Consider the following 87873-nt stretch of genomic DNA (forward strand, 5'->3'; position numbering starts at 1 on the left):
CGGAGGTGCCGGCGTGAGCGGTTCGGAGCGGAGCGGAGAGGCCGCGAACCAGGGGCACAGTTTTGGCTCGCGGTGGCGCCGGAGCGAAGCGGAGGTGCCGGCGTGAGCGGTTCGGAGCGGAGCGGAGAGGCCGCGAACCAGGGGCACAGTTTTGGCTCGCGGTGGCGCCGGAGCGAAGCGGAGGTGTCGGCGTGAGCGACGTCACACTGCTGACCACGGCCGCCGGATTGGTCGTGCTCGCAGGGCTGTTCGCGATGACCGACGCCGCGCTCAACGTGGTCTCCCCGGCCCGTGCGCACGAGCTCGCCCGCGAGGGCAAGCCCGGCGCCGGGGCGCTCGAGGTGATCGCGGCCGATCCCGCGCGGTACATCAACCTGCTCCTGCTGCTGCGCCTGCTCTGCGAGCTCACCGCGACCACCCTCGTCGCCCTGGAGACCGCGGCGGCCGTCGGCGGTCGCCGCGACTGGCTCGCCGCCCTGATCACCGCCGGCGTCATGACCGTCATCAGCTTCGTCGTCGTGGGCGTCGCGCCGCGGACGATGGGGCGCCAGCACGCGTACCACGTCGCCCGCTTCGCCGCCCCGCCGGTGCGCTGGCTCGGCACGGCCCTGGGCCCGCTCGCCCGGCTGCTGATCCTCATCGGCAACGCGGTGACGCCCGGCAAGGGGTACCGCGAGGGCCCGTTCGCCACCACCATCGAGCTGCGCGAGCTCGTCGACATCGCCGAGCAGCGCGGCGTCGTGGAGCACGGCGAGCGCGACATGATCCACTCCGTGTTCGCGCTCGGCACGACCATCGCCCGCGAGGTCATGGTGCCGCGCACCGAGATGGTCTGGATCGAGGCCCACAAGACCGTGCGCCAGGCCCTGATGCTCGCGATGCGCAGCGGCTTCTCACGCATCCCCGTGGTCGGCGAGAACGTCGACGACGTGCTCGGCATCGCGTACCTCAAGGACCTCGTCCGCCGTACCGCCGGCAACGACACCGGGGCCGCGGAGGTGCCGGTCGCCCAGGCCATGCGCGACGCGACATTCGTGCCCGAGTCCAAGCCGGTCGACGACCTGCTGCGCGAGATGCAGGCCGCGCGCACGCACATGGCGGTGATCATCGACGAGTACGGCGGCACGGCCGGGATCGTGACAATCGAGGACATCCTCGAGGAGATCGTCGGCGAGATCACCGACGAGTACGACGTGGCCGAGCGCCCGCCGGTCGAGGAGCTGCCCGACGGGGCCGTCCGGATCACCAGCCGCCTGCCCATCGAGGACCTCGGCGAGCTGTTCGACGTCGAGCTGCCCGCCGACGAGGTCGAGACCGTCGCGGGCCTGCTCGCCCAGGCCCTCGGCCGGGTCCCGATCCCGGGCGCGACCGCGGTCGTGGGCGGGCTGGTGCTCGTCGCCGAAGGTACCGCCGGCCGCCGCAACCGCATCGACACCCTGCTCGTCCGCCGGGCCGATCCGGACGACGACGACCAGGCCAGCCACGAGACCGAGAGGCAGCACGCCGATGCCTGACCTGTCCGCCGAGGACGCCAAGCTGGTGACCCTGGCCCGCGCGGCCCGAGCCCGCACCGGCGCGGTGGAGGGCGCCGCCGTCCGCGACGGCGACGGCCGCACGTACAACGCCGCGTCCGTCGCCCTGCCGTCGCTCTCGCTCACCGCCCTGCAGCTGGCCGTGGCGTCGGCGGTGTCGTCGGGCGCGACGAAGCTCGAGGCGGCCGCGGTGGTGACGGAGGCCTCGACCCTGGACGGCCTGGGCCACGCGGCGGTGCGCGACGTCTCGCCGGCGGCGCCGATCCACGTGGCCGCCCCGGACGCGAAGGTCTTCACCACCGTCACCGACTGACGCCCTCCCCGCGCTCGAGGCGGGGACCAGCGGACCCGGCTCAGTCCGTCAGGGTCGGGATCACCGGGTTGGGGATGGCGCCTCCGAAGCGGCGGTCGCGCTTGGCGTAGACCTCGCACGCGTACCAGAGGTGGCGGCGGTCGAAGTCGGGCCACAGCGTGTCGACCGAGACGAACTCGGCGTACGCGGCCTGCCAGATCATGAAGTTCGACGTGCGCATCTCGCCCGAGCTGCGGATCATGAGGTCGACGTCGGGCAGGTCGGGCTCGTCCAGGTAGCGGGCGAAGGTCTTCTCCGTGATGCGGTCGGCCTTGAGGCGGCCCGCCTTCACGTCGGCGGCTATGCGCGCCGCGGCGTCGGCCACCTCCGCGCGGCCGCCGTAGTTGACGCACATCGTGAACGTGAGCAGGTCGTTGTGGCGGGTGAGCTGCTCGGCGTGCTCGAGCTCGCCGATGACCGAGCGCCACAGGCGCGGGCGGCGGCCCGCCCAGCGGACGCGGATGCCCATCTCGTGGAACTGGTCGCGGCGGCGGTGGATCACCTCGCGGTTGAAGTTCATGAGGAAGCGGACCTCGTCGGGCGAGCGCTTCCAGTTCTCGGTGGAGAAGGCGTAGGCGCTGACGTACTTCACGCCGAGCTCCAGGGCGCCCTCGATCACGTCGAACAGGGCGGCCTCGCCGGCGGTGTGGCCCGCGGTGCGCGGCAGGCCGCGCTGCTTGGCCCAGCGGCCGTTGCCGTCCATGATGATCGCCACGTGCTGCGGCACGGCCTCCTTCGGCAGCGCCGGGGGGCGGGCACCGGTGGGGTGCACGGACGGCGGGCGGAAGTTGCTGCTCACGAACGTTCCTCTCGGATGGGGCCGGGCGGTTGCGCGGGAATGCGGCGCTCCTCGCGATCCACCAAGGGTAGTGAGCGCAGGGTGCGTTCCAGGTGCCACTGCAGGTGCGCGGCCACCAGGCCGCTCGCCTCGCGCTGATGGACCGGGGACGCGTTGTCGGCCACGGCCCAGTCGCCGTCGGTCAGCGCCGTCATCAGGCCGATCGTCGCCGGGGCGGGGTGGGCCGCGCCCGGGGGGCGGCAGTCGGGGCAGACCGCGCCGCCCGCCGCGATCGAGAAGCCGCGGTGCGGGCCGGGCGTGCCGCAGACGGCGCACTCGCGCAGCGCCGGGGCCCAGCCGGCCGAGCTCATGGCCCGCAGCAGGTACGCGTCGAGCACCAGGCTGCACGCGTGCTCGGCCACGGCCAGCGCGCGCAGGGCGCCCAGGGTCAGCTGGAACAGCCGCAGCGAGGGCTCCTGCTCGACGGGGGTGAGCCGCTCGGCGGTCTCGGCGATGGCGCTGGCCACCGTGTACCGCGAGTAGTCGTCCAGGAACCGCCGGCCGAACAGGTCGACGCCCTCCACCTGGCTGATCACGTCGAGGGTGCGCCCCTCCAGCAGCTGTACGTCGATGTGGCCGAACGGCTCCAGGCGCCCCCCGAACTTCGAGGTGGTGCGGCGCACGCCCTTGGCGACGGCGCGGACGCGGCCGTGGTGGCGCGTGAACAGCGTGATGATCCGGTCCGACTCGCCCAGCTTCTGCACCCTCAGCACGACCGCGTCGTCCCGATACAGCTTTCCCCGAAAGCCGGAGCCGCCGGACATCAGAAGCCCAGGCGGCGAAGCTGCTTCGGGTCGCGCTGCCAGTCCTTGGCCACGCGCACGTGCAGGTCGAGGTAGACCCGGCCGCCGATGAGGTCCTCGATCTCCCGGCGGGCCCGCGTGCCGACCTCCTTGAGCCGGCTCGCCTGGTGGCCGAGGACGATCGCCTTCTGGCTGGAGCGCTCGACGTAGATGTCGGCGTAGATGCGGGTCAGGCCGTCCTCGGGGAGTACCTCCTCGACGAGCACGGCGATCGAGTGCGGCAGCTCGTCGCGGACCCCGTCGAGGGCCGCCTCGCGGATCAGCTCGGCCATGAGCACCTGCTCGGGCTCGTCGGTGAGCATGTCGTCGGGGTACAGCTGGGGCGAGCGAGGCATATGGTTGATCATCACGTCGACGAGCGTCTGCACCTGCTCGCCGGAGACCGCGCTCACCGGCACGATGTCGGCGAACTCGCCGAGCTCCTGCACCGCCAGCAGGCGCTTGGCCAGGGTCGCGCGGTCGACCAGGTCGGTCTTGGTCACGACCGCGACCAGGGTCGCCTTGAGCTCGGCGATCTCGCCGCTGATGAACCGGTCGCCGCGGCCGATCTCCTCGTCGGCGGGCAGGCACAGGCCGATCACGTCGACCTCGCTCCAGGTGGCGCGCACGAGGTCGTTGAGGCGCTCGCCGAGCAGCGTGCGCGGGCGGTGCAGCCCGGGCGTGTCGACCAGCACGAGCTGGGAGTCGGGCCGGTGGACCACGCCGCGCACCGTGTGGCGGGTGGTCTGGGGCTTCGGCGACGTGATCGCGATCTTCTGGCCGACGATCGCGTTGGTCAGCGTCGACTTGCCGGCGTTCGGACGGCCGACGAAGCAGGCGAAGCCCGCACGGTACTCACCAGAATTGTGCTGCACGATGGTTCAGCGTACTCAAACCTCCAGCTGCAACTGGCGGGGGCGCTGTGCAGGAGTTGTGGGGACCGGGTGCGAGGCCGCCCGGGCGACCTGGAGCTCCACCGTGCTCTCCACCACGCCCCGCCCCGCCGAGCGCAGCACGATGCGGCCGGGCATGAGCCGGGACAGCGACGTCGGTACCGCACTGCGCTGCTCGGTCGCGAGGATCAGGTGCACCCCGACCGCCTTCCCGCCCGCCGCGACGGCGGTCAGCGCGTCGTTGAGCAGCGGGTCGTGCCCGTCGACGAGCACCAGCACCCGGGCCCCGTCGTGTTCGTCGAGCGCGGCCCGCTCGGCGACGAGCTCGCCGATGGTGCACAGCAGCTTGGCGGTCGCCGCGACGTCGGCGGCGTCGACGCGGTACACCCGCAGCGCCGCCCCGTCGTAGCGCCGGGCGAACGCGGCCGCCACCGTGTCCAGCAGCGTCGTCTTGCCCGCCCCGGACGGCCCGAAGACCAGCAGGTGCCCGAGCTCGTCGAGGTCCAGCGGCCAGACCTGCACCGCCTGGGAGTTGGGCAGGTCCACCATCCCGATCGGCGCGGCGAACGCGTCCCCGGTCGGCTCCGGCAGCCCGTCGAGCTCGTACGTGGCGTCCAGCGGCGCGTGCCAGGCCTTGGGCTGGTCGGGCACCCGCGCCTCCCGGTGCGCCGCGGAGATCGCCGCGACCAGGCGCTGCAGGTCGGTGACCTCGCCGTCGTCGGCGGGCGGGGCTCCAGGTGCGGCCGAGCCGGGGTCGTCCTCGAGCTCCGGCACCGGCGTGTGCAGGCCGGACTCGAAGCGCCACTCGGTGACCAGGGTCGGGCCGGCCGAGCGGTCGGCGGGGGAGCGGGCCCCGCCGTACGCGATCTGCACCGCGTCGGGGTCCGACGTCACCGTGCGCACGAACGCCCGGCCGGGCAGCAGCGGGGACAGGTGCGCGGCGTCGGGGCGCTCCAGCACCTCCAGGCTGTCCTGCTCCGTCTCGACCCGCAGCGCGATGCGCAGCGGCGCCTCCGCGCGCAGGTCGTCGTCGACGGCGCCGGCCGGGAAGGCGGTGGACAGCAGCAGGTGTACCCCGGCCGTCCGCCCCCGCCGCGCCAGCTCCCGCAGCCCGGTGACGAACTCCGGCGGCGCGGTGGTGAACTCGGCCACCACGATGAGCAGGTTGGCCGGGGCCGCGGCCGGGTGCCGGCGCTCCATCTCGACGATGTCCTTGACGCTGTGCCGGCGCAGGACCGCCTCCCGCCGGCGCACCTCGGCGCCGAGCGAGACCAGGATTCGCCGGGCCATGGACCCGTCGTCGCCGGTGAACAGCCCCACGGTGTGCGGCAGCGCGGTGCACTCGGCGAACGTGGTGCCGGCCGCGTCGACGAGCACGAACGTGAGCCGGTTGGCCGGGTACGTCGCCGCCAGCGCGGCCAGGTAGGAGCGCAGCAGCCAGGCCCGGCCGGAGCCCGGGGCGCCCGCGATGATGCCGTTGGGCCCGTCGCGGCGCAGGTCGACCACGAGCGGGCCGGTGCCGCCGAAGCCGATCGGGGCGGCCAGGCCGCGGTCGCGGGTCGAGGGCACCCAGCGCTTCACGATCGCGCTCGGGGCCGGCTCCCCGCCGAGGCCGAGGACCTCGCCCAGCGGCGCGATGCGGGGCGCGGCGCCGCCGGCCGCGTCGCGGTTGGCGGCCAGCACGTGCGCGACCCGGTCGGCGACCGCCGCGCCGATCCCGTCGCCCTCCAGCGCGACCACCCCGGCCGGCAGCGCCCGGGCGCTCCCGGCCGCGGTGAGCAGGCTGATGCCGCCCCGGGGCCCGTCCTCGACGAGGCGGGCGAGGGCGTCCGGCGGTACCGAGTCCGGGTCGGGCAGGACCACGACGACGTGCGGGACGAACTGCTCGGCGATCGCGTGCCGGCCGAGCCGCCGCTGCCGCAGCAGGGCCTCGACCAGGCCCAGCACCCGCCGGCGGTCCTCCTCCTGGGCGGCCACGGTGCGGGCGCCGGGCGCGAACGCCGCGGTCAGCGTGCGGGTGTGCGGCAGCCAGCCGGTCCAGCGCCAGTGCTCGGCCTCCTCCGGCGTGGCCAGCACGACCAGGGCCAGGTCGTTCGGGCCGGCCAGGGTGGCCAGCTGCACGACCCAGGAGCGCAGCACGGCCCGGCGGGTCTCCTCGTCGCCGTGCGCGCCGAGGGCGCCGAGGGCGCGCAGGTCGGCCTCGACGGGGACGTCGGGGTCGACGGAGTACCGCTGCCGCAGCTGCGCGATCCGGTCGGTGTGGGCGATGTCGAAGTCGCCGGTGGTCGCCGCCTGCTCGAAGCGCAGCCGGCTCGGCTGGTCGGCGGTGGCGATCCGCAGCGTGAGGAAGTCCCGGTCGTCGGGGCGGCGGGCCGGCTTCTCCTGCCGGTCGGCCGCCCGGGCCAGGTGCGCCACGCTGGGCGTCTCGGCCCGGCGCGCCTCCACGACGGCCCGGTGCTTGATGGCCGCGTCGGCCTCGGCCCGCTCCATGGCGGCCGCGAACTCGGCGGTGGGGTCGGCGGCCCGGCGGCGCAGGCCGAGACGGCGGCGTTTGAGTGGCTGCGGTACCGCCGGAAGCCACACCGCCGGCGGGGGCCCCTTGGGCGCGGGCGCCTCCGCGGGCACCTCCTCGACCGTGACGAGCGTCGCCCCGAGCCGCAGCAGCTGCCCGCCGGCCAGCGTCACCGTCCCGGTCAGCGGCTCGCCGTCGAGCCGGGTGCCGGCCGGGGAGCGCAGGTCGGTCGCGGCCACCTCGTGGCTGCCGATGCCCAGGTGCAGGTGGCGCCGCCCGGCCGAGGCGTCGGTGAGGACCAGGTCGCTCGCCGGGTCGGTGCCGATCACGAACTCGCCCGGGGCCAGCGGCACCCAGATCCCGGCGTCCGGGCCGGCCAGCACCAGCAGCTCGAAGCGGTGCCCATCGACCGGTGCCGGCCGCTCGGGGCGCTGCTCGGGCGGGGCCAGCAGGACCGTGTCGCCGCAGCGCAGCCCCTGGTCGCCCAGCGGGCGGTTCGGGTCCAGCCGGCGGCCGGTGCGGGCCAGCCAGGCCCACGTGGTCTGCTGCGGCCGTTCGGCCGGGTCCAGCAGGCCCAGCAGGGCGGCGATGAGGTCGGCGACCGCGCCGCCCGGGTCCGCTCGCAGCCGGACCGTGCGATCCAGCGTCGCCGACGAGTCGCGCCTCGTCACTCGCACGTCGATCAGCAGGTCCATCGACCGGCCCCTTTCTTCCCGCGCAGCAGATCCGTCGTCGGTCTCCAGAAAGCCTGGTGGCGGGGCGGACGCACTGCGAGGCTCCGTCCTCGACAGTAAGCGCCGCAACGCCGAGTGGATCGCATCGACGCGCGCCAGGATTTCGTGCTATACGCGAGTAAAACGGGTGGAACGGTGCGTGGGTTACCCTCCTGGACCATGACGGTGCGAGTCGCGATGTGGTCAGGGCCCCGCAACATCTCCACGGCGATGATGCGCAGCTTCGGCGCGCGGCCCGGCACGGTCGTCGCCGACGAGCCGCTCTACGCCCACTACCTGGCCGCGACCGGCCTGGCGCATCCGGGCCGGGAGGAGATCCTGGCCTCCCAGCCGCAGGGGTGGGCGGACGCGGTCGCCGGGCTGCTGGCGCCCGTGGACGCCGCGGTGTTCTACCAGAAGCACATGACCCACCACCTGCTGCCGGACGTCGGGCGGGACTGGCTGGCGCGGGTGAGCAACGCGTTCCTGATCCGCGACCCGGCCGCGGTCGTGGCCTCCTACGCCAAGGTGCGCGGCGAGCCGACGCTGGAGGACCTCGGGTACCCGCAGCAGGCCGAGATCTTCCGCGCGTACGGCGGGCCGGTCGTCGACGCCGCCGACGTGCTGCGCGACCCGGCCGGCACGCTGGGCGCCCTGTGCGCGGCGCTCGGGCTGGCCTGGGACCCGGCGATGCTGTCCTGGCCGGCCGGGCGGCGCGCCACGGACGGGGTGTGGGCGCCGCACTGGTACGCCGCGGTCGAGCGTTCCACCGGCTTCGGGCCCTACGACCCGGCCCCGGCCGAGGTCCCCGTGCACCTGCGGCCGCTCGTGGACCGGGCCCGGCCGCTGTACGAGGAGCTCGCCGCGGCGGCGCTGCGGGCCTGAGGCCTCAGACCGCGACGGCGTTCTCGCGGGCGTGGGCGCGGTACAGCTCCGCGATCTGCCGGGTCACCGGCCCCACCTTGCCCTCGCCGATCGGGCGGCCGTCGATCGTGACCACGCCGGCGATCTCGCCCATGGTGCCGGTGCAGAAGACCTCGTCGGCGGTGTACATCTCCACCTGGGCCAGGTCGCGCACCCGCACCGGCAGCGGCGCGATCCGCAGGACGGTGTCGCGCGTGATGCCCTCCGGGCAGGCGACCGCGTGCGGGGTCATCAGCTCGCCGCCGGCGACCGCGAACAGGTGGGTGGCGTTGGTCTCGGCGACGAAGCCGCGCGCGTCGAGCATCATCGCGTCGTCGGCGCCGGCCACGTTCGCCTCGATCTTGGCCAGGATCGAGTTGAGCAGGTTGTTGTGGTGGATGCGCGGGTCGAGCACGTCCGGGGACGGCCGGCGCACGCTGCTCGTCACCAGGGTGAGGCCGGTGGTGTCGTACACCGGCGCCTTGAACTCGGCGAGCACGATCAGCGTGCAGCCGGAGCGGTTGAGCCGCGGGTCCATGCCGCTGGTGACCTTCACGCCGCGGGTCAGGGTGAGCCGGACGTGCACCCCGTCGCGCATGTCGTTGGCGGTCAGGGTCTCGCGCAGGGCCGCGATGATCTCGGCGTCGGCCGGGATGCCCTCGAAGCCCAGCGACAGGGCCGAGCGCCGCAGCCGCGTCAGGTGCTCGTGCAGGCCGAAGACGCCGCCGTCGTACAGTCGCAGCCCCTCCCACACCGCGTCGCCGCCCTGCACGACGGAGTCGAACGGGGAGATGCCCGGCTCGTCGCGGTGCCGGAGCGTGCCGTTGACCCAGTACCGGAGGCCGGCGTTGCGTGCGTCGTACCGCTGCAGCATTTTCAGTCCTTGTCCTTTGCGGTGTCGCCGAGCGCGATGAGCAGCTCGCGGAGCCGGTCGGCCGCCGCGGCCACCAGTGTCGCGTCGGCGGCGGCGAAGAGGCGGGCCTGCGCGCCGGTGACGGCCCGCACGATCTTCTCGGCCGCGGCGACGCCGGGCTCGCTCAGCCGCACCCAGGCGACCCGGGCGTCGGCGGGGTCGGCCGCGCGCTCGATGAGCCCGTCCTGCTGCAGCCGGCGCAGCACGTTGCTGATCCCGCCGGAGGTCAGCAGCAGGCCCGCGGCGAGCTCGGAGGGCTTGAGCGCGTAGGGCGGCCCGGCCCGGCGCAGCGCCGAGAGCACGTCGAACTCGGCCGGGGTGAGCCCCATGGCCGCGGTCTCGTTGCGCACGGCCTCCTGCAGCCGGCCGGCCAGGCGGTGCACGCGCTTGCCCAGCTCCATGGACGGGCCGACGACGTCGGGCAGCTGCTGCCGCCACTCGTCGACGATCGACTCGACGTGGTCCCTGGGCATGGGTACGAGACTAATAGGGCCCTTCGGGGTTCCGAAGGGCCCTACCGTCTAGTGGTCGGCGCAGCAGGGCCGGTTGTTCGGTGGTTCGAAGGGCACCAGGACCCCGTTGCGGGCGAACTGGGTGACGAGCGTCAGCACGCCGTCACGCCAGACCGGCCGCACGAAGTCGCGGGTGTCCACGAGCATCTCCGGCACCGCCGACAGGCCGCCGAGGATCACGACCTTCTCGATCGCCGAGCCGGCCAGGATGGCCGAGACCGGGATCGTGCCCTTGAGCCCCTCGTGACCCGTGAACGCCACCTGGCGGGCGCCCTCCGGCGGGGCCTCGGTGCCGACCTCGACCTGACCGCCGGCGAAGTACGTGAACGCGGCCCGGCCTTCCGTCAGGATGTGGTGGTCGGCCGCCTGGACGTCGGGGAACGGCATTACCGGGGGAGAATCCAGATCGGGTTCGCGTAGAACCAGAGGTCCTTCCACGGGTCGGCGTCGCCGAGGACGTCGATCGCCGGGCCGGTCGGGTCGATCGCCGCGCCGAGGTAGCCCGGCGCCGTGCGGTTGCCGTCGGTGCCGCGCAGCCGCACGTAGAACGGCTGGTCGGCCACGCCCAGGTCATAGGTGAACGACACGGTCCCGGTCGATTTGTTGACCTCGAACGACTTGACCACCTTGGTGTCCGGCGCCTTGAACGTGTCCTTGTCGGACACGGCACCCTTGACGGCGCCGCGGATGACGTCGACACGGGCCAGGGTCGGCACGAAGTTCGCCCAGTTCGGCGTGTTGGCCAGGTTGATCCGGATGACCAGCTCGGCGCTCTGGCCGCGGCGCAGCATCAGCGAGTCGCCCAGGGTCACGCCGACCGGCGAGCCCTTGACGCGCACCTGCACGTCGAGGTCGCTGATCAGGCCGCCGTGGTCGACCCAGACCCGGCCGGCGCGCAGGCCCGCCATGACCGCGGCGTAGGCGAAGTTGCTCGCGCCGACGTGGGTGCGGCTGTAGTAGCCCGGCCAGAAGTCACCGGTGGTGAGGTTGGTCGGCTGGCCGTACACCGGGTCGAAGTGGTACCCGTTGGTGGCGAAGTCCGTGTTGTCGGGGCGCTTCGCCGTCTCCTCGTAGACGACGTGCGAGTCCGAGTTCGCGGTGATCCACCACGGCTTGCCCTCGGCCAGGAGGCTGTCCCAGAGGCCGCCGACGGTCGCGGTCATCCAGTCGAAGCCGCCCCAGGTGCGGTAGCTCTCCGGCGGGTAGGCCGCGAACGAGTTCGCGTTGGGGGCGTTCTCGTAGAAGCCGCGGCCGGCGCCGGCGCCGTTGGGCTTGGCGATGCCGGCGGCCTGGTGGCCCGGCGCGCCCTCGAAGCCGATCGCGATCTGCGGGTTGGCGTCGCGCCAGCCGCGGATCTCGTGCGGCGAGTCGACGCCGTTGCGGGCCGGGTGGTTGGCCAGGAACAGCGCGTCCTGGACCCGCCGCTTGGTGACCTGGTCGCCGAGGAACTTGATGCCGGCGATGGCCAGGGCCTCGGTGACGTTGGCCGGGTTGACCGCGCCCTGGACCGAGCCGTCGAACGTGCCCTCGAACTCCTTGAGCACGGCGAGCTCGTTGGCGCCCGGGTGCACGAAGACGGTGCCGTGCTCCGCAGCCGGGATGTTCCACTCCAGGCCCTGGAAGACCAGCATGTCCTTGAAGTCGTCGCGGGCCTCGCGGATCAGCGGGTTGACCTTGTCGACGCCGATCTTGGAGTGCTGGACGGTGCCGTGGTCGGTGATGACCATCCAGTCCAGGCCGTAGGCGGAGGCGTGCCGCACGTGGTCGGAGACCCGGTACATGCCGTCGCTGGAGAACTGGGTGTGGATGTGGTGGTCGCCCGCCAGCCACTTGTAGTTGCGCGCCGTCGGGCGGCTGTGCCCGTGGCGGTCCCAGCCGTCGAAGTCGTGGTGGTCGTTGTCGTCGTGCGCGTGCGCGACGCCGGCGTTGGCGAGCGCACCGCCCGCGGCGGCCGCCGCCCCGAGCAGGCCCGCCCGGCGCAGGAAACCGCGCCGGGAGACGTCGCCGGGGGAGAGCTCGCTGTCCGGGATCGAGGCGTCGAGCACCGCGGGGACGTCGCCGGCGGCCTGCGGCATGTCCTCGTGGTGGTGGTGATGGTGGCCGTGGCCGTGGCCCATGAAGGCTCCTCAGCAGAGTTAGGTGGTCCTCATGGGCGACCCTCGACCGCACGGGCGAACAACAGGTAGCGATATGCCTATGCCCGCGCGAACTTCAGCAAGATCACGGCCACCGCGAGGGTCAGGCCGAGGGCCACCACCAGCACATCCATCCAGCCGAATCGCGTGTCGCGGGCGATCGTGCGCGGTCCGGCACGGTCGAACCCGCGGGCCTCCATGGCCGTGGCCAGCCGGATACCGCGCCGGATGGCCGCCACCAGCAGGCCGAAGAGCGTGGAGAAGGGCCCGGCGGCGGTACCGCGGGCGCGCCGGGCCAGCCGGATCAGCCGGTACTCCCCGGCCAGCAGCGGCGCCAGGCGCAGCGCGGCCAGGGCGCCGATCGCGAACCGGGGCGGGACCCGCAGGTGGGCGACGAGCGAGTCGGCGAGGTCGGTCGGGTCGATTGTGGCGAAGACCACGAAGCCGGGCAGCCCGACGGCGAGCAGCCGCAGTGCGTAGCCGACCGCGTTCGCGCGCACGTCGAGCCCGGCGAGGTGGGCGACGACCGGCGAGTCGCGGGCCCCGAGGAGCACCGTGAACAGGAAGATCCCGGCCGCGGAGAGCAGGATCGGCCAGCCCCGCCGCCACAGGGTCGCCGCGCCGAGCCCGGTGAAGGGCAGCAGCACCAGCAGCGCGCCGATGACGGTCAGCGAGGCGACCGGGTCGAGGGTGGTGACGACGGCCGCGGTGACCAGCAGCGCGGCGGCGAGCTTGGCGGTCGCGTCGCGGCGGGCGAGCCAGGTCATCGTCCCAGCTCCAGCCGTCGGTCGCCGATCGCCGCCACGAGCTGCGGGTCGTGGGTCACCAGCACCAGCGCGCGGCCCTCGTCGCGCAGGTCGGCCAGCAGGGTCACCAGCTCGCGCCAGGTCCGCAGGTCCTGCCCGAACGTCGGCTCGTCCAGGACCAGCACCCGCGGGGCGGCGGCCAGGGCGGTCGCGACGCTGAGCCGGCGCTGCTCGCCCCCGGAGAGCGTGAAGGGGTTGGCCAGGGCCAGGCGGTCGAGGTACAGCCGCTGGAGCAGCTCGTCGACCGTCGCCTCCGGCGCGCCCCCCAGGGCCAGTTCGGCCCGGACGGTGCTGGTGACGAACTGGTGCTCCGGGTTCTGGAACACCGAGCCGATCCGGGCGGCCAGGCGGCGCGCCCGCCAGCGGTGCGGCGGGCGGCCCGCGTCCCGGCCGGCCAGCGCGGCCGCGGCCACCACCCGCCCGCCGGACGGCCGCGTCAGCCCGCCGAGCAGCAGCGCCAGGGTGGTCTTGCCGGCGCCGTTGGGGCCCTCGACGGCGAGCGCCTGGCCCGCGAGGACGGCCTCGTCCACCGTGTTGCCGGTGTGCGGCAGGGCCAGCCGCTCGGCGGTGAGCAGGGCCTCGCCGGGGGCGGTGGCGGCCCGGCGGGACGGCAGCGGGGCGCCGGGGGTCCAGACGGCGCCGGCGTCGTCGCCGATCACGATCGTGCGGTCGACCAGGGGCAGGGCCTCGTCGACGCGGTGCTCGACCAGCACCAGGGTCGCGTCGAGGTCCTGGATGACCTTGGCGATGGCGGTGCGGACGAGCTGCGCCCCGTCCGGGTCGAGGTTCGCGGTCGGCTCGTCGAGCAGCAGCAGCCCGGGCCGCAGCGCGATGACCCCGGCGATGGCCAGGCGCTGCTGCTCGCCGCCGGAGAGCTCGGCGGTACCACGGCCGCGGTCATAGGGGAACCCGACGGCCGTCAGCGCCGCGTCGACCCGCGGCCAGATCTCGGACCGGGGCACGCCCCGGTTCTCCAGGCCGAAGGCGACGTCGTCGCCGGCCCGGCTCATCACGAGCTGGGTCTGCGGGTCCTGGAAGACGATCCCGGTCTCGCCCCGCGCCTGCCGCGCGGGGCGCCCGTCGAGCAGGACCTCGCCCTCCTGCTCGCCGGAGTCCTCGGCGAGCAGGCCGGCGAGCGCGGCGAGCAGGGTGGACTTGCCGGCCCCGGAGGCGCCCAGCAGCAGTACCCGCTCGCCGTGCTCGATGCGCAGGTCGAGGTGGCGGACCGCCCAGGCCTTGCGCCCGGCGTGCCGCCACCCGAAGTTCCTGAGCTCGACCGTGCTCACTCAGATTGCTACGCGTTCCCGCCCGGACGGGAACCGGTCCAGCACGCCCGTCCGCGCCAGCGCGCGCTGCAACGCCCAGCTGCCGGCCCCGGCAACGACCGCGCCGCTGGCCACGACCAGCGCGGCGTAGGTCCACTTCTGCCCGGCGGTGAACGTGTCGCCGTAGTACACGCTCAGGTCGAACAGCGCCGCCCCGGCGCCAGACAGCGCGCCCGCGACGAGCGCATTGCCCAGCTTGTACCCGCGGTAGCCGGTCGCGGCGAAGCCGAACTCGCCGCCGATGCCCTGCACCAGGCCGGACACGACGACGGTGAGCCCCCAGGCCGAGCCGAAGAGCGCCGAGACGATCGCGGCCACGAGCTCGGTGTACAGCCCGGCGCCGGGCTTGCGGATCACGAGCGGGCCGAGGACCGCGGGGATGAGCCACACGCCGTAGATCACCGCGCGCCACGGCAGCGCGAAGCTGTCCAGCGCGTTCCACAGGTTGTTCCAGGCGTAGAACACCCCGGCGAAGGCGACGGCGATGATGGACGCGACGACGATGTCGACGGTCCGCCAACGAGTCTGCATTGTTGGATACCTCCCAGTTCAGGCGAACCAGAAGGAGACGCGACGCCGCACCGCCGGGGTACGGCGGCATGGCGTGCTGGCGTGAGGTGACCGAGCTCCCTGCGCTGGCATTACCCAGATCAGGTTCGAGGGTCTGCGGGGCCGATTTGACGCGGCCGCCGCACTCTCAGCGCTGTGCGCTCCCCTGTCGGATGTGCAGTTGTTTCCCGACGGTAACAGTGAACGTCGTCTGCTCGTAGTCTCGGGTCATGAAAATCACGGCGCGCTCGCTCACGTTCGATGTGTTCGACGGCGGCCCCGAGGACGGCGAGCCGGTGCTGCTGCTGCACGGCTTCCCGCAGCACAGCGGCGAGTGGGCGGACGTCGCCCCGCGGCTGCACGCGGCCGGGCTGCGCACCTACGCCCTCGACCAGCGGGGCACCTCGCCGGGCGCCCGGCCCGCGGAGGTCGAGGCCTACCGGATCACCGAGTGCGCCCTGGACGTGGTCGCCGTCCTCGATGCGCTGGACATCCCGGCGGTACACCTGGTGGGGCACGACTGGGGCGCCATCTGCGCCTGGCACGTGGCGCTGCGGCACGCCTCCCGGGTGCGCACGCTCACCGCGGTTTCGGTGCCGCACCCGCACGCCTCGGCCTACGCGTACGCCAACGATCCGGACCAGAAGGAGCGCTCGGCGTACATCAAGCTCTTCCGGCAGCCCGGGAAGGCCGAGGAGGTGCTGCTGGCCGACGGCGGGCGGCGGCTGCGGTCACTCTTCGCCCCGCTGGCCGACGCCGACGCCTACGTGCGGCCCCTGCTCGAGCCGGGCGCGCTGACCCCGGCGCTGAACTGGTACCGCGCGATGAGCCCCCTCGACCTGGTCGGCCTCGGCCCGGCGACGGTCCCGACCACGTACATGTGGAGCGACGGCGACGTGGCGATCGGCCCGACGGCGGCCCGCGCCTGCGCCTCGTACGTCGCGGGGGACTACCGGTTCGTCCCGCTCGCCGGGATCAGCCACTGGATCCCCGATGAGGCGCCCGCGGAAGTAGCCGCGGCGATTGTCGGCATAGTCAACGCTACTCGCGGGTAATAACCTGGAGGTTCAGGAGCGTCCACCTGGGGGTGTCCATGGTTTCGACGTCGGTGCGCGCGGAACGCGAGGCGCGCAAGGTCATCGAGGAGAACCGCGAGACCGAGTGGAGGAAGCCCAGCTTCGGCAAGGAGCTCTTCCTCGGCCGGCTCCGCCTCGATCTCATCGACCCGCTGCCGGAGCTCGACCCCGCCGCCGAGGCCCGCGGCGTCGAGTTCCGCGAAAAGCTCACCGCCTACGTCGAGACCGTCGACGGGCAGCAGATCGAGCGCGACGCGCGCATCCCCGACGAGGTGCTCCGCTCCCTCGGCGAGCTGGGCGCGTTCGGGATGAAGATCGACCAGAAGTACGGCGGGCTGGGCCTGACGAACCTCGACTACTGCCGCGCGCTCATGCTCGTGGGCTCGGTCAACCCGTCCATCGGCGCGCTGCTGTCGGCGCACCAGTCGATCGGGGTACCGCAGCCGCTCAAACTGGTCGGCAACGACGAGCAGAAGCAGCGGTTCCTGCCGCGGCTGGCCGCCGGCGAGGTCTCGGCCTTCCTGCTCACCGAGCCGGAGGTCGGGTCGTACCCGGCCAACCTGCGCACCGCCGCGGTGCCGACCGAGGACGGCGACTACCTGCTCAACGGCGTGAAGCTGTGGGCCACCAACGGCACCCTGGCCACGCTGTACGTGGTCATGGCGCTGGTCCCGAAGAGCGAGGGGCACAAGGGCGGCATCACCGCGTTCGTGGTCGAGTCCGACGCGCCCGGCGTGACGATCGAGCGCCGCAACGCGTTCATGGGCCTGCGCGGCCTGGAGAACAGCGTGACCCGCTTCCACGACGTACGGGTGCCGGCGGCCAACGTCATCGGCGGCGAGGGCAAGGGCCTGCGCATCGCGCTGAGCACGCTCAACACCGGCCGGCTGTCGCTGCCGGCGATGTGCGTCGGGGCCGGCAAGTGGTGCCTCGGCGTGGCCCGCGAGTGGGCCGCGGAGCGGGTCCAGATGGGCCGCCCGATCGGCACGTACGAGGCGATCGCCAAGAAGATCGCGTTCATCGCCGGCTCCACCTACGGCATGGAGGCCATGCTCGAGGTCTCCTGCCGCCTCGCCGACGACAACCGCAACGACATCCGCATCGAGGCCGCGCTGGTCAAGCTGTACGCCTCGGAGCTGGCCTGGAAGGTCGCCGACGAGCTCGTACAGATCCGCGGCGGCCGCGGCTACGAGACCGCCGACTCCCTGGCCGCCCGCGGCGAGCGGGCCGTGCCGGCCGAGCAGATCCTGCGCGACCTGCGCATCAACCGCATCTTCGAGGGCTCGACCGAGATCATGCACCTGGCCATCGCCCGCGAGGCCGTGGACGCCCACCTCTCCGTGGCCGGCGACATCATCGACCCCGAGGCAGGCTTGGGCCGCAAGGCGAAGGCGGCCGGGAAGGCCGGCGGCTTCTACGCCAAGTGGCTGCCGACCCTGGTCACGGGCAGGGGCCAGCTGCCGGGCGGCTTCGCGGAGTACGGCCCGCTGGCCGTCCACCTGCGCTACGTGGAGCGCGCGTCCCGCCGCCTGGCCCGCGAGACCTTCTACGCGATGGCGCGCTGGCAGGGCAAACTGGAGCACAAGCAGGGCTTCCTGGGCCGCGTGGTCGACATCGGGGCGGAGCTGTTCGCGATGTCGGCGGCGTGCGTGAAGGCGCAGACGGAGCTCGGGGCCCGGCCGGAGGGTCTGGAGCTCGCGGACCTGTTCTGCCGCCAGGCGGCGCTGCGCGCGGACGCGCTCTTCCACGACCTGTGGACCAACGCGGACTCGGTGGAGTTGTCGGCGGCCAAGCGGGTTCTGGCGGGGCGGTACCTGTCGCTGGAGGAGGGCGTCGTGGCGGCGCCGTCGGATGGGCCTACTACGTCTACCTGGTCGCCGGGTCCGTCTGCTGAGCAGGACGTGCGGCGGCGGTTCTGAGTTTTTTTGTGCGGCTCCCGGGCGTTTGTTTGTGCTCGGGGGCCGTTGTTTTCGATATGTCGGGCGCTTCGCGCCGCGACATATCGGATTTTTCGCCTGCCGGGGTGTATGTCGGCTTACCTGGACTTTGGGGCTGTCCAACGACGCTCGGCCGATGGTGGCGGGAGCTTGCGCTCCCGCAACGTGTAAGCGTGGTCGCGGTTCGTTGTTGCGTGCGGTTATTCCTCTAGGCCGCGTTTCACCGGCGGGTTCGTGCGGGTCGTCATTCGGTGGTCCCGGATTTGTGCGCTATATGAAGTGGGGCGGCGGGTTTCTGGAGTGGTTGGGATAATTGTTTTGTGGTGGGGCAGATATCGTTGTTCAGTCGGGCGGAAGTGGCTGCTATGCGGGATCGGACTCGGGCGCGGAATTGGTCGCCTTCTCAAGATGCGTTTCGGTGGGAGCATGCGGAGCGTCGCTACTGGGGGCTTCGGCGGCGGTATGCGGAGAAGCTTCGGCGGGAATATGGCAGCGAGGCGGCTGGGTATGCGAGCTTTGCGCGGCGGGCGGCGGAGGCGAAGGCGAACTGCGAGCGGCGGGCTGCCCTTGCGGCAGGCGGGTCGGCTCCTGTGGTTGAGCAGGCCGAATGCCCGATCCCGCCGGTCCCGCAGGCGGGGCGGGCCAGGTGCACGGTTCCGCCGGTCCTGCCAGTTGGAGAGGCCGAATGCACGGTTCCGCCGGTCCTGCCAGTTGGAGAGGCCGAATGCACGGTTCCGCCGTCCGGGCAAGTCTCAGATCCAGTTTCCGCCGGTTCCGCAGGAGCGGGTCAGCGCCGACAATCACAGCGACCCCGCGTCGGCCGCCTCACGCGACGGAACAATCAACCGTATTCCCCGCCGATCCGACTACGACAAAGCGCCACCCGAAGCCGAAGGGAGCATTCGGTCCGCCATTGCCAGTGAGCGTTCCACGGTGTCGAAGCCGCGCGGGAGCATGACCCGCTCGTACGCGGCGACCGCCTCCAGCAATGGTGCGCTCCGCAGTGAACCGGCAAGCGTTGCCGCGTCCTGCAAGGCGGTGTTCGCGCCCACTCCGCCCGTGGGGGGCATGGTGTGGATCGCGTCGCCCAGCAGGGTCACCGGGCCGGACGGCCATGGGTCCACTCGCTCGCCCGCGCGGAGTGTGATCGGGAAGAACGCGCCCGCGCGGGCGATCAAGGCGCGGATCTCCGGGTGCCAGCCCGCGGTGGCCGTCGCCACCAGGTCCTGCAGGCCCTCGGGCGACAGCGCGTACAGCCGCTCGTCCGGCAGGCCCAGGCGCTCCGGCGTGGCCACCAGCGTGACCATCACGTAGTCCTCCGCGACCGGGGTGCGGAAGTGGACGGTGGCGAAGCCGGCGCCGTACCCGGACCCGTCGGACACCCAGCAGAAGCCGCGGTCGAAGTCCTCCGGCACGACAAGCGATCCGTCGATGGGTGTGCGGCCGTAGATGCAGCGCAGCCCGATGTCGCGTACGCCCGCGTGTGGCAGGAGTTGGCGGCGCACGGCCGAGCCGACGCCGTCGGCGCCGATCAGGAGGTCGCCCTCGTCGCCCTCGATCCGTACGCGGCCCGACGGGGTGATCTCGTAGCCGGTCACCGGGTGGCCGAAGTGTACGACGTCGTCCAGGCCGGTCAGCAGGGCCCGGCGCAGCGTGGTGCGGTCCACGTGCGTGATGTCGTCGGCCGGGATGTCGGGGAACGTCTGCGCGTACACGCGCTCCAGGGCCGGGGTCAGGGTGGCCACCAGGTCGCCGTTGACGCTGCTCGTCGCGCGGACCCGGTCGAGCACGGGCGGTGGCAGGCAGGACCGCAGCGCCGCGTTGCCGTCCGCGTCGACGTGGATGCGGTACCCCTGGCCGCGCGTCTGCGCCGAAGGGTCCCGCTCGTACACGGCGACGTCGAACCCGTCGCGGCGCAGCGCCTGGGCGAGCGTGAGGCCGCCGATCCCGGCGCCGGCGATGAGGATGCGTGTCATGCCCACCAGAATCCATCGGACGTATGAATTTGTCAAACAGATGGATAATTAGCGCACGTATACTCACCCCGTGCCGACGAAGCCCCGCAGGTCACCCGCGCCGCCGGAGCGTCAGCGTGACGCCGAGCGCACCCGGCAGAAGATCCTCGACGCGGCCGCGGCCGAGTTCGGCGCACACGGCTACGCGGGGGCCCGGGTGCGGGCCATCGCCGAGCGCGCGGGCGTCAACCAGCAGCTGGTGTCGTACTACTTCGACGGCAAGGAGGGCCTGTACCAGGCCATGTCGGCGCAGTGGCAGGAGCGGCAGCGGGAGCTTTCGCCGCCGGGGGCGCCGCTGCCGGAGCAGCTGCGGCGGTACGCGCTGGAGGTGCTCCACAACCCCGACGGGGTGCGCATGTTCGCGTGGAGCGGGCTGCAGTACACCGCGCCCCAGGACGATCCCGACCGCGAGCCGCGGGCCCGGATGCTCGGCGGCGGCGTCGATCAGCTGCGGGCGCTGCAGGCGGCCGGGCGGCTGCCCGCGGAGCTGGACCCGGCCTGCCTGCTGGTGATGCTCACGGCCGCGGCGCTGGCGACCACCACGCTGCCGCACGTGATCGAGCCGGTGTGCGGTGCCGACCCCCGCTCACCGGAGTTCGTCGCGCACTACGCGGACCAGGTCGCCGTGCTCACGGAGCTCCTGACCTCAGCGCAGGCCGAGTGAGCGCAGCTCCAGGCGCGCCAGCGCCTCGACGGTGTCGGGGTCGCCGCGGCGCCACTGGGCGGCCACCTCGGGGTCGATGCCCACGAGGCGCTTGAGCGGCTGGGTGGCCAGGGCGCGCAGGGCCAGCAGGTCGCGGCCCGCCGTCGCGGTGCGCAGCCGCGCGGCCGAGGCGGCCCGGCGCACCCACCGGATGCGCAGCGGCAGCCACACGCCGACGACGAGCACGATCGGCAGCACGACGACGACCACGGAGAGGATCCACGCGAGGTTGTTGACGATCTCCTGCTGGTCCCGGCCGGCGTTGGCGAGCGAGTTGGCGGCCTCCGCGGCGTCCTTGAACGGGGCCGCGATCGAGTCGCCGACGCCGGGCACCTTGTTGATCTTGTCGCCGGCCGAGCTGAGGTTCGAGGCCAGCCCGTTGCCGGCGCCCTCGAGCTTCCGGCCGGGCACCGCCAGCTTCTGGATGAGGTCGAACAGGGCCATCCCGACCCGGATCCAGGCGTACACCCAGACGACGACGAGCGCGTCGGTGAGCAACTGCCGGATGGCGGCGGGGGCGCGGTCGGCATAGAGCTTCATGGCTTCAGCGTGGCGCACCGGCCCGCCCGGCGCAGCGCTCGTCAACCCGCGGGCTACTGCAGCGCGTCGTAGAACGAGTCGGGCGCCTGCTCGACCGTCGCCGAGTCGGGGCGGTTGATGGTGATCGTCTTGCTGCCGAAGTCCGCGAACGTCGCCGTCGTCGTCGAGGCGGGGGCGGTGCCCACGGGCGGGGTGTGGGTGACCAGCTCGGTGACGTACCCCTCGGCGTTGACCTTCGCCTCGAAGGGAACGCTCTTGAGCGCCTCGCTCGCGCCCGGGGAGGCGGTCAGCGGGTCCCTGGTCTTGTCGAGGGTGCCGCTGAACGCGCCCGGGCCGGTCCGCGTGACGGTCACGATCTCGTCGCCGATGGAGCCGAGGCCGGTCGGGCTGCCCGTCGCGTCCAGGCCGAGCTTGGACAGCGACTTGACCTTGCCGAGGTCCAGGTGCGCCCAGCGGTCGGTGGTCAGGCCGGTGACCTTGAGGTACAGGTCCGGGCCGACCAGCACCGCCGCGATGTCGATCTTCCGGTCGGTGGTGAGCAGCTCGGCCTGGTAGGCGGTGGCCTTCTGCTTCGGGTCGGCCGCGCCCTCGCCGTGCATGGTGCCGAGGGTGCCGAGGTCGGAGTCGATCGTGAACGACATCGTGGCCTGGTTGGTCTTCGCGACCGCCGCGCGGAACACCGACGCCGGGTCGGTCGCCGCGGGGGCGGCGCTGGCCGGCGCCGCGGAGCCGGGCGATGCCGGTTTGGCGGAGTCGGTACATCCGGTGAGCCCGAGCACCGCCACCAGCGCCACGGCGGCGAGGCGGTCAGCCCTCACGCGCGTGGCTGACGGCGTCGGCGACGATGTGCGCGATGTGCTCATCGATCAGAGCGTAGGCGATCTCGCGACCCCGTCGCGAACCGCGCACGACCCCGGCCCCGCGCAGCACGCGCAGGTGCTGGGACACGAGCGGCTGGGGCGCGCCGAGCGTCTCGACCAGCTCGTGGACGCAGCGCGGCCCGCCGGCGAGCTCGGTGACGATCCGGATGCGCAGCGGGGCGGAGAGCGCCTTGAGCAGCTCCCCGGCGGCCTCGTAGCCGTCGTGCGGGTGCTCAGGCGACGACACTGGCCTCGACCTCTTCGGTCTCGGCGGCGCTGCGGTGGCGGGCCCGGCGGGCGGCCCGCACGGCGGCGACGCCGACGGTCACGCCGAAGAAGCCGGCGATCGCCAGCAGCACGACGGTGGCGCCCGGCCCGGTGTCGATCGCGGTGGACAGCCATACGCCGAGGCCGGAGACGAGCACGCCGATCCCGACGGCGGTCAGCATGGTGGCGCGGAAGCCGCGGGTGACCTGCTGGGCCGTCGCCACCGGCACCACCATGAGCGCGCTGACGAGCAGCAGCCCGACGGCCCGCATGGCGACGGTGACGGTGACCGCGGTGGTGATCGCGAGGATGAGGTTGAGGGTGCGCACCGGCAGGCCGGAGACGCGGGCGTACTCCTCGTCGTGGCAGACCGCGAAGAGCCACGGCCGCAGCAGGATCGCCACCGCGAGCACGGCGACGCCGAGGATCAGCATGACGGTCAGGTCCTGCCGGCTGGTCGTGAGCGGGGAGCCGAAGAGGTACGTCACCAGGCTCCGGCTGCTCTGCTCGTCGGACAGGTTCACCAGGACCACGCCGCCGGAGATGCCGCCGTAGAAGAGCATGGACAGCGCGATGTCGCCGGAGGTGCGGCCGCGCTCCCGGACCAGCTCGATGACCACGGCCCCGGCCGCGGCGGCGAGCACCGCCATGATCACGGGGGACCGGTGCAGCAGCAGGCCGAGCCCGACGCCGGTGAGCGCGACGTGCCCGAGCCCGTCGCCGATCAGCGAGAGCCGGCGCTGCACCAGGTAGGTGCCGATCGCGGGCGCGGACGCGCCGGTGATGAGCGCCCCGAGCAGGGCGCGGACCATGAAGTCGTACGCGAAGATGCTCATCAGGCCGCCGCGACGTGCGGAGGCACCGGGCCGTGGCCGTCGGCGTGCGGGTGCACGTGGTCGTGGTCGGTCGGCGGGGCGCCGTCGTGCACGATCTCGCCGCGATTGACCACGACCGCGCGGGTGATGAGCGGGCGCAGCGGCCCGAGCTCGTGGGCGACGAAGACGACGGTGCCGCCCTGGGTAACGAACCGGCGCAGGCACCCGGCGAACAGCTCCTGGCTGACCGCGTCGACGCCGGCCGTCGGCTCGTCGAGCACCAGCAGCTCGGGGCCGCCGGCCAGCGCGCGGGCGATGAGCACCCGCTGCTGCTGCCCGCCGGAGAGCACCGAGACGGGCTCGCGGGCGCGGTCGGTCAGCCCGACCCCGGCGAGGGCGTCGGCCACGGCGCGGCGGTCGGCGGCGGAGGCGGGGCGCAGGAACCCGCGGCGGGCGAGCCGCCCCTCGGCCACGACCTCCCCGACGGTCGCGGGCACGCCGGAGCCGGCCCCGACGCGCTGCGGGACGTAGCCGATGCGGTGCCAGCCGCGGAAGCGCCGCAGCGGGGTGCCGAAGAGCCGCACCTCGCCGCCGGCCAGCGGGGCCAGCCCCATCGACGCCTTCACGAGGGTGGACTTGCCCGACCCGTTGGCGCCGAGGACGGCGACCACCTCGCCGGCGCGCACCGACAGCGACACCCCGTCGAGCACGGGCCGCCCATCGTAGGCGACGACCGCCCGTTCGACCTGGAGAACCACCCTCCGAGCGTGCCCGATAATGGGAATCGTTGTCAACTTGCCTTGTACGCCACCGCCGCGATCAGCAGCGCCAGGATGAGCACGCGCGGGACCCGCACCGGCGGCGGCGTTACCTTCCACGTCCTGCTCAGCAGCCAGATGAGGCCGGCGGCCAGCACCAGCAGCACCGCGGCCCCCACGATCCCCGGCAGCCACAGCCCGAGGAAGACCAGCGCCGCGGTGGCGAGGAAGGCGCCTGTCTTGTTCATCCGGGAGAGGCGGAAGAGCACACGCTCGGTCATGGGGCTGGGAGTCCTTCCGTATGCTCGGCGGCATGCTCGTGATGACCAGGTTCGTCGTCGAGGAGGACGACGGCTTCGCCGGACGTGCCCACGACGCGCTCGCCGCCCTGGCGGCCTGCCCAGGGTACCTTCGCGGCCGCCTCGGACGTGCGTTCGACGATCCGCGCCACTGGAGCATCGTCACCGAGTGGGCGTCCGTGGGGGCCTACCGGCGCGCGCTGTCCAACTTCGACGTCAAGGTGCACGCCACCCCGCTGTTGGCCCAGGCGCTCGACGAGCCCTCGGCGTTCGAGGTGCTGGCCGAGACCGCCCCGGGGGGCGAGCTCACGGTCACCGCCAGTGACCGGGCCTGAAGCGCGCACGGTTGGATAGGCTGAACGCCATGATGCCGCCGCAGGTCGGCCCGCCACCCCTCTGGGAGCAGCCCGACGAGGTCCCGCCGCCGCCGCGCGGGCCGGGCGTCGTCGCGCCCTTCGCCTCGCCGCCGCGCGACCGTGACCTGCGCGGGCTGTGGTGGGGGCTGGGCATCGGCGGGCTGATCCTCGTGCTGTGCTGCGTCGGCGGCGTGGTCGGCGTCACCATGCTGCTGCCCTACGCGGACTCGATCGGCAAGAGCCAGGTCGCCTCCGTCGTCGAGGACTACCTGACCGCGGTGCGCGACGAGGACTACGCCACCGCGCGGCGCCTGCTCTGCGACGACCAGCAGCGCACCCACTCGCTGGGCTGGTTCGAGGACCACTTCGGCTCGACCCCGGTCACCGACTTCACGGTCGACGCGGACAATGTGACGATCAGCAACACGATCACGGTCCCGGCCCGGGTGCGCGAGCAGACGACCTGGGTGGACCGGCGCTACACGATGGAGCAGGCCGGCACCCGGTACCTGATCTGCGGGGGAGTCGACTGAGCGCACCGCGGCGCGGAGCGCTCGGGCTCGCCCGTTAATCTGGTGCGGCTCGACGCGGCGTAACCGTACCGTCGATGGTGACGTTTGACGGTTTGCCCGGGTACGACCAGTCCGGACATCACACGACCAGCCTTGCCGACAGCCAGTCGCCGTGAGGCCGAGGAGGAACCATGGCCGCAGATCGCATCGATTCCGTCGTCAGCCTCGCGAAGCGCCGCGGCTTTGTCTTCCCGTCGAGCGAGATCTACGGAGGCACGCGCTCGGCCTGGGACTACGGCCCGCTGGGCGTGGAGCTCAAGGAGAACGTGCGCCGGCAGTGGTGGCGCAACATGGTGCAGCAGCGCGACGACATCGTCGGCCTCGACTCCGCCGTGATCCTCGCCCGCGACGTCTGGGTCGCCTCCGGCCACGTCGACGCGTTCGTCGACCCGCTGACCGAGTGCGCCTCGTGCCACAAGCGCTTCCGGGCCGACCACCTCGAGGAGGCCTGGGTCGAGAAGAACGGCCCCGGCAAGCCGTTCGTGCTCGGCGAGATCAACTGCCCGAACTGCGGCAACAAGGGCACCTTCAGCGAGCCGCGGATGTTCAACGGCCTCATGAAGACCTACCTGGGCGCCGTGGAGAACGACGAGGGCCTGCACTACCTGCGCCCCGAGACCGCCCAGGGCATCTTCGTCAACTTCAACAACGTGGCGGGCGCGGCGCGCAAGAAGCCGCCGTTCGGCATCGCGCAGATCGGCAAGAGCTTCCGCAACGAGATCACGCCCGGCAACTTCATCTTCCGCACGCGCGAGTTCGAGCAGATGGAGATGGAGTTCTTCGTCGAGCCGGGCAGCGACGAGCAGTGGCACGAGTACTGGCTGCAGGAGCGCTGGAACTGGTACATCGGCCTGGGCATCTCCGAGGCGAACCTGCGCTTCTTCGAGCACCCGAAGGAGAAGCTCTCGCACTACTCGAAGCGCACGGTCGACATCGAGTACCGCTTCCGCTTCGGCGGCCAGGAGTTCTCCGAGCTCGAGGGCATCGCCAACCGCACCGACTTCGACCTCACCACCCACTCGAAGCACTCCGGCGTCGACCTGTCCTACTTCGACCAGGAGAAGAAGGAGCGGTGGGTGCCGTACGTCATCGAGCCCGCCGCCGGCCTCACCCGCGCGGTGCTGGCGTTCCTGCTCGAGGCCTACGACGAGGACGAGGCGCCGAACACCAGCGGTTCCGTCGACAAGCGCACGGTCATGCGCTTCGACAAGCGGCTCGCCCCGGTGAAGGCGGCCGTGCTGCCGCTGTCGCGCAACGCCGACCTCTCGCCCAAGGCCCGCGACCTCGCCGCCCAGCTGCGCAAGCGCTGGACGGTCGACTTCGACGACGCGCAGGGCATCGGCCGGCGGTACCGCCGCCAGGACGAGATCGGCACGCCGTACTGCCTCACGGTGGACTTCGACACCCTCACCGACAACGCGGTCACCGTGCGCGACCGCGACACGATGAGCCAGGAGCGGGTGTCGATCGACCAGGTCGAGACCTACCTGATCGAGCGCCTCCCGGGCTGCTAGAAGCCGCTAGAAGACGAACCCGCCGGGCCGGTCGTTCCTGTCGGCGACCAGCCCGGCGAGGGTCGCCAGGGCGATCTCGGCCGGGGTCCGGGAGCCGATGTTGAGCCCGATCGGCCGGTGCACGCGCGCGATGTCCGCCGCGGTCACGCCCAGCGCCTGCAGCGCCGCGATGTGCGGGCCCGTGTGCCGCGGGCTGCCCATCACGCCGATCCAGCGGGCCGGCGTCCGCAGCGCGTCGCGCAGCGCCGGGCCGAGCTCGGGCCGGTCGTGGTCGCACACCACCACGTCGGTGTTCGCGTCGATCGCCACCCCCTCGAGGCCGGGGTCCGCGAGGGCCACGCGGTAGCCGAGCGTCGCCGCGAAGTGCAGCAGCTGGGTGGCGACCGGCGAGTCGAAGACCGCTACCACCGCCCGCCCGTCCGGGGCAAGGTCGACCGCCCCGTGGGCCAGTGCGCACGCCTGTGAGTCGAACATGGCCTCACGCTCCGAAGTGTTCGCCGCCGCTTCATGCTGACGGTACCAATCGAAGGGGTAGCCTCCTCGTCGTGACGGTGACCGAGGAGCGGCAGATCGAAGCGCCCCCGCGACGAGGCTGGCGCCCCGGGTCGGTCGAGGTGCTCGCGGTCGTGCTCGTGCTCGTGGTGCTGCTGCGGGCCCCGATCACCCGCTCGCTGGCCACGCCGGCGCTGCAGACCTGGCTGACCGTGTTCGTCTCGGTGCTCACCCAGGCGATCCCGTTCCTCGTCTTCGGCGTCGTGCTCTCCGCGGTCATCGCCGTGTTCGTCCCGCCGTCGTTCTTCGCCAGGGCGCTGCCGTCACATCCCGCGCTGGCGGTACCGACGGCATCGATCGCCGGCGTCGTGCTGCCCGGCTGCGAGTGCGCGTCCGTGCCCGTGGCCGGCGCGCTCGTGCGCCGCGGGGTCACCCCGGCCGCCGCCTTCGCGTTCCTGCTCGCCTCGCCCGCCGTGAACCCCGTCGTGCTGGTCTCCACCGCCGTCGCCTTCCCGGGCCAGCCGCAGATGGTGGTGGGCCGGGCCGTGGCCAGCCTCGTGGTCGCCTGCCTCATGGGCTGGCTGTGGCAGGCGTTCGGCAAGGGCAGCTGGCTGCGGATGCCGTCGCGCGCGCACCTGGACGGGATGGGGAAGTGGCCGGCGTTCTGGGCCTCGGTGCGCCACGACGTGCTGCACGCCGGCGGGTTCCTGGTCATCGGGGCCGCGTCGGCCGCCGTCATCGCCGTCGTGGTGCCCAAGTCCTGGCTGGAGCACGTCGCCGCCAACCCGGTCCTGGCGATCGTGACGCTGGGCCTGCTCGCCGTGCTGCTGTCGATCTGTTCCGAGGCCGACGCGTTCGTGGCCGCGTCGCTTACCCAGTTCTCGCTCACCGCCCGGCTGGCGTTCCTCGTCGTCGGGCCGATGATCGACCTGAAGCTCTTCGCGATGCAGGCCGGCATCTTCGGCCGCCGGTTCGCGGTGCGTTTCGCGCCCGCCACGTTCGTCATGGCGATCCTCGTCTCCGCGATCCTGGGACCGGTGCTGTTGTGAACAAGCAGGCGCAGGCCGTCATCCTGCTGCTCGTCGGCGGGGCCGTGCTGCGGGCCTCGCTGTCCGGGCAGTACCTCAACTACGTCAAGCCGGGCCTGCAGCCGTACCTCGTCACCGCCGGCGCCATCCTCGTGCTCGCGGGCGCGTTCACGCTCTGGTACGAGCTGCGCGGTCACAAGGCCGGCGCCGACGATGACGACGGGCACGGCCACGCCCACGGCGGCCCCAAGGTCGCCTGGCTGCTGCTCGCCCCGGTGCTCGGGCTGCTGCTGTTCGCCCCGCCGGCGCTGGGCTCCTACGCGGCCGGGCGCTCCGGCTCGGCGGTGACCGCCCGCTCGGAGTACGCGCCGCTGCCCGCCGGCGACCCGCTCACCCTGACGATGCTCGACTACGCCTCGCGGGCCGTGTTCGACAAGGGCGTGTCGCTCGGCGAACGCCGCATCCAGCTCACCGGCTTCGCGATGCGCGGGCCGCAGGACCAGTGGCTGCTGGCCCGGATGATGGTCAGCTGCTGCGCGGCCGACGCCCGCCCGGTCAAGGTCGCGCTCGACGGCGAGCTGCCCGAGGGCCTCGCCGACCAGCAGTGGGTGCGCGTGACCGGCAAGTACAGCGGGCGCGAGATCACCGATGACGTCAACGGCGAGGCGATCCCGTTCATCTCGGTGTCGGACGTCACCTTGATCCCGGTGCCGCAAGAGCAGTACGAGTCGTAGATGGACTCCTCCCGCCCAGCCCTGCTGGTCCTCGTCCGCCACGCCGAGTCGGCGCGCAACCAGGCCAAGAAGGGCAGCGTGTACTTCGCCGACGACGCCGCCCGCCAGGTGGTGCGCGGCGTGCCGGACCATCTCATCGAGCTGACCGCCGACGGGCGCAAGCAGGCCGAGCAGACCGGGCACGCCGTCCGGGAGCGCTTCGGCGCCTTCGACTACGTCTTCACGAGCGGGTACGCGCGCACCGAGCAGACCGCCGAGGGCGTGCTGGCCGCGTACAGCACGGCGGAGCGCGCCCGGATGCGGGTCAAGGCCGATCTGTTCATCCGCGAGCGCGACCCCGGCTTCGCCTACGACATGACGACCGCGGAGGCCGAGGCGGCGTTCCCGTGGCTCAACGAGTACTGGCAGACCTTCGGCGGTTTCATGGCGCGCCCGCCCGGCGGGGAGAGCCTCGCCGACGTCGTCGGCCGCGTGCACACGTTCCTCGACGGGCTGCTGCGCGACCATGCCGGCCAGAAGGTCATGATCGTGACCCACGGCGGGACGCTGCGCTGCTTCCGGTTCCTGCTGGAGGGCTGGACCTACGCGCAGGCCCAGAAGTGGCCGCCGGGGCAGTCCCCGGCCAACTGCGGGGTCACCACCTATCGGGACAACGGCGAGCACCTCGAGCTCGCCGACTACAACCGGGTCTACTGGACGGTGGGCTCGGCGGCCGACGGGATCTGAGACCGCAGGTCCGCCACCTCTTCCCGCAGCGCCCGGACCTCGGCGAGCACCTGCGTGATGTCGCTCTTCGTGGCGTCCTGGGTGTTGTCGTCCTTGACCGAGATCCGGTCCACGATCCAGGTGGCAAGCGAGCCCGTCACGAAACCGATGAGCCCGATCCCGCCCATCATGAGCCCGACCGCGACGAGCCGGCCGTCCGTCGTGACCGGGAAGTGGTCGCCGTACCCGACCGTCGTGATCGTCACGCACGCCCACCACACGGCCTCGCTGTAGCTGGTGATGTTCGCGTCCGCGTTGCCGCGCTCGGCGTCGAGCACGGCCAGCGCGGCGACGAAGATGAGCAGGATGCTCGTCGCGCCGACGTACAGCGCCAGGCGCCCGCGCGCCCAGGCCTCCGTGCGCCGGGTCAGCACCAGGACCGCGGTGAACAGCCGCAGGACGCGCAGCGGGCGCAGCACCGGCAGCAGGAGGACCGCCAGGTCGAACAGGTGCCCGCGCACGAACTGGACCCGGCGCACGTGCAGCAGGAACCGGACCGCGTAGTCCGCGACGAACAGTGTCCAGATCGCGATGTTCGCGGCCTCGCAGGCGTCGTGCCAGCCCCGGCCGAGGCCCGGGCGCAGGATCGGCACGGCGTACGCGACCAGGAACACCACCGCCAGCGCGGTGAGCGGCCCCGCGGTGCGCCGCTCCCAGGCGTCGGCGCGCTGGTCACTGCGGATGTCCATGGCCACAGCATGCACCCCGCGCGCCATGTTCCAAGGTCACGGTTCTGTGCCCGGGGGTGCTCCCGGCGGGCCACCCGAATGGCGTACCCTACGGCAGCAATCAATGAACGGGGACTGATGCTGATCACGCTGACGGTCCAGCCCGACCGCGGCCGGACGCGCCGGTCGGTGCGGGCGCGCATGCGGGGCAGTCTGCGCACGTGGAACCTCGCCGGCGGCGGCCTGGCGGTGGCCGGCCTCGGCGCGCTCGTCCTCGGCATCCCGATCGGCGCCGGCGTGCTGCTGCCCCCGGGGCTGATCATCCTCGTGGGCCCGTGGCTGCTGACCCAGGCCGCGGCCAAGGCCCGCACCGGGGTGTACGCCGAGACCGCGACCTACGAGCTCAGCGACGACGGCGTGCGGGTCTTCACGCCGAGCCTGCGCACGGGGTACCTCTGGCCGGCCGTCGAGCGCGTCGAGGACAACGGCGAGTTCTGGATCGTCGTGGTCGGCGGCACCGGGATGCTCGTGGTGCCGTTCACCCTGCTGCCGGAGCCGGAGGAGCGCAAGATGCGCGACTTCCTGTCGGAGCAGGGCCTGCTCGTACCCGTGTAGGCCGGCTTTCCTACGATTGCGGCATGCGTAAGGTGTTGATCATCGGAGTCGGTGCCGGTGACCCGGAGCACGTCACCGTCCAGGCGATCAACGCCATGAATGCCGTCGACGTGTTCTTCGTGCTCGACAAGGGCGAGGCGGCCGCGGAGCTGACCGAGGCGCGCAAGGCGCTCGTCGAGCGCTACGTTACCCGCCCCGGCTCCCGCACCGTCGTCATCGCCGACCCGCCCCGCGACCGGGCCGCGGCCGACTACACGGGCGCGGTCGAGGACTGGCGCGACGAGCGGGCGCGGCGGCTCGGCGCGGCGTTCGCGCACGAGCTCGGGCCGGACGGCGTCGGAGGCATCCTGGCCTGGGGCGACCCGGCGCTGTACGACGGCACCATCCGCGTGCTCGACGCCATCGGCGGGGTGGAGTACGAGGTCGTCCCGGGCATCAGCAGCGTGCAGATCCTGACCGCCCGGCACCGCGTCACGCTCAACCGCGTGGCCGGCCCCGTGCACATCACGACCGGGCGGCGGCTCGCGGCCGAGTGGCCGGCCGGGTGCGACGACGTCGTCGTGATGCTCGATGCCGGGCTTTCGTGCCGGCGGTACCGCGACGAGCCGATCGACATCTACTGGGGCGCGTACCTCGGCACGCCCGACGAGATCCTCCGCCACGGCCGGCTCGGCGAGGTGCTCGACGAGATCGAGGCCGTGCGGGCCGAGGCGCGGGCCCGTAAAGGCTGGATCATGGATACATACCTGCTGCGGCGCCTAAAGTCCTAGGTATGCATCAACCGATCATGCCCGACGGGATGGCCCGGCCGGCGGCGCGCTACGCCCACGCCACGCTCGTCACCAACCCGGCCCGCTGGCTGCACCTCGCGGGCCAGGTCGGCATCGCCGCCGACGGGACCGTGCCCGACGGGGTCGCCGCGCAGGCGAAGGTCATCTGGCACAACATCGCCCTGGTGCTCGCCGAGGCGGACATGTCCGCCGACGACATCGTGAGCATCACGACGTACGTGGTCGCGGGGGGCGCCGAGGACGGGCTCGCGCAGGCGATGGCCGAGCGCGACACCTTCATGTCGGGGCGGCTCGTGGCGAGCACGTTGCTGACCGTGCCCGCCCTGGTCCGCCCCGAGTGGCTTATCGAGATCGTGGTCGTGGCCGCGGCCTAGAGCGCGGCCCGGCCCAGCACCCACGGCTCGGTCTGGCTGATGAAGTCGGCCGGGAAGCCGGCCTTGAACCCGGTGGCGGCCTCGAGCCGGCCGGACGTCTCGGGCGTGAGCTCGACCTGGGTGCAACGCAGGTTGTCGAGGAGCTGGGCCTCCGTCCGGGCGCCGAGCATGGGCAGCACATCGGGCCGCTGCCGTACCCAGGCCAGGGCCACCTGGGCCGGGGATGCGCCGAGCTCGTCGGCGACCTCGCGGACCGTGCGGGCGACGTTCAGGTCGTGCTCGCTGATGTCGGCCCGGTTGAGACGGCCCTCTTCGGACACGTCGTACTTGCCGGTCAGGACGCCGCCGCCCAGCGGGCTCCACGCCGTCACCGACAGGCCGAACGCGTCCGCCATCGGCAGGAGCTCCCGCTCGGCGTCGCGGTTCACCAGGCTGTACGGCACCTGGAGGCCGGCGAACGGGGTCCAGCCGCGCCACTCGGCGAGCGTGTTCGCGCGGGCCACGAGCCAGGCGGGGGCGTCGGAGATCCCGAGGTACAGCACCTTGCCCGCCGCCACCGCGTCGTCGAGGGCGCGCATGGTCTCCTCGATCGGCGTGTGCCGGTCCCAGATGTGCACCCAGTAGACGTCGACGTGGTCGGTGCGCAGGCGCCGCAGGCTCGTCTCCAGCGACAGCCGCAGGTTGCGCCGGTGGTTGCCGCCGCCGTTGGGGTCGGTGGCGTCGCGCGTGACCGTGTACTTCGTGGAGAGCACGAACCGGTCGCGCCGGCCCTGCAGCAGCTCGCCGAGGATCTCCTCGCTGGCGCCGCCCCGGTAGTTGATCGCGGTGTCGACCATGTTGCCGCCCGCGTCCGCGTACGCGTCGAGGATCTTCCGGCACTCCTCGATCGGGGCGCCGACGCCGCCCTGCTCGCCGAAGGTCATCGCGCCGAGCACGAGCTCGGAGACGCGCAGGCCGGTGCGTCCGAATGTGCGGTACTTCATGGTCATGCGAACATCGCCGCGACGTGCTGCGCGATCTCGTCCGGTTCGACGTCGCGAAGGTGCTGGTCGATCGCCCAGCGGTGTCCGGACGGGTCCAGGAACTGCGCGGTGCGCTCACCCCAGAACGCGTCGTGCGGTGCTTCGAACGGCGTGGCGCCCGCGGCCAGCGCCGCCGCCCAGACGGCGTCGACGTCCTCGACGCGCACGTGGTACGCGGCCTTGCTCTCCATGGCGGCGCCGGCGACGGCCACCACCGTGTCGCCGACGCGCAGCTCGACGGTGAGCGGGCGGCCGTCGGGCCGGTCGACCCGGCTCGTCTCCCGGGCGCCGAGAACCTCGGCGTACCAGGCGGCGGCCGCGGCGGCATCGTCCACCACGAGATGGACGGCAATCTGTGTCATGCCTCGACCATACAAGCTGTCTGGTCACACTGTCCAGACATCGCATACGGTACCGTGGGAGCCGTGAACGCCCGCCGTGACGAGCCCTCGGCCGCCGAGCTGCGCGAACGCGTCCTCGACGCGCTGCGGGCGCAGCTGGACGAGCGCACCTTCGACTCCCTCAGCGTGGCCGAGATCATCGCCGCCGCCGGGGTGTCCCGGGCGAGCTTCTACTTCTACTTCCCGTCCAAGCAGGCGGCGCTGGCCGAGCTGGTCCGCCGCGCGGTGGGCGCGGGCCACGAGGCCGCCGAGCCGTGGCTCTCCGGCGCGCCGGACCCGCGGGCGGCGCTGCGCCACGGCATCGCGGCCGGGGCCGACCTGTGGCTGGCGAACGCCGGGGTGCTCCGCGCGATCGTGGAGAGCTGGGGCTCCGACCCCCTGCTGCGCGAACTGTGGCTGGGGCAGATGGCCACGTTCACCGCCGCCACCCTGGAGCGCATCGCGGACGACCCGGCCCTGGAAGGCGTCGACGTCCCGGCCCTGGCGGCGTCCCTGACCTGGCTGGGGGAGCGGGTGTACTACCTGGCCGCCTGCGGCGTCGCGCCGTTCGACGACCGCGAGGTGCTGGTCGAGACCCTGACCCACCTGTGGACGCGGGCGTTGGGCGTTCCTTGAGGGCGGGGTGGAACTATCCGGGCCCGCCCGGCGACAATCCAACCGTGGAGTGTGAGCGGTACCGCGAGGCGCTGTCGGCCCGGCTCGACGGCGAGGACGAACCGATCGAGCCGGCGCTGGTCGACGCCCACCTGGCGGGCTGCCCGGCCTGCCGCCAGTGGGAGCGCTCGGCCCAGGCCGTGACGCGCCTGGTGCGGCTGCAGCCGATGCCCGGCACCCCGCCGCCGGTGCCGACCCTCCTGGCCGGCTTCAAGCCCCGCCGCCGCCTGGTCCTGCTGCTGCGGGTCCTGCTGGGCCTCTTCGGCCTGGCCCAGTTCATGCTGGGCATCGCGCAGGCCGCGAGCGCCGCCACCGCCAACCACCTCCACGACTCCGGCCACGTCTTCCACGAGTCGGCGGCCTGGAACGTGGCCATCGGCGCCGGCTTCGCCTGGATCGCCACGCGCCGGGCGACCCCCGCGGGCGCGCTGCCGATGCTCACCGCGTTCGTGGCCCTGCTGGCGCTGCTGAGCACGAGCGACCTGCTCAACGGCACCGTCGAGACGACCCGCCTGATCTCCCACGGGTTCGTGCTGGCCGGCTACGGGATCGTCGTGGCCCTGTCCCGCCCGGCGCTGGACCCGGGCCGCCCGCCGGCGAACCGCCAGGGGCCCCCGTGGCGGTGGCGCCGCCCCGCGGCTCTCGACGAGGAGCCCGCGGCCCCGGCGCCGGGCCCGTCGCGGCTGCGCCTGATCCAGGGCCAGGCGCGCGTCGCCGACCCCGTGCCCCAGCACCGTAGGGCCGCCTAGCGATCCCTACGGCAGCTGGTCCAGGGTGGTGATGACCGTCCCGGACGCCGCTGCCGCACTCCGGTCGAGGGTCAGCCCCTGGAAGCCGAGCGCCCGCGCGGCCGCCACGAGCGCGGGGTCGTCGTCGATGAAGAGGCACTCGCGCGGCTCGAGACCGAGCAGCCGGCGGCCCTCGGCGTACATGCGCGGGTCCGGCTTGTTGCACCCGAGGACCTCGGAGATCGCGAAGCCCCGGAAGTACCGGGCGAGGTCCAGCGATTCGAAGATGCGCACGAGCCCGGCCCACGAGTCGGAGACCACGCTCATGCGCACGCCCTCGGCCTGCAGCCGGTCGAGGGTGCGCCGCACGTCGGGGAACACCTCGACGACCGGCCCCGCCGCGGGCGCCTCGAGCTCGTCGAGCAGCCGCGCCGAGGGCTCCCCGATGCCGAGCGCGGCGAGCATCACCCGGTGGTACTCGACCCGCTCGGGCGTGGTGGGGCTCTCGTCGAGCAACCGCTGCCCGGCCGCGATCGCGTCTTCGAACGACCCGGCCCCCGGATGGTGGGCAAGCACGATGCCCTCGAAGTCGTACCGCGGGTTCCACCGCCCGCCGACCGGCCCGATCAGCACCCCGCCCGCGTCGAACATCACGCCCCGTGCCCGCATGCGGTCAGGCTATCGACACATCACGATCAGCGGGAACCCGCCGCAGCACCCGGCGACGACGGCGACGACGACCGCCGCGACGCCCCGCACGCCGCGGGTGGGGGAGCGTCGCGCCGGCGGCAGGGCCTGCTCGACGAGCACCGCGCCGATCCAGACCACGACGAGCAGCGGCAGGTAGGCGTCCCACCGCTCGTCCCGGAACGCGCTCGCGTTGCCGTTGGCGCCCCAGTTCGGGCACTGGTGCTCGTCGGTGATCGGGTCGAGGTACAAGACCAGCAGCACCAGGCCGGCCAGCCCGACGAGACAGGCCCACAGGCCTCGGAGTCGCTCCATTCGGGCGAGCGTAGCGACGGGTTGTGGAGAGCCTGTGGGCCGCGGGTGAAGATCGTCAGTCGAGGAGCTTGTCCAGCGGGACGTCCGGGTCCGCGAGCTTCGCCAGGTCGACGGCGGTGCCCTTGTGGCCCGCGCGGACCAGGGCCTGGATCGGGTCGGTCACGTCCCAGACGTTGGCGTTCATCCCCGCCAGCACGCGGCCGTCCTTCGTCCAGAAGGCGATGAACTCCGGGGCCTTGCCGCCGGCGATCGACGGGTCGCCGCGGAACACCACGCGGTCGTAGCCGCCCCGGGCCGCGTACCCGCTGTACTCCATGCCGAGGTCGTACTGGTCCGAGAAGAAGTACGGCACCCGGTCGTAGGTGACCTCCTCGCCCAGCAGGGCCTTGCCCGCCGCCTTGCCGCCGTTCAGGGCGTTCGCCCAGTGCTCCACCCGCACCCGCCGCCCCAGCAGCGGGTGGTCCAGGTTCACCACGTCGCCCGCGGCGTACACGTCGGCGGCCGAGGTGCGCAGGCCCGCGTCGACCAGGATGCCGTTGTCGACCGCCAGGCCGCCGTCGACGGCGAGCTCGGTGTTGGGCTGGATGCCGACGCCGACCACGGCGACGTCGGCCGGGATCTCGGTACCGTCGTCGAGCACGACGGACGACAGGGTGCCGGAGCCGTTGAAGGAGGCGACCTTCGACCCGAAGCGGAAGGTCACGCCGTGGGCCTCGTGCAGCTCGCGGTACACCCGCGCCACCTCGTCGCCGAGGACCGCCTGCAGCGGCAGGTCGGCCAGCTCGACCACCGTCACGTTGGCGCCGTAGTGGCGGGCCGCGGCCGCGGTCTCCAGGCCGATCCAGCCGGCCCCGACGATGACGACGTCGGTCGCGGTGCGCAGGTGCCCCAGCAGGGCGTCGGACTCGTCGATGGTGCGCAGGTAGCGCACGCCGTTGAGCGTGGCGCCGGGCACGTCCAGCGTCCGTACGCGCGAGCCGGTGGCCAGCAGGAGCCGGTCGTAGTGCAGCTCGTCGACGCCGTCGAGGGTGACGGAGCGGGTGGCGGGGTCCAGGTGGGTGACGCGGGTGGCGAGGCGCAGGTCGACGTCGTGCTCGGCGTACCAGCCGGGCTCGTGGACGAACGCCTTCTCGCGCGCGCCTTCCTTGCCGTGCAGGTGGTCCTTGGACAGCGGGGGGCGCTCGTAGGGGCGCTCGGTCTCCTCGCCGATCAGGATGATCTTGCCGGTGAAGCCGTCGGCGCGCAGCGTCTCCGCCGCCTTCGCGCCGGTGAGGCTCGCCCCGACAATCACAAACGTGCGCTCATCAGCCATGGGGTAAGCCTGTCACGAACCGGCCACGCGCGCGTGCCACGCCACGGCGGGTCCAGCCGCCTACGATCCCGTCAGCCGGGCGTGCCAGGCCAGGGCCGACTGGTCGGTCAGGCTGGCCACCTGGTCGACCACCACCCGGAGGCGGGCCGCGTCGTCCGGCGCCGCCCGCCACATCGGCGCGAAGACCGGGTCGAGGCCCTCGGGCGCCCGTTCCAGGAGCCGGGCCACGAGCGACTGCAGGATCGCCACCTCGTCGGCGTAGCGCTGCGCGGACCCCGGCCGGCGCATGACGTACCGCAGCGCGATGCCCTTGAGCAGGGCGCAGTGCGCGCGCACGAGCGGCGGCACGAGCAGGTCGGCGGCGTAGCGGCGCAGCGGGGCCGGGCCGTGACGCTCCCGGGTCGCCGCGACCGCCGCGGCGGCGAAGCGGCCGGTGAGCAGGCTGGTCATGCGCTTGAGGGCGATCTGCGCGGCGTGGCTGCCGTCGTAGTCGTCGAGCGGCTCGAACACGGGGTCGGCGAGCAGCTCCAGCAGGATCGCCTCGAGGTCGGCGGCGGACTCGTGGGAGTACGCGGCGGCGACGTCGGCGCACAGGGCCGCGCGCTCGCCGGCGTCGACGCGCAGCGGGGCGAGGTGCACGTACCCGCCGTGGATGCCGTCCTCGAGGTCGTGCACGGAGTAGGCGACGTCGTCGGCCCAGTCCATCACCTGGGCCTCGAGGCAGCGGCCCGGGCCGGCCTCGGCGCGCAGCCAGGCGAAGACGGCGGCGTCGTCCGGGTACACCCCGAACTTGCGGTTGCCCGGTGTGCGGAACCACGGGTACTTCGACACCGCGTCCAGCGCGGCCCGGGTCAGGTTGAGCCCGGCCTCCGGCACCTTGGCCTCGAGGCGGGTCAGCACCCGCAGCGTCTGCGCGTTGCCCTCGAAGCCCCCGCACGCCCCGGAGACGGCGTCGAGCGCGTCCTCGCCGTTGTGCCCGAACGGCGGGTGCCCGAGGTCGTGGGCGAGCCCGGCGGTGTCGACCACGTCGGGGTCGCAGCCGAGCCGGGCGCCCATCTCCCGGCCGATCTGGGCGACCTCCAGCGAGTGCGTCAGCCGGGTGCGCAGGAACGCGTCGGTGCCGGCCGTGTGGACCTGGGTCTTGGCCGCCAGCCGGCGGAAGCCCGCGGAGTGCAGCACGCGCGCGCGGTCGCGCTGGAAGGGTGTCCGGCCGTTGTCGGCGGACGTGGTGACCGAGTCTTTCTGGGGCTCCGGCACGAAACGCTGGACATCTGCGGTGGTCACGCTTCGAGCTTAGAAGAGTCCTCATCTCTGGGCGCCGGGATCGGTACCGGCGGCTCGGCCGGGGGTTGGCGGGCCGGCGGCTCATTGAGCGCCTCCACCATCGGGGTCATCAGCACCTTGATCGCGGCGACGATCGGGATGGCCATGAGCGCGCCGACGACGCCGAGGATGGCGCCCCCGGTGAGCGCGGCGAGCAGGACCGCGACCGAGGACAGGTCGACGGTGTTGCGCAGCACGCGCGGCGCGATGAGGTAGTTCTCCAGCTGCTGGTACGCCACGAAGAACAGGACCACCACGACCGTCGACGTCACGTCGCCGGTGACCAGCGCGACGACGCAGCAGCCGGCCGCGCCGACGGTGGCGCCGATCATCGGGATCAGGTCGGTGAGCGCGACCCACACGGCCAGCGGCAACGCGAAGGGCACCCCGAGGGCGATCAGGCACACGAACGACGACACGCCGGCGAAGAGGCTGATGATCAGGTTGCCGATCATGTAGCCGCCGACCTTGTCGACGACCACGTTCACCGCCTGCGCGGCGCGGGGCCGGCTCGACCGCGGCACCAGCCGGACCAGGCCGCGGCGGATGCGCGGCAGGTCGGCCATGAAGTAGATGGTGAGCACGGTGACCAGCAGGACGTTCACCAGCGCGCTGAAGATCCCGGTGACCACGCCGAGCGCGCCGCCGCCGACCTTGGCCGGCAGCGTCTTGGCCAGCTCGGTGAGCCGCTCGGTAAGCCCGTACCGGTCGGCGATCTCCCGGTAGGTCCGCGAGCGCTCCTGCAGCTCCTGCTGGTAGTGCGGGATGTTGGCGAGCAGGTCGCCGGCCTGCCCGACCAGGGGCGGCACCAGCGACCAGACGAAGCCGGCGAGCACCGCCAGCACCAGCACGCCGATGATGCCCACGGCGATCGAGCGCCGGACGCCGTGGCGGATCAGCAGCCGTACCGCGGGATCGAGGCTCACCGCCACGAACAGCGCGATAAGCACCTGGACCAGCACCTGCCGCACGGAGTAGACCGCGAACGCCCCCGCGGCGACCGTGAGCAGGCCCAGCCCCGCGGCGATCGCCAGCCGGTAGGTTCTTGCGAAGGTCATCGCTTCGGCCGGATGATGCAGAACTCGTTGCCCTCGGGGTCGGCGAGCACGACCCAGGCGTCATTCTGCTCGACGGCATCGACGTGCCGGGCACCCATGTTCACCAGCCGCTCTATTTCGGCGTCGAGGTCGTCGGGGCGAAGGTCGAGGTGAAGGCGGTTGCGGGCGCGCTCTTCATGGTGCTGGAGGGTGAAGACGATGCGGGGGTGGCCGTCGCCGGCCGGGCCGATCACGACCTCGTGCGGGGCTACGCTCTCGACGCGGTGGTCGAGCACCTCGGCCCACCAACGGGCGAGGCGTTCCGGGTCGACGGCGTCCACGATCAGGGCGTACCAGCGACTCCCCATACACACCTCCGGTCGACGTGGGCACCCACCATACGCCGGGTGAACGGCCGTCGCAGCCGTGCGAAAAGCCGGAGGGGCCGGGCAGCTTAGTACCTTTCCGGACGCCTCATGAGCCAAACGTGCCTATTGCAAAATTCAAAGGCTGATCAGCCAGACGAACGTGCCCGAAAGCACGGAGTAGTCGATCAATGAGCGCGGGGTAACTTGCCCGGAGCGCATGGTAACGGGCCGGCGAACGGCCCCGCGCGTCCGCGATCAGCCAGTCAGGAGCAAGTGTTGCCTGCTATCGATGATTGTCTCCGCCGCGCCATGACCATCCGGGGTGCGATCGGGGCCAGCCTCATCGACTACACCACCGGCCAGACCCTCGGCCTCGAGGGCGGCCAGGAGAACGTCGCACCGCACGCGGACCCGACTGCCGCGGCCCTGGGCACTGCGAGCGTCATCCATGCCGCGATGCAGACCGCGGCCTACGCCCCGGCCGTTCCGGGGGACACGGTGGAGGACGTCATCATCAGCACATCGGCCGCGTACCACCTGATCCGGCCGGTACGCACCAGCTTCGACTCGCGACTGGTCCTCTGCGTCTGGCTCGACCGGAACGAGGGCAACCTGGCCATGGCCCGCCGGCGCATCCGCGCGCTGGCCGACGACCTCGCGTGAACGCGGTCGCGGTGGGGGCGAAGGCGGGCGCCCCCGGCAAGCAGCCCCGGTTTCCCGGGGGTACCTCGCCCGCCAAGGCCCTCGGGCAGCTGGCCGCGCAGGGCGCCACCGGCGCGCTGACCGTGCTCGGCCAGCCCGGCGGCGTCATCTTCCTGCGTGCGGGGCTGGTCAACGGCTGCGAGTCGCCGGCCGCGCCGAGCGTCGACCGGCTGCTCACCGCGTGCGGCAAGGTCGCGGAGCGGGTGTGGGAGACCATCCCGTCGCGGCCCGCCCGCGCGCTCGTCGAGGGCGGGCACGTCACGACGGCCGAGATCGAGCTCTGCGCGCTGCAGGCGCTCTACGACGCGGCCTTCTTCGTGCTGAGCACCGCGCGGGCCGAGCTGCGCTTCGACGAGGGGATCGAGCACTGGCTCGGCGCCGACGGCACGGTGACGGCGGACCAGGTGTGCGACCACGTCGCCCGCCAGCGGAGCATGCTCGGCGAGGTGCACCCCTCCGACGCAACCGACCTCGCACCGGTCGTGCCGGTCCCGCGGCCGGGACTCGACCGGGTGCTGCTGTCCGGCCTGCAGTGGGAGATCGTCCTGCACGCGGACGGGGAGCGCACCCCGCAGGAGCTCGCGGGCCTGCTGGGGCGCTCGGCCTACGCCGTGACGCTGGACGTGCGCCGGCTCGCGGCGGCGGGGCTGGTCGTGCCGCCGGAGACTCCCGCGGAGGAGCCGCAGGCAACCGCAAAAGCGATCGCCGTGGTACCGCAGGAACTTCTGCCGGCGCAGTTGCTGCCGCAGCGCGTCCCCGGCACCTTCACGTTCGAGGAACCGGCCCCCGCCCCGGCGCGCCGGGAACTGCCGGCCGGAGTCAGCGCGCTCGCGGTGCTTCCGGGGGCGATCGACAAGGTGCCGGACGACTCGCTGCTGAAACGGATCCGGGCGGCGCTGCAAGCGCTGCGGTAGGGCCGACGCCCGCCGCGGTGGAAAAGGAGGAGACGACTCGATGAGGACCGACGCGGAGCTACGCGGCGAGCTGCTCGCGGAGCTGGGCCGGCTGCGCAAGGCGGTACCGGAGATCACCGGGTGCCTGGTCGCCAGCACGGACGGCCTGCTCATCGCCGACGACGCCCAGGCGGTCATGGTCGAGGGCGTCGCGGCCCTGGCGGCGGCCTGCCTCGGCGTCAGCCAGCGCATCGTCGACAGCGCCGGTCACGAGGACTTTCAGGAGTTGCTCATCAGCAGCACGGGAGGGCACGTCGCGATGTACCTGGCCGGCCACGGCGCGGTGCTGCTGCTGCTCACCCGCGCCGACGCGAACGTGGCCCGGCTGCACCACGAGGCCCGGCGGGCCACCGCCCGGGTGTCCCGGGTGATGGCCGACGCCGCGCTGAGCTTCGCGCAGTCCGTGCCGGAGCCGGCGGCATGGTGAGCCGCGGCGGTGGCCTGCACCGCAGGCCCAGACGAAGTAATGGACCCCCCAGAAAACCCTCGGAGGTAGCCATGGCGGACATGGAAACTGCACTCAAGGAACTCATGCAGATCGACGGCGCGGTCGGCGTCGCGCTCGTCGACTACAACAGCGGCATGGCGCTCGGCGTCCTCGGCGGGTCGAAGGACCTCGACCTGACCGTCGCCGCGGCCGGCAACACCGATGTGGTGCGGGCCAAGATGCGCACGATCGAGATGCTGAACATGAAGGACAGCATCGAGGACATCCTGATCACGCTGGCCAACCAGTACCACCTGATCCGCCCGGTCACCGGCCGGTCCGGCAAGGGCCTGTTCCTCTACCTGGCGCTCAACCGGCAGCGGGCGAACCTGGCGCTGGCCCGCCACACGCTGTCCCGCGTCGAGGACGACATGGAGGTCTGACCCCTCCACCGAGAAGAAGGCCGGGGCGCCGTTGCCCCGGCCTTCTCAGTGCTCACCGGGGACTCGAAACCCGGTGAACTTTCACCTGTGTCCGGCTCACATCAGCGGGAGTCGGACCCGGTGGTCTCGATGGCCGCGCGCCCGGCCTCCAGGCGGGCGACCGGCACGCGGAACGGCGAGCAGGACACGTAGTCCAGGCCGACCTCGTGGAAGAAATGCACGGAGTCGGGGTCGCCGCCGTGCTCGCCGCATACCCCGAAGTGCAGGTCGGGCCGGGCCGCCCGGCCCTCGTCGACCGCGATGCGGACCAGCCGGCCCACCCCGTCGCGGTCGATGGACTCGAACGGCGAGACGCCGAAGATGCCCAGCTCGAGGTACCGCCAGAAGAAGGCCCCCTCGACGTCGTCGCGGGAGAACCCCCAGCCCATCTGGGTCAGGTCGTTGGTGCCGAACGAGAAGAAGTCCGCGGCCTGGGCGATGTCGCCCGCGGTGAGCGCGGCCCGGGGCACCTCGATCATCGTGCCGATCTTCACCTCGACGTCGAACTCGCCGATGATCTTCTCGGCCTCGGCGCGGATCGTCTCCAGCTCCTGCACGGCGCCGACCAGCGGCACCATGATCTCCGGGTGGGAGTCCGGCACGGCCGCGGCCGCCTCGACGATCGCCCGGACCTGCATCGCGAAGAGGCCGGGGATGACCAGGCCGAGGCGCACGCCGCGCAGGCCCAGCATCGGGTTCTCCTCGTGCATGCGGCGCACGGCGTCGAGCAGGTCCTTGTCTCGCCCAGGGTCCTCGCCGCGCTCCTCGGCCACGGCGACCTTTACCGCGAGGTCCTCCAGGGGCGGGAGGAACTCGTGCAGGGGCGGGTCGATCAGCCGTACCGTCACCGGCAGTCCGGCCATCTCGCGGAACAGGTCGGTGAAGTCGTCGCGTTGCAGCGGGAGCAGCTCGGCCAGGGCGGCCTCGCGCTGTTCGGTGGTGCGGGCCAGGATGAGCCGCTCGACGAGGGTGCGGCGCTCGCCGAGGAACATGTGCTCGGTGCGGCACAGGCCGATGCCCTGTGCGCCGAAGCGCCGGGCCCGGGCCGCGTCCTCGCCGGTGTCGGCGTTGGTGCGCACCCGCAGCCGGCGGCGCTCGTCGGCGTGGGTGAGCAGGCGGTGCACCGCGGAGACGAGCGCGTCGGCCCGGGGGTCGAGGGTGCCCTCGAAGTACTGCACCACGGGCGAGGGCTGCACGGGCACCTCGCCGAGGAAGACGCGGCCGGTCGTACCGTCGACGGAGATGACATCGCCCTCCGAGACCACGTGACCGTCCACCGTGAACTGTCCCTTGTGGAGGTTCACGTCGAGCTGGTCGGCCCCGCACACGCACGTCTTGCCCATCCCGCGGGCCACGACGGCGGCGTGCGAGGTCTTGCCGCCCCGGCTGGTGAGGATGCCCTGGGCGGCGATCATGCCGGGCAGGTCGTCGGGGTTGGTCTCCCGGCGCACCAGGATGACCTGCTCGCCCTCCTTGGCCAGGGCCACCGCGTGCTGGGCGTCGAAGACCGCCTTGCCCACGGCCGCGCCCGGCGACGCGCCGACGCCGCGGGTGAGCTGCTCCGGCGCCCCGGACAGGTCGAACGTCGGGAACATCAGCTGGGCCAGCTGCGCGCCGGTGACCCGCTGCACGGCCTCGTCGAGGTCGATGACGCCCTCGTCGACGAGGTGCGTGGCGATCACGAACGCGGCGGCCGCGGTGCGCTTGCCGACGCGGGTCTGCAGCATCCAGAGCTTGCCGCGCTCGATGGTGAACTCGATGTCGCACAGGTCCTTGTAGTGCTCCTCGAGCGTGGACATGATCGACATCAGCTCGTCGTAGCTGGCCTTGTCGAGCCGTTCGAGGTCCTGCAGCGGCATGGTGTTGCGGATGCCGGCCACGACGTCCTCGCCCTGGGCGTTGGCGAGGTAGTCGCCGTAGACGCCGCGCTCGCCGGTGGCCGGGTCGCGGGTGAACGCCACGCCGGTGCCGGAGTCGGCGCCGAGGTTGCCGAAGACCATGGCGACCACGTTCACGGCGGTGCCGAGGTTCGAGGGGATGCGCTCCTGGCGGCGGTACAGCACCGCGCGGTCGGCGTTCCAGGACCGGAACACGGCGCCGACGGCGAGGTCGAGCTGCTCGCGCGGGTCCTGCGGGAAGTCGCGCCCGGTGTGCTCGCGGAAGATCTGCTTGTACGCCCCGACGAGCTCCTTGAGGTGCCCGGCCTCGAGCCCGACGTCGTCGCGGGTGCCGGCGCGGTGCTTGGCGTCGTCCAGCGCGTGCTCGAACTCCTCGCCCGGCACGTCGCAGACGGTCTTGCCGAACATCTGGATGAGCCGGCGGTAGGAGTCCCAGGCGAAGCGCTCGTCGCCGCCCGCCTGCCCGGCCAGCCCGGCGACGCTGTCGTCGGTCAGCCCCACGTTGAGGACGGTCTCCATCATGCCGGGCATGGAGAACTTGGCGCCCGAGCGCACCGACACCAGCAACGGGTCGGCGGGCTCGCCGAGGCGGCGGCCCATCTTCTGCTCGAGGGCGGCGAGGTGCTCGGAGATCTCGTCCCGGCCGGGCATCTCGCCGGTCTCCAGGAACGCGCGGCAGGCATCGGTGGTGATCGTGAAGCCGGGCGGCACCGGCAGCCCCAGGTTGGTCATCTCGGCCAGGTTGGCGCCTTTGCCCCCGAGCAGGTCCTTGAGGTCCCGGTTGCCCTCTTCGAAGTCGTACACGAACTTCTGCACAACGCCTCCATACCCACTGAGCCCTCGTTTAGGTCCTGGGTGTGCGGGTCACCGTAAGTCGCGTTTCCGGTTCGCGGCCATGCCGGGTGACAAGTCTGACAAGAAACGGCACACCCTTCGATTCGCGCTGCATTTGGGAGCGGTCCCACGAGCAGAAACACGCATCGGTACCCCTGGGAGCGCTCTCTTTACGCTGTTTCGGGTCGATGCATTTTTATGTTTCGGCGACGCCGTTTCCGCGCAGTTCCGCGCTTTCGCGTTTGGGTCGCGCCGCGGGAACGTGGGACCATCGGTGCGTGTTGCAGCTCGGACCCCACACCGTCGACCCGCCCGTCGTGCTCGCCCCCATGGCGGGCATCACCAACGTGGCCTTCCGCCGGCTGTGCCGCGAACAGGGCGCGGGCCTCTACGTGTGCGAGATGATCACGACCCGGGCCCTGGTGGAGCGCAACCCGAAGACCATGTCGATGATCCAGTTCGCCGACGGCGAGCACCCGCGCAGCCTGCAGCTGTACGGCGTGGACCCGGCGACCATCCGCAAGGCCGTGGAAATGGTCGTCGACCAGAACCTGGCCGACCACATCGACATGAACTTCGGCTGCTCGGTCCCGAAGGTTACCCGCCGGGGCGGCGGCTCGGCCCTGCCGTGGAAACGCCGCCTGTTCTCCTCGATCGTCAACGCCGCCGTCTCGGCCGCCGCTCCCGCGGGCATTCCGGTAACCGTCAAAATGCGCATCGGCATCGACGACGATCACCGTACGATGCTTGACGCCGGCCGCATCGCCCAGGACGCGGGCGTCGCCTGGGTCGCCCTGCACGCCCGAACCGCCGCCCAGCGCTACTCGGGCGAGGCCGACTGGTCCGCGATCGCCGAACTGAAGTCCGCCCTGAACATCCCGGTCCTGGGCAACGGCGACATCTGGGAGGCGACGGACGCCCTGCGCATGATGTCGTCAACCGGCTGTGACGGCGTCGTCATCGGCCGCGGCTGCCTGGGCCGCCCCTGGCTCTTCGCCGACCTGGCCGCCGCCTTCGCCGGCTCGCCGGTCCGGACCCTGCCCACCCTGGGCGAGGTGGCCGCGCTGATGCACCGCCACGCGACCCTGCTGGTCGACTGGTGGGGCCGCGAACGCGAGGGCGTCACGGACTTCCGCAAGCACGTGGCCTGGTATCTGAAGGGCTTCCCCGTCGGCGGCGAACTCCGCGCGGCCATGGCGACGTCGTCGTCGCTGGACGAGCTCGGCGCGCTGCTGGGGCAGCTGGCGCCGGACGTGCCCTTTCCGCGCGAGATCCTCGGCCAGCCCCGGGGCCGCACCGGCACGCCGGCGAAGGTCGTCCTGCCGCAGAACTGGCTCGAAGACCGCGACACCGACGAAGTCCCGGAAGGCGCCGAACTCGACGACTCCGGCGGCTGACCCCGGTAACCAGCGAGCGGCGAGCTCGTCGAGAAGGTCCCGCAACGGCGCCCAGGCAACGGGGCGGCCGCTGTCTGGGCGCGGCCTTGCCGGGCGTGGTCCGGACCCCGGCCACGAAGCATGGTCGCGCGGCCCGAAAGGTGCTCGAAACTTTCGATACCGATGGTCGGCAACGGTTGCTTACACGCTGGGTGCGGTCCAGTCATAGTGGTCTTGACGTGGCATCCGTCGGTCGGATCGTCCGCGGAATCTCCGGAAGTCTTCCGATAATTCTTGCCAGCCGGGCAATCTCGTGCTCATAATTCGCTAGCTCGCGTTCGACGGCCATCGATCCAGGTTCGCCCGCCCGCGACCCGGATGTCCCGGCCGCCGAGCGCATGGCCCGGCCGGTCCGTGCCTGGTGCGCGTCGATGCGCCCTCACGTCGCCGGTCGAGCCGTCCGCCCGCCCCTCCGAGGAGGAAGCATCCATGAACGACACCCCCGCGCACCCGACCGGCCACAGGCGCCGCCGCACACGGCTGCTCATCAGCGTGGCCAGCGCCGTGTTCCTGGCCGCGGCGTCGCTGACGGTCGCCGGCACCGCCCACGCCGAGGCCGACCGGACCGTCACCTCGAACACGACCGGTACCCACAACGGCTACTTCTTCTCGTACTGGAAAGACAGCGGCAACGTCACCATGAACCTGGGTGGCGGCGGCAGCTACAGCGTCCAGATGAACGGCATCAACAACTCCGTGGTCGGCAAGGGCTGGAACCCCGGCTCCACGTCCCACACGGTGAACTACTCCGGCTCCTTCAACTGCGGTGGCAACTGCTACCTCGCCCTCTACGGCTGGATGACGAACCCGCTCGTCGAGTACTACATCGTCGAGAACTTCGGCTCGTACAACCCCAGCTCCGGGGCCACCCGGCTCGGGTCGGTCACCAGCGACGGCAGCACCTACGACCTCTACCGCACCCAGCGCGTCAACCAGCCCTCGATCCAGGGCACCGCGACGTTCTACCAGTACTGGAGCGTCCGGCAGCAGCACCGCACCGGCGGCACGATCAACGTGGCGAACCACTTCAACGCGTGGCGGCAGGCCGGCCTGACCCTGGGCAGCCCGAACTACCAGATCCTGGCGACCGAGGGCTACCAGAGCAACGTGAGCTCCAACATCACCGTCAGCGAAGGCTCCGGTGGCGGCGGTAACACCGGCGGTCCGACCAGCGGACCGACCACCGGCGGCGGCGGTAACAACGGCGGTTGCACGGCGACGCTGTCCGCGGGACAGAAGTGGGGCGACCGGTACAACCTCAATGTCGCGGTGTCGGGGTCCAGCAACTGGACCGTGACGTTGAACATGGCCTCGCCGTCGGTGGTCAGCTCGACCTGGAACGTCAACGCGACCTGGCCGAGCCAATACGTGATGGTCGGCAAACCCAACGGCAGCGGCAACAACTTCGGCGTCACGATCATGGCCAACGGGCAATGGACGTGGCCGTCGGTCTCCTGCAGTTCCGGGTGACGCCGCGGATCTGAGCACGGCACGCGTGGCGCGGCGGCCGAGGGGTCGCCGCGTCACCGTCGTCCTAGAACTCCTCCCAGGTGGCCGGGTCCTGCTTGACCGGCAGCTGCGCAACCGAGTCCACGGCGGTCATGTCCTCGCCGGTGAGCTCGAAGCCGAACAGGTCGGCGTTGGCCCGCTGCCGCCCCGGATCGGACGAGTGCGGTACCACGGTGAGGCCGCGCTGCACCAGCCAGCGCAGCACGACCTGGGCGGGGGTGACCCCGAGCCGGTCGGCCGCGGCCACGATCCCGGCGTTCCCGAGCACGCCGGTGTTGCGCTCCAGCGGGCTCCACGCCTGCACGACGGTGCCGCCGCCCCGCACGGCCGCCACCAGGCCGGCCCGCGCGTGCGACGGCGAGACCTGCAGCTGGTCGACGGCGGGGACGATGCCCGTCTCGGCGACGACGGCCGCGATGTGCTCGGGCAGGAAGTTGGAGACGCCGAGCGTGCGGATGAGGCCCTCGCGGTGCAGGTCGGCCATCTCGGCGTACGAGTCGGTGTAGCGCCCGACGGCCGGCAGGGGCCAGTGGATGAGGTACAGGTCGACGTAGTCGAGGCCGAGGCGCTCCAGCGAGGCCTCGAGGGCGGCGCGGGTCGAGCCGCGGCCCTGGTCGGAGCCGCGGAGCTTGGTGGTGACGAACAGCTCGGCGCGCGGGAGGCCGGACTCGCGCACGGCGGCGCCGACCGCGTCCTCGTTGCCGTACGACGCCGCGGTGTCGACCAGCCGGTAGCCGGCGGCGAGCGCGGCCAGGACGGCGTCGGTGGCCGCGCGGCCCTGCAGCGGCCAGGTGCCGTAGCCGGCGACGGGCATCCGGTGGCCGGAGTTCAGCGTCACGGTTGGGATCTGCATGGTCCAACCCTACGGACTCAGCAGCGCCGCCAGGCCGTCCAGCAGGCGACCCAGCCCGAACTCGAACAGGGTGTCCAGCTCGTAGTCCACCGCGTCCGGGCCCAGGGCGGCCAGCCGGGTGAAGGCCGGGAACGCGCCGCCGGCCGTGATGCGCGCGAACCGGGCCTCCTGGGCCGTGAACCACTCGACGTTGTCCACGCCCGTGTCCTGCTCGGCGTTCGCCTCCCACTCCAGGTTCACCGCCGTGCCGCGGACGTGGCTGGCCAGCATCATCGTGGCGTGCATGGCCACCGGCAGGGCCATCCCGGCCCGCTCCAGGGCGGCCAGGTTCCACTCCGTGTGGGCCATGGCCCGCTCGGCCATCGGCGGGCGGGTGAACGACATCACCTCGGCCACCCACGGGTGACGCCGGTACACGCCCCACTGCAGCCGCGCGGACGTCGCCAGGCTCGCGCGCCAGCCGGTGGACGGGTCGGGGCCGGGCAGCGGGGCCTCGGCGAACGCCGCGTCCGTCATCAGCAGCAGCAGCTCCTCCTTGCCGGCGACGTGGCGGTACAGCGTCATGGTCGGCATCCCGAGCGCGGCGGCCAGGCGGCGCATCGACAGCGCGGCCAGGCCGTCGGTGTCGGCGAGCCGGATCGCGGTCGCCACCAGCCGGTCCGCGGGGGAGGGCGCCGCGGACGCGCGGGCGCGGGGGCGGCGCGCCACCACGGTGCCGATGCCGGGCTGGGGCTCGACCAGGCCCTCCTGGCGCAGCGAGGTCAGCGCCTTCGTGGCCGTCGCCATGGCCACGCCGTAGGTCCGCATGAGCTCGCGCGTGGACGGGACGCGGTCGCCCGGGCGCAGGTCGCCCGCGGCGATGGCGGTGCGGATCCGCGCGACGATGCGCTGGGAAGGGGGCTCGGGCTGCACTAGTGCACACCCTACCGTCGCTCGCGCATCGTTGAGCGCCCGGACGCGGTGTTCGTACGGTGTACGCATGACGAGGGTACTGATCTGCGGCGCGAGCATCGCCGGGAACGCCGTGGCCGCGCCGCTGGCCCGCGCCGGGTGCGAGGTGACGGTCGTCGAGCGGGCGCCGGGGATCCGGGCCGGCGGGTACGCCGTCGACATCCGCGGGGTGGCGCTCGAGGTCGCCGAGCGCATGGGACTCGCGGCGCCGGCGCGGGAGTGCGGTACCGACACCGAAGGGACGAGCTTCGTCGACCGCAGCGGCCGGCGGATCGCCACGCTGCCGCTCGGGTTCGGGGTGCTCGACCCCGCCGACATCGAGATCATGAAGGGCGACCTCACCCGGCTGCTGCACGCGGAGGTGCCCGCGGGGGTCGAGTGGATCTTCGGGGACGCGGTGGCCGAGGTGCACCGGGGCGACACCGTGACGGTCCGGCTCGCGAGCGGCGGCGTGCGGGAGTTCGACTACGTGGTCGGCGCCGACGGCATCCATTCGCGCATCCGGGAGCTGGCGTTCGGGCCTTCGCAGCGGTACCTGCACCACCTCGGCAGCGTCAGCGCGGTCTTTACGGCCCCGAACGAACTGGGCATCGAGCGCTGGCAGCTGGTGCACTCGATGCCGGGCCGGGTGGTGAGCGTCAAGACCGACCGGGGCTCAGACACGGTGAAGGTGACGCTGCTGTACGGCGGCCCGATGCCCCCGCGCGACCGCGCCGAGCGGGTGCGCGGCGTCGAGGCCGCGTTCGCCGGGGCCGGGTGGGTCGTACCGCGGCTGCTGGAGCTGATGCGGGCCGCGCCCGACCTCTACGTGGCGCCGAACGCCCAGGTCAGGATGCCCGGCTGGACGGCCGGGCGGGTCGCGCTCGTCGGCGACGCCGGCTACGCCCCCTCCTCGCTCACCGGGCAGGGCACCGGCATGGCGCTCGTGGGGGCGTACCTGCTGGCCGGGCTCATCGCGCGGAACGGGGACCTGTCCGGGTACGACCGCGACCTGCGCGAGTTCGTCGACGTCAACCAGCGCGCCGCGCTCACGCCGGCCCGGGCCTTCGCGCCGAAGTCCGACCTCGCCGTGCGGCTGCAGCACCTCAGCATCCGCATGCTGCCGTACCTGCCGGGGCGGAACCTCATGATCGCGGCGATGACCCGCGAGGCGCGCCGCGCAGCGGGCGCCCTGACACTGCCCGCAGTAATCTCCTGACCCCAAAGGGTTTACTTCAGATCCGGTTTGATGCGTCGATGTAGGGGTGCAAGGTCGGCCGGACCCGGGTAGGCGCGCGATGGGTGATCGTGATGCGGCGATGGCCGCCATCCGCTCCGTGTACCTCATCACCGGCCGCATCAACACCGGCACCACGCTCGCCGAGACCCTCCAGCTGATCGTGGACGCGGTGGTCGACGGCATCGGGTTCACCGTCGCCGTGGTCAACTACCTGCACCCCGAGGGCGAGTACGAGGCGGTCGCGCTCGCCGGCTCCGAGGAGGCGCGCGCGACGCTGCTCGGGGCGCGCTACCCGGCGGAGGTGCTCGACGAGTACCTCGAACGCGCGGAGGCGTGGGGGCAGCTGCGGTACCTCCCGCACGAGCGGCACAGCGCCCACATCCACTCCTGGGTGCCCGACGAGGTGCCCGGCGGCGACGGCGTGCCCGAGGAGGAGCGCTGGCACCCGCTCGACGCCCTGTTCGCGCCGCTGCGGGCGCCCGACGGCGAGCTGGTGGGCATCCTCGGCGTCGACCTGCCCGCCGACGGGCGCCGGCCCGGGCCGCTGCAGCGCGAGCTGCTCGAGATGCTCGCCGCGCAGGCGGGCATCGCGATCAACAACGCCAACCTGGTCGAGGCCCTGCAGCGGGAGCGCCGGCATCTCGCGGCCAGCGAAGAGGCCTTCCGGCTGGCGTTCACCGGCGCCGGCAGCGGCATGTGCATGATCGGCGTCGACGGCGCGACCCAGGCCCGGCTGACCCGCGTCAACCCCGCCCTGTGCGAGCTGCTCGGCCGGGCCGAGGCCGAGCTGCTCGACCGGCCCGTCGCCGACCTGCTGCACCCCGACGACCTCGACCTGGCCCGGCTCGCCTTCGCCGCCGCGACGACCGGCAAGGGCATCCCGGTGCGCGACTACGAGATCCGCTGCGTGCGCGGCGACGGCGCCGTGATCTGGGTCGCCACGACGCTCTCGCTCGTGGCCGGGCCGCCCGCCTTCGGCATCCTGCAGGTGCAGGACGTCACCGGGCGCAAGGCCGCCGAGGCCGACCTGGTGCGCCGCGCGTCCCGGGACCCGCTCACCGGCCTGGCCAACCGCGACGCCCTGGCGTCCCCGCTGGCCGCCGCGGTGCGCCGCGCCCGCGCCGGACGGGGCGACAGCGCGCTGCTCTTCTGTGACCTCGACGACTTCAAGTCGGTAAACGACACGCTCGGCCACGACGCCGGGGACGCGGTGCTCATCGCCGTGGCCCAGCGGCTGTGCGCGCTCGTGCGGCCCAGCGACACCGTGGCCCGCCTCGGGGGCGACGAGTTCGTGGTGCTGGCCGAGGACCTGGCCGGCCTCGACGCGGCCGGGGTGGCCGCGCTCGTCGACCGGATCGAGCGCGCGGTCTCGGCGCCGGTGGTGCACGACGGGCACGTGCTGCGGGTGCGGGTCAGCGTCGGGGCGGCCGTGATCGATGCCACGGCGGGGGATGCGGGCGCGGCCCTGCGAACCGCCGATCGGGCGATGTACCAGGTGAAAGGCCACCGTCACGGGCGCGGGGCGGCCGATCGGGTGATAGCGCACGGTGAGCATTTCGGTGCGCCGGGTGGTATGCCATTGCTCCGGCTGGCCGAGGGCTGAACGGCCGGTTAGTGTCGGGTGGTCTGCCGCGGTCGACGCACCCCGAACAGCGGGGTCACCGCGCAGGCGCCGTCGAGCCGCGCCGTCCACTTCGGCGTCGCGGGCCGGGGACCCATCGCAGTCCTTGGGGTGTATCCGTGACCGAGTCACGGTAGGGCGAATCCTCCCGTCCGAACCCGTCAGCTAACCCGGTAGGCGGCACCGGAAGGAGAACCACGCGTGCTCGTCGACGCCCTGTGTCGTCTGTCTCCCGGACGGGTGATCGCCAGGACCTGAGCCTGGCCTGTCACACCCGTTGACCGTTCGCCGCCGCCGCGCGATCCCTTTGGCACCACGGGATCGTGCCGATGGCGCGCGCCCGCATCCGTCCGAGGAACCCATCTTGCTGAAACCGCTGTCGCTCAAACCGTTGCCACGCCAGTTCCAGCCCCGGCATCGCCGGGCCCTGCAACCCGTCAAGCCCGTGGTCGTGTCGGCCGTCATCCTGTCCGCAACGCTGCTCGCGTCCGGCTCGGCCGGCCGCTCCGCCGCCGGCCCGCCCGGTTCGCCGGTCGCCGTCGCCGCGGCCCCCGCGCCCGCCTACGCCCGGGACGCCTCGCTCGTCGTGACCGAGCTCGACGGGCAGGCCACGCTCGGCGACGCGCCCGCGCCGGCCACCCCGCCGCCGCCCGCCCCGCCGCGGCCGGTCGCCGGGCTGGACCAGACCCAGATGAACAACGCCGCCGCCATCGTCAAGCAGGGCCGCGCCCAGGGCGTGCCGGACAAGGGCCTCGTCGTCGCGGTGGCCACCGCGATGCAGGAGAGCGACCTGTACAACGTGGCGAGCCCGACCGTCCCGTCCTCGATGAAGCTGCCGCACGACGCCGTCTCGACCGACCACGACTCGATCGGGCTGTTCCAGCAGCGTGCGAGCCAGGGCTGGGGCAGCGTGCCGGAGCTCATGGACCCGGCGCACTCGGCGATGCTGTTCTTCAACGCGCTCGGCCGGGTGCCGGGCTGGCAGGGGATGAGCGTCACGGGTGCCGCGCAGGCGGTGCAGCGCTCCGCGTTCCCGGGGGCGTACCAGAAGCACGCCGACCGGGCCGAGCAGGTGGTCGCGGCGATCGCCTGATCTGTGTTTCCGGGCTGCCGCGGCGTCCGTCGCTGGTCCGGACCGTAACTCCCGTGGCCTCACCGTCCGCCGTTGGTCACGGCGGTGACCGGCCGTCCCGGCCGGTGGCCGGTGAGGGTTCGGGTGGGGAAGCGGCCGGTACCGGGGTCGCCGCCGGTGCCGGTGGGGCCGGGGCCCGGGGTGCGTTGAGGGCGAGCGTCGTCACGACGGCCAGCGCGAGCGCCGCCGAGCCGCCGGCGACCGCGGTCCGCCGAAGACGGCGCCGGCGGCCGTCGGCGACCACGCGGGCCAGGTCGACGCGGGAGGCCGGGGCCTCGTCACCGCCGTGCATGAGGCGCCGCAGCTGCCGGTCGTTCATCGTGGCCTCCTCGCGTCCAAAGGGTCCTCGAGCAGGCGCCGCATCGTGGCGAGCGCGGCCGAGGTCTGGCTCTTGACCGTGCCCGGGGCGCAGCGCAGGACCCGCGCGGTCTGCTCGACGGACATGTCGCAGAAGAACCGCAGCACCAGTACCGCGCGCTGGCGGTGCGGCAGCCGCGCGAGCGCCGCGTGCAACTCCAGCCCTTCCGGTACACCTTCCAGCGCGACGTCCTCGGCGCACCGCTCCGGCAGCCGGTCGACGGGCGACTCCCGGGCCGCCCAGCCGCGGCGCCGCTCGTCGATGAAGCGGTGGACGAGGACCGTGCGCACGTACGCGTCGACGTTCTCGGCCCGCCGGATGCGCCGCCAGCGCACGTACACGTCGGTCAGGGTGCGCTGGACGATGTCGTCGCCGCGGGTCCAGTCGCCGCACAGCAGGTACGCGGCGCGGCGCAGTCCGGGCAGTCGTTCCCGTACGAACTCGTGAAACTCATCCTCGATGGCGTCGGCCATACCCCTTAGGCGTAGGCGGGGCCCGGAACGGTTCGGCGGGTCTTGTGCTTGACCGCGCGGCCGAGCGGCCCTTGTGCTTTATCGCGCGGGTCTGGTGCTTTACCGCGGGGTTGCGGTGGCTCGGCGGGCCAGGGCGACCAGCTCGGCCACGGCGGCGGGGGAGGGCGAGGCGAGATCGAGTGTGAGCAGCGCCTGGGAGAGCAGCTCGTCGGCCTGGCGGCGGCACCACTCGCGGGCGCCGGACTGTTCGATGGTCTTCGCGGCGCGCTCCAGGTCGGCGTCGCTCAGGCGGGTGCGGCCCTCGAAGAGCGCGGCCAGCTCGTCGGCACCGGCCGCGATCGCCGCCGCGACCGGCAGCGAGCGGCGCCGGCGGCGCAGGTCGGCGCCGATGCCCGCGAGGTCCTCGGTGAACTGCACGGCCAGGCCCAGGCGCACGCCGAACAGCCGCAGCCGCTCGACCTGGGCCGGGTCGCCGCCGCCCGCGGCCGCGCCGAGGGCGCACGCGCAGCCGAACAGGGCGCCGGTGCGCTGCTCGACCATGGCCAGGGTGTCGCGCAGCAGGTCGGTGCGCTCCTCGCCGGCCGGGGTCGCGCCCGGGCGAGTGTCGCGCAGGGCCAGGGAGGCGTGCTGGCCGTGCAGCAGCTCCTGCACGGTATCGCCCAGCACGCGCAGCATCGCCCGGTCGGGGCTCGCCTGTCCGGACCGCTGCCGGATGCGCGCGGGGCTGCTGCGGGTGGGGTCGCCGGTGGCGATCACGTCGAAGGCCAGCGCCAGCAGTGCCTCGCCGCCCAGCGAGGCGGGCTCGGCGCCGACCACGCCCCAGGCGGTGCCGTCGGCGTGCTCGTCGACCAGGTCGCGGCGGATGGCCGACCAGTGGTGCATGAGCTCGACCGCGACCGCGGAGGGCACGGCGTCGTGCGGGTCGCCGCCGACCGCGTCCGCGCAGACCAGGGTCAGGGCGCTGCGCACCGAGACCGCCGGCGCGTCCACCCCGCCCCAGGTGAGGTGGTGCCACCCCAGCTGCAGCTCGGCGACCTCCCGCGACGGCTCGGGCAGCCGCCCGATCGCCGTGCGCAGGGGCGGGTCGACAAGCCTCCCGGCCCAGCGCAGCACGTCGTCCGTGGTCCTCAGCACGATGACCACAGGGGTCGCACCACCCATCGCAAATCGCACAGTCAGCGGGTACTGGAAGATCGGGCCGCGCCGATGCGGCCGCCGGGCTCTCGTGAGCCTGGTCAAGTATGCCGGTGCGGCCGGGCGCACATGCCGGAATCCGCAATGGAGAGGTCGTGTGGCGAAGACCGCGGTCGCCCGTACGGTGCGTGTCGGGGCAAAATCCGCGTGTCGCGCCGCCGGTCGTGCCGGATCCACAGTAGATGGTCGGGTCCAGGGCCATAGGGCCGCACCCTCGCGCCGAGTGCCGCCCGGAGGGGCGGTGCGGCCGCGCGAGTCGTAAATTGTCGTAGCCGCGAGGCAGGATAGGCGTGGACGGACTGGGGGAGGTGGCGGTTGGCCGGCAAGATCAAGGACGAGGACATCGCCCTGGTCCGGGAGCGCACGTCGATCGAGGACGTGATCTCCGAGCACGTCACGCTGCGTTCGGCGGGTGGCGGCAACCTCAAGGGGCTGTGCCCGTTCCACGACGAGAAGACCGCCTCCTTCAACGTCTCACCCACCCGCAACGTGTACTTCTGCCACGGCTGCGGCGCCGGCGGCGACGCGATCAAGTTCCTGATGGACCACGATCACCTCTCGTTCGTGGAGTCCGTCGAACGGCTCGCGTCCCGGGCCGGGCTGCAGCTGCACTACGTCGAGGCCGGCAGCGCGCCGGTGCGGCCCAGTGGCCAGAAGCACCGGCTCATCGCCGCGCACGCCGAGGCCGCGCGCTTCTACGCCGAGCAGCTCGGCACGCCCGGGGCCCGCAAGGCGCGCGAGTTCCTCGCGCAGCGCGGGTTCAGCAAGGAGGCGGCCGAGCGCTACGGGTGCGGCTTCGCGCCCGAGGGCTGGGACAACCTCGCCAAGCACCTGCGGGTGAAGGGGTTCTCGGCGACCGAGCTGACCACCGCCGGGCTGTGCCGCGAGGGGCGCTCCGGCGGGCTCATCGACCGGTTCCGGCGCCGGCTGGTCTGGCCGATCAAGGACATCGCGGGCGAGGTCATCGGCTTCGGCGCGCGGAAGCTGTTCGACGACGATGACGGGCCGAAGTACCTCAACACGCCCGAGTCGCCCCTGTACAAGAAGTCGCACGTGCTCTACGGCATCGACCAGGCCAAGCGCGAGATCGCCAAGCAGAGCCGGGTCGTCATCGTGGAGGGCTACACCGACGTGATGGCCTGTCACCTGGCCGGCGTGCCGGTGGCCGTGGCGACCTGCGGCACCGCGTTCGGCGGCGACCACATCTCGGTGCTGCGGCGGCTGCTCATGGACGCCGACGGCTACGGCGGGGAGATCATCTTCACGTTCGACGGCGACGCGGCCGGGCAGAAGGCGGCGCTGCGCGCGTTCGAGGACGACCAGCGCTTCGTCGCCCAGACGTTCATCGCCGTCGGGCCCGACAACATGGACCCGTGCGAGCTGCGCCTGGCCAAGGGTGACGCGGCCGTGCGGGACCTGGTCGCCGACCGGCAGCCGCTGCTCGACTTCGCGCTGCGCTCGGTCATCCAGCGCTTCGACCTCGACACCGCCGAGGGCCGCGTCGGCGCCCTGCGGGCCACGGCGCCGCTGGTCGCCAAGATCAAGGACCGGACGCTGCGGCCGGAGTACGCGCGCAAGCTCTCCGGTGACCTCGGCATGGAGCTCGAGACCGTGCAGCGGGCGGTCGCCGCGGCGGCCAAGGGCGCGGTCGACCCGATGCCGCCCCCGCAGCAGCGGCGCGTGCTCGCCCCCGACAGCGCCGAGGCGCTTGTCGAGCGGGAGGCACTGAAGCTCGCGCTGCAGGAGCCGGTGCTCGCGGGGCCGATGTTCGATGCGATCGGCCCGGAGATGTACACGCACCCGACCTACGCGGCGCTGCGCACCGCGGTGCTGGAGGCGGGCGGCGCGTCGAGCGCGACCGGCGGCGCGGTCTGGATCGAGCAGGTCCGCGAGGCCTGCCTGGACCTGGCCTCGGGCGCGACGGTGGCCGAGCTGGCGGTGGAGCCGCTGCGGCTGGACGGCGAGCCGGACCCGCGCTACGTCGAGGTGACGATCAACCGGCTCCAGCTCATGGCGCTGAACCGGACGATCGCGGAGCTCAAGTCGAAGCTGCAGCGGATCAACCCGGTCAGCAGCGCCGACGAGCACCTGCGGCTGTTCAGCGAGCTGGTGTCGCTGGAGCAGCACGCGCGGGCCCTGCGCGATCGCGGCGCGAGCCGCTGGTGAGCCGGTCGGGCATCTTGAACGAAACGAGGTCATAGTCCGTGTTCGGGTTCTTGCAGCGCAGAAGGCTGCCCGCCGAGCGCCGGCCGAAGCTCGGGCCGGACGAGCGCGTCGTGGCGTGGGCGGGCACGACCGGCGACAACGTCCTGGTGGCGACCAACCACGGGCTGTGGCTGCCCGGCGCGGACGAGCGGCTCGGCTGGCACGAGATCCACAAGGCGACGTGGTCCGGGCGGCAGCTCGCCGTGATCGCGGCGCGGGAGGTGCCGGTCGCGGACGGCGACTACGCGGTGATGGACGACCTGCCGCCGCTGGCCGTCACGCTGCTCGACCCCGACCGGGTGCCCGAGCAGGTGCGCGTGCGCGTCAACAAGTCGATCGCGCACACGTCGCACCATCCGCTCGAGGAGCTCACCGGCGTGCGGGGCGGGGTGCGCGTCGTGGGGCGGCGGGTGCCCGGGGTCAACGGGCTGCGCTGGACGGTGCGCTACGACGAGGGCGTCGACGCGTCCGCGCCCGGCGTGGCCGAGCACACGGCGGAGCTTGTCGCGTGGGCGAAGTCGGGCGTCGGCGCGGTCGCGTGAGCGCGGCCGGGACATCGGGCGGCGGCGCCGCCCGGGCCCCCGGCGGCGAGGCGCACCACGACCGGGGCGCAGTCAGGCGTCGGCGCGGTCGCGTGAGCGCTTCCGGGCGAGGCGCACGACGATCGCGGTGACCAGGGCGACGTCGAGGAACGCGCCCGGCACCTTCGTCTTCGTGGCCAGGCCCAGGCTGTCGGGCAGGGTCAGGAACGGCAGCGCGACCACGGCGACGTGCACGCCCGTGCGCAGGCGCCCGGTGAGCTCGGTGCCGGCGAGGACGGCGATGCCCGCGAGCGCGTACCAGGCGTAGAAGACCGGGCCGAGCACCGCCGTGGCCAGCATCGCCAGGCCGGCCGCGGTCAGCACGGCGTCGATGTCGGTGCGCCGGCGCAGGGCGCGCAGCCAGAGCCACAGCAGCAGGGCGGCCAGGACCGCGAAGCCGATCGTGCGGGCGGCGGCGACGACGGTACCGAACGCATCCGGCCGGCCCGCGACCCGCAGCACGTAGCCGGCCGCCATGCCCACGCCGCTCGGGATCGACAGCCACTGCACCAGCCCCGCGGTCGCGCCCAGCGCGCGCAGGAAGCCCAGCCCGTGGCCGGTGACGGCGGCGAGCAGCGCGTAGGTCGCGACCGTCGCGGCCACCGAGATCGTGCGGCGGCGCAGGGCCGGCAGCAGCAGTACCGCGAACGGCAACGCCACCAGCGCGGTCACCTTGACCGCGGCGGCCAGCCCGAACGCGATCCCGGACAGTCCGGCCCGGTCGCGGGTCGCGAAGACGAAGCCAGTGAGCACGAACCCGGCCACGAGGATGTCGTTGTGCACGCCCGAAATCACGTGTACCAGCACGAGCGGGCTGGCCGCGAGGACGGCGTTGCTGTCGGTGAGCCGGTGTGCGGCCGCCACGCAGAGCACCAGACCGAGGATCGCGACGAGCCGGAACAGCCCGACGGCGACGAGCAGGTGCCCGTGCGCGAGCCAGGCCACGGCGCCCGAGATCGCGAACCACAGCGGCCCGTACGGCGTCGGGGTGTCGCGCCACAGCGGCGGGACCTCCGACAGCCAGGTGCAGGGCAGCGCCGACGGGCCGTGCTCGTAGAGGTTGATGCCGGCGTCGAAGAGCTGACCCTGGCAGGCGTACGCGTACACGTCCAGCGCGCCCATGGGCGGCGCGACCAGCAGCGGCAGGCTCCACAGGGCGGCCGTGACCAGGAGACTCCGGGGCTGCTCGCCGCGCAGGTGCCACCAGGCGTAGGCGAGCATCAGCAGCGCCACGAACCACACGCAGACGCCGGTCACCCAGGCGGCGTCGTGCGTCCCGGGCTTGCCGGCCAGGAATCCGCTCAGCGCCAGCAGGGTTGAGGCGGCCAGCCCGAGCCATCGCACCTGGGCATCCTAATGGCCCCGAAAATTGTCGTACCCCACGGCTAGGGTCGGGTCGTGGTCGAGAACAGGGCATTGATAGCGGCGACGGCACTGGTCAAACGATTCGGGGATTTCACGGCCGTCGATGGCATAGATGTCCGGGTGGCGGCCGGGGAGGCGTTCGGGTTCCTGGGGCCCAACGGCGCCGGCAAGTCCTCCACGATGCGGATGATCGGGTGCGTGTCGCGGCCCACGAGCGGGCGGCTGAGCATCCTGGGCCTGGACGCGGCGCGGGACGGGCCGGCGATCCGGGCGCGGCTCGGGGTGTGCCCGCAGCAGGACACCCTCGACCCGGAGCTCACGGTGCTGGAGAACCTGGTGGTCTACGCGCGGTATTTCGGGATACCGCGCCGCCTCGCCCGCGAGCGGGCCCGGGAGCTGCTCGACTTCGTGCAGCTCGGCGACCGGTCCGGCGACAAGGTCGAGCCGCTGTCGGGTGGCATGAAGCGGCGGCTGACGATCGCCCGGGCGCTGGTGAACGAGCCCGACCTGGTGCTGCTCGACGAGCCGACGACCGGCCTCGACCCGCAGGCCCGGCACCTGGTTTGGGAGCGGCTGTTCCGGCTCAAGCAGCGGGGCGTGACGCTGGTGCTGACCACCCACTACATGGACGAGGCCGAGCAGCTGTGCGACCGGCTCGTGGTGATGGACAACGGCCGGATCGTCGCCGAGGGCTCGCCCCGGGAGCTGATCGCGCGGCACTCGACCCGCGAGGTGGTGGAGGTGCGCCTCGACCTCGACAACAGCGACGCGCCCGACAAGCTCGACGGGATCGGCGAGCGGGTCGAGGTGCTGCCCGACCGCACCCTCGTCTACACCGAGGACGGCGACGCCGCGCTGGCCGAGATCGCCGCGCGGGGGCTGCGGCCGTCGAGCACGCTGGTGCGCCGCGGCTCCCTGGAGGACGTGTTCCTGCACCTCACCGGCCGGACGCTGGTGGAGTGATGGGGACGCTCGCGGTGTTCGAGTACCACCTGGTGTCCTACCGGCGCATCTGGCGCGGTTCGGTGCTCAGCTCGTTCGCGCTGCCGGTGATGTTCCTCGTCGCGATGGGGGTCACCGTCGGCGGCTACGTCGACGCGCGCCCGTCCGGCCTCGGCGCGCCCTACCTCGACTGGATCGGGCCGGGGCTGCTCGCCTCGACGGCGCTGCAGGTCGCGGTGAACGACGCGACCTGGCCGGTGTATTCGATGTTCCACTGGATCCGCAGCTACCACGCGATGCGGGCGACGCCGGTGACGTCGGCCGGGATCCTGCGCGGGCACCTGCTGTACGTCGGGCTGCGGGTCGGCGTCGCCACGCTCGCCTTCCTGCTCGTGCTGCTGCCGTTCGGCGCCCTGCACTCGTGGTGGGCCCTGGCGACGTTCGCGCCGGCGATCCTGACCGGGCTGGCGTTCGCGGCGCCGTCGTTCGCGTTCGCCGCGGCGGTGGACAGCGACGGGTACTTCGCGGTGCTGTTCCGGCTCGTGGTGGTGCCGATGACGCTCTTCGCCGGGGTGTTCTTCCCGGTCGGCGGGCTGCCGGCGCCGGCCCGCGCCCTCGCCTACGCCTCGCCGCTGTGGCACGGGGTCGAGCTGTGCCGCGCGGCGACGCTGGGCACGGCGACGGCCTGGGGCGTGTGGGCGCACACCGCGGTCCTCCTCGCCTACGCCGCGGTCGGCTACGCCCTCGCGGTGCGCGGGTTCGCCCGGCGGCTGGAGGACTGAGCGATGCTGCTCGGGGGCGCCCTGTCCGTGGCCGCGCGCAACGTGGCGGCGGCGCGGCACATGACCTACTGGCTCGTGCTGGCGTCGGGGTTCGCGGAGCCGATGCTGTACCTGTTCTCGATCGGGGTCGGCGTCGGCCGGCTCATCGGCGACGTGCCGATCGGGGGCGGGCGGGCGGTGTCCTACGCCGAGTTCGTCGCCCCGGCGACGCTGGCCGCCTCGGCCATGACGGGCGCGATGGCCGAGACGGTCATGAACTTCTACGGGAAGCTGAAGTTCATGAAGCTGTACGACGCGACGCTGGCCACGCCGGTGACGCCGCTGCAGCTGGCCTCGGGCGAGCTGCTGTGGGCCCTCGCCCGCGGCGCCTTCTACTCGGCCGCGTTCCTCGTCGTGATGGTCGCCCTGGACCTCACCACCTGGGCGCGGGCCCTGCTCGCCTTCCCCGCCGCGATGCTTGTCGGGTTCGCGTTCGGCGGGCTGGGGATGGCGGTGTCGACGTTCCTGCGCTCGTGGCAGGACTTCGACTACGTGAACGTGGGGCAGTTCGCGCTGTTCCTGTTCAGCGGGACCTTCGCGCCGCCGGCGGGCTACCCGCCGCTCGCGCGCGCGGTGGTGGAGCTGACGCCGCTGTTCCACGGGGTGGAGCTGATCCGGGGCCTGAGCCTGGGCGTGTGGTCGTGGGGTCTGGCGGGGCACGCGGCGTACCTGGTGGCGCTGGCCCTGGCCGGCCTGTGGCTGGCCGGTCGCCGCCTGGGCCGGCTGCTCCTGACGTGACCGACCCGCCGCCCGCCTGGGCCGCTGCTTTGGACGTGAGCGGCCGCCGTCTGTCCGGGCCGCTGCTTCCGACGTGACCCGTCCCTGCCTGGCTGGGCCGCTGCTTCCGACGTGACCCGTCCCTGCCTGGCTGGGCCGCTGCTTCCGAGGCGACCTGCCGTTGCCTGTCTGGGCCGCTGCTTCCGGCGTGACCTGGTGCCTGGGTCGGCTGCTCCCGGCATGACCGCCGGCGGTGGGCGGTGCGTATGAAACGCTCACCGGCCGGCGGTGGTCGGTGTGCCTGGAGCGCTCACCCGCCGCGGTGCTCGGTATGTATGGGAGCGCTCACTCGCCGTGGGCGGGCGCCGTGTCCCGAACGTTATGGTGCGCGATTCGCCCCGATTTCGACGATGGTGATGATCTCGCCATAGGTCGCCTGAGCTGGGGTGATGTTCTTATTTTTGGAACGGGCGAACTTCCGTTGGAATCAGCAAAAGTTTGGTAACGAGCGCCAGAAGGTCTAGACGGGGTTCTCGGCAGCGCCTAGAGTCTCGACGCAACACGGGTGTAACGCGGGCCACACAGGCCGGCAATCACCCCGGTTCCGGCGGTGTGGTGGTGTTGCCGCTAGTCGCGGTGCGCCAGGGGACTGCGACCTGACGAGGAGGTGCCCAATGAACACGGTCAGCGCCATCGACAACCCGGTTCAGTCGCGCCTGCTCCGGCTGTTGCGGGACACCGGGGCACTGTCGCGGGCCGAGCTGGCGGACCGTCTCGAGGTACCGCGGCCGCGCCTGCTGGCCGACCTCGACGCGCTCGTCGCCACCGGGCTCATCCGTGAGGCCGGGCCCGCGGCCAGCCGGGGCGGGCGGCGCTCGACGCTGGTGGAGCTCAACCCGGGGCTGCGCTTCGCCGCGGTCGACCTCGGGGCCAGCTCGATCGACGTCGAGATCACCGACGGGCGGCTGGAGCCCCTCGCCGCGTACGGGGAGCCGGCGGACATCCGCTCCGGACCCAAGGTCATTCTCCAGCGGGTCAACGAGATCCTGCACAAGTTCCGGGCCGAGGGCGCGTACGAGCGCCTGAACGCCATCGGGATCGGGGTGCCGGGGCCGGTCAGCTTCCGCGACGGCGTGCCCGTGTCGCCGCCGATCATGCCCGGCTGGGACCGGTTCCCGGTGCGGGAGGCGCTCGGGCGCGAGCACAACTGCCCGGTCGTCGTCGACAACGACGTCAACATCATGAGCATCGGCGAGCGCTACGGCGGCGTCGCGCACTCGGTCGACAACCTGCTGTTCCTCAAGGTCGGCACGGGGATCGGGTGCGGCATCTACCTCAACGGCGAGGTGTACCGGGGCACCGACGGCTGCGCCGGCGACATCGGCCACATCCAGGTCGACAGCCACGGGCCGGTGTGCTCGTGCGGCAACGTCGGCTGCCTGGAGGCCCTCTTCGGCGGCGGCGCGCTCGCGCGGGACGCCACGGCGGCGGCGCGCAGCGGTGCGTCGCCCGCGCTCGCGGACCGGCTCGCCGCGGGCGGCCCGGTGACCGCCAAGGACGTCGCCGACGGCGCGGCCGAGGGCGACGTCACCTGCATCCGGCTGATCCGCGACGGCGGACGGCGCGTCGGCGGGGTGCTCGCCGGCCTGGTCAGCTTCATCAACCCGTCGATGATCGTGATCGGCGGCGGCCTGGCCGGGCTCGGGCACATCCTGCTCGCCGAGATCCGCAGCGTGGTGTACCGGCGCTCGCTGCCCCTTGCGACCGGCAACCTGCCGGTCGTCCTGTCCGAGCTCGGCCCCCGCGCCGGCGTAGTCGGCGCCGCGGTGCTGGCCAGCGAACTCGCATATGGACGGCCATCATGACAGATCCCCCGGCACCCGACCGCGAAGAAGTCCTCCGCCTCACCGACGTCGTCAAGACCTTCCCCGGCGTGCGCGCGCTCGACGGCGTGCAGCTGGAGGTCCGGGCGGGCGAGGTGCACTGCCTGCTCGGGCAGAACGGCGCCGGCAAGTCCACCCTGATCAAGGTGCTCGCCGGCGTGCACGCCCCGGACTCCGGGGAGGTCCGGTGGCTGGGCGAGCCCGCCTCCTTCGGCAGCCCGCAGGCCGCCATGAAGGCCGGCATCGCCACCATCTACCAGGAGCTCGACCTCGTCGACGGGCTCAGCGTCGCCGAGAACATGTACCTCGGCCACGAGCCCGGCACCGCCGGCTTCGTCGGGCGCCGCACGATGCGCCGCGGCGCGGCCGCGATCCTGGCCCGCCTCGGCCACCCGGAGATCCCGGTCGCCCGGGAGGTCGGCAAGCTGCCCGCCGCCGCCAAGCAGATCGTGAGCATGGGCCGGGCGCTGTCGCGGGAGGCGCGGCTGCTCATCATGGACGAGCCGAGCGCCGTGCTCGCCCACGACGAGGTCCAGAACCTCTTCCGGATCGTGCGCGGGCTCACCGACCAGGGCATCGCGGTCATCTACATCTCGCACCGCCTCGACGAGATCCGCGAGATCGGCGACCGGGTCACGGTGCTCAAGGACGGGCGCACCACCGCCGCGAACCTCGACGCCAAGACGACGCCGAACCGCGAGCTGGTGAGCCGGATGACGGGGCGCACCATCGAGTACGTCTTCCCCGAGCGGCCGGCCCCGAAGACGGGCAGCCCCCTGCTGCTGCGGGTCGACGGGCTGACGCTGCCGGGCCGGTTCGCGGACGTGTCCCTGCGTGTCCACAGCGGAGAGATCGTGGGCATCACGGGCCTCGTCGGCTCGGGCCGTTCCGAGGTCCTCGAGTCCATCTACGGGGCGCGCCGGCCTTCCACCGGTACCGTCGAAATGCTTGGAAAAAAGGTTCGCAAGGGCAGCGTCAACGCGGCCGTGCGGGCCGGCATCGGCATGGCGCCCGAGGAGCGCAAGAGCCAGGCGCTGCTGCTGGGCGAGCCGATCTACCGCAACGTCACCCTCGCCGGCTTCGCCCGCTACGCCCGCGGCGGCTTCACCGACGCCGGCCGCGAGCGCGCCGTCGCCGAGGACGTCACCCGCCGCCTCGACCTGCGCCCGGCCGACGTGCGCCGCCCGGTGCGGACGCTCTCCGGCGGCAACCAGCAGAAGGTCGTCGTCGGGCGGTGGCTGCTCGGCGGCACGAAGCTGCTGCTGCTCGACGAGCCGACCCGCGGCGTCGACGTGGGCGCGCGGGCCGAGCTGTACCAGGTCATCCGCCGCCTCGCCGACGAGGGCGTCGGCGTGCTGCTCGTCTCCAGTGAGGTGCCCGAGGTGCTCGGCCTCGCCGACCGCGTGCTCGTCATGCGGGAGGGCCGGCTCGTGCGCGAGGCGCCCGCCGGCGAGCTCGACGAAGACACCGTGCTCGACCTGGTCATGGCCGGGTCGCTGCTCGACGGAGCCGATCTGACGAGCATGAGCCCTGAAGGGACCGCCGTATGAGCACCGCCACTGAACCGGTGGACGTCCATGACGCGCCCCGCGTGACCGCGCAGGGCTGGTGGCAGCGCGAGAGCGCGGACCACGCCAAGCGCAACCTGGCCCTGATCGGCGTGCTGCTCCTGCTGCTGGTCATCGGCGCGATCACCAAGCCCGAGATCTACCTCGACGCCGAGCGTCTGTGGAACAACGAGCTGACGGTACTCACCCAGGCCTCCAGCATCGGGGTGCTGACCATCGGCATGACCTTCGTGATGATCAGCGGCGGCATCGACCTGTCCGTCGGGGCGCTGCTGGCCCTGGCCAGCGTCTGGTGCACCACGGTCGCCACGCAGAGCTACGGCACCTTCTCCATGCTCTTCGCCGCGGTCGCGGTCGGCGCGGTGGCGGGCCTCATCAACGGCGGCCTGATCGCGTACGGCCGGCTGGTGCCCTTCATCGCGACGCTCGCGATGATGCTGTCGGCCCGCGGCCTCGCCCAGAGCATCTCCGGCTCGCAGACCCAGATCAACCACGACGCGTTCATCAACGGCTTCGCCACCAACAAGCTCCTCGGCGTGCCGGTCGTGGCCATCATGTTCCTGGTCGTGGTGGTGCTGGGCTGGGTGCTGCTGAACCGGACCACGTTCGGCCGGCGGACCATCGCCATCGGCGGCAACGCCGAGGCCGCCCGGCTCGCCGGCATCAACGTGCGGCTGCACACAGTCCTGCTGTACGTCCTGTCGGGCGTCTGCTGCGGCATCGCGGCCCTCATCGTGGTCTCGCAGACCACCTCCGGCAGCAACACCCACGGCGACCTGTACGAGCTCGACGCGATCGCCGCCGCCATCATCGGCGGCACCGCGCTGACCGGGGGCCGCGGCACCGTCGTCGGCTCGCTGCTCGGCGTGCTCATCTTCACGCAGATCACCAACCTGTTCGTGATCAACAATCTGCAGACCGACGCCCAGCGCATCATCAAGGGCGGCATCATCGTCGTCGCCGTGCTCATCCAGGCGTTCCCGGTCATCTCGCTCTGGCGCCGCCGAAAAGCCACTTCCTGACGCTTCCTTCCCCACAGCTGCCGTCCACGCCGGGACGACAGCGCGGATCCGCACACCCAAAACACCCCAATTGGAGGTCGCGATGAGCGACATGTCCCGCCGCCGACTGATGTTCGGCGGGGCTGCCCTCGGCGCCGGTGCGCTGCTGGCCGCCTGCACGTCGAACGACACCAAGGACAGCCAGCCGCAGACCAACACCAAGGAGGGCAACGCCGCCAGCGAGGCCCCCGGCAAGGCCGTCACCATCGGCTTCTCCGCCCCGGCGGCCGACCACGGCTGGATCGGCGCCATCACCGCCAACGCCAAGGCGCAGGCGGCGAAGTTCTCCGACGTCACGCTGAAGGCGGTCGACGCCGGCAAGGACGCCCCCGCCCAGATCGCCGCGCTGGAGACCCTGATCGCCAGCAAGCCGGACGCGATCGTGCTGCTGCCGCAGGACGGCGCCCAGCTCACCGCGATCGGCAAGAAGGCCATGGACGCGGGCATCATCGTCATCAACCTCGACCGCGAGTTCTCCGACTCGGCCGCGTCGTTCTGCCTCATCAAGGGCGACAACTACGGCATGGGCGTCGCCGCCGGGCACTACGTCGGCGAGAAGCTCAAGGGCAAGACCGACGCGGTCATCGGCGAGATCCCCGGCATCGACGAGCTGCAGCTGACCAAGGACCGCTCGAAGGGCTTCGCCGACACGCTCAAGACCTACGGGCTCACCGTCAAGCACCGCGTCGCGGCCGGCTTCACGGTGCAGACCGGCCAGTCCGCCGCGGCGAACCTGCTGCAGGCCGCGCCGAAGCTCGACGCGGTGTGGAACCACGACGACGACCAGGGCGTCGGCGTGCTCGCCGCGATCCAGCAGGCCGGGCGCAAGGAGTTCTTCATGGTCGGCGGCGCGGGCTCCCGCGACGCGATGGACCACATCAAGGCCGGCGACACCGTGCTCACCTCGACGGTCACGTACCCGCCGTCGATGGCCTCGTCGGCGATCATCCTGGCCCGCCTCGCGGCCCAGGGCAAGGGCATGGGCGACCTGGTCGAGCTGCAGGTGCCGAAGCTGATCGTGCTGCAGTCCGAGACGATCACCAAGGACAACGTCGACAAGTACCTGCCGCTCGGCTTCAAGTCCTGAACGACCGCACTTCAGAAAGGAACCGCCAGTGTCCAGTCAGGAGCTGCGCGTCGGCATGGTCGGGTACGCCTTCATGGGGGCCGCCCACTCGCAGGCGTGGCGCACCGTGAACCGGGTCTTCGACCTGCCGGCGCGGGCGAGCATGGTCGCCGTCTGCGGTCGCGACGCGGCCCGGGTGGCCGAGGCTGCGGCCCGGCTCGGCTGGGCCGAGGCGGTGACCGACTGGCGCGAGCTGATCGCCCGGGACGACATCGACGTCATCGACGTGTGTACCCCGGGCGACAGCCACGCCGAGATCGCCATCGCCGCGCTCGAGGCGGGCAAGCACGTGCTCTGCGAGAAGCCGCTGGCCAACACCGTCGACGAGGCCCGGGCGATGGTCGCGGCCGCGGCCAAGGCCCGGGCGGCCGGGGTGCGCTCGGCCTGCGGGTTCAACTACCGCCGCGTGCCGGCGGTGAGCCTCATGCGCAACATGGTCGCCGCGGGCCGGCTCGGCGCGATCCGCCACGTCCGCGCCGTCTACCTGCAGGACTGGATCGTCGATCCGAGCTTCCCGCTGGTGTGGCGGCTGCAGAAGGAGAAGGCCGGCTCGGGCGCGCTCGGCGACATCGGCGCGCACATCATCGACCTGACCCAGTTCGTCACCGGGCAGCGCATCACCGGCGTGTCCGGGCTGACGGAGACGTTCATCAAGGAGCGGCCGCTGCCCTCGTCCTCGACCGGGCTCTCGGCGTCGGCAACTTCGGGGCCGGCGGCCACGGGCGAGGTCACCGTGGACGACGCCGCCTTGTTCATCGCGCGGCTCGACGGGGGAGCGGTGGCGACGTACGAGGCGACGCGGTTCGCGACGGGGCGCAAGAACGGGCTGCGGGTGGAGGTCAACGGGGAGCACGGCTCGCTGGCCTTCGACCTCGAGCGGCTCAACGAGCTCGAGTTCTTCGACGCCACCCGGCCCGCGGCCGAGCAGGGCTGGTCGCGCATCCTGGTGACGGAGGGCGAGCACCCGTACCTCGGCGCCTGGTGGCCGCCGGGGCACATCATCGGGTACGAACACTCCTTCACCCACGAAATGCGCGACTTCATCGAGGCGGTCGCGACGGGCGCCGACCCGACGCCGTCGTTCGAGGACGCGCTGCAGGTGCAGTTGGTGCTCGACGCGGTGGCGCGCTCCGACTCGTCGTGGATCAGCGTGGCGTCATGAGCGACCCGTACGCCCCCACACCCGCGGACCGGTTCCCGGTCGGGCGGGCGTCATGAGCGACCCGTTCGCTCCGACTCCGGCCGACCGGTTCTCGTTCGGGCTTTGGACCGTGGGCTGGCAGGCTCAGGACGTCTTCGGCTCGGCCTCCCGACCGGCGCTCGACCCGGTCGAGACCGTGCACCGGCTGGCGGAGCTGGGGGCGTACGGCGTCAGCTTCCACGACGACGACCTGATCCCGTTCGGCAGCGACGAGACCGTGCGGGACAAGCTCGTGGCGCGCTTCCGCGTGGCGCTGGACGACACCGGGCTCGTGGTCTCGATGGCGACCACGAACCTCTTCGGCCACCCGGTCTTCAAGGACGGCGCGTTCACCGCCAACGACCGCGCCGTCCGCCGGTACGCGCTGCAGAAGGTGCTGCGCAACATCGACCTCGCGGCCGAGCTGGGCGCGCCCACCTACGTGCTGTGGGGCGGCCGCGAGGGCGCGGAGTCCGGGGCCGGCAAGCAGATGCGGGCCGCCCTGGACCGGTACCGCGAGGCCATCAACGCCATCTGCGCCTACATCCGCGAGCGCGGGTACGACATCCGCCTGGCCATCGAGCCCAAGCCCAACGAGCCGCGCGGCGACATCCTGCTGCCCACGATCGGCCACGCGCTCGCGCTCATCTCGACGCTCGACGAGCCGTCCCGGGTCGGGCTCAACCCCGAGGTCGGCCACGAGGAGATGGCCGGGCTGAACTTCGCGCACGGCATCGCGCAGGCGCTGTGGCACGGCAAGCTGTTCCACATCGACCTCAACGGCCAGCACGGGCCCCGGTTCGACCAGGACCTGCGCTTCGGGGCGGGCAACCTGCGCGGCGCGTTCTGGACGGTGGACGTGCTGGAGAACAGCTCCGGCTACCCGACCGCCTACGCCGGCCCGCGCCACTTCGACTACAAGCCCCCGCGCACCGAGGACGCCGACGGCGTCTGGGTCACCGCGGCGGCCTGCATGCGCAACTACCTGATCCTGCGCGAGAAGGTCCGCGCGTTCCGCGACGACCCGGAGGTGTCGGCCGCGCTGGCCGGCGCGCGCGTCGACGAGCTGTCGGTGCCGACGCTGCTGCCGGGCGAGTCCGTGGCGCAGCTGCGGGCCGAGGAGATCGACATCGACGCCGTGGCCGCGCGCGGGATGGCGTTCGAGCGCCTCGACCAGCTGGCGATGGAGCATCTGCTGGGGATTCGGGGCTGAGTCTGCTTCGCCGGGCCCGGTGGCGAGGGACCGCCCGCGGTTGCGCCCCGCGGGCGGGGGTACCTGGCCCGGTGGAGAGCAGGACCGGAGCGCCGGTGCGGTGCCCTTAGCCGGGCACCGCGCCGGGCCCCGGGGAACAAGTACGACCGGTGCGGATGCCCTCACTCGGGTGACGCGCCGGGCTCGGAGACGAGGTACGACCGGAGCGACGGTGCGGCGCCAGCCAGGCGACGTGTCGGGCCCGGACAACTTCACACACAACACGACATGACAGCGCGGCGGCGCGCGCACATCCGGCAACGACGCGATCGTGAGGAACTGTCATGACCATCCGCTCGTGGCTCGCCGCCGCTACGGCCAGCCTCATCGCCGTGTTGAGCGTGTTGCTCGCCGTCCCCGCCAGGGCGGCCGACGCGCCGTACAAGGTGCTGGTCTTCTCCAAGACGGCCGGCTTCCGCCACTCGTCCATCCCCAACGGCATCGCCGCCGTGCAGGCCCTGGGCGCCGCCAACAACTTCACCGTGACCGCCACCGAGGACGCCGGCGCGTTCACCGCGAGCAACCTCACGCAGTTCCAGACTGTCGTTTTCCTGTCGACCACCGGCGATGTGCTCAACGACGCGCAGCAGACGGCGTTCGAGGCGTACATCCGCGGGGGCGGCGGGTACGTCGGCGTGCACGCGGCGGCCGACACCGAGTACTCGTGGCCGTTCTACGGCACCCTGGTCGGGGCCTGGTTCTCGTCGCACCCGGCGATCCAGGCGGCGACGGTGAACGTCGAGGACCGCGCGCACCCGGCGACCGCGCATCTGAGCGCGACATGGACACGAACGGACGAGTGGTACAACTACCAGACGAACCCGCGCGCGAGTGCGCATGTCCTCGCCTCGCTCAACGAGTCGTCGTACTCGGGCGGCACCATGAACGGCGACCACCCGATCACGTGGTGCAAGACGATCGACAGCGGGCGCTCGTTCTACACGGGCTTCGGTCACACCGAGGAGAGCTACACGGACTCGGCGTTCGTCGCGTTGCTGTTCGGCGCGATCCGGTACACCGCCAAGCGGGTCGACGGCGACTGCTCGGTTGCGTCCACCCCGCCGTCCACGGCCGTGCAGGGCGAGTCGTTCACGTCGACCAGCGGTGTGCAGATTGCGACGCACACTCCTGCAGCCGGAGGCAAGACGGCCGGTTTCATCGACAACGGCGACTGGGCCGCGTACAACGGCGTGGCGCTCTCCTCGGCCAAGGGCATCACCGTGCGTGTCGCCTCGGCCGGCGCCGGCGGCACGATCGAGGTCCGGGCGGGCTCGTCGACCGGCACGCTGCTCGGGACCGTGACCGTGCCCGGCACGGGCGGCTGGGAGTCGTACCGCGACGTGTTCGCGACGTTGTCCAGTTCGACGTCCACATCTGTCGCTCTGGTGTTCAAAGGCACCGGCGGCTCGCTGTTCGACGTCGACCAGTTCACGATCGCGCGCACCGCGCTCACCCGGCAGGGTGAGGGCTGGACGTCCACGAGCGGCATGCAGACGGCCGCGCACGCGGGCGCCACGGGTGGGCAGACGGCCGGCTTCATCGACAACAACGACTGGGCCGCGTACGGCGGCGTGTCGCTGAGCGCGGTCGCCGGGGTGCGCGTGCGCTGGTCGTCGGCGGGGGCCGGCGGCACGATCGAGTTCCGCGCGGGCTCGCCGACCGGGGCGCTGCTGGGGACGCTGCCGGTGACGAACACGGGCGGGTGGGACACGTTCCGGGAGGCCGCGGTCCCGCTGTCGGCGTCGACGGCCCAGGTGCTGTACCTCGTGTGCCACGGCGGCACGGGCTCGCTGTTCGACATCGACGAGTACACCCTCATCGGCTGACATTCGTCGGCCGTCGCTGGCGGGGGAGGGGCCGAGACGCCGACCGGCCTCTCCTTCGGGACCCGCCCGCCCGGACAGTGCTCCGCGCGCGGCCCTCCGGTTCGGTGACGCCGACTCCGGACCGGTTCGCCGTCGCGGCGTCCGGGCGGGCGGGCAACCTCTTTTGCTTTGCTGCCAGGTCTTTTAGGATTGGCTCGTGGGGGCGCAACCCACTGTTTGTTTACGTCGTAGATTTCGCAGGTATCCCTCGCGCCTGAACCTTCATTCCGGAAGGACAGCACTATGGCGCGTCCAATCACGCTCTTCACCGGTCAGTGGGCCGACCTGCCGTTCGAGGAGGTCTGCCGCCTGGCGTCCGAATGGGGCTACGACGGCCTCGAGATCGCCTGCTGGGGCGATCATTTCGAGGTCGACAAGGCCCTGGCCGACGAGTCCTACGTGGACCGGAAGCGCGAGACGCTGGCGAAGTACAACCTGAAGGTCTGGGCGATCTCCAACCACCTGGTGGGCCAGGCCGTCTGTGACCACCCGATCGACCAGCGGCACCAGGGCATCCTGCCGGCGCGCATCTGGGGCGACGGCTCGCCCGAGGGCGTACGGCAGCGGGCCGCCGAGGAGATCAAGGACACCGCGCGGGCCGCGCGCAAGCTCGGGGTCGACGTGGTCGTCGGCTTCACCGGCTCGTCCATCTGGCACACGCTGGCCATGTTCCCGCCGGTACCCCCGGAGATGATCGAGGCCGGCTACCAGGACTTCGCCGATCGCTGGAACCCGATCCTCGACGTCTTCGACGAGGTGGGGGTCAAGTTCGCGCACGAGGTGCACCCCAGCGAGATCGCGTACGACTACTGGACCGCCAAGCGCACCCTCGAGGCGATCGGCCACCGGCCCGCGTTCGGCCTCAACTGGGACCCGTCGCACTTCGTGTGGCAGGAGCTCGACCCGGTGAACTTCATCTTCGACTTCGCCGACCGCATCTACCACGTGGACTGCAAGGACGCGAAGGTGCGCACCGGCGACGGGCGCCGCGGCCGGCTCGCGTCGCACCTGCCCTGGGCCGACATGCGCCGCGGCTGGGACTTCGTCTCGACCGGCCATGGCGACGTGCCCTGGGAGGACTGCTTCCGGGCGTTGAACGCGATCGGGTACAGCGGCCCGATTTCGATCGAATGGGAGGATGCCGGCATGGACCGCCTGGTCGGCGCCCCCGAGGCGCTGCAGTTCGTCCGCGGCCTGGCGTTCGACGCGCCCGCGGCCGCCTTCGACGCGGCCTTCTCGTCGTCCTCCTGACGCCAATGGCCGGCTCGGGTGCTCCCGGGCCGGCCATTGCACGATCGGGTGTACCGCTAGTAGCTGGTCCCCGTCGACGGCGTCGTCGGTGTCCCGGTGGTCGCCAGATCCCGCTCGATCGCGGGGTTCGGCGACGTGTGCAGCAGACGCTGTCCGACCTCAGTGTCGGCGAAGCGGCTGTTGGCCAGCTTGTCGGTCACCTTGGTCTTGCTGTCACTGTAGAGCCGCGTAGCCTGCTCCTGGACGACCCCGGCGGCTTCCTGCACCGTCGGGCTCTCCTTGATCTTCAGAGCAGTGGCCTTGAGCTCCTCATACTTCTCCCGACCAGCCCGGGCGCCGAGCACAAAGCCCGCGGCCAGTCCGCCGAGGAACAGTAGCTTGCCGCGCATAGCGACGACCTCCTTCTGACGGCGCGGGATCATCGTTGCCAGGTGCGCGCCGCCTGTGTTGACATACCCGCCCATCGTCGTCCCGACACATGGATCTTGCCCCGGTTTACCGATCTCAGGCACCCGAACGGATACCCGGTGGCGAAGACCCCCGAGTCGTGCTGTACTCTTTCCCGGTCGCCCTCGAACAGAGGGGGATGCACGATCCCGCGTAGCTCAATTGGCAGAGCAGCCGGCTGTTAACCGGCAGGTTATAGGTTCGAGTCCTATCGCGGGAGCCCTTCAGGCCTCTTCGGAGGCCCTTTTTCATGTCGGTGCCCGTTTCCGGGCGGCATTGCACTTGCGCGGCTCGGTAAGCTTGCGACGCTCGGGGCGGTAGCTCAGCAGGTTAGAGCTGGGGACTCATAATCCCTTGGTCGCGGGTTCGAGTCCCGCCCGCCCCACTGGCCCGCCCTCCGTGGGGGAGGCTTCGCCTCCACCCACACCCCCTCACGATCTACGGCGGGCCCGACCAGCCGCGGAAAGTGGCCGCTCACGGGTGCGACGATCGTCCACCGGCAGCGGGCGGTCATCGGGCACCCGGCTCGTCTCCCGCTCTCCACTGTTGCTCGGCTCACGCCCGGAAGTCAGGCGGCCAGCGGCTCCTACCCGATCGTGTCGAAGCGCAGCTCGATACAGATGCGCTCGATGGTCTTGTCCCGGCGCCCTATTGGCGAAGTAATTACCTTTTGCGACACCTTCACCCGTTCGCCGGTTGTCGATCGTTGAGCGTGCCTGCCTCGAGCGCGGCGAGACAGCGGCCGGCGTCACGTCGGCAGCGGGAAGATGGTCGGCCCGTGCGTCGAGGCGCCCAGCAGTCCACCGGAATGAGGTTCTGGTCTTGGCCCGCCGCATTGACTTCTTCGACGATCCCTCCGCCCCTGCGGTGAACAGCCTCGTGCCGTCCGCGAACGCGGTCGTGGTCAACGACGCGGGCGAGCTGTTGTTGATCCATCGCACCGACAACGACAACTGGTCGGCGCCGGCGGGGCGTGGAGCCGGGCGAGTCGATGACGGACTGCGCGGTGCGGGAGACGTTCGAGAAAACCCGGGATCCACGTCGAGGTCGTTGGCCTGGTCGGCGTGTTGTGCATACGACTGGTCGGCTTCAGAGCCTAGATCCTGTCGTAGTGCGGCAAAGCCAGCGGGCTCCCGTATTGGTTGGATGCGTTGATCGCTTCCGCGAGCAACTGAATGCAACGTGCGTGGGAGTCACTACTGTTGTAGTAGGGTGTGAGTGATCTAAGGTCCGTCAAGTCAGGAATCTCGGAAGGCACCGATATTCCGACGCGGGCCAGGAGTAGATCCAGTTCTGCATTTAGTACGCCGGGGTCGACCAAGGTCGCCTTCAGGAGGCTTGCAATATCGCGTATTAAGAGGCCCTTCGACGAGAGTCCGGCCGGCCGATCGTCATTCAGCTCGATGAAGCCGGATGCGACTAAGATGTCGAATTTGTTTGCCGTAGTTGTTCTGGCGGAACCTAGTGTTGACGCAAGATTCGAGACTAGAGGGGTCGCCCCCTCATGTATTGCCTCAAGAATTGCCAGATTCATGCCAGGAATGTTCGCAAATCGTTGGAATCTAACTAGATCATCGGCGTTCGCATTGCCAAAGACGTTACGTAGCAGCAGGTCGTCGGAGATCCGTCTCTCGAGATACCTGACCATGTGCGTATGGTCCTCGATGTTGCCTGCTCGAAAGTCCGAAGGTATCGGTATCATGCGTAGCATGATCGCTGGGTTGGTTCGAATTCGCCGGATGTGCTGTAGCGCTTCGTCGATGGCGCGGCGTGCCCGGAGGGTGTCGGGGAAGAGATAGATTCCGAGAGTTCGGTGGCTCGAGTTGGCCTGGAGTGAAATCATGTCTTTCAAAACGCCCTCATTGTGTCCCCACAGCGTCTGGCCAACCACGACCCGTTCGTGGGTTTGAGTTATGTTGCAGGCGAAGTCATACATCGACCTGTCTGATTCGCGGAATCCATACAGTCGCGAGTGGGACAAGCGTTCGACGATGTTCACGAAGATCTCGGATATTGCCGTATGCTCATCTGAGGCTGCCATTCGACCGATGTTAACAGTGGGACAGCGACAACAGTGTTCGCATCTGTTGGGGTTGCCTACCCGTGAGGTGACTTGCGGCATGCTTCGAGCCGAGTGGTCCGTTCGGGACCCGCTTGATCATTTTCGTGACCGCGGCAGAGGACCGGTCAGTGATGGACCCGAGAGCATGATCGTCCGGTTCGCATGGTGCATCGTCCGCCCCACTGTGTTGCCTTGCCGATAGGGAAGGCTTCGCCTCCACCCACCACCCCTCACGATCTATGCCAGCAGCGCTGGGCCGCGCGAGGCTGGGCAGTTCGGGTCGATCGGCGTTCGACGACTCTCAGCTCGACTTAGGCGCCGTATGGCGTGGCTTAGCTCGCCCCAGATGGCCTCCAGGGGCGCCGGGGCAATGATCTCGTCTTGGTGGGCCTTGGGGCGATCGCACCATTTGTTGAGCTTTTCACCCTTTTGTCGTTTGCCGAATCGTCGTGCCCGCTCGACGCCCATGAGGCAGCGGGCGAAGCGGGCTTCTTGACGTTCATCCCGGCCTTTGACCACGTCGAGCTCCGCTCGGAGGTCCTGAGCTTCGTGATGGCGCGTGGATGGGCTGGGTCGTTGCCGATCGTTTCGTGCGATGTTAGGGCCAATGCCCTGGCGGTGCTGTGGGAACCGAAGCTCGTTGACGATTCCGTGGCCGAGGTCCGCGGTGGTCACCAGTTTCGAAACTGAGCCGGCTGAGGTCGAGTTCGAGTCGTCTCGTCCTTGCAATTCCCGGAACGACTCGGGTGCGCGGCCGACTGGGGTTGATCAGTATCCCCGCGTACGTTGTGCGAGCAGGCGGTGGTGCGGCGAGCTGCCGCCAGGTCAGGCTGTGTGTCTGGTTGGCGTAGACCCGCGCTGCTCGACGTGAGGCTCGATCCTCTGCCTGTGGATGCGCCGACCATCGGACGGTGCGACCGCCTGGACCGCGAGCACGATCACACTGGCCTCCTTCGGTAGTGAGGTGCGATTGGGGGCGACGCGTCGGTGCCGCCCAGCGGTGATGAAAGGTTTACCTGGGCCAGGCCGCTGCTTGGCGAGCGCTACACCGGCGTTGATCGTGACGAGCGGGTTTGATCGAGGTGCGTACGATCGCCTATGTGCGCCCACGGGTGTCCTTCTCTGTCATCGGCGGGCTGCTGTTCGCTGGCTCGTGCCTGTCGCTGGTGAGCGGTTGGACTTCCGCGACGTCATCATGGCAAATCTTCGTGGCCATGGTCGGCAGCTCCGTGACCTTGATGAGCGGCTTGCTCACGGTGCCTTGGCCTGGCAGTGCGCGTCATGCCAGGTCACGGATTCGGCGACATGCGGCGCCGACTCGTACCGGTATGGTCCTGCCGTTCGGGGTAACTGCCATCGTCCTGGCTTCTTTCGTTTCCGTGATCGTCTGGGTTAATCAAATTGAGTTGGTTCGCCAATCTGGAACCGAGCCGGACAAGCTCGCCGCCGGTGAGTTTCGGCAGTCCTCCCATCCTTGGCCTCTTTGGCGGCTCAGCGGCGAACGCCGTGCGTTCGTCGCGGTATACGGCTTGGCCCGAGCCGGTGACTTGTCCCAGCCGCGTTGGTTGTCGGCGACGGTAGAAGTACGAGCCACTTCGTGCGTCAGTGTTGTGCGATGGACCATCGCGATTGAACCCAACGTAGCAAGCCACGGGCTCAGCGTAGGGGCCGGCGAACTTGAAGTGCGTCCCGACCAGATGTGGCGCCGCTCGACGGAGACGAAGACCGTGTTCCGGATCTTTCCCGTGGCCGACTTCGAAGTCGGCAGCTCTGTCAGCGTCACCGGGTCGCTGACAGCCCGCAGTCAGACTTGCAGCGTCACGGTTCGTGTATACGGCGTTGCGCTGTCGGACAGGTAGCTCCAAGCGCACGCCCATTCGCTCCGCCATGGTTGGCAAGGGCACGTCGTCCACCGACGGTCACTGCTGGATGACGTTGATGGGCAAGACGATGCTTGCCACAAAGATCCAGCGGTTCCCACGGTGCATCGTCCGCCTCACGGGTGGGTGAAACCTGCTCGCGGAAAGCGCGAGCCCGGGCACCCGTGGGATGTCTGCTCCGGGGGCCGAGCCCCCGGACTGGTTCTTGAACAACGACACCAGCGCTCTTGTTGCGGGCGCCGAGCCCGCGGCCGAGCCGATGGTGCAGGTGGACGAGCAGGAGATGCCGGTGATTCGGCCGGCCACGCTCCGGTTGCCGCCATCGATGCTTGAGTGGCTCGAACAGGCCGCCGGCCGTGATCGCGAGGGCAAAGTCGGGCATCGTGCGGCGAGCGCTCCAGGAATATCGCGAACGCCATCGCGGACACGCGACGTGATGCCTTCTGCCGGGTCAACGGCGCGAACCTCTATGTGAGCCGGTCAGGCATCCGTCGAGGGCCCGCCACAGATCCTGATGGAGCGCTTCGCATGGTGCATCGTGCGCTAGATCCACCGGTCCGGCTGGCTCAGGACGGTACGGCACTGTGTGCGCAGGACGGCGGGGCGTCAGTACATGGCCATTCCGCCGTTGACCGCGGCCGTGGTGCCGGTCATGAAGGCGTTCTCCTCGCTGGCGTAGAAGGCGACCGCTTGGGCGACGTCGTCCGGGTGTGCCAGGCGGCCGAGTGGGGTGGCGGCCACCTGCCGCTGCTTGTGCGCCTCGTCGAGCGCATGCGCCAACGTACGGGTGTCCTCCACCGGCCCGGGCTCCACGATGTTGACCGTGATGCCCCGCGGGCCCAGTTCCTGGGCGAGGTACCGGGCGAACTGCGCCAGTGCGGCCTTGGACGTGCCCAATGCGATCATGCCCTCCCGGGGCCGGCGGCTCAGGCCGGTGCCGAGAAAGATGATGCGTCCCCAGCCCCGTTCGGTCATGGCCGGCAGGACGGCCTTGGTGACCGCGAACGCCGCACGCATCTCCTGGTCGAGCTTGCCGCCCAGTTCTTCCCAGGTCATGTCCCGGAACGGCTTGATGACGAATGGTGTGAGCGCGTTGTGCACGAGCACGTCGATGCCGCCCCAGGCCGCCTGGACCTGCTCGATCACGCGCTCGACCGCCGCCGCCTCGCGCACGTCGGCCTGCACGGCCAAGGCATGGCCGCCGGCGGCCTCGATGCCGGTCACGACCTCCTCGGCCGCCGTGCCACTACGGACGTAGTTGACCACTACGCGCATCCCTCGCGCGGCCAGCAGGCGCGCGGTGGCCGCACCGATTCCTCTGCTGGCCCCTGTCACCAGCGCCACCCTGCCGGTTGCCCCGGTCATGGGCCCACCTCCTGCTCATCATCGCGGCGGCCGGCCTGACCGGCCGGACTTGTTCATCGTCGCTGCCGGGTGTGCTGAGTGGTTCGCCCGCAGAGCACGGTATCGACGGTCGCTGGGCACTGCCGGACCCGGACACGCGAGCCGAACTCGGCGTCGATTTCCCGGTGTGTACCGCGGGCAGCATGCCGATGATCATCGGCGGATTGCGTCTACAGGTAGAGCGATGCCTGGCGCAAAGATCCACCGGTTCGCATGGTGCATCGTCCGCTCCACCGGTCCGCTCACCTGCACGTTCGTGCTGAGCGGGTGATGCATTGCGCGAACCAGCCGCCGGCCGCGCCTGGAGTACCGGGCGCGATCCGGTAGTGACGGTGCAAGCGGAGGAGAGGTTCACAAGGCGGCCGGCTTACCGACCGGCGGGTGGGTCGACCCAGGCTTGATCCGGATCGACGTAGGGGAACTGCGCGGTTGGCGCCGTGTGGACGCCGGGCGTGCCGTGCACGTCGGGTCTACCCGTTTGTCTCGGCACGTCGTAGGCCGCGATCTGGGTGGGCATGTACGGGTGTGCGGGCTCGCCGTACTGCCGAGGTTCGTCCCATTCGGTCGGGGGACGCTGAGATTGGCGCCGCCACACCAGCGTCCCGATCACGCCCATCCCGCCGAGCAACAGCAGTGCGCCGATCGTGTACGCCAGCCAGCTCAATGAGCCGCCGCCTGATGAGCCGGCACCGGTCGCCGGTGATTGGTCGATCGGAGCCGCACCGCCGGCCGATGCCGGGGTATCGCCGACCGGTGACGGAGTCAGCGTCGAAGCCGGTTGAGTCTGGATGGGCTGTCCCGCCGCCACGATCGAGGACTGGTACGGGCCGGCCGAACTGGCGCCCGTGCGGTCCCGCCTGGGCTGCACCTGTATTGACAGCGTCATTGCAGTGCTCGTCAGCTTCTTGCTGAACGACAGCTGGTAGGTGATGCTCGCTCCACCGCCGGGCGGCAGCGCGAGCGCCCCGAGGTCGATCTGTTCGGTTGCCGTGACGGCACCGCTGCGCACACCGCGCTGGGTGAACGTGCCCACGTCGTGCGGTCCGCCGGACGTGCGCTGGCGCTGCAGGTCCACCAGATCACCGACGAGGCCATTCGCCTGCAGCAGGAATGACACCTCGACGTAGCGGAGGGCCTCCTGGGATTGGTTGACCAGGCGCACGGTGAAGGGCGTTGGGTCGCCTCCGGCGGGGAATTGTGCGGGCAGGTTGTCGATGTTCACCTGACAGCATCCTTCGCCCTCGGCGAATCCCGGCGACGCCATGGTGAGGACCGTGCCCGGCACGGCAACGAGCACCGCGATGAGCAGGCCGAACCGGGCCATCACGATGCTGCGATTGAACCGTTTACGCCGCATATGCCCAATCCTTGCCGACGCGCGCCGACGCCCGCCATCGGCAACCGGCCACGCTACGTCGATCCGCGTTGCCGGGCAATCCGAGATGCCCTGGGCAGAGCCGGCCGGGGGCCGGCATGCAAGCCACCTTGCCGACCCCGCGATGGGCCGCAGGATGGCATGTGTGATGCGGCTGCCGTCGCTCAGGGCGACGACGTCCAGCGCGAGGATGTCGTACAGGCTCTGCAGGTCGGCGATGGCGCCCGGCGGCGGCGCGGCTGGCGCCGTGGCGAGGTCGGCTTCAAGCTGGGTATGCCGCGGGTCTGGAGACCGGCGAGCCGCTGGCGGAGCGCGGATGCGGGGTAGTAGCGGCTCAAGCGCTGGGCGAGCCGCTGGATGTGACCCGCGACGTGGGTTCCGGGCGCGGGTCCGCCGCACTCTCACAAGAGGCTCGGCAGCCGAGAGCAAAACGACGGTTCGGGCCGCCTGGGGAAGCGGCCCGAACCGTCACCGATCGCCGAGCACCAGCGTTACCCCCGTCTGCGAGTAACGCTGGTGGGCGGGAAGTCGCCGGCCTAGAGGTCGGCCGTCGTCACACGGGAGGACTCGTACGTCGTGGAGGCCTGGGGAAGGCCCGGCACGGTGGACACGTCCTTGACCAGCATGCCGGTCTCGGCGTCGATGGTCAGCACCTCGCCGCCCTGGCCGCCGAACACCTCGGGGCCGGCGGTGATCGTCAGCGTGGCCTTGCCGTTGGTGGTCGAGTCCTTGACGCTGACCGCGGAGATGGTGGACAACAGACGCAGAACACCTGCCCGGACCTGCGTGTTGCCGTCGCCGGCGGACAGCGCTTCGGTGCTGTACGTCCACAGGGCGTTGTCGAAGTGCTGCTGGACGGCCTGAGGGCTGTACGGCTTCGGCGCGGCGTTGCCGCCCTTCTGCTTAATGATCGCCTGGGCGGCCGCCTGTTCCTTGTCCCACTCCGCCTGCTGCGCCGTGGGGTTGAGGCCGACCAGCGGGTCCTTGGCCGCTTTGAGCATCTGGGTCCGGCCGTCGGCCGGGCTGCTGTCCGCCGCGGAGACGGCCGCCCGGAGGAGCGGAGCGTAGCCGCCGGCCTTCATCTGGTCCTGGTGGCTGGTGATAGCACGCTTGATATCCTTCACGCTGTTGCCCGTGTAGATCTCGCGACCGTCGGTGTACAGCGTGTAGACGACCTGCATGGTCTCGGTGCCGTGGACCTGGGTCGCCTTCACCAGCCACGCGTCGCCGGTCGATGAGGTCATCGTCTTGATGTTCCCGGCCAGAGTCAGCAGCGGCGCACGCTCGCCGGACCCCTCGACGGTGGCCGATCCTACGGCGGCCGACGAATCCTTACCAGCCACCGCGCTCCCGGTCGCCGACGAGTTGAGTGCCAGAGCGACGACCGCCGCTGCGGCGGCAACCCCTACCCCGGCGCCGATGCCGAACCGGCCCGCGATGCCGATCCCCCGGCGGCGCTGAATCGCCGGGCTCGACTCGTGGTCCCGCGTGGTCGTCGTTTCCATGGTGGAATTCGTCTCCATAGTTGTGTCCTCCGCTGATATCGCGCCCAGCAATCGCACGGTTCCGGGGTCGGCCATCGCTGCCCGCAGCACCGCCCGCGCCCGCTGATACGCCTCCGGGCGCAGTGGTTCTGCGCTGCCCAACTCACCGACCAGATCCAGCTCGTCGGTCATCGGTGTCTCTCCTTCGCGCTGTTGCGATCCTTCAGAAGCGCGGACACCCCCGGTGCGTCGCGTAATGCCGTCCTGGCCTGGCTCAGCAGCCGCCGGGCGGTGCCGGCCGGCATACCGAGCGCCCGCGCGGCGTCGGCTGCCGTCAGGTCCTCCCATGCGACGAGCCTCAGGACCTCCCGCTCTTCGGGTTTGAGCCGCATCAGGGCCGACCGGAGTACGGCCCGGGCGTCCACGGCGAGGTCGACCGCCGACCACGGATCCCAGCCGGTAGCCAGTTCCGTCACGTCCGCGACCAATTCCTCGGCCGGCCGGGACCGCCAGTAGCGACGCAACCGGTTCAGCGCCACCCCGTACAGCCACGGCCGCGCGTCGTCGTACGACCGGTCGTACGACGCCCGCGACTCGAACGCCGCCACCCAGACCTCGCCCAGCAGGTCCTCGGCCGCATCGCGCCCCGCCCGACGAGCGAGGTACGAGCCGACCGCGACCTCATGACGCTCGACCACCTCCACGAAGGCGTCGACGTCGCCATCGAGCGACCGGCCTATCAGATCCGCATCCGATGCCATGGGCCTCCTCGGCAAACTCCGCGCTTCCAACCTGACATTGCCAATCGGTCGGCAAAGCGTTCAGGCTCGCGGGACGGAGCGGCCCGTGCGCGTGGTCCCCGGCTGGTCATTCGGTGGGCCGGGCCGGCTCGGGTCTCCATTCGTGCGGTGCAGTTGTCCCGCTGGTTTGGTGGGGTTGGGACATGAGGCGGCGGACATGTCGCTCAGATATGCCGATGTCGGCGGCGATGTCTAACGTTGTCCGCAGGAGCCCCACGGTGCGCTCACCCCGGCGTTCATGCTGAGCGGACGATGCGGTGCGCGAACCGGCAACCTGTCGGCCGGTGTCGTCCGGGTTGGCGATCGGCAATGTGCGCCGCACGTCGGAGACTTGGGTGTCGAATGCATCAGAGCGCGTAGACCCGGCGGGCGGTGCCGGCGCACACCCGCTCGGCGAGCCGTGCCGCGTCTGCCGAACTGATCGCGTCGTCGGCCCGCCAGGCGTCCAGCATGCGGCGCAGGCTGTGGCGGAACTGCGCGGCGCCGATGAGGTACAGCTCGGGCAGCAGGTACGCGTCGGTGGAGAAAAGCACCTTGCCGAACGGGGCGAGCTCGAAGAACTCGGCCAGCACGGCGTCGGCGCGCACGCCGAGGTGTCCTACGGTCAGGCCGACGTCGAGGTACACGTGCGGATAGACCTGTGCCAGCCAGCCGGCCTGGCGATGGTACGGGTAGCAGTGCAACAACACGACCGGCACGCCGACGGCGCCGAGGAACGGCTGGAGGAGTGCGGGATCGGCGGCCGGCAGCGCCAGGTCGCGGTCGCCGAAGCCGGTGTGCACCTGCAGCGGCAGTCCCGTGTCGGCGCCGGCCCACAGCACGTGGCGCAGCAGCACGGGGTCGGTGAGCCGGCCACCGCCCCCGCGCAGCCAGTCGCCGGCCGCCCGGCGTACCTCGGCCGCGGCCGGGCGCTCGGCGGGCACGGCCAGCCCGGCGCGGTACGCGATGATCGATTTTACCGCGACCGCGCGGGCCGTCCGGCGTTCGAGGGCCTCGGCGAGCGCGGCGGCGAACCCGGACGCCTCGACGCCCGTGGATGCCAGGTGCTCGGCCACCGCCTCGAGCCGTACGACCTCGCGAACCGCGGCACCGGCGAGACTGCCGAGCGTCGCGGCGTCGAGCAGGTCCGGGCCGGCCAGGCCCGTGTCGACCAGCAACGTCGCGAGGCCCGCCGATCGCAGCAGGGTCTGCGTCGCGTCGCGCCAGCCGAGGGCCGAACGGCGGGCGAGGTAGTCGCCGATCTCCGTGTGTCTGGGCAGCCCGAGCGCGGGCGCGCACCAGCGCCGGACGGCCAGGCCGACCTGACTGTCCAAATAGGATGCTCCGGCCGGCGCGGGCAGATGCGCCTCGGTACAGGCCAGCTCGAATGCCTCCGCGTCGAGGTCCCCCGCGACGACGGTATGGCAATGGGCGTCGATCAGTACCGCCACCGGCCGGCCTCCGCGATCGCCGCCGGATCGGCATTGCGGAACAGCTCGGCCTCGGCGCGCCGTACCGCGCAGAACGCCTCGAGCAACGGTTCGCCGAGGGCCTCCGGCAGCAGATCATCGCGGCGCAGGGCCTCGACCGCCTCTTCGACGCCACGCGGCAGCCGGGGTGGTCGCTCGGCATCGGGCAGCAGGGCCGGGTCGACGAGGACCTCGGGCGGCAGCCGCCGCTCACCGTCCGCGATCCCGGCCACAACCGCGGCCACCGCACCGACCAGCAGATACGGGTTCGCCGCGCCGTCGCAGCACTTGAGCTCGGCGTTGGCGGCAGTGTCCCGCTCGCCGGCGCTGCCGGTCACCAGGCGCAGGGCGGCCTCGCGGTTCTCGCGGCCCCAGCACCGGTACGGCGCCGCCCAATGCTGCGGTACCAGACGCAGGTAGCTCGCCACGCTCGGCGCGCCGATCGCGGTCAGTGCGGAGAGCCGGTCGAGCAGCCCGGCCAGGATCGTCTCACCCCGTGCCGTGAGCCCGTACGGCCCGTCGCCACCGCTGAACAGGTTGCGGCCGTGCGACCAGGCGGACAGATGCAGGTGCTGGCCGTTGCCGACCTGCCCGGCGACCACGACCGGAGCGAACGAGACCCGATGGCCGAACGACTGGGACACGGCGCGGATCGTCTGCCGGACGAGCACGTGCCGGTCGGCCGCCGCCACCGGGTCGTCCGCGCCGACGGAGATCTCCAGCTGTCCCGGCGCGTACTCCGGGTGGAACTGCTCGACCGGCACGTCTTGCGCGTCCAGCGCCGCCAGCAGACTGTCTACGTAGGACGAGAGTTCGACGACGCGGTTCATGCCGTACGCCGGGCCCTGGCACGCCGGCGAGGCGTCGTCGGTGCCGACGAACCACTCGACCTCGAACGCCATCCGCAGGTCGACGCCGCGCTTCCGGGCGTGCTCGGCGCTGGTACGGGCGAAGGTCCGCTGGCAGCCGGGGTGCGGCGCGCCCTCCTGGGTCAGCCGGTCGGCGGGCGCCCAGGCCCAGCCGGGTTGGGCGGCGAGCACGGTGAACCGGTCCAGGTCGGGGTACAGCCGCAGGTCACCGACCGGGCCACCGATGTGGCGGCTGGTGGTGATCGAGTCGTCGAGCAGGAACACGTCGAAGACCGGTGACACGCCGACGCCCCACGCCGCCGCATGTCCGAACCGGCCGATCGGGACCGTCTTCACGCGCGTCACGCCCGCGTTGTCGACGAAGGTCAGTGCCACTGCCCGTACCCCTCGGGCGGCCGATTCGTCGGCGAGCTGGCGCGCTCGGGCGCTGCGCTCTTCACGTTCCACCCCTTGATTGTCCTCCGTCGGCCCGACTGTTGGCGGCTACTCCCGGACGCCCGCCTCTCGTGCGGCCCGGCGCCGCAGCGTGGCCGCGGCCGGTAGGACCGTGCTGAGCAGGGCCAGCGCCGTGGCCACGGCCGTGATGGTGAGCAGGGTGCGGAGGTCGCCCCCGACCAGGGCGTCCGGGGCCCGGCCAGGTACCGCGACAGGCGTCGCCGGCCCGCAGAGAAACTCACGCTACGACGGTAGAGAAACGGAGATCGAGTTCACCAGGACACAGACACCGGTCTTCGACCTGTACCTGGCACCACGGTCACGGTCCCGGACGCCGCGCCGACATGTTCACCGCGTCCACCCACCGGTCGTCGAAGCGCAACGCCTCGCGCGTGATGCCGTCGACCGTGAAACCGGCCCTCTCGTACACATGCTGGGCCCGCGGGTTGAAGACGTACACCTGAAGCGAGATCCGGCGCAGGCCCAGCGCGGTGAATCCGTGGTCGAGCACGAGCCGCGTCGCTTCGGTACCGAGGCCGCGATCGCGCCCCCGGGGACCGATGAGGATGCGGAAGCCGCAGCTGGCATCGGCCGGGGTCCACTCGTTGAGGACGACCTCGCCGACGCACCGGCCGGTGGCGTTGTCGACCACGGCGAGGTCCAGCCGATCGGTCTGGTCGTTGCGGGAGCTGTACCACCGCCGCAGCGCCTCGTCGACGACCGGCCGCCGGCCGGCCGCCTCGGCCGTGGAGTGGACCGAGCCGGTCAACCGGAGCACCTCCGGGTCGGCGATGGCCTCCGCCATGGCGTCGTGGTCCTCGTCGCGGAAGGGGCGCAGGGTTGTGAGCTCGCCGAGCAGCGTGGGCTTGGTCGCGAACGGGGAGGTCTCGGGCACGGGGGAAGCATGGTGGCCGCCGTGCGCGAGCGCCACCGGTTTCAGGCCGGCCCGTACGTCAGGTGCGCTACGCCCGTCGGGAAGGTTTCCGACGCGATGAGCTGCAGCGGCACCCGGCCGTCCGCGCCGTCGAAGAGGCGCTTGCCGCCGCCCAGGACGATCGGGCAGATCATGAGGTGCAGCTCGTCGACCAGGCCGGCCAGGACCAGGGACCGGACCAGCGTGGCGCTGCCCGTGATCGTGATGTTGCGGCCCGGCTGCTGTTTCAGGGTGGTCAGGGCGGTCGCGGCGTCCCCTTCGAGCAGGGTCGCGCCGGACCATTCGTGTTCTCCTTCGGATCGATCGTCTTCTGCTGGTGCGTCGAGCGGCGCGGGTCCATTTCGACAGCGCGGGCGCGTGGCTTCGCCGTATTACCGGTATTACGATGGGGCATGGCCGAAGTCCTGTGGCGGATGCCGCAGCCCGGTGAGCGCCCCGAGGCGATCCTGCAGGAGAGCCTGACCGTCGCGGACGTCGCCGAGGCGCTGGAGCGGCCGGGCGAGCTGACGCTGCGGGTCAGGCTCGACGAGCTGATCCTCGCCGTTGTCGCTCCCGCCGGACCGGGCCTCGCCGCCCTGTTGCTGCGGCGCGGCGATGACTCGTTCATCTGGGTGGTCCTGCGGGCCCGGCTGGCCGAGGCCGGCGAGATCGTGCAGTGGAACCAGCGGAACGGAGCGCAATGATGGCAGTGCCGGACTTCAAGGCCATGACCCGCGAGGAGATCGCCGACTGGTTCATGACCAACGACGTGAGCGAGCTGATCGCGTCGGGCGAGCGGGTCGGCAGCGGCCACTTCGTCCAGGTCGAGGCCGACGGTACGCCGGTGGAGAAGGTGGTCACGGTCAAGATGCCCGGCGACATGGTCGCGAAGCTCGACCAGGCCGCGGGGCGGGACCGGGCGGGCCGGTCGGGCATCATCCGCCAGGCGGTCGCCGAGTGGCTGGAGCGGCACTCGGCGACCGCGGTGTGACAACACGGCCCGGGGCCGTTACGCGGCGTCGATGGCCGCGGTGATCTTGCGGATCATGTCGGTGACGGCGGGGGTGGGCTGGGTGTTGTGGGTGGCCGACTCCAGGGCGGTGAGG

General features: G+C 71.8%; 88 protein-coding genes, 2 tRNA genes and 2 riboswitches. Of the genes, 45 read left to right on the plus strand and 45 right to left on the minus strand.

From position 1 onward, the window contains the following. Positions 1-161: 161 nt before the first annotated feature. Together AB0B76_RS30030 and AB0B76_RS30035 are read left to right on the plus strand one after the other, a co-directional pair. Positions 162-1514, plus strand: coding sequence for a hemolysin family protein (locus tag AB0B76_RS30030; RefSeq protein WP_360381792.1), 1353 nt, complete (start codon positions 162-164; stop codon positions 1512-1514). Then, a complete protein-coding gene (locus tag AB0B76_RS30035) occupies positions 1507-1845 on the plus strand; it encodes a cytidine deaminase (RefSeq protein ID WP_360381794.1) in 339 nt (112 codons plus the stop codon). The genes AB0B76_RS30030 and AB0B76_RS30035 overlap by 8 nt, the downstream gene beginning before the upstream one ends. Positions 1846-1885: 40 nt before the next feature. Here the strand turns inward: AB0B76_RS30035 and AB0B76_RS30040 are convergent, their stop codons facing one another. The 4 genes from AB0B76_RS30040 to AB0B76_RS30055 are packed head-to-tail and all read right to left on the minus strand — an operon-like array spanning position 1886 to position 7604. Then, the gene (locus AB0B76_RS30040) at positions 1886-2683 is read right to left on the minus strand and encodes an isoprenyl transferase (RefSeq protein ID WP_360381796.1); all 798 of its coding nucleotides are present in this window, start codon (positions 2681-2683) and stop codon (positions 1886-1888) included. Continuing rightward, positions 2680-3486, minus strand: a complete 807-nt coding sequence (gene recO, locus AB0B76_RS30045; protein ID WP_360381798.1) for a DNA repair protein RecO — start codon at positions 3484-3486, stop codon at positions 2680-2682. Before recO ends, AB0B76_RS30040 begins: the two co-directional genes overlap by 4 nt. Continuing rightward, the gene (era, locus tag AB0B76_RS30050) at positions 3486-4379 is read right to left on the minus strand and encodes a GTPase Era (protein WP_360381799.1); all 894 of its coding nucleotides are present in this window, start codon (positions 4377-4379) and stop codon (positions 3486-3488) included. Before era ends, recO begins: the two co-directional genes overlap by 1 nt. A gap of 15 nt (positions 4380-4394) precedes the next feature. Next, the gene (locus AB0B76_RS30055) at positions 4395-7604 is read right to left on the minus strand and encodes an FtsK/SpoIIIE domain-containing protein (protein WP_360381801.1); all 3210 of its coding nucleotides are present in this window, start codon (positions 7602-7604) and stop codon (positions 4395-4397) included. Between the two features lie 198 nt (positions 7605-7802). Here AB0B76_RS30055 and AB0B76_RS30060 point away from each other — a divergent pair, with 198 nt between their 5' ends. After that, positions 7803-8507 carry an HAD family hydrolase gene (locus tag AB0B76_RS30060; RefSeq protein ID WP_360381802.1) on the plus strand — a complete coding sequence of 235 codons (705 nt, stop codon included), beginning with the start codon at positions 7803-7805 and terminating at the stop codon, positions 8505-8507. Between the two features lie 4 nt (positions 8508-8511). Here AB0B76_RS30060 and AB0B76_RS30065 read toward each other — a convergent pair whose 3' ends face one another. The 7 genes from AB0B76_RS30065 to AB0B76_RS30095 all read right to left on the minus strand — a co-directional run bounded on the left by AB0B76_RS30065 (position 8512) and on the right by AB0B76_RS30095 (position 14747). Further along, positions 8512-9399: an aminotransferase class IV gene (locus AB0B76_RS30065; protein ID WP_360381803.1), complete on the minus strand. Its 888-nt coding sequence runs from the start codon at positions 9397-9399 to the stop codon at positions 8512-8514. A 2-nt stretch (positions 9400-9401) separates the two neighbouring features. Further along, a complete protein-coding gene (locus tag AB0B76_RS30070) occupies positions 9402-9911 on the minus strand; it encodes a MarR family transcriptional regulator (RefSeq protein ID WP_360381804.1) in 510 nt (169 codons plus the stop codon). A 48-nt stretch (positions 9912-9959) separates the two neighbouring features. Next, a complete protein-coding gene (locus tag AB0B76_RS30075) occupies positions 9960-10337 on the minus strand; it encodes a hypothetical protein (RefSeq protein WP_360381806.1) in 378 nt (125 codons plus the stop codon). Beyond that, positions 10337-12067: a PHP domain-containing protein gene (locus AB0B76_RS30080; protein WP_360381807.1), complete on the minus strand. Its 1731-nt coding sequence runs from the start codon at positions 12065-12067 to the stop codon at positions 10337-10339. Before AB0B76_RS30080 ends, AB0B76_RS30075 begins: the two co-directional genes overlap by 1 nt. A gap of 77 nt (positions 12068-12144) precedes the next feature. Continuing rightward, positions 12145-12852, minus strand: coding sequence for an energy-coupling factor transporter transmembrane component T (locus tag AB0B76_RS30085; RefSeq protein WP_360381809.1), 708 nt, complete (start codon positions 12850-12852; stop codon positions 12145-12147). Continuing rightward, positions 12849-14177, minus strand: a complete 1329-nt coding sequence (locus AB0B76_RS30090) for an ATP-binding cassette domain-containing protein (RefSeq protein WP_360381811.1) — start codon at positions 14175-14177, stop codon at positions 12849-12851. The genes AB0B76_RS30085 and AB0B76_RS30090 overlap by 4 nt, the downstream gene beginning before the upstream one ends. Then, a complete protein-coding gene (locus tag AB0B76_RS30095; RefSeq protein WP_360381812.1) occupies positions 14178-14747 on the minus strand; it encodes an ECF transporter S component in 570 nt (189 codons plus the stop codon). It lies immediately after the preceding gene. Positions 14748-14825: 78 nt separating this feature from the next. Continuing rightward, positions 14826-14943: riboswitch (TPP riboswitch) on the minus strand. Positions 14944-14995: 52 nt separating this feature from the next. Here AB0B76_RS30095 and AB0B76_RS30100 point away from each other — a divergent pair. Beyond that, the gene (locus AB0B76_RS30100; RefSeq protein ID WP_360381813.1) at positions 14996-15820 is read left to right on the plus strand and encodes an alpha/beta fold hydrolase; all 825 of its coding nucleotides are present in this window, start codon (positions 14996-14998) and stop codon (positions 15818-15820) included. Between the two features lie 38 nt (positions 15821-15858). After that, complete coding sequence (locus tag AB0B76_RS30105; RefSeq protein ID WP_360381815.1) at positions 15859-17760, plus strand: acyl-CoA dehydrogenase family protein; 1902 nt, start codon at positions 15859-15861, stop codon at positions 17758-17760. Between the two features lie 884 nt (positions 17761-18644). Here AB0B76_RS30105 and AB0B76_RS30110 read toward each other — a convergent pair. Next, a complete protein-coding gene (locus tag AB0B76_RS30110) occupies positions 18645-19754 on the minus strand; it encodes an NAD(P)/FAD-dependent oxidoreductase (protein WP_360381817.1) in 1110 nt (369 codons plus the stop codon). A gap of 70 nt (positions 19755-19824) precedes the next feature. Here AB0B76_RS30110 and AB0B76_RS30115 point away from each other — a divergent pair, with 70 nt between their 5' ends. Further along, a complete protein-coding gene (locus AB0B76_RS30115; RefSeq protein WP_360381818.1) occupies positions 19825-20457 on the plus strand; it encodes a TetR family transcriptional regulator in 633 nt (210 codons plus the stop codon). Here AB0B76_RS30115 and AB0B76_RS30120 read toward each other — a convergent pair. The 6 genes from AB0B76_RS30120 to AB0B76_RS30145 are packed head-to-tail and all read right to left on the minus strand — an operon-like array spanning position 20440 to position 24017. Beyond that, a complete protein-coding gene (locus tag AB0B76_RS30120) occupies positions 20440-21036 on the minus strand; it encodes a hypothetical protein (protein ID WP_360381820.1) in 597 nt (198 codons plus the stop codon). The two genes, AB0B76_RS30115 and AB0B76_RS30120, sit on opposite strands and share 18 nt — an antisense overlap. A gap of 53 nt (positions 21037-21089) precedes the next feature. Further along, positions 21090-21854 (minus strand): hypothetical protein, encoded by a 765-nt coding sequence (locus AB0B76_RS30125; RefSeq protein WP_360381821.1) that lies wholly within the window; start codon positions 21852-21854, stop codon positions 21090-21092. Continuing rightward, a complete protein-coding gene (locus tag AB0B76_RS30130; RefSeq protein ID WP_360381822.1) occupies positions 21844-22143 on the minus strand; it encodes a metalloregulator ArsR/SmtB family transcription factor in 300 nt (99 codons plus the stop codon). The genes AB0B76_RS30125 and AB0B76_RS30130 overlap by 11 nt, the downstream gene beginning before the upstream one ends. Continuing rightward, positions 22130-22999 carry a metal ABC transporter permease gene (locus AB0B76_RS30135; RefSeq protein ID WP_360381824.1) on the minus strand — a complete coding sequence of 290 codons (870 nt, stop codon included), beginning with the start codon at positions 22997-22999 and terminating at the stop codon, positions 22130-22132. Before AB0B76_RS30135 ends, AB0B76_RS30130 begins: the two co-directional genes overlap by 14 nt. Next, positions 22999-23736 carry a metal ABC transporter ATP-binding protein gene (locus AB0B76_RS30140; RefSeq protein WP_360381825.1) on the minus strand — a complete coding sequence of 246 codons (738 nt, stop codon included), beginning with the start codon at positions 23734-23736 and terminating at the stop codon, positions 22999-23001. Before AB0B76_RS30140 ends, AB0B76_RS30135 begins: the two co-directional genes overlap by 1 nt. 32 nt (positions 23737-23768) lie before the next feature. Beyond that, positions 23769-24017, minus strand: a complete 249-nt coding sequence (locus tag AB0B76_RS30145; protein WP_360381827.1) for a DUF6703 family protein — start codon at positions 24015-24017, stop codon at positions 23769-23771. Between the two features lie 32 nt (positions 24018-24049). Here AB0B76_RS30145 and AB0B76_RS30150 point away from each other — a divergent pair, with 32 nt between their 5' ends. From AB0B76_RS30150 to AB0B76_RS30160, 3 genes are all read left to right on the plus strand, one after another. Beyond that, entirely contained in the window at positions 24050-24370 is a 321-nt protein-coding gene (locus AB0B76_RS30150) for an antibiotic biosynthesis monooxygenase (protein WP_360381828.1), read from the plus strand. Between the two features lie 29 nt (positions 24371-24399). Continuing rightward, complete coding sequence (locus AB0B76_RS30155; protein ID WP_360381830.1) at positions 24400-24924, plus strand: hypothetical protein; 525 nt, start codon at positions 24400-24402, stop codon at positions 24922-24924. A gap of 170 nt (positions 24925-25094) precedes the next feature. Then, a complete protein-coding gene (locus tag AB0B76_RS30160; protein ID WP_360381831.1) occupies positions 25095-26477 on the plus strand; it encodes a glycine--tRNA ligase in 1383 nt (460 codons plus the stop codon). A gap of 6 nt (positions 26478-26483) precedes the next feature. On the opposite strand, the gene AB0B76_RS30165 is transcribed toward AB0B76_RS30160, so the two are convergent. After that, entirely contained in the window at positions 26484-26951 is a 468-nt protein-coding gene (locus tag AB0B76_RS30165; protein WP_360381833.1) for an XdhC family protein, read from the minus strand. A gap of 71 nt (positions 26952-27022) precedes the next feature. On the opposite strand from AB0B76_RS30165, the gene AB0B76_RS30170 reads away from it, so the two are divergent. From AB0B76_RS30170 to AB0B76_RS30180, 3 genes are read left to right on the plus strand one after another with little or no spacing between them, the layout of a single operon-like run. Then, positions 27023-28018 carry a permease gene (locus AB0B76_RS30170; protein ID WP_360381834.1) on the plus strand — a complete coding sequence of 332 codons (996 nt, stop codon included), beginning with the start codon at positions 27023-27025 and terminating at the stop codon, positions 28016-28018. Beyond that, the gene (locus tag AB0B76_RS30175; RefSeq protein ID WP_360381835.1) at positions 28015-28731 is read left to right on the plus strand and encodes a TIGR03943 family protein; all 717 of its coding nucleotides are present in this window, start codon (positions 28015-28017) and stop codon (positions 28729-28731) included. The genes AB0B76_RS30170 and AB0B76_RS30175 overlap by 4 nt, the downstream gene beginning before the upstream one ends. After that, positions 28732-29457: a histidine phosphatase family protein gene (locus AB0B76_RS30180; protein WP_360381837.1), complete on the plus strand. Its 726-nt coding sequence runs from the start codon at positions 28732-28734 to the stop codon at positions 29455-29457. Here AB0B76_RS30180 and AB0B76_RS30185 read toward each other — a convergent pair. Next, on the minus strand, positions 29421-30185 hold the full coding sequence (locus AB0B76_RS30185; protein ID WP_360381838.1) for a potassium channel family protein: 765 nt from the start codon (positions 30183-30185) through the stop codon (positions 29421-29423). The genes AB0B76_RS30180 and AB0B76_RS30185 overlap by 37 nt on opposite strands. Before the next feature lie 117 nt (positions 30186-30302). On the opposite strand from AB0B76_RS30185, the gene AB0B76_RS30190 reads away from it, so the two are divergent. Genes AB0B76_RS30190 through AB0B76_RS30200 form a run of 3 tightly spaced genes read left to right on the plus strand, consistent with a single transcriptional unit; the run spans position 30303 to position 31944 of the window. After that, positions 30303-30779 (plus strand): YcxB family protein, encoded by a 477-nt coding sequence (locus AB0B76_RS30190; RefSeq protein WP_360381839.1) that lies wholly within the window; start codon positions 30303-30305, stop codon positions 30777-30779. A gap of 23 nt (positions 30780-30802) precedes the next feature. Continuing rightward, on the plus strand, positions 30803-31549 hold the full coding sequence (cobF, locus tag AB0B76_RS30195; RefSeq protein ID WP_360381841.1) for a precorrin-6A synthase (deacetylating): 747 nt from the start codon (positions 30803-30805) through the stop codon (positions 31547-31549). Between the two features lie 2 nt (positions 31550-31551). Continuing rightward, the gene (locus AB0B76_RS30200; protein ID WP_360381843.1) at positions 31552-31944 is read left to right on the plus strand and encodes a Rid family hydrolase; all 393 of its coding nucleotides are present in this window, start codon (positions 31552-31554) and stop codon (positions 31942-31944) included. Here the strand turns inward: AB0B76_RS30200 and AB0B76_RS30205 are convergent. Beyond that, positions 31941-32933 (minus strand): aldo/keto reductase, encoded by a 993-nt coding sequence (locus AB0B76_RS30205; RefSeq protein ID WP_360381845.1) that lies wholly within the window; start codon positions 32931-32933, stop codon positions 31941-31943. The genes AB0B76_RS30200 and AB0B76_RS30205 overlap by 4 nt on opposite strands. Further along, positions 32930-33328: a VOC family protein gene (locus tag AB0B76_RS30210; protein ID WP_360381847.1), complete on the minus strand. Its 399-nt coding sequence runs from the start codon at positions 33326-33328 to the stop codon at positions 32930-32932. The genes AB0B76_RS30205 and AB0B76_RS30210 overlap by 4 nt, the downstream gene beginning before the upstream one ends. Before the next feature lie 63 nt (positions 33329-33391). Here AB0B76_RS30210 and AB0B76_RS30215 point away from each other — a divergent pair, with 63 nt between their 5' ends. Next, on the plus strand, positions 33392-33982 hold the full coding sequence (locus tag AB0B76_RS30215) for a TetR/AcrR family transcriptional regulator (RefSeq protein WP_360381849.1): 591 nt from the start codon (positions 33392-33394) through the stop codon (positions 33980-33982). A gap of 44 nt (positions 33983-34026) precedes the next feature. Next, a complete protein-coding gene (locus AB0B76_RS30220) occupies positions 34027-34770 on the plus strand; it encodes a zf-HC2 domain-containing protein (RefSeq protein WP_360381851.1) in 744 nt (247 codons plus the stop codon). 6 nt (positions 34771-34776) lie between these two features. On the opposite strand, the gene AB0B76_RS30225 is transcribed toward AB0B76_RS30220, so the two are convergent. The 6 genes from AB0B76_RS30225 to AB0B76_RS30250 are packed head-to-tail and all read right to left on the minus strand — an operon-like array spanning position 34777 to position 39764. Further along, positions 34777-35418, minus strand: a complete 642-nt coding sequence (locus AB0B76_RS30225; RefSeq protein WP_360381853.1) for an HAD-IA family hydrolase — start codon at positions 35416-35418, stop codon at positions 34777-34779. Between the two features lie 9 nt (positions 35419-35427). Continuing rightward, positions 35428-35751, minus strand: a complete 324-nt coding sequence (locus tag AB0B76_RS30230; protein WP_360381855.1) for a hypothetical protein — start codon at positions 35749-35751, stop codon at positions 35428-35430. A 55-nt stretch (positions 35752-35806) separates the two neighbouring features. After that, positions 35807-37063, minus strand: a complete 1257-nt coding sequence (locus AB0B76_RS30235) for an FAD-dependent oxidoreductase (protein ID WP_360381857.1) — start codon at positions 37061-37063, stop codon at positions 35807-35809. A 60-nt stretch (positions 37064-37123) separates the two neighbouring features. Further along, positions 37124-38347 (minus strand): deoxyguanosinetriphosphate triphosphohydrolase, encoded by a 1224-nt coding sequence (locus AB0B76_RS30240; RefSeq protein WP_360381859.1) that lies wholly within the window; start codon positions 38345-38347, stop codon positions 37124-37126. Beyond that, complete coding sequence (locus AB0B76_RS30245) at positions 38344-39444, minus strand: AI-2E family transporter (protein ID WP_360381861.1); 1101 nt, start codon at positions 39442-39444, stop codon at positions 38344-38346. The genes AB0B76_RS30240 and AB0B76_RS30245 overlap by 4 nt, the downstream gene beginning before the upstream one ends. After that, positions 39441-39764, minus strand: coding sequence for a VOC family protein (locus AB0B76_RS30250; RefSeq protein WP_360381863.1), 324 nt, complete (start codon positions 39762-39764; stop codon positions 39441-39443). Before AB0B76_RS30250 ends, AB0B76_RS30245 begins: the two co-directional genes overlap by 4 nt. Positions 39765-40100: 336 nt before the next feature. Between AB0B76_RS30250 and AB0B76_RS30255 the strand changes: the two genes are divergently transcribed. From AB0B76_RS30255 to AB0B76_RS30270, 4 genes are all read left to right on the plus strand, one after another. Beyond that, positions 40101-40454: a hypothetical protein gene (locus AB0B76_RS30255; RefSeq protein WP_360381865.1), complete on the plus strand. Its 354-nt coding sequence runs from the start codon at positions 40101-40103 to the stop codon at positions 40452-40454. After that, on the plus strand, positions 40451-41407 hold the full coding sequence (locus AB0B76_RS30260) for an ADAM 12 protein (protein WP_360381867.1): 957 nt from the start codon (positions 40451-40453) through the stop codon (positions 41405-41407). Before AB0B76_RS30255 ends, AB0B76_RS30260 begins: the two co-directional genes overlap by 4 nt. A gap of 40 nt (positions 41408-41447) precedes the next feature. Continuing rightward, positions 41448-41873 carry a roadblock/LC7 domain-containing protein gene (locus tag AB0B76_RS30265; RefSeq protein WP_360381869.1) on the plus strand — a complete coding sequence of 142 codons (426 nt, stop codon included), beginning with the start codon at positions 41448-41450 and terminating at the stop codon, positions 41871-41873. Between the two features lie 71 nt (positions 41874-41944). Next, positions 41945-42316 carry a hypothetical protein gene (locus tag AB0B76_RS30270; RefSeq protein ID WP_360381871.1) on the plus strand — a complete coding sequence of 124 codons (372 nt, stop codon included), beginning with the start codon at positions 41945-41947 and terminating at the stop codon, positions 42314-42316. A gap of 101 nt (positions 42317-42417) precedes the next feature. Here AB0B76_RS30270 and ppdK read toward each other — a convergent pair whose 3' ends face one another. Continuing rightward, complete coding sequence (gene ppdK / locus AB0B76_RS30275; RefSeq protein WP_360381873.1) at positions 42418-45069, minus strand: pyruvate, phosphate dikinase; 2652 nt, start codon at positions 45067-45069, stop codon at positions 42418-42420. Positions 45070-45329: 260 nt separating this feature from the next. Between ppdK and dusB the strand changes: the two genes are divergently transcribed. Together dusB and AB0B76_RS30285 are read left to right on the plus strand one after the other, a co-directional pair. After that, entirely contained in the window at positions 45330-46484 is a 1155-nt protein-coding gene (dusB, locus tag AB0B76_RS30280) for a tRNA dihydrouridine synthase DusB (RefSeq protein ID WP_360381951.1), read from the plus strand. Positions 46485-46952: 468 nt separating this feature from the next. After that, entirely contained in the window at positions 46953-47993 is a 1041-nt protein-coding gene (locus AB0B76_RS30285; protein ID WP_360381875.1) for a glycoside hydrolase family 11 protein, read from the plus strand. A 64-nt stretch (positions 47994-48057) separates the two neighbouring features. Here the strand turns inward: AB0B76_RS30285 and AB0B76_RS30290 are convergent, their stop codons facing one another. Continuing rightward, positions 48058-48885 carry an aldo/keto reductase gene (locus AB0B76_RS30290; RefSeq protein ID WP_360381877.1) on the minus strand — a complete coding sequence of 276 codons (828 nt, stop codon included), beginning with the start codon at positions 48883-48885 and terminating at the stop codon, positions 48058-48060. Positions 48886-48894: 9 nt separating this feature from the next. Next, positions 48895-49797, minus strand: a complete 903-nt coding sequence (locus tag AB0B76_RS30295; RefSeq protein WP_360381879.1) for a TetR/AcrR family transcriptional regulator C-terminal domain-containing protein — start codon at positions 49795-49797, stop codon at positions 48895-48897. Between the two features lie 67 nt (positions 49798-49864). On the opposite strand from AB0B76_RS30295, the gene AB0B76_RS30300 reads away from it, so the two are divergent. The 3 genes from AB0B76_RS30300 to AB0B76_RS30310 all read left to right on the plus strand — a co-directional run bounded on the left by AB0B76_RS30300 (position 49865) and on the right by AB0B76_RS30310 (position 53769). Then, the gene (locus AB0B76_RS30300; protein ID WP_360381881.1) at positions 49865-51034 is read left to right on the plus strand and encodes an FAD-dependent monooxygenase; all 1170 of its coding nucleotides are present in this window, start codon (positions 49865-49867) and stop codon (positions 51032-51034) included. Between the two features lie 79 nt (positions 51035-51113). Continuing rightward, complete coding sequence (locus AB0B76_RS30305; RefSeq protein WP_360381883.1) at positions 51114-52658, plus strand: diguanylate cyclase; 1545 nt, start codon at positions 51114-51116, stop codon at positions 52656-52658. Between the two features lie 70 nt (positions 52659-52728). Beyond that, positions 52729-52871: riboswitch (cyclic di-AMP (ydaO/yuaA leader) on the plus strand. 169 nt (positions 52872-53040) lie between these two features. Then, a complete protein-coding gene (locus tag AB0B76_RS30310) occupies positions 53041-53769 on the plus strand; it encodes a hypothetical protein (RefSeq protein ID WP_360381885.1) in 729 nt (242 codons plus the stop codon). Between the two features lie 76 nt (positions 53770-53845). Here the strand turns inward: AB0B76_RS30310 and AB0B76_RS30315 are convergent, their stop codons facing one another. From AB0B76_RS30315 to AB0B76_RS30325, 3 genes are all read right to left on the minus strand, one after another. Beyond that, the gene (locus AB0B76_RS30315) at positions 53846-54127 is read right to left on the minus strand and encodes a hypothetical protein (protein ID WP_360381887.1); all 282 of its coding nucleotides are present in this window, start codon (positions 54125-54127) and stop codon (positions 53846-53848) included. Further along, the gene (locus AB0B76_RS30320; protein WP_360381889.1) at positions 54124-54639 is read right to left on the minus strand and encodes a SigE family RNA polymerase sigma factor; all 516 of its coding nucleotides are present in this window, start codon (positions 54637-54639) and stop codon (positions 54124-54126) included. Before AB0B76_RS30320 ends, AB0B76_RS30315 begins: the two co-directional genes overlap by 4 nt. A 99-nt stretch (positions 54640-54738) precedes the next feature. Further along, positions 54739-55773 (minus strand): polyprenyl synthetase family protein, encoded by a 1035-nt coding sequence (locus AB0B76_RS30325; RefSeq protein WP_360381891.1) that lies wholly within the window; start codon positions 55771-55773, stop codon positions 54739-54741. Positions 55774-56148: 375 nt separating this feature from the next. Here AB0B76_RS30325 and dnaG point away from each other — a divergent pair, with 375 nt between their 5' ends. Continuing rightward, a complete protein-coding gene (gene dnaG, locus AB0B76_RS30330) occupies positions 56149-57999 on the plus strand; it encodes a DNA primase (RefSeq protein ID WP_360381893.1) in 1851 nt (616 codons plus the stop codon). A gap of 38 nt (positions 58000-58037) precedes the next feature. Beyond that, positions 58038-58580 carry a hypothetical protein gene (locus AB0B76_RS30335; protein ID WP_360381895.1) on the plus strand — a complete coding sequence of 181 codons (543 nt, stop codon included), beginning with the start codon at positions 58038-58040 and terminating at the stop codon, positions 58578-58580. A 72-nt stretch (positions 58581-58652) separates the two neighbouring features. Here AB0B76_RS30335 and mptB read toward each other — a convergent pair whose 3' ends face one another. Continuing rightward, the gene (gene mptB / locus AB0B76_RS30340) at positions 58653-59963 is read right to left on the minus strand and encodes a polyprenol phosphomannose-dependent alpha 1,6 mannosyltransferase MptB (protein WP_360381897.1); all 1311 of its coding nucleotides are present in this window, start codon (positions 59961-59963) and stop codon (positions 58653-58655) included. Between the two features lie 54 nt (positions 59964-60017). On the opposite strand from mptB, the gene AB0B76_RS30345 reads away from it, so the two are divergent. The 11 genes from AB0B76_RS30345 (at position 60018) to AB0B76_RS30395 (ending at position 73650) form a co-directional block, all read left to right on the plus strand. Next, the gene (locus AB0B76_RS30345; protein WP_360381899.1) at positions 60018-60947 is read left to right on the plus strand and encodes an ABC transporter ATP-binding protein; all 930 of its coding nucleotides are present in this window, start codon (positions 60018-60020) and stop codon (positions 60945-60947) included. After that, entirely contained in the window at positions 60947-61708 is a 762-nt protein-coding gene (locus AB0B76_RS30350; RefSeq protein ID WP_360381901.1) for an ABC transporter permease, read from the plus strand. The genes AB0B76_RS30345 and AB0B76_RS30350 overlap by 1 nt, the downstream gene beginning before the upstream one ends. Before the next feature lie 3 nt (positions 61709-61711). After that, positions 61712-62485: an ABC transporter permease gene (locus tag AB0B76_RS30355; RefSeq protein WP_360381903.1), complete on the plus strand. Its 774-nt coding sequence runs from the start codon at positions 61712-61714 to the stop codon at positions 62483-62485. Between the two features lie 653 nt (positions 62486-63138). Beyond that, on the plus strand, positions 63139-64329 hold the full coding sequence (locus AB0B76_RS30360; RefSeq protein WP_360381905.1) for an ROK family transcriptional regulator: 1191 nt from the start codon (positions 63139-63141) through the stop codon (positions 64327-64329). Then, on the plus strand, positions 64326-65897 hold the full coding sequence (locus AB0B76_RS30365) for a sugar ABC transporter ATP-binding protein (RefSeq protein ID WP_360381907.1): 1572 nt from the start codon (positions 64326-64328) through the stop codon (positions 65895-65897). Before AB0B76_RS30360 ends, AB0B76_RS30365 begins: the two co-directional genes overlap by 4 nt. Further along, on the plus strand, positions 65894-66937 hold the full coding sequence (locus AB0B76_RS30370; RefSeq protein WP_360381909.1) for an ABC transporter permease: 1044 nt from the start codon (positions 65894-65896) through the stop codon (positions 66935-66937). The genes AB0B76_RS30365 and AB0B76_RS30370 overlap by 4 nt, the downstream gene beginning before the upstream one ends. An 82-nt stretch (positions 66938-67019) precedes the next feature. Beyond that, positions 67020-68063, plus strand: a complete 1044-nt coding sequence (locus tag AB0B76_RS30375; RefSeq protein WP_360381911.1) for a substrate-binding domain-containing protein — start codon at positions 67020-67022, stop codon at positions 68061-68063. A 55-nt stretch (positions 68064-68118) separates the two neighbouring features. Beyond that, positions 68119-69264 (plus strand): Gfo/Idh/MocA family oxidoreductase, encoded by a 1146-nt coding sequence (locus AB0B76_RS30380; RefSeq protein WP_360381953.1) that lies wholly within the window; start codon positions 68119-68121, stop codon positions 69262-69264. 52 nt (positions 69265-69316) lie between these two features. Next, positions 69317-70495: a xylose isomerase gene (gene xylA, locus AB0B76_RS30385; protein WP_360381913.1), complete on the plus strand. Its 1179-nt coding sequence runs from the start codon at positions 69317-69319 to the stop codon at positions 70493-70495. 323 nt (positions 70496-70818) lie between these two features. Further along, a complete protein-coding gene (locus AB0B76_RS30390) occupies positions 70819-72360 on the plus strand; it encodes a ThuA domain-containing protein (protein WP_360381915.1) in 1542 nt (513 codons plus the stop codon). Between the two features lie 282 nt (positions 72361-72642). Beyond that, complete coding sequence (locus AB0B76_RS30395) at positions 72643-73650, plus strand: sugar phosphate isomerase/epimerase family protein (protein WP_360381917.1); 1008 nt, start codon at positions 72643-72645, stop codon at positions 73648-73650. 56 nt (positions 73651-73706) lie between these two features. On the opposite strand, the gene AB0B76_RS30400 is transcribed toward AB0B76_RS30395, so the two are convergent. Then, complete coding sequence (locus tag AB0B76_RS30400) at positions 73707-74039, minus strand: hypothetical protein (RefSeq protein ID WP_360381955.1); 333 nt, start codon at positions 74037-74039, stop codon at positions 73707-73709. Positions 74040-74244: 205 nt separating this feature from the next. On the opposite strand from AB0B76_RS30400, the gene AB0B76_RS30405 reads away from it, so the two are divergent. Together AB0B76_RS30405 and AB0B76_RS30410 are read left to right on the plus strand one after the other, a co-directional pair. Further along, positions 74245-74317, plus strand: a tRNA-Asn gene (locus AB0B76_RS30405). Between the two features lie 91 nt (positions 74318-74408). Then, positions 74409-74482, plus strand: a tRNA-Ile gene (locus AB0B76_RS30410). 711 nt (positions 74483-75193) lie between these two features. Here AB0B76_RS30410 and AB0B76_RS30415 read toward each other — a convergent pair. Then, positions 75194-76138: a hypothetical protein gene (locus AB0B76_RS30415; protein ID WP_360381919.1), complete on the minus strand. Its 945-nt coding sequence runs from the start codon at positions 76136-76138 to the stop codon at positions 75194-75196. Between the two features lie 402 nt (positions 76139-76540). Here AB0B76_RS30415 and AB0B76_RS30420 point away from each other — a divergent pair, with 402 nt between their 5' ends. Beyond that, positions 76541-76849 carry a hypothetical protein gene (locus AB0B76_RS30420; RefSeq protein WP_360381921.1) on the plus strand — a complete coding sequence of 103 codons (309 nt, stop codon included), beginning with the start codon at positions 76541-76543 and terminating at the stop codon, positions 76847-76849. Between the two features lie 383 nt (positions 76850-77232). After that, positions 77233-78018 carry a hypothetical protein gene (locus tag AB0B76_RS30425; RefSeq protein WP_360381923.1) on the plus strand — a complete coding sequence of 262 codons (786 nt, stop codon included), beginning with the start codon at positions 77233-77235 and terminating at the stop codon, positions 78016-78018. Between the two features lie 627 nt (positions 78019-78645). Here the strand turns inward: AB0B76_RS30425 and AB0B76_RS30430 are convergent. The 8 genes from AB0B76_RS30430 to AB0B76_RS30465 form a co-directional block, all read right to left on the minus strand. After that, a complete protein-coding gene (locus AB0B76_RS30430; protein ID WP_360381925.1) occupies positions 78646-79404 on the minus strand; it encodes an SDR family oxidoreductase in 759 nt (252 codons plus the stop codon). Between the two features lie 406 nt (positions 79405-79810). Then, positions 79811-80800: a hypothetical protein gene (locus AB0B76_RS30435; RefSeq protein WP_360381927.1), complete on the minus strand. Its 990-nt coding sequence runs from the start codon at positions 80798-80800 to the stop codon at positions 79811-79813. Between the two features lie 554 nt (positions 80801-81354). Next, positions 81355-82494, minus strand: a complete 1140-nt coding sequence (locus AB0B76_RS30440; protein ID WP_360381929.1) for a hypothetical protein — start codon at positions 82492-82494, stop codon at positions 81355-81357. Beyond that, positions 82491-83063 carry a sigma-70 family RNA polymerase sigma factor gene (locus AB0B76_RS30445; RefSeq protein ID WP_360381931.1) on the minus strand — a complete coding sequence of 191 codons (573 nt, stop codon included), beginning with the start codon at positions 83061-83063 and terminating at the stop codon, positions 82491-82493. The genes AB0B76_RS30440 and AB0B76_RS30445 overlap by 4 nt, the downstream gene beginning before the upstream one ends. A 386-nt stretch (positions 83064-83449) precedes the next feature. After that, positions 83450-84532, minus strand: a complete 1083-nt coding sequence (locus AB0B76_RS30450) for an amidohydrolase family protein (protein ID WP_360381933.1) — start codon at positions 84530-84532, stop codon at positions 83450-83452. Continuing rightward, on the minus strand, positions 84520-85794 hold the full coding sequence (locus AB0B76_RS30455) for a glutamine synthetase family protein (RefSeq protein WP_360381935.1): 1275 nt from the start codon (positions 85792-85794) through the stop codon (positions 84520-84522). Before AB0B76_RS30455 ends, AB0B76_RS30450 begins: the two co-directional genes overlap by 13 nt. A 379-nt stretch (positions 85795-86173) precedes the next feature. Then, entirely contained in the window at positions 86174-86749 is a 576-nt protein-coding gene (locus AB0B76_RS30460) for a GNAT family protein (protein ID WP_360381937.1), read from the minus strand. A 41-nt stretch (positions 86750-86790) separates the two neighbouring features. Beyond that, entirely contained in the window at positions 86791-87027 is a 237-nt protein-coding gene (locus tag AB0B76_RS30465; protein WP_360381957.1) for a dihydrofolate reductase family protein, read from the minus strand. Between AB0B76_RS30465 and AB0B76_RS30470 the strand changes: the two genes are divergently transcribed. Together AB0B76_RS30470 and AB0B76_RS30475 are read left to right on the plus strand one after the other, a co-directional pair. Then, positions 86926-87471 (plus strand): hypothetical protein, encoded by a 546-nt coding sequence (locus tag AB0B76_RS30470; protein ID WP_360381939.1) that lies wholly within the window; start codon positions 86926-86928, stop codon positions 87469-87471. The two genes, AB0B76_RS30465 and AB0B76_RS30470, sit on opposite strands and share 102 nt — an antisense overlap. After that, complete coding sequence (locus tag AB0B76_RS30475; protein ID WP_360381941.1) at positions 87468-87758, plus strand: ribbon-helix-helix domain-containing protein; 291 nt, start codon at positions 87468-87470, stop codon at positions 87756-87758. The genes AB0B76_RS30470 and AB0B76_RS30475 overlap by 4 nt, the downstream gene beginning before the upstream one ends. Positions 87759-87873 lie beyond the last annotated feature (115 nt).

The sequence above is a fragment of the Dactylosporangium sp. NPDC049140 genome, from assembly GCF_040648435.1.

Excerpts from the sequence above, each read along its gene's own strand:
- AB0B76_RS30430 (WP_360381925.1), bottom strand. The coding sequence starts at position 79,404 with ATGACCGGGGCAACCGGCAGGGTGGCGCTGGTGACAGGGGCCAGCAGA.
- AB0B76_RS30440 (WP_360381929.1), bottom strand. The coding sequence starts at position 82,494 with ATGACCGACGAGCTGGATCTGGTCGGTGAGTTGGGCAGCGCAGAACCA.
- AB0B76_RS30205 (WP_360381845.1), bottom strand. The coding sequence starts at position 32,933 with ATGACCATGAAGTACCGCACATTCGGACGCACCGGCCTGCGCGTCTCC.
- AB0B76_RS30230 (WP_360381855.1), bottom strand. The coding sequence starts at position 35,751 with ATGGAGCGACTCCGAGGCCTGTGGGCCTGTCTCGTCGGGCTGGCCGGC.
- AB0B76_RS30360 (WP_360381905.1), top strand. The coding sequence starts at position 63,139 with ATGAACACGGTCAGCGCCATCGACAACCCGGTTCAGTCGCGCCTGCTC.
- AB0B76_RS30145 (WP_360381827.1), bottom strand. The coding sequence starts at position 24,017 with ATGACCGAGCGTGTGCTCTTCCGCCTCTCCCGGATGAACAAGACAGGC.
- AB0B76_RS30035 (WP_360381794.1), top strand. The coding sequence starts at position 1,507 with ATGCCTGACCTGTCCGCCGAGGACGCCAAGCTGGTGACCCTGGCCCGC.
- AB0B76_RS30180 (WP_360381837.1), top strand. The coding sequence starts at position 28,732 with ATGGACTCCTCCCGCCCAGCCCTGCTGGTCCTCGTCCGCCACGCCGAG.
- AB0B76_RS30100 (WP_360381813.1), top strand. The coding sequence starts at position 14,996 with ATGAAAATCACGGCGCGCTCGCTCACGTTCGATGTGTTCGACGGCGGC.
- AB0B76_RS30445 (WP_360381931.1), bottom strand. The coding sequence starts at position 83,063 with ATGGCATCGGATGCGGATCTGATAGGCCGGTCGCTCGATGGCGACGTC.
- AB0B76_RS30380 (WP_360381953.1), top strand. The coding sequence starts at position 68,119 with ATGGTCGGGTACGCCTTCATGGGGGCCGCCCACTCGCAGGCGTGGCGC.
- AB0B76_RS30245 (WP_360381861.1), bottom strand. The coding sequence starts at position 39,444 with ATGACCTTCGCAAGAACCTACCGGCTGGCGATCGCCGCGGGGCTGGGC.
- AB0B76_RS30190 (WP_360381839.1), top strand. The coding sequence starts at position 30,303 with ATGCTGATCACGCTGACGGTCCAGCCCGACCGCGGCCGGACGCGCCGG.
- cobF (WP_360381841.1), top strand. The coding sequence starts at position 30,803 with ATGCGTAAGGTGTTGATCATCGGAGTCGGTGCCGGTGACCCGGAGCAC.
- AB0B76_RS30370 (WP_360381909.1), top strand. The coding sequence starts at position 65,894 with ATGAGCACCGCCACTGAACCGGTGGACGTCCATGACGCGCCCCGCGTG.
- AB0B76_RS30415 (WP_360381919.1), bottom strand. The coding sequence starts at position 76,138 with ATGGCAGCCTCAGATGAGCATACGGCAATATCCGAGATCTTCGTGAAC.
- AB0B76_RS30315 (WP_360381887.1), bottom strand. The coding sequence starts at position 54,127 with ATGAACGACCGGCAGCTGCGGCGCCTCATGCACGGCGGTGACGAGGCC.
- AB0B76_RS30305 (WP_360381883.1), top strand. The coding sequence starts at position 51,114 with ATGGGTGATCGTGATGCGGCGATGGCCGCCATCCGCTCCGTGTACCTC.
- AB0B76_RS30105 (WP_360381815.1), top strand. The coding sequence starts at position 15,859 with ATGGTTTCGACGTCGGTGCGCGCGGAACGCGAGGCGCGCAAGGTCATC.
- AB0B76_RS30320 (WP_360381889.1), bottom strand. The coding sequence starts at position 54,639 with ATGGCCGACGCCATCGAGGATGAGTTTCACGAGTTCGTACGGGAACGA.
- AB0B76_RS30185 (WP_360381838.1), bottom strand. The coding sequence starts at position 30,185 with ATGGACATCCGCAGTGACCAGCGCGCCGACGCCTGGGAGCGGCGCACC.
- AB0B76_RS30435 (WP_360381927.1), bottom strand. The coding sequence starts at position 80,800 with ATGCGGCGTAAACGGTTCAATCGCAGCATCGTGATGGCCCGGTTCGGC.
- AB0B76_RS30375 (WP_360381911.1), top strand. The coding sequence starts at position 67,020 with ATGAGCGACATGTCCCGCCGCCGACTGATGTTCGGCGGGGCTGCCCTC.
- xylA (WP_360381913.1), top strand. The coding sequence starts at position 69,317 with ATGAGCGACCCGTTCGCTCCGACTCCGGCCGACCGGTTCTCGTTCGGG.
- AB0B76_RS30160 (WP_360381831.1), top strand. The coding sequence starts at position 25,095 with ATGGCCGCAGATCGCATCGATTCCGTCGTCAGCCTCGCGAAGCGCCGC.
- AB0B76_RS30210 (WP_360381847.1), bottom strand. The coding sequence starts at position 33,328 with ATGACACAGATTGCCGTCCATCTCGTGGTGGACGATGCCGCCGCGGCC.
- AB0B76_RS30065 (WP_360381803.1), bottom strand. The coding sequence starts at position 9,399 with ATGCTGCAGCGGTACGACGCACGCAACGCCGGCCTCCGGTACTGGGTC.
- AB0B76_RS30475 (WP_360381941.1), top strand. The coding sequence starts at position 87,468 with ATGATGGCAGTGCCGGACTTCAAGGCCATGACCCGCGAGGAGATCGCC.
- AB0B76_RS30390 (WP_360381915.1), top strand. The coding sequence starts at position 70,819 with ATGACCATCCGCTCGTGGCTCGCCGCCGCTACGGCCAGCCTCATCGCC.
- recO (WP_360381798.1), bottom strand. The coding sequence starts at position 3,486 with ATGTCCGGCGGCTCCGGCTTTCGGGGAAAGCTGTATCGGGACGACGCG.
- AB0B76_RS30075 (WP_360381806.1), bottom strand. The coding sequence starts at position 10,337 with ATGCCGTTCCCCGACGTCCAGGCGGCCGACCACCACATCCTGACGGAA.
- AB0B76_RS30135 (WP_360381824.1), bottom strand. The coding sequence starts at position 22,999 with ATGAGCATCTTCGCGTACGACTTCATGGTCCGCGCCCTGCTCGGGGCG.
- AB0B76_RS30165 (WP_360381833.1), bottom strand. The coding sequence starts at position 26,951 with ATGTTCGACTCACAGGCGTGCGCACTGGCCCACGGGGCGGTCGACCTT.
- AB0B76_RS30225 (WP_360381853.1), bottom strand. The coding sequence starts at position 35,418 with ATGCGGGCACGGGGCGTGATGTTCGACGCGGGCGGGGTGCTGATCGGG.
- AB0B76_RS30200 (WP_360381843.1), top strand. The coding sequence starts at position 31,552 with ATGCATCAACCGATCATGCCCGACGGGATGGCCCGGCCGGCGGCGCGC.
- AB0B76_RS30255 (WP_360381865.1), top strand. The coding sequence starts at position 40,101 with ATGACCATCCGGGGTGCGATCGGGGCCAGCCTCATCGACTACACCACC.
- AB0B76_RS30120 (WP_360381820.1), bottom strand. The coding sequence starts at position 21,036 with ATGAAGCTCTATGCCGACCGCGCCCCCGCCGCCATCCGGCAGTTGCTC.
- AB0B76_RS30095 (WP_360381812.1), bottom strand. The coding sequence starts at position 14,747 with ATGCAGACTCGTTGGCGGACCGTCGACATCGTCGTCGCGTCCATCATC.
- AB0B76_RS30365 (WP_360381907.1), top strand. The coding sequence starts at position 64,326 with ATGACAGATCCCCCGGCACCCGACCGCGAAGAAGTCCTCCGCCTCACC.
- AB0B76_RS30235 (WP_360381857.1), bottom strand. The coding sequence starts at position 37,063 with ATGGCTGATGAGCGCACGTTTGTGATTGTCGGGGCGAGCCTCACCGGC.
- AB0B76_RS30055 (WP_360381801.1), bottom strand. The coding sequence starts at position 7,604 with ATGGACCTGCTGATCGACGTGCGAGTGACGAGGCGCGACTCGTCGGCG.
- AB0B76_RS30150 (WP_360381828.1), top strand. The coding sequence starts at position 24,050 with ATGCTCGTGATGACCAGGTTCGTCGTCGAGGAGGACGACGGCTTCGCC.
- AB0B76_RS30085 (WP_360381809.1), bottom strand. The coding sequence starts at position 12,852 with ATGACCTGGCTCGCCCGCCGCGACGCGACCGCCAAGCTCGCCGCCGCG.
- AB0B76_RS30110 (WP_360381817.1), bottom strand. The coding sequence starts at position 19,754 with ATGACACGCATCCTCATCGCCGGCGCCGGGATCGGCGGCCTCACGCTC.
- AB0B76_RS30355 (WP_360381903.1), top strand. The coding sequence starts at position 61,712 with ATGCTGCTCGGGGGCGCCCTGTCCGTGGCCGCGCGCAACGTGGCGGCG.
- AB0B76_RS30395 (WP_360381917.1), top strand. The coding sequence starts at position 72,643 with ATGGCGCGTCCAATCACGCTCTTCACCGGTCAGTGGGCCGACCTGCCG.
- AB0B76_RS30265 (WP_360381869.1), top strand. The coding sequence starts at position 41,448 with ATGAGGACCGACGCGGAGCTACGCGGCGAGCTGCTCGCGGAGCTGGGC.
- AB0B76_RS30300 (WP_360381881.1), top strand. The coding sequence starts at position 49,865 with ATGACGAGGGTACTGATCTGCGGCGCGAGCATCGCCGGGAACGCCGTG.
- AB0B76_RS30080 (WP_360381807.1), bottom strand. The coding sequence starts at position 12,067 with ATGGGCCACGGCCACGGCCACCATCACCACCACCACGAGGACATGCCG.
- AB0B76_RS30270 (WP_360381871.1), top strand. The coding sequence starts at position 41,945 with ATGGCGGACATGGAAACTGCACTCAAGGAACTCATGCAGATCGACGGC.
- AB0B76_RS30290 (WP_360381877.1), bottom strand. The coding sequence starts at position 48,885 with ATGCAGATCCCAACCGTGACGCTGAACTCCGGCCACCGGATGCCCGTC.
- AB0B76_RS30350 (WP_360381901.1), top strand. The coding sequence starts at position 60,947 with ATGGGGACGCTCGCGGTGTTCGAGTACCACCTGGTGTCCTACCGGCGC.
- AB0B76_RS30155 (WP_360381830.1), top strand. The coding sequence starts at position 24,400 with ATGATGCCGCCGCAGGTCGGCCCGCCACCCCTCTGGGAGCAGCCCGAC.
- AB0B76_RS30060 (WP_360381802.1), top strand. The coding sequence starts at position 7,803 with ATGACGGTGCGAGTCGCGATGTGGTCAGGGCCCCGCAACATCTCCACG.
- AB0B76_RS30400 (WP_360381955.1), bottom strand. The coding sequence starts at position 74,039 with ATGCGCGGCAAGCTACTGTTCCTCGGCGGACTGGCCGCGGGCTTTGTG.
- AB0B76_RS30070 (WP_360381804.1), bottom strand. The coding sequence starts at position 9,911 with ATGCCCAGGGACCACGTCGAGTCGATCGTCGACGAGTGGCGGCAGCAG.
- AB0B76_RS30285 (WP_360381875.1), top strand. The coding sequence starts at position 46,953 with ATGAACGACACCCCCGCGCACCCGACCGGCCACAGGCGCCGCCGCACA.